A 115,343-nucleotide genomic window follows, 5' to 3' on the forward strand; every position below is an offset into this window, starting at 1 on the left:
TCTCTCATCATCGGTATTCCAGTATAAAAAACTCGCTATTACCCGGATGTGCTTCGCCATAATATCTGTATAAAATTAATGCATTACATTAATAATAATCGATAGCAGATCGCGCGCTAGCGAGTCTATTTGCACGCCAAAACATCATTCTGTGAGTGGTGCTTGAACGCAGGTTTTGGCAGTTAACCCTTAAAAATAATATAAAAAACCAATACAAAACCTTGTAATACAAACAGTTATATTAAGCAAACCAATCAATTTCGGACTAAAATCATTTCAGCGAGTATGATGTAGCCAGAACTGCTGTTTTAACACACGTAATGTTTTTCGGGGACTTCGTTTCCCTCACTTAGGAGGACTATTTCTTGCAGCGACAGCCCGTTTCATCTTCAAGAATTCATTCAATTGGGTATGATCCTGAAACCCATGTACTGGAAATACAGTTCTGCGGCAATGATATTTATCAGTATGTTAATGTTCCAGCTCGTATTTATCATGATTTTATATCCGTAGTGTCTAAAGGTCGTTTTTTTGATGGTGTGATCAAAGATAAATTCCTGTGCCGAAAAATAACCTAGTTCTTACCGCTGCACAGCCTTATGCCATGAGTTAACTCAATTTGACCCAATGGCATTCCCCCATTGGTTATTTATTTGTTTCAGCGTTCCAGCATGTCAGTGGAAGTGCCCTACCTTCCACTGCGTGTATGTTCTGTTTACCAATCTAACCTCTTGCTTCTGAAGATTTTTCTTTTCCAATAGCATAATATTGCCTCCCTTATTCCGTATGCCAACACTGCGGGAGAATGCCAGTATCGCTCCGGTGGATATCCACCGGAAAAACACCTCAAATATTGGCAATGCTATGCCGTCACAATAACCAGTAAGTCCTCACCATCAAGGCCAGTGATACGTTCACCTTCCAGAAATCCCACCAATTCACCCATGCCGTCATGGCGATAAACTTCATAGCTATCAATACGATAAACGGGCGTGCCTTCTTGCGAGCGAATATACGTGTCACCTTCTATGTAATATGCGTGCTCACCGTTTGCATTCTCGATTTCATAACGCTGGTCAAAAGGAAACTGCTTCATTTTTTATCCTGCCAAGTCAATGTTGCCGTCATGATGCCAATTTGGGCTGAGTTTAGAAAGACCGGATCTTATTTTCACCCTATACATTGGCTTATTCGCTGAGTTTATAATCAGAAAATCAACGTATGCTAAACGAGAATTAATATTACTTGCATGAATGGTTACTTGTTTATTACCCTCTGCCCCCTGCTCGTGAACAGCCCTTTCTAGCGGATTTTTCGCGTATTGATCTATTCAATAACCACATGGATATAGTGATGAAAAGAGTTAATCCCTTGTTTTTTTTTCTTGGCTCTGAGTCTTTCTGGCTGCACCCAATGGGAAAAAAATGGCGCGACACCCTTGGAACGAAAAAGAGACCTCTCTGAATGTAATGCCCGTGGTTATGAAGTACATCGCCCCGATATAGTGACGGATGTTGAGTTCTCATATCAGAATAAATACCGAGTGTGTGAAAAAGGCAAAGGTGGCTGTGATAAAGGCTATCGCTATGATAAAGAACCGGAATTTAAAACAGTACATAAAGATCGTAATGCTTCGGCACGATTTGCATTAATTGATGCATGTATGTACCGAAAAGGCTGGTATGAAAAAACCCATTACTGGTCACTCTTTTAATCGTTAAACACCAGAGTAACCGTGCCAAGGTGAAACTAGGCGAAAATCTGTGATCGCTCTCTTCTTGCACGATGTCCATACAGCGCTAACATACGCTAAGTATTGCTTTTTTTGGGTGATATGCACATAATGGGTTTCCGTTTCCGTGTAGCAATGGTTACTGGAACGCCGCCTCGACTGTTTATGCAGCCGAGGCGTTTTCATCTATAAATCAGTAACCTTCTTTCTCCAACCGAACACTGCCCTGGTTTCTTTCAGTTTCTTATATACCCAGCCATCGTATCGCTTTAGATTCCCGTACCAGAAAGATCATGCAGCACGTTAAATTTATCTGTTATTTATATAATAAAATATGCTGATTTTATATTAAATCCAATAACCGTTTATTAAAAACACCATGCTCCCTAAGCCTACTCTTATTTGTATAATTTCAATTATTAATTAATAAAATTATTTATCATTAAATTTGTAAGTATCACTATCAAAATAGAGTGACATTTTTTAAAAAAACAAAATAACATTAAAAACAATGAGTTGATAAATGGGGAACAAAAAATAAAATCTTATCAGTTTTTATTCATCATTTTATTTTCTATGCTTTATTCACATGAAAATACTTGAGGGACTCATTATGAGCAGCATTGAAGACGATCTGACAATCATCAAGGAGTATTTTTCACGCACACAGAATGAAAGTCAAAAAATCTGTGCGCGCCTAGGTATAGTCGGGAAGTTTTTTTATATCCCCATTGATGAAAGAATACGAATATTGGATGAGTTACTTCAGCCTCATTCAAATAAAAAATCACTTACATAGAAAAAAGTCATTATTAATTTGTCACTCTCGCTGATAAGCACCATCAGCGGCGGCTTGGGGCTATTCATACCGCCTGACACTCACTTCATTGCCGATGACTGATTATTTACCAAGCATCATTACAGACGCTTACGCGACGCACTTTCCGCGCTGAAGAACCACAATTCGGGCAAACGTTTCGGATAGAAGCGAATTTCGTAAGCATCTTTTAATGGAGCCAGGCGCCAGCGTGGGCGTGCTTCTCTTTTAGGCTTCAGAAAACGTAAACGACCCTGCGCGCGGGCAGCCTGGTGATCCAACACCCAAGCGACAGAAGCCGAAAGCGGTTGGCGAACATATTCATCTTCAACACTGATATCACAAATGCACACGGCTCTATCCTTTCTCGAAATTAACGCCACTTTTTGATTATTCGGGATCTTTCATTGTGAACCAACTTTCCAATAATCGGAATTTGATCGTGATCACATAACCAATTAGTTAAATGTTTGTCCTTTCATTTATTTTTGTGCCTTTACTCATTGACTGTATCAATGCAAGATAGACCTTTTATACGATTATTTGCGCTGATAATCAGGCAGATATAGCACGTTAATCCCCTGTCTGGTTCCATAGAAACAGATAATTTGTGGAGTTTGACTGATGTTAAGTATTTTCGAGCTATTTAAAGCCATTAGTTTGGGACTCGTGCTATTGCTCCCGCTGGCCAATCCGCTGACTACTGTGGCTTTGTTGCTGGGATTATCCGGTAACATGACTGAAGAAGAGCGTAATCATCAATCGAGAATGGCGGCTATTTACGTCTTCTTTATTATGACGATTGCGTTCTATGCTGGCCAAATAGTCATGAGTACCTTCGGTATCTCTATACCCGGTTTACGTATTGCAGGTGGTTTAATTGTGGCCTTTATCGGTTTCCGCATGCTTTTTCCACAACAATCTGCTGAAGAAACCCAGCTCGAGGAGAAGTCTCAGGATTTAAAAAAACGCAAATCCATCAATATCGCTTTCGTTCCTCTGGCTATGCCAAGCACTGCTGGGCCGGGTACCATCGCAATGATAATCAGCTCCGCCGCGACCATGGAAGATCACACTGGTTTCGCCCCCTGGATTTTGACTGTGGCTCCCGTACTGACCTTTTTAACGGTATCACTGATTCTTTGGGGATGTCTGCTCAGTTCTGGGGCGATTATGCGCTGGGTTGGGAAAAGTGGTATTGAAGCGATTTCCCGCTTAATGGGATTTTTATTGGTATGTATGGGTGTGCAATTTATTATTAATGGCATACTGGAAATTGCTTCAACCTACCATCCCGCCGGTTAGACACTCATCGGGAGAGCTCTATATAACGAGCCGATTTGAAAATGATCATTACCCTAGATAGGATAAAAGGTAACACTAGATAAAAATAAACGCTAACCGATGAAATACTGCCTGCAAGATGCATCGGTTAGCGATTCAAAACCGTTATTCGGTCATCGCCCGATAAGCGGTATCGACCTTCCATAAATAGCGGGGAGCCTGAGGAGCCGGATGTTTACTCTGAATATGCTGGTAAAACTCATCTGGGCTAAGACTATTAATTTGGTTCAGTGCAAGTTTTTTATCGGAGGAGAAGGTTCTCAACATTGCACCCGCACCGTTGGCATAAGAAACGATAGTCGCGTAACGTAATGTCTGTGGATCGTTAATTCCCACCAACTGCTGATTTTGCAGAATATTGATATAGGCAGTACCAATATCGATATTCACCGCGGGATCTTTCAACTCACGTGAGCTGGGTTGCCCTCCTCGTCCTTTCATACGATAGGCATCCCGCCCAGCGGTAGACGCTTTAATCTGCATCAACCCCACGGCATTCGAGGTGCTGACAACATTGGGGTTGTAGCCCGATTCAACCTGAATAATGGCTTTGATCAAGGTTTCATCAACACCATAGTGACTGGCTGCATCTTTAATGTAATCACTATAAGCAACGGTTCCGCTATCGCTTCTGGAACGTTGGTTAAATCCTCCCTGCTGCGGTGGCTTTAACCAACTATTCTTCGTCTGTGGCGGTGGGGTCTGTTTAGCACACCCAGCCAACAATAATATTGCCATTAGGCAACCTAGTTTTGGATTCACAGTATTCCCCACTCTGGTAGGCCGTTTTGTAGCATATACAACTTGCCATCAACACAAAATAAATTTTTGCCACATTTTGCCGACTAACGGCATAATTAGCAGGTTATATAACGTAACTATCAGTAAAGTTGGCTTTATTGTATGGTGATACTTGACTTCAACCCAAATGATATTGATAATCATTTTCACTTAAAAAAAGGGAGCATCGCCATGTTATATCAGTATAAAAAACTCTCTCCCCCTGCATTCACCCTTGCCGGAAATACTGTTTTACATCATTTTATCCTGATTACACTATGGGCATTTCTCTCATTTATTAGCCTCAGCGCATCCGCAGCAAATAATGCGGTCGATAAAAAATTCAAAGTGATCACAACTTTCACTATTATTCAGGATATTGCGCAAAATATTGCTGGCGATGCCGCCATTGTCGAATCGATTACGAAACCCGGTGCGGAAATTCACGATTATCAACCCACGCCAAAAGACATTGTAAAAGCCCAGTCAGCCGATCTGGTATTGTGGAACGGTATGAATCTGGAGCGCTGGTTTGAGCGCTTCTTCGAGAATGTGAAAGACGTTCCTTCGGTGGTTGTCACCGACGGTATTACACCGTTACCGATCCGTGAAGGCCCTTATCGCGGCATTCCTAATCCGCACGCTTGGATGTCGCCTGCGAATGCACTGATCTATATTAAAAATATCCGTGAGGCATTGGTTGAACACGATCCCGCCCACGCCGAAACCTACAACCGTAATGCTGAGAATTATACAAATAAAATCAAAGAATTAGACGCCACCCTGCGCACACGGTTGAACAAAATTCCTGCGGGTCAGCGTTGGCTGGTGACTAGCGAAGGCGCGTTCAGCTATCTGGCAAAAGATTACGGTTTCAAAGAGGTTTATCTGTGGCCGATCAACGCTGAAGAACAGGGTTCCCCACAACAGGTTCGTCGGGTGATCGATACTGTTCGCGCCAACAACATTCCAGTGGTATTCAGCGAAAGTACTATTTCGGATAAACCGGCTAAACAGGTCAGTAAAGAAACCCGTTCACAGTACGGCGGTGTACTGTATGTTGATTCGTTATCGAATGCCAAAGGTCCGGTACCCACTTATATCGATTTGCTTAACACCACTGTAAACACAATTGCGAAAGGATTTAGTCAATGAGCAACACCGATTTTATCCGCCCTGAACTGATTGTTGATGATGTATCCGTTACTTATAACAACGGGCACACCGCTATCTACAACGCCAGCTTTACTCTCAATGGCGGAACTATCTGTGCTCTGGTTGGCGTTAACGGCAGCGGCAAGTCCACCCTGTTCAAAAGCATCATGGGGCTGGTTAAACCGACAGAAGGTAGCGTCCAGCTCAACAGCAAGCCCGTGATACAGGCGTTAAAACAAAATACCATCGCCTACGTGCCACAAACCGAAGAAGTTGACTGGAATTTTCCGGTACTGGTGGAAGACGTGGTCATGATGGGTCGCTATGGCAAAATGAATTTTATGCGGATTCCTTCCCGCCACGACCACGATATCGTGAATAAGGCCATTGAGCGCGTTGGCCTGACAGCGTTGCGCTCACGCCAGATTGGCGAGTTGTCTGGCGGGCAGAAAAAACGCGTGTTTCTGGCCCGAGCACTGGCGCAGCAAGGTTCGGTATTACTGTTGGATGAACCCTTTACCGGCGTGGATGTGAAGACCGAAAATGCCATTATCGACTTGTTGCGATCGCTGCGTGATGAGGGCCATCTGATTCTGGTTTCCACTCATAACCTGGGAAGCGTTCCCGAGTTTTGTGACCATGTGATTCTGATTAATCAGACCGTTCTGGCGGCGGGGCCAACCGAAACGACTTTTACCCAAAAAAATCTCGAGATGACATTTGGTGGCGTTTTACGTCATATCAACCTTTCCGGTACCGATCTGCACGATGATAACGATCCTCGTACCGTCACGGTGATTACCGATGATGAACGCCCTGCGGTGTTTTACGGCCATACCAAAGACGATCCACCGGCGCAACGTAAGCAAAAGGAGAATAATCCCTGATGCTAGAAATTTTACTGCAACCCTTTAATTACAACTACATGGTGAAAGCCATTTGGGTCAGTGCCATTGTTGGGGCTGTCTGCGCCTTCCTCTCAGCCTACCTGATGTTGAAAGGCTGGTCGTTAATGGGTGATGCCCTTTCCCACTCGGTCGTGCCCGGCGTTGCCGGTGCCTACGCGCTGGGTTTTCCGTACGCTGCCGGTGCCTTTTTTACTGGTATGCTGGCGGCATTAGCCATGACACTAGTACGACATATCACTCGCCTGCGAGAAGATGCCATTATCGGTTTTATCTTCTCAACCTTCTTTGCCGTCGGGCTGCTGATTGTCTCTCTCAATCCCACCTCGGTTAACGTCCAGTCGATTATATTCGGCAATATTCTGGGCATTGCGGATGAAGATGTGTTGCAGGTCGAGATCATCATTCTGGTTTCATTCGTAATTCTGTGTTTGATTTGGAAAGACCTGCTGGCGGTGTTTTTCGACGAGAATCATGCCATGTCGATCGGGATTTCTCCCCTACGACTGAAAATTCTGTTCTTTACTTTGCTTAGCGCCTGTACCGTAGCCGCCTTGCAGACCGTGGGTGCCATTTTGGTCATCGCCATGGTGGTTACGCCGGGCGCAACCGCTTATCTGCTGACAGATCGATTTGGTCGATTGCTGATTATTGCCATCGCTATCGGTGCGGTTACCAGCGCATTCGGTGCCTATCTGAGTTTCTATCTTGATGGCGCGACCGGTGGCGTGATTGTCACGCTGCAAACGCTAGTATTCCTGCTGGCTTTCCTGTTTGCCCCCAAACACGGATTATTAGCCACTCGTTTTCGTCGCCGGAAAAAACAGACTCGCCGCATAAAACCGCAGGGAGGCAGCCTATGAATACCCTGTTCGAGTTACTGAGTGAACCGTTCAGCTATCCCTTTATGCAACGAGCAATACTGGCAGCGATTGTCACTGGCGTAGTTTGCGCCGTACTTTCCTGCTATTTGGTGCTGAAAGGTTGGTCATTAATGGGCGATGCCATTTCCCATGCGGTATTACCCGGTATCGTACTGGCATTCTGGCTGGGCATCCCACTGGCGATCGGAGCCTTTGTCTCCGGTATTTTCTGTGCGGTCGCTACCGGTTATCTAAAAGAAAACAGCCGGGTCAAAGAAGACACCGTCATGGGTATCGTGTTCTCCGGCATGTTTGCTTTTGGTCTTGTTCTATTTTCACGCATGGATACCGATCAACATCTGAGCCATATTTTATTCGGCAATATGTTAGGTATCACTCGGGACGAATTAGAACAAACCCTGTGGATCGCAGCGATAACCTTGCTCGTCGTCTTGCTGAAGCGAAAAGACTTTATGCTGTACTGCTTCGATCCTCATCATGCCAGAATCATAGGGTTACCGGTTAAACTGCTGCACTACGGTTTACTGTGTCTGCTAGCAATGACTATTGTGGCCTCATTGCAGGCGGTAGGCGTCATTCTGGTGATCGCCATGTTGATTGCTCCAGGCATCATTGCGTTTATGTTATGCCGCAGTTTCGATCGGATGCTTATTATTGCCACGCTGGTATCGGTGATCGCCTGTGTACTCGGAACCTTAATCAGCTTCCATATCGATGGCGCAACGGGTCCTTGTATCGTGATAATTCAGGCATTGTTCTTTGTTATCACACTAATTTATAGCCATTTCAAACCGATCAAACGTACTTTCACACCGACTGCCACAGTTATTCCGACGAATGACGCTGCGGTGAAAACTAAGCTGCTATAATAATGCTATACACGTCTTTATCGTGTGCTGCGCAATACAGCACACGTTTTTCACCTCAATAATTGACAATCTGCCGGTTAAATAGGTATGTGTTTATCCGGAATGCGAGTCCTTGTGCGTCAGCTCCTATTCTTTCCGTAACAAAAACGCTAACCTAATGATATAACTGGCAGCTCTGAGGAGGTGAATCATGTGGCAAGCAGTGAATCGTCTACTAAGCGAACAGCTCGGCAATGCCGAAATCCGCGAGCGTATCGAACTACCGGGTGGTGATATTCATCAAGCCTGGCGTCTTGGCTACGGCGATACCGATGTATTCGTCAAATGTAATTCTCGGGATATGTTGCCAATTTTTACTGCGGAGGCCGATCAGCTCTCATTGCTTGCCCGCAGCAAAACGGTACATGCTCCTCAGGTTTACGGCGTTGGTAGCGACCGTGATAATAGCTTCCTGTTACTGGAATATTTTTCGTTGAAACCATTGGATGCCCATAGCGCTTATTGTTTGGGCCAACAATTGGCTCACCTGCATCAGTGGAGTGAACAGCTTCAATTCGGGCTGGATTTTGACAATGACCTCGCGACTACGCCACAACCCAATGGCTGGCAACGTCGCTGGGCACAATTTTTTGCCGAACAGCGCATCGGTTGGCAGCTACAGCTAGCGGCAGAAAAAGGTATGATTTTCGGCGATATCGACAAAATTATCGCATTGGTTCAGAAGAAGCTGCAAAACCACCAGCCACAGCCTTCCCTACTACACGGCGATCTTTGGCCCGCTAACTGTGCGACCAGCACCAACGGCCCCGTGATTTTTGATCCAGCTTGCTATTGGGGTGACAGAGAGTGCGATCTGGCAATGTTGCCCCTCTATCCTGACCTTCCGGCGCAGATATACGATGGCTATCAAAGTATCTGGCCGCTACCCACCGACTTTATTGAGCGGCAGCCGCTGTACCAACTCTACTATTTATTGAACCGTAGCAATCTGTTCGGCGGGCAGCATTTAGTCAACGCCCAGAAAGCGGTTGAGCAATTATTGCACGTTGAATAATAGATCTCGCCATTTGCCAAAATGAAAAAGCCTGCCTCAAATCAACAGAGACAGGCTTTATACGTTATGTTGGCTAATCACATTGTTAGCGGCAATTAATCAATCGCCATCAATCCCAATAGCCGGATCACGAAATAGGCCACTATCGCAATGATAATAGGCAAAATATATAAGGTGAAGAATTGTAAAAAAATGGTGTGGCGCGGCACGACTATTTTCTCTTCTAACTGCCTCTTGGTTCGTCCTTCATTGCCCTTCGCCTGTTCTAAAATCAGCTGATCTTCGATTCCTTCGCGAATATATTTAACCTGCCGACTCATCCGCGCGCCTGAAGCCTGTAGCGATAACCCGACAAAAATTAGCATATAGATAACGAAAAACAGGATATTCGCGCCAGACAACCCGTTATCAAGGTTTGGCTGCGGTGAGTGGTTCCAGAAAATGTTCAGGAAACCGGTGTTAAAGCGGATCATATCAGTCATAACATGCACAAAGTCCAGTATGACAGCATTGACACCGGCGGTCTTTTCACTGTAGTGATAGACAAAATTGATGACCGAGATCAGCGTTGACAGCAGTGCCGGAATAAAGACGAGCCAGCCGGCGATCCGTTTTATCACTGCAACGCGCCCAGCCTGTTGATACGTCATGAGTTCCCCTTATGAGTGCCACATTTAATACCTACAGTTTACCCGTACTTTCTACAGCATGCGCAACGATTTCAGTGTAATTATCATTGGTATGCATCATCCAAGACTCGCTCATTAGGCGTAAAATCATCACAACATGACAATGAAAGACATTAATTAATCAGCATTATGGATAATTAGTTCGCCAGAAAGCCAATTTCAGCGCATTTTGCGTAGCCGTTCGCAGCAATAAATTTTAAGTCTCCCCTAACGAGATGATAAAGTATCTGCCTCTTATCACCATCCGACAGGAGTAACAATTGATGGCAAACCTGCACCCGATACAGGCCGCTATTTTTGATATGGATGGCCTGCTGATTGATTCTGAACCGCTTTGGTTACAGGCCGAATTGGATATATTTAATCATCTGGGTCTGAATACCACCTCCAGAGATTTATTACCCAATACGCTGGGATTACGTATCGATCAGGTAGTGAAATTGTGGCATAAAACCCAACCTTGGTCGCAGCCGGATGAAGCAGAAGTCTGCCGTCAAATTATTGCCAGAGCCATTCAACTGATAGAAAAAGAGCGTCCGCTGCTACCTGGCGTTGAGCATGCTCTCCAGCTCTGTCGTCATCAGGGGCTGAAAATCGGCCTAGCTTCAGCCTCACCTCTGAATATGCAAAACCGTGTGTTGGAGATGTTCGGTTTAACCGATTACTTCGACTGCCGGATGTCTGCGGAATATTTGCCATACAGTAAACCTCACCCTGAAGTTTATCTGAACGCCGCTAATGCTTTGGGCGTTGACCCATTGCACTGCATCACGCTGGAAGATTCATTCAATGGCATGATAGCTACCAAAGCTGCACGGATGCGTTCTATCGTGATTCCATCCGCCGAATTACGTAACGATCCTCGGTGGTCATTGGCAGACATTCAGTTGAATTCTCTGGAAGAATTGCTTGCGGAACATATTTCCTGACCGACGGATATAGCTACGCCAAAAATACAACTGGCGGAATTCGGTATTGCAGATGCAGACTCCGCCAGTAGGTAGACCGGCCAGTCCCCCTCGCCAGAATTCAGTATGCATTTCTTCCCTTCAATCTCCAGCTCAAAACTGCCGGCGTTCACATCAACCATCTGATCGTGACTATCTGGTTTATACGCGTTTATGTACGGCACCAATCAACCGTTTATCGACGTAAACGCAGACTATCATCCGTTCATCACTCCAGATCATCAGGTTATCCTTGAACCCATTACATATTGCCCAACTTTCCCCAAGGTTTCCTTTACACTCCTCCAGCAAGCCGTAGGCCACCGTAGATTGTCTGAAATTTCAACATTCTCACCAAAAACTGTCTTAATGTGACATTTAGTTACACCGTCACGACTATCATCGCCCGAACAAATCTCATATACTGGATAAATTAACAGTTATAAGTTGGGATGTTTGTATGACCGCGGAAGGGCATTTAATTTTCTCTGTTGCCTGCGCTATTTTTGCCAAAAAAGCTGGCTTAACCCCTGAGCTAGCACACGGAGACTGGTGGCATATTATACCGGGCTCTCTTTTGACGTCCCTGCTACCTGATATCGACCATCCCCGCTCTATTCTTGGACAACGCTTAAAATGGATATCAACGCCGATTGCACGTATTTTCGGTCACCGCGGTTTTACCCACAGCCTGCTGGCAATACTGGGCGGCGTTGCATTGTTCCAGCTTGAAGTGCCACGTGGCTGGTTTATTCCACCGGATGTACTGCATGGGATGATCATCGGTTATTTCAGCCATTTGCTGGCTGATATGCTGACGCCTGCGGGTGTCCCTTTACTATGGCCCTGTCGCTGGCGGTTCCGCCTGCCACTGCTCAATTCGCAAAAAGGCAACCAGTTAGAACGCGTGGTTTGTGTATTGCTGGTTTGTTGTGCCGTCTATTGGCAAAACGATCGCTTCTTTCCGGTTCAATCATACGTGGAGCAAATAAAGAATTTTAAATTATGAGCGCACTAAATTGCCCAAATCATCACCCAGATGATTATACTTCATACGAATCCGCATAAAATCTTATATAACATTCTTTTTGGATATAAGTGTACTAACAAAGGAACTGTTAGGATATCCGGCTTCGCGACGTAGTCATGTCAGTTATATAAATAGAATGCGGCATAGCATTCATAATAAAAATTTTGGAGATTTGGGGATGAACCTACCGCTTGTAATGAATGTGCTGATATTTGCCGCACTGCTATTGCTATTGGCGCAAACCCGCCATAAACAATGGAGTCTGGCTAAAAAAGTATTAGCTGGCCTGGCTCTCGGAGTGATCTTTGGGCTTGGCCTTCAATGGGTTTACGGCTCGGAAAACCCGATACTGAAAGAATCGATTACCTGGTTTAATGTCGTCGGCAACGGCTATGTGCAATTACTGCAAATGATCGTCATGCCACTGGTATTCGCCTCAATCCTGAGCGCCGTTGCCAAGCTGCATAACGCGTCTTCTTTAGGGAAAATCAGCTTCCTGTCTATTGGCACCCTGCTATTTACTACTCTGATTGCGGCGCTAGTCGGTGTATTCGTCACCAACCTGTTCGGTCTCACGGCTGAAGGCCTAGTGCAAGGTACTCAGGAAGCGGCTCGTCTGAACGCAATTGAAAGCACCTACTTATCTAAAGTATCAGATCTGAGTGTCCCTCAGCTGATTCTTTCCTTTATTCCTAAAAATCCATTTGCCGATCTGACCGGCGCAAACCCAACGTCGATTATTAGCGTGGTTATTTTTGCCACTCTGCTGGGAATGGCTTCACTGCAATTGTTGAAAGATGATGTAGAGAAAGGCAAACGCGTTCTGTCAGCTATTGACACCCTGCAATCCTGGGTAATGAAACTGGTTCGTCTGGTGATGAAACTGACCCCATACGGCGTATTGGCACTGATGACCAAAGTGGTTGCCGGTTCTAACGTGCAAGACATCATCAAGCTGGGTAGCTTCGTTGTCGCTTCTTACCTCGGCTTGGCTATCATGTTTGTGGTTCACGGTATTCTGATTGCCATGACTGGCATTAATCCACTGAAATTCTTTAAAAAAATCATGCCGGTACTGACTTTTGCGTTTACCAGTCGCTCCAGTGCAGCAAGTATCCCGTTGAGTGTAGAAGCACAAACTCGTCGTCTGGGTATTCCTGAGTCCATCGCCAGTTTCTCTGCCTCTTTTGGTGCCACTATCGGCCAGAACGGTTGTGCCGGTTTGTATCCGGCTATGTTGGCCGTCATGGTAGCACCGACCGTGGGTATCAACCCTCTGGATCCGGTCTGGATTGCCACCTTGGTCGGTATTGTGACTGTCAGTTCTGCGGGTGTTGCCGGTGTCGGCGGCGGTGCAACTTTTGCCGCGTTGATCGTCTTGCCGGCCATGGGACTCCCAGTCACGCTGGTTGCGCTGTTAATCTCTGTTGAACCCTTGATTGATATGGGTCGTACGGCGCTGAACGTCAGTGGCTCCATGACCGCCGGTACCGTAACCAGCCAGTTGATGAAACAGACGGATAAAGACATTCTGAACAGTGAAGATGATGTGGAATTAGCTCACCGCTAAGGCACCCTGATATTCATTCATAACAAAAAGGCCGGGCAGCTTAAACCTGTCCGGCCTCAGACTGCTGACAGACCTCGATCCTGCGATCGCTGGTGGGGAAGACCGGTAGAAGAGTCAAGCGTCCGCACTAGGGATGGCGTGTAACGCGCCGACAAGGACGTATTCACGGCGTCTTGACGATCCGCTGGTTTTCACCGCAGCGAGCACTTTGTCATTAAACTCCCTTTTTATGTTTCTAGAAAACAACTGCATTCTATCGTTCAGTTAACTGCGATACTTTTCCACCAATGCCTGAGCAATGGCTTCGGTTTCGACATCCGGTATACCGCTAAAATCAGCCGGACGGAAATGCATCTGGAAGGCAGTAATCACTTTCAACGTTTCCTCATCCAGCTCACCAGACAGTGGGATTTTGTAACCGTAGGCCACCAGCGCTTTCTGAATGGACTCAACCGACGCCAGGTCGTGTTTATTACGCTCGCCAATCAACGCCTGAACCCGAGACTCATCCGGCCAAGCACCGATACCGGCTTCATATAACCGTTTCCAGGGGAAATAAGGACCGGGATCAGATTTTCGCAACGGTGCTATATCACTGTGAGCAACCACGTCAGTCGGTGAAATATGGTAGCGGTCAACAATGTCTTTCCCAAGCCGTTCAATCAACTGAATCTGATCTTCATTATACGGGTACCATTTGCGTGCTAAAAATTCGTCGGTGTAGCCTGGATTGACGATTTCCACCCCTATAGAGGTATCATTCAGACTGGTTCGCCCTTGCCATTCACTGACACCCGCATGCCAAGCGCGTTTATCTTCTGGTACCAACTGTAATACCACCGGTTTGCCACCTTCCTGACGCGGATGCTCCATCACCAAGTAATGGGCGCTGACCTGCTCCTGGGTCAGCAAACGCAAAGACTCAGCATCGTCCACCGCCGTATAATGGAATACCAGAAAGCGAACCCGCTCATTTTGCCCTACCGCCGAAAAACGGGCATCAACCTGATAGTCTCCGCGATCAATCAGTTTATGGGGACTACTCGTACATCCGGCCAAAAGCAGCATCAGTGCCACTGGCAGTAATTTTCTCATCATTCACACTCCCTGTTGTTTGATCAAACCGAGTAACAGTAACTCAGATAAACTAAATGAAATGTAAATAGCCACCTTGATCCCTGCACCATGGATCGCCGCAAGATCAGTCCAATCTGAGGAATATCAGCGTTAAAGTGAAACAGTATCGTCCGATGATAAACCGATTGCCAAACCACTCGCATAAGCCATGCTGCATGGAAAACGGCCCCTGAATCAGGAGCCGTTGAGATACGCGGGTATAGGATAGTGCGGTGGTTCAAGCCCTATCCATGCTGATTAAAAGCGAAGTATCAAAACGGATAGTCGCGATACCCCATGTGCTCGGAGATTTTACGCGCCGCCTGATGCAATGACTTCACATATTCGTTCTTATGTTCTTCGGAAAAACGCAACGTTGGGAACGAAATACTCAAGCCGGCAATCACCACACCAAAGCGGTCAAATACCGGTACCGCGATACAACGCAGCCCTTCTTCCTGTTCTTCGATATCTTCGCCAAAACCCTGTTCACGCACGAGATCCAACACCGGTAATAAACCCTCGGCGCTGTCTAGAGTATGTTTGGTACTGCGGGTAAATTCAATCTGAGACAGAATTTCGCCCACTTCATCGCGATCACGCCATGCCAACAAAACCTTACCAATCGCCGTACTGTGCAGCGGATTGCGACGACCAATGCGTGAATGCATACGCAAGTTATACATCGAATCAATTTTATGGATGTAAACAATACTATCTTCATCCAATGCCCCAAGGTGAATAGTTTCACGGGTCAAATTAGACAACTCGCGCATCTGGATATCCGCACTACGGATCAGATCGACATTCCGTAATCCCTTGGCACCCAACTCAAATAATTTTAGCGTCAACGAATACTTCTCAGATTCCCCTTCCTGTGCCACATAACCCAGCGACTTCAAAGTTTGCAGGAAACGATAGACGGTACTTTTTGACATCATTACACGCAGTGAAAGTTCGGTGATGCCGATTTCTCGTTCCTCACCCAATGCCTGCAAGATACCGAAAACTTTCAAAACCGACGAAACTGAATCGGGCTGTTTATCAAAATTTGCTGTCGGCATTGTTTAGTTACCCTACGCGGTTTTTGTTTTAAAAAAATAGAACAATGGTTTTATTATAAAAGGAAGCGAAAAGATTGCGCAATGCGGCATGATGTTTAATCTCATTTACGCCATAAAATCAAGTGGATGCTCCTCGGTTTTGGTAGCAATAGTCGTACCAGACACACCCGACCGATCACGATGTGTCACATCCCGATTTACAATTAACTCCACCAACAAAGATGCAATCAGCAGCAATAGCCGTTAGCATTACAATACTTGCCTATTCCATTATTTTTTCAGATGAAATCTCTATGACACCTTCTCAACCTGATGGATTGCCGGTTCCTCAACGCTATGCCGCCATTCTCGTTATTGCATTGGGTATCACGATCGCGGTACTGGACGGCACTATTGCCAACGTGGCCTTGCCCACCATTGCGCGAGATCTGAACGCCAGCCCAGCAGATTCTATATGGATAGTGAATGCCTACCAGTTAGCCATCACCATTTCCTTACTCTCACTGGCTTCTCTCGGTGATATTATTGGCTATCGGCGGGTTTATCAGGCTGGGTTATTGATATTCAGCCTTACTTCATTATTTTGTGCCCTATCTGACTCGCTGTGGACCTTAACAACCGCTCGGGTATTACAAGGTTTCGGTGCTGCCGCACTCATGAGCGTCAATACGGCATTAATTCGAATTATCTACCCGCGAGCACAACTTGGGCGCGGTATTGGAATTAACTCGTTGATTGTGGCCTTTTCTGCGGCCGCAGGCCCAACCATCGCCGCTGCCGTGCTCTCCGTCGCCTCATGGCAATGGCTGTTTGCGATTAACGTGCCGATAGGTCTGCTGGCATGGTGTCTGGGGATGAAATATCTACCGGCTAACGTGGCAAAAAGTAATGGTAATAAATTTGATGTCACCAGTTGCCTGATGAATGCCCTGACCTTTGGTCTATTGATCATTGCTATCAGCGGTTTTGCCCAAGGACAAAGCCCGACGCTGATTGCAGGAGAAATTATTCTATTGTTAGTGATTGGCTTTTTCTTCGTACGCCGCCAGCTTCATCAGGCGTTCCCGCTGTTACCCGTTGATTTACTGCGCATTCCAATTTTTGCGCTGTCCGTTGGTACGTCCATCTGTTCGTTTATCGCCCAGATGCTGGCGATGGTTTCACTGCCGTTCTTCCTGCAAAACGTACTGGGACGGGATGAAGTGGCGACTGGACTGCTCCTGACTCCGTGGCCGCTGGCAACGGTTGTCACGGCACCTATTGCTGGCCGGCTGGTAGAACGTTATCAAGCTGGGCTGCTCGGCGGCATTGGGCTGGCGATATTTGCCAGTGGCCTATTTCTGCTGGCGTTGCTCCCATCCCATCCAAGCGATTTCGATATTGTCTGGCGCATGATGCTATGTGGTATCGGTTTTGGTTTATTCCAATCGCCCAACAACCACACCATTATTTCTGCGGCTCCGCCGAACCGCAGCGGTGGTGCCAGCGGTATGCTGGGCACCTCTCGCCTGTTGGGACAAACATCAGGAGCCGCATTGGTTGCCCTGATGTTCCATCAGTTTGCCGATAATGCGACTTATGCCTCGCTGCTACTGGCCGGAGCCTTTGCCACACTGGCGGCACTGGTGAGTCTGTTGCGTATTTCGTCGAAAGCCAAGTCACCCACTGGAATCAAATGAGTCTGTTGGAATTCTTCAGTTGACATCCTCCCCGCCCTAAAGGGCGAGGATCCCTACAGCGTTCAGATAAAAGCCTGACTCGCCTCGGCGGGTTCCTGCTTCATCGAGCGGCCTAAAGCTGCCATCTCTCCACAGGCTAACGCGGCGTGCCCCGCCGCTAAAATATGACGAGCACCGTTGATATCGGCGTTCTCTGTATATCCACATTCCAGACACTCGAAAGCAATCTGAGGCCCCGCGTAAATGCGGGGCCTCGGTGTTTTCGTCAAAGTTTTACTGACTTATTTCAAATATTCGCCAGTACGTAGTGCTTCAATACGTTTATCCAGCGGTGGGTGAGACATCAGCAATTCGCTGAATGTCTTGGACTTACCATTAATGCAAAACGCCATCATGCTACTTTCTTCCTGCGGTTCATGGCTGGTTTTCAAACGTTGTAACGCCGCAATCATCTTCTCGCGACCGACCAGTCTGGCTGAGCCTGCATCCGCATGGAACTCACGGTGACGGGAGAACCACATGGTAATGATGCTAGCCAAAATACCGAATACCAGCTCCAGCACCATAGATACCGCGAAATACACCATCGGGTTACCTGATGAACTACTTTCTTCGTTTTCCCGATCACCCGACAAGAAGCCAGCAACAACCTGTGCGATCAGGCGGGAGATAAAGATAACGAAGGTGTTCACCACCCCCTGAACCAGCGTCATTGTGACCATGTCACCGTTAGCTACATGGCTGATTTCATGAGCAATAACAGCCTCAGCCTCATCACGACTCATGTTTTGCAATAAGCCGGTGCTCACGGCCACCAGCGAAGCATCGCGGCGCGCACCCGTAGCAAAGGCGTTAATATCTGGCGCTTGGTAAATCGCCACCTGCGGCATGGCAATGCCAGCCTGTTGAGACTGACGACGTACCGTGTCCAGCAACCAACGTTCCGTTTCATTACGTGGCTGTTCAATCACTTGCCCGCCGACCGAACGCAGCGCCATCCATTTAGACATCAGCAGTGAAACAAACGAACCGCCAAAACCAAACAGCAACGCCATAATCATCAGCCCTTGCACACTACTTGACTGAATTCCTGTCAGGCTAAGCACCAGCCCGAAAACCAACATCACCGCCAGGTTGGTGAGAAGGAACAGAGCTATTCGCATCATAAAATTTTACTTCCTTATGGTTAAACCGAGATTCTTATCAGAGATATGCTGATCGTATGGGCATCTGGCAAATTTTCAAGGCTTGTTAACGCCTAACTGATTAAATCAACATAACTTTACAAATTTGAATACATTTCATCACATTGGCGGTGGTTTTCATGTAGATCATCCGGCCTGAATCCCTGACTATAGAAAACTGACCGTGCCATAAGCTCGCTGCCTATTTCCCTCCGTTGCTATTGAGCGGATTCATGGCGTAAAAAATCCGAAGCCTCGAAAGACTCCGGATTGTTAAAGGTGACGCATTAGCTTATTTGTTAGCCGTTTGCTGGGCTTTTTCCAATTGAGCAAGATCTAAGGCGATATGGACACTCTCATCCAGATAAGGATCCTGCTCCTGATAGTCTTTTGGCAAATCATCCAGCGACTTCAGCGGTTTTTTACCTTCCCGTTTGAAACGCTCATTCAAGCGTGCCAGACGAGTCGCATCATCTTCCTTATTCTCTTTATCACGCTGTGCGTAGTTCAGAGAAATGGCATTACGCTTTTCCTTCAAGGCCTTGAAACGCATGATATCATGCTGAATATTCTGGAATTCAGGATTAACAGCAATACGCTCGGCGTGGTTTTTAACCAGCACTGACTCTATCGGTTTCAGATCGCCAATCTTAGTATAGGTTGCTGCGTTAATGCTATCCCACGGCAAGGCGTTATCTTCAAAGCTCTCGCCGGTTTCTGCCGGATCGACGCCGGTTGGCATGACAATATCCGGCACCACGCCTTTACGTTGCGTACTGCCACCATCCACACGGTAAAACTTTTGGATGGTATATTGTACCGAACCTAGCGCAGGCCATTCTGGGCGCAGCATCTGGTCGTAAATACGGTTAAGCGAGCGATATTGTTGCACCGTGCCTTTACCAAAGGTCGGTTCACCCACGATCAACGCACGACCATAATCCTGCATGGCGGCGGCGAAAATCTCGGAGGCAGAGGCACTGTAACGATCGACCAGCACCACTAATGGACCTTTGTAGTAAACAACGCCATCGGTATCACTGTCTTCCCGCACTTTACCGTTGTTATCCCGCACCTGAACAACCGGGCCGCTTGGAATAAACAAACCGGAAAGCGAAACCGCTTCCGTCAGCGCACCGCCCCCATTGCTACGCAGGTCGATAATAATACTGCTAACATTTTGCTTGGCCAGTTTCTGCAACTGCACCTTCACATCTTCGGTTAAACCGACATAGAAACCTGGGATATCCAGTACCCCAACCTTTTCTTTGCCGATGGTTTTCACTGACATCTTGACTGCGCGATCTTCCAGACGGATACGTTCGCGGGTCAGAGTGACGGTCTTAACCTTGGTACCCTTGCCAGCAGGCAGGATTTCCAACCGCACTTTCGAACCTTTCGGTCCTTTAATCAGTGCAACCACATCGTCCAAACGCCAGCCGATAACATCCACCATCGGCTTGCCGGGTTGGCCAACACCGACCACACGGTCGCCCACGGTGATAGCTTTGCTTTTTGCTGCGGGGCCACCCGGTACCAATGAATTAATTAGTGTGTAGTCATCGTCCATCTGCAATACAGCGCCAATCCCCTCAAGAGACAAGCTCATTTCGGTATTGAATTGCTCGGTATTACGTGGCGATAAATAATTGGTATGAGGATCGATTTCATGAGCGAACGCATTCATGATCAATTGGAAAACGTCTTCGCTGTTACTTTGTGTTAGACGTTTGATCGCCGACTGATAGCGCTTGGTCAGCGTGTCCTTAATCTCTTGATCCGTTTTACCGGCCAATTTCAGATTAAGTTGGTCATATTTGACCTTGGCATCCCATAGCTTGTTCAGCTCGCCTTCGCTGGTTGGCCAAGGAGCCTTGGCGCGATCCAAATCGATAGTGTCATTTCCGGTAAAGACCATCGGTCTTTCCAGCACCGACAAGGCATATTGATAACGTTCAAAGCGTCGTTTCTGCGCCAAGTTGAATAACGCATAAGGCGTCTCCAACTGACCCGATTTCAACTCATCATCCAACGCGTTCTTTTTATTCGCAAATTGTGCCACATCTGATGCTAACAACAGGTTGTGACTATAGTCCAACATGTTGAGATAGCGATCAAATATCTTGGCGGAAAACTGGTCGTCCAGCGCAAACTGGCGATAATGAGAGCGAGTGAAGCGCGATGCTACGCGCTCACTCACCGTCGAGTGCTGAGGCTCCTGATGGAGTTGAGGTAGCTGATCGATCCGATAGGTACTGCTACTATCGTTAGCGTAACTCGCGCCCGCCAGTAACAAGCCTGCTAATGCTGTTAATCTGACTAATTTGTTCATGCCTAGGTTGGCCTCCGTATCAGAACTGCAAGTGTTCTGCGCGCACGATCATCGCCAGACCTGAAGATAGCTGCACCCGTACGCCATCTTTAGCGATTTCTAATACGGTTGCGTCCATCGCACTCTTGCCTGCTCTGACTTTGATTTCTTGACCAATTTGCAGTTTCGAGATATCTGTGACCGGCACAGGGCGTGGCTGGTTCTCTTCTGCCGCTGGGCGAGGAGCACGAGCCTGCTGTGGGCGATTCGGCTGACGTGGCTTACGGGCTTCCGGGGCAGCGCCAGCTTCACGACGCGGCACCGGTTTTTTACCGGCCGGACGTGGGCGACGTGGCTCAGGGGTTTCACCCGCAGCAATGGCAGCTTCGCGTTTTTTAGCTTGTTGTTCAGCACGTTGCGCTTGAACACGGGCTTTCGCCTCTTCCAGCTGTTTGCGGGCATGTTCAACATGTTGCTCTTCCAGCACACCGCAAGGGTTGCCGTCTAAATCAACACGTTCTGCACCGACTTTGACCCCATAAAGATAACGCCAGCTTGAGGTATATAAACGCAAGGCTGAACGCAATTGCGTCTTGCTTAAACTCTCTTCCCCCTGAACTCGCTCCACCAGATCCTGAAAAATACCGATCTTTAATGGGCGTGCTTCGCCTTCGGCGGTGAAACAAAGCGGGAATCGCTCGGCCAAAAAGGCTATGACTTCTTTGCTACTGTTCAACTTAGGTTGATTTTCCATGAAATTTCCTGATTACAACGGGTTTGCCAACCAGCGCAGGCATGAACAGGCGTCATTATAATGACGCCTCCAGCAATTGCCACGTTATCCGTGTATCAACTTGCAGTCTGTGTGACATATTTCGCAAAGTCACCGTGTTCAATATGGGCGCAAAGCCCCGCCACTACTGACGCCAGCCCTTTTTCATCTTCTTCATCGAAGCGATCATAAACTGTGCTATCAATATCCAAAACACCGATGACAACGCCGTTAATGGCGATAGGTAAGACAATTTCAGCGTTACTGGCGGCATCACAGGCGATATGACCGGGGAAAAGATGGACGTCAGCCACCCGCTGTACTCGGTTCTCCGACACCGCAGTGCCGCAAACACCTTTACCTACCGGAATCCGCACACAGGCGATTTTTCCCTGAAACGGCCCAAGCACCAGTTGATGACCATCCATCAGATAAAAGCCAGCCCAATTTAATCCGTCAAGACGTTCATACAACAACGCACTGGCGTTGGCCAAAGTGGCAATAAAATTATTTTCACCGGCAATTAACGCACACATATCACGTTTTAATTCCGCGTAGAATTCTGCTTTTTTCATGTAATAACCATTAACAAACCTAAGAATAGCCAGAGGCAGCCTGTGCCCGGCACCACTAAAATAAGCATTAAATGTGCATTGTCACAAGGCTAATTATCGCTAACCTGATAAAAGAGTTGTCAGCAATGACTCATTCCCCTGTTTTCACGGCTACGCTAGCCAGTTACACTGCACTAGCAGATTTAACTTACCTGATGAGTCGTTGACGGTACCGAGAGTCCGATGGAAATTCTCCGCGATGCCGCCAAGGCAATAAAAAGACGAATCAGTTAGTTAGCAAGCTATTACTTATCTCATATGGCCTTAATCATCACCGGCGGAGCCTCTCCCTTAATTGTTATGAAAATAGAAGCCATTTACCGCCCCCTCTCCAGCGTGCGGGAACAACGCTGCTGTGAGTGTGATGCGCTCTTTACCTTGCCGGCAATGAAAAATAATCAGGCAGCCTATTGCCCACGCTGCTGTGCGAAAGTGGTCTCGGGTCGAGATTGGTCGCTGACCCGCCTGACTGCGGTGGCGGTAACGATGTTATTGTTGATGCCTTTCGCCTACAGCGAGCCGCTAATCCGTACTCGTCTATTGGGAACCCGTATTGATGCCAGTCTGCTGGAAGGTATTTGGCAGATGACCAAACAGGGCGATCCTCTGACCGCCAGTATGGTGGCGTTCTGCATCTTTGGTGCTCCCATCACTCTCACGTTGTCCATTATCTATTTACGCGTGGGGAGTCGCATCGGCATGAACCTGCGCCCGGTGTTGCTGATGCTGGAGCGCTTGAAAGAATGGGTGATGCTGGATATTTATCTGATTGGTATGGTCGTGGCCTGTATCAAGGTCAAGGAGTACGCCGATATTGCTCCGGGACTTGGGCTGACGGCTTATCTGGTATTAACGCTACTGAGCATTCTGACGCTAATCCATCTGAATCTGGAGCAATTATGGGCGCGTTTTTATCCGCAGGAGCCACCGCAGGGACCGCGTGAAACCCTACGGGTTTGCCTATCTTGCCACGACACCGGGCACCCAGATAAACATGGCCGCTGCCCGCGCTGCCATATCCCGCTGCGTCACCGTCGTCGCCACAGCCTGCAAAAAACCTGGGCGGCGCTGATCGCCTCGATGGTGCTATTGCTGCCAGCGAATCTATTGCCGATTTCAATTGTGTATGCCAACGGTATCCGCATGGAGGATACTATCTTCTCCGGCGTAGTTTCACTGGCAACCACCGGTAATATGCCGATTGCTGCAGTGGTATTTATTGCCAGCGTATTGGTACCCTTTACCAAAATCATTGTACTGATCACCTTATTGTTCAGCATTCACCTGAAAACCCAGCATAGCCTGAAAACCCGTATGCGTTTGCTACGCGTTATCACCTGGATTGGTCGCTGGTCAATGTTGGATTTATTCGTCATTGCGTTAATGATGTCATTGATCAATAGAGATCAATTACTTTCATTCACCATGGGGCCGGCAGCCTTTTATTTTGGGTCTGCGGTAATTTTGACTATTCTTGCCGTTGAATGGCTAGATAGCCGATTAATTTGGGATGCACATGCAACAGGAAACGCCGAGTACACCGATTGAGGCCCAGATTAGGCATAAACGCCGGATTTCACCTTTCTGGTTACTGCCATTTATTGCTCTGTTGATCGCCGGTTGGCTGGTTTATACCAATTGGCAAGATCGCGGTGCCGAAGTCACTATCGATTTTCAATCCGCCGCTGGCATTGTCGCCGGACGTACGCCGATTCGTTATCAAGGGGTTGAGGTCGGTACCGTACAATCCATCAGTTTGAGTAAAGATTTACGTAGCATTGTCGTCACAGCCAGTATCAAAAGCGACCTGGAAGACTCTCTACGCGAAGGCACTCAGTTCTGGTTGGTAACACCCAAAGCTTCTCTGGCCGGAGTTTCTGGGCTGGATGCACTGGTGGGCGGCAACTATATTGGTATGATGCCCGGTACCGGCCCATCGCAGACTCATTTTACCGCACTGGATACCCAGCCAAAATTTCGCCTGAATACTGGCGAGCTAATGATTCATTTGAATGCCAAAGATCTCGGTTCGCTCAATACCGGCTCGTTGGTCTACTATCGTAAAATTCCTGTGGGTAAAGTCTACGATTACAATATTGCAGCGGATAATAATGGCGTCACTGTCGATGTACTGATCGACCGCCGCTTTGCCCACTTGGTCAAAAACGAGACACGCTTCTGGAATGTTTCCGGTTTCAAAGGGGATTTCAGCCTGAGTGGTGCGTCGGTGCAGATGGAAAGCCTGGCGGCGTTGGTTAATGGCGCAATTGCCTTTGATTCACCGGAAAAAAGTCCAAATGCCAAAACTGACCAGCAATTCCAATTGTATCCCGATTTGGCTCACAGCAATCGCGGCGTGGCCATCACGCTGGATCTGCCAAATGGCAATAATTTGACTGAAGGCCGCACTCCGCTGATTTATCAAGGTTTACAGGTCGGCACATTAACCAAACTGTCGCTCCAGCCGGACACTAAAGTCACCGGCGAATTGACCATCGACCCATCGGTAGTGGATTTAATGCGCAGTGGCAGCCGGATTGAGATGAACAGCCCACGGATCAGTTTGAGCGATACTAAACTCAGCGAACTACTGACCGGTAATACGCTGGAACTGATCCCGGGAGAAGGCGCGCCACAGCAACATTTTATCGTACTGGAAAGCAATAAAAGCTTGCTGCAACAGCCGGATGTGTTGCAAATCACCCTGACCGCACCGCAAAGTTACGGTATTGATGTCGCCCAGCCTATTCTGTTACACGGCATTAAAATTGGTCAGGTAATCAGCCGCACACTGGATGATAAAGGCATTACATTTAGTGCCGCTATTGATGCTAAATACCGCCATTTAGTGCATAAAGACAGCAAATTTGTCGTTAATAGCCGCATCAATGTCAACGTGGGTATTGATGGCATCGATGTTCAAGGTGCCAGCGCGCAAGAATGGTTTGACGGTGGAATTCAAATGCTATCAGGTGGACAAGGCGAACCGCAAAATCGCTACCCGCTGTATAGCAGTATAGAAAAAGCTCAAGACGGTATTTTGGGCAATGCTCCAGCCACTACATTAACACTCATCGCCAGCAGCTTGCCGGACGTGCAAACCGGTTCGGTGGTGCTATATCGCAAATTCCAGGTTGGTGAAATCGTCAGCGTTCGTCCCAAAGCCAACGAGTTTGAGGTGGATGTCTATATCCAGCCAGCCTATCGTAACCTACTAAGCAGCAAGAGTATTTTCTGGGCTGAAGGCGGAGCGAAAGTTCAGCTTAATGGCAGTGGCATAACCGTACAGGCATCGCCGTTGAATCGGGCGCTAAAAGGCGCCATTAGCTTTGATAATCTCGAAGGCGTTTCGCTGGATAAAGGTGACAAACGCACGCTGTATGCCACTGAAACCGCCGCCCGAGCGGTGGGAAGCCAAATTACCTTACGTACCTACGATGCCAGCAAACTGGCCGCAGGTATGCCAATTCGCTATCTCGGCATTAATATCGGCCAGCTTGAGTCGCTGAAACTGTCCGGCGATCGTAATGAGGTGCTGGCGAAAGCGGTGCTTTATCCGGAATATGTGGATGATTTTGCGCGTTTTGGCAGCCGTTTTTCGGTTGTTTCACCGGAAATTTCCGCCGCCGGCGTCAACAATCTGGACACCCTGCTACAGCCGTATATTAATGTAGAGCCTGGCCGCGGCCAAGCCTCTCGCAATTTTGAGCTACAGGCTGCCAGCATTACCGACTCCCGCTATCTGGATGGCCTGAGTATTGTACTGGACACTGTGGAAGCCGGTTCATTGCAAGTGGGTACCCCACTGTTGTTCCGCGGACTGGAAGTGGGTACCGTGACTGGATTCAATCTGGGTGCCATGTCGGATAGAGTTCAGGTCTCACTGCGTATCAGTAAGAAATACCAGCAGTTAGTGCGGCAGAACAGCGTATTTTGGCTGGCTTCTGGTTATAACCTACAGTTCGGTTTGACCGGTGGTGTAGTGAAAAGCGGCACTTTCCAGCAATTTATTCGCGGGGGTATCGCCTTTGCCACGCCTCCGACCACGCCACTGGCACCCAAAGCTGTCGTCAACCAACACTTTCTACTGCATGCCGAAGAGCCAAAAGATTGGCGTAACTGGGGAACGGCAATTCCGCGTTTTTAAACCCTCTACCGGGTGGCAATCTGAGCCGCCCGGTGAGGCTCTCTACCATTGGCTATATGGTAACTTATTGCCTTGTTTCATATTTATCTGATCTATCGACAATATCCATATTTAGATCCTCTCCGAGATATAAAATCATCCCCCCATTTTTCAGCGCATGAAAAGCATGGCGATTTATTCTTTGCTATATCGCATTGATTATTATGTTAGATTTATTTACCTAAATATTGATTACATCCCATTTTCATTAACAAACAAGAGCAAAAAATCACGCTGAATCACTTCACGCCTGATATTTTTCTCAACTTATATTTATTCATTCTACGGCGTCATCGCTATCTTGCGGTGACTCTGACAACATCACTGACTTGTTATAATAGAACAGGCTAGAGATAATCCAAATTATATTGATAATCGTTCAGCACATTTATTTTATTATCAATTTCCCGTATAAAATATCATCATAACAAGATGATATAACAGGAAAAATGATGAGGATAAGATATAGATATCAGTGAATAACATCATAAAACGCCCGTTCAACCTGATCAACAGCCAATAAGCCAAGATCTAACACTTCACCCACCCCATAAGGCCGAGAGAGTTTTACTACAGTAACTCACATAGTCATTTAATTTTACTGGATAAATCAAGTGTCGAGGAACTCATCATTAAATTTACATTTCATATGTTAGACCATTATCTCTACACGTCTAATTTCACCGTCTATTTTCATCAGCAAAGAACTGAAATTCACATTACGGCAGTTATAAAAGAGAGAAGTCGTTAATAGCTATTTAGCAAGATTAGTCTTAATAAGCTGCACTCAATTCTTGGCTGATATACAATCAGCAAGCCATAATTCGTGTTTTTCTCTTAGCCAAGGAAGTCGTTTTCAAACAGGAGTGAACATCATGTTAGATGATGATAATAAAGATAAGTCTGCAATAATGGCTCTGCAACAACAATTAAATACGTTGCGTGATATTATCGAGAATAACTCCGATTGGATCTGGGAAATTGACGTAAATGGTCACTACACCTTTTCATCCGCTAAATGTCTGGAGTTTTTTGGCCGATCTCCGCATGAAATTCTGGGCAAGTCCCTATGTGATTTTATGCCAGCAGATGAAGCACAACGTGTCCGCACGATATTTGCCAAAGTCAGCGCCGAACGTTTGCCCTTTTCCGGCCTCAAGAAGCGTCATTTCCGGGCTGATGGATCAGAAATTCTGCTAGAAACCAGTGCGGTACCACTATTTGACGATAATGGAAACTTCAGAGGATATCGGGGTATTGACCGGGATCTCACCCATTTACCCGCCAATACACCGCAACGCCTGTTAGAATTAGAATCTATTTACTCCAATGCTCCCGCTGGCCTGTGTTTTATCGACACTTCCCTACGCTACGTTACCATTAACGACTATCTGGCCAATTTATTAGGCAAAAATACCGATGAAGTTAATGGTCAGAAAGTTGCTGATTTAATGCCTGGCATTGTTCCTATTATCAGACACGCTTTGCTCTGCGCCTATAATAGTGAAAGCATTTTGGATGCCGAGTTTCAGATGCCTGAGGCAAACCATTTTTTCTTTATTCGTATGCAGGCCAGCCGTGATAGTCAAGGCAAAGTAATGGGATTATCGGTAGCAATGATTGATATCCGTTGCCTAAAACAAATGGAAACAGCCCTACGTCAAAGTAAAGAACATTATCGCAATATGGTGGAGCTTAATCCGCAAATCCCTTGGACGGCTTCCCCCGATGGCAGAATTACCGATATCAGTAGCCGTTTCGAAAAAATAACCGGTTTCACCCGTAAACAGACGCTGGCCGATGAATGGGTGAGAACCATTCATGCTGACGACCGCCATCTCGCGCTGGTTCACTGGGAACATTCCTTGAGTACCGGTGAGCCGCTAGATATGGAAGTACGCTTTTGTCACGTTGAACGCGGTTGGAACTGGATGCGTCTGCGAGCGACGCCAAGCTTGAATAGTAACGGTGAAGTGACTTGTTGGTACGGCACCGCCGAGGATATTCACGAACGTAAATTACTTGAGCTGAAATTGCTCAAAGCCAACCGCCGTCTGGAGATTCAGGCTCGAACAGATTCACTGACAAAATTACCTAATCGGCGTGAGTTCAAAAAGGTGTTAACCCATGAGTTCCTCCGCGCCAAACGTACCGAAACCCCACTGGCGTTATTGATGATCGATATCGATTATTTCAAAAACTTTAACGACCATTATGGCCATATCTCTGGTGATGCCTGCCTGCGACTGGTCGCCAGAGCATTACGGAAGTCACTCAAGCGCGGTACTGATATCGTCGCTCGCTACGGTGGCGAAGAATTTGCTGCTATTTTGCCGGATACTGATCAGGCGGGTGCCGCACTAGTGGCAAAACACATATTGGAATCAATCCGATTAATGGGTATTAAGCATATCGACAGCCAATTCCAAAAAGTAACCATCAGTATCGGTGTCAGTTTTTATCATCCGCGCATCCATTCAACCGGTATCGAACAGTCACATTTGCTACTGGCGGCAGATAAAGCGCTTTATTTTTCGAAAAACAACGGCCGAAACCAATACAACATCGAAAAACTACCGGAATAAACATACCGATTTAATGCGCCAGCCTCTGGCACTTTTTATCAGCTCGACTATTCTCAATAATGCGGCCAATCTGGTCACACCTCCTACCACAATCAATATCAGGAGTTTCAATGAGAAAGTCAGTATTAAAAATCGGTAGTTTTGAAATCGATGATGCGCAGGTCATCTCACCGCCAACCAAAGGGGAAGATACACTCAGTATTCCGTGCAAATCAGATCCAGAACTTTGCACACAGTTAGATGGTTGGGATGAACACACCAGCGTCCCGGCGCGATTGGACGGTAAAGATATTCTGCTGTACAAGAAACACTATGACCGTCACCAAGATGCTTGGGTCATGAGGATGACTTAATTGACCCAATCAGAAACCCCGCCGCAACGGTAACTTCGCGCTAACCTACGGTGGGTTTTCTCACTCTTTGCTTGTTTCTCTGCGTCAAACAACCCTCAGCTTTCAGGCAATAAAATGTCTCACATGCAAAACTTTTCGACTATTTTGAATTGCATGCAGATCAACATCATATCCGGTGAAAACATATCGTATTCTTCAAAGAATCGCTGATGCTCTTTACGCCAGTAAATCAGTGAACGATCTCCCTCGCCTTCAGCAAGAGCGTGTGCCTCATCAACCTGATCGTAGGTTTTCAGCTCCACATTCGTCAATTCTACAGCACAGGCAGGTTCATTACGGCCGTTAACCACCACAAAAACGTCGCCAACGCATGGAACGCCATCTTCATCCAAAGCCGCGCAAGTGGCGGTTTTCACGCCCTGCAATACCAATGCCAATAAGTCATCGGCGACATTTTCGGTATCACCAAATGTCCAACGTTCGACATTTTCATATTTGGCTGGCAGGTTAGTGGTCATAGTTTTCCTTATTTCAAATTCTATTTATTACATCATTGATACAGCGCATATTACACTTTATCTCAGGCAACATGAGCTCACTAAATCTGCTCATCAACATGATTCTTCGCTAGTATAAGTCGATGAAAACACATTCGATGCCTATGAGGAAAATAAAGGTGACAAAAAAACTACATCAAAAGCACTGGAAAATGTTTCTGGTCCTGCTCGGCATTTGCCTGGCACTGTTGATATTACGCTGGGCAGCAATGGTATTTGCTTAATGCTTACGGTCTTTAGGCAAGAACAGACTGCCACATTTCAGACATACCAGCGCCTTATTCTTTTGCACTTTAACTGAATCCTGTTCGGAGACTGCACCACATTCAGGGCAGGCAATTTTGGTTTTAGTACCACTAATCAGTCTTCTAAAACTATCGATCAATGACATAATTTTACCTCGTGGTTTTCTATGTCATGAAATTACGTAAACCGTGCAAATAAAAATGAATCCGCGGCGGTATTGTTTGAAATTCATACGACTGAACGAACAGTTTATAGATAGAATCGGCCAGAAGAAACGGTTAAAGCTAGCCGTTGGAAGCAAGAAGAGTCACTTTTCACCACGTAGCATGATGGCATGCTATACGTAGTGAAAAAATCAGAAAGGATTTAACAGCCAGACAAGCATCAATGATTCCATAATTCCTGGATCAAGCCTCTGACACGAACCTTGGACGAGCCAGCGACCAAGCTGATAACACGTTTTGCGCTCAACGCTGAAACTTCGGTATTCCATTCTTCAAAGGAATGTTCTGCGTAGCTATCATTAAAAATTTTTTTGATCGAGGACTCAGCTTCAGACATCTCACTGAAATCTTTAGCATTTACTAAGCACTGTGCAATAATTGAGACTTTTTTCATGATTTATCCTTGATTATCGGCCGCATAGTGTAGCACAATCAGCGTCCCTCTGATCATATGCCGTTAAAATTGTTTACATATTGCACCAAGTGATTGATAAAAAAACAAATTAAGCCATTTTATCGTAGTATTGTTTCTAAAAAATCATCAATCTTTCTGTCCTTTCTCCCAATAGTCACTATACTTTCATCCGGTATTCATTTTTTGTTCATTTGTTGTCCTTAAAATACCAATGTAGGTAATCAGCGACATATCCATTGAGGATAATGGGAATGAAACATGAGCAACACTCTATTTCTTTACGTACTGTTCATTATCTATCTGACCGCAGCTATCATTGATAATCCGGCAGTATTCAGTTTGCAATAAACTCGCAGCAACCAGTTCGATCTTGGGCCAGCGAATATCACTGCAAGGTAAGTTAGCGTACAGTCTGCCTATTCAATACGCTAATCACCCCAAAACAGCCCCCACTAATATGGAGGCTGTGAAGTTTTATCGGATATCAATCTCTGCGGAGACTAACTTACAACCCGTTTTTGGCATACAAAGGTGAACGCGGGCCATACAATAGCCCATTAGGTGTTCCCGCCGCCAATAAACGCTTGCTGGTTATGCCAGCAACATCATGGCTTTTATCCATCGCAGTATTAATAATCTGATCGGCAACAGCCGCGACCAAAATACCAATCACACTACCACCAGAATTATTTCTCTGCTCATTACTGGAAGCCGTCGCCGAAGCTGACCACAGCTCTTTGCCAGTACGCAGATCGACCAACTTGGCGCTGGCCGTCACACGGGTTTCACTGGTAATCACCATATAGCTGGAGCCGTACTCGGTGATATCGAGATACAGGACAGCATCTGCACCAAAAATCTGCCGCAGTTTTTCGGCACTGACACCTCTAATATCTTCCGGTGCGGTAAGTCCATTCTGGCGGAAAGTTTCCTCCACTACAGCCACTGGCATCACATAATAACCCGCTTCAGCCAATGGATAAGTGACCTGCGACTGCAAACCGTGGCTGGCATTCACATCCGGCGTATGGTTTACCGGTGGCAACACCAGAATGGATTTAACCTGGCTTTGCTTAAATGCAGAATAATCTCGCGCTACCGGTTTGGCGCAGCCAGTCAGCAACAGCACCATCATCAGGCTAAAAATTCCAATCGCAGTTTTCATGATGCTTTTCCTTTACCTTTGCTCAGCAAGAAATCCATGAAAGAGATAGATTCAGGGAACAATGACTTCTCCGTTTGGAATTGACGCTCAGCCTCATCATTACGGCCGGTGTTGGCGTATAACATACCTAAATGTGCATGCAAACCTGGCGGTACTTTAGTGCCTTTCTGCCGGGATTGTTCAATGGTCTGATTCAGTTCAGAAATCTGCTGTTCAATACTGCTATCCTTCTGAGAATACTGATAAATGACGGGTTGATATTGATTCCAATCATAAATTGGTTTTGGGCTGGTAGCGCAACCGCCTAGCACTGCGGCAGCCAGTAATACTGCAATTTTATTCATCGACTCCATGATATCTTTCATCCTTTTTTAGTGAGCTGGACGCCATGCGCCGCTTTCAATACCTGCAACCAAATTGTTTACCGCTTCGCGAATAGCAAGATCCAATACTTTACCGGTTAAGGTTGAATCGTAGCTGGCCGTGCCGCCAAAGCCGATAACTTCACGATTCGACAAAGCATACTCACCTGCACCCTGTGAGGAATAAACCACTTCGGAGGTCTGCACATTTACTACATTCAGCGCCACTTTCGCATAGGCAATTTGCTCTTTACCGCGCCCCAGAATACCGAAGAGCTGCCGATCGCCGACTTCTTTACGACCAAACTCAGTTACATCGCCGATAATAACGTAGTCCGCACCTTTCAAGGTTTGTGCTTGTTTCTTGATGCCAGCTTCTTGTTTCAATTCCGACAGGTTACTGCGATCCAGTACGTTAAAGCGGCCAGTTTGCTGCAAATGTGTAATCAATACCGTTTTAGATTGACTACCTAAACGATCGACACCATCAGAGAATGCCCCGTTCATATAGCTAGAGCGGTTTTCAAATTTACCGATCGATATTGGGCTACGTTGTCCTTGATAAGGCTTACTGTAAGCATCTACTTTTGCCACATCGAGTGAGCGAGAGGATTCCGTGGCACAGCCATTCAATAATGCGAAAGACACTAATACCGTGCCTAATAATACCTTCTTGTTCATAATCCATTTATCCATTGTGATTATTTTTCAGTAACAATAGGAAATACACACCCTAATATTATGCCAATTTGACTTATGTCCGATATTAGTGCTTCGCCTCAGCCTTATGACAAAAACGGCAAAATATAATATCCATATGGGTATTATCTATTAGCGTAGATAAGTGATTTGCGTAACAAAATAAACGAACACGTCTATTGTCGAAAATAAAAAACCGGCGATATCATAGCATGATAAATTACTTACACTAAGTCATAATATTATTGTGTTGACTGAAAAATAACCAAAAAAAGGATAAATACCCGGCGACAGTGTTATCGTTGATATTATTTAGCAAATAAAGATCCAGGTTATTAATTTAATCAAGTAGCTACAAATTTAATAATTTCAATTGCATTATATTAGCCTTCTATTTAAATAATTGAGGGATAGCTGAAGACAGGGAATGGAGAAGCTCCCATACCCTGTTTTGATTGTCAAAGCGATAATGCCCACCATCGCTGTATCGACGGGCGCTACCATTGATTGGAGACATAACATAGGCTATTGTCAGAAGAAATGTTGTACGTCCATTTTACCTTGGCACTTTCATTATGCTTTGCAATCATTCTGAGAAAAACACTTTCGCCAACAAACGCCCCCCCTCATCGCCATCCACTCTCCGGCATGCAACCACGGGTCATATATTGTACTAAATTATGCAGATATAATATTTTAATAGAATTTGCGCTGGTTATATAAAATCTTCCGGCGTAAAATGTTTGTTAATTATTAGCAGTATCGTCGTACACAAATAAGGCTCTGTTATAACAATGTCATCCGCATGGATCGCTTTAAAAACCATTTATTGGGTTGGTATGGTCATATCAATACTGATTACCTTTTTCGCCAGTGTTGATCCTTCCTGGAAAATCCGTATTTTTGCCGCTCTGCTGATCGGTCTCACCTGGCCGATGAGTTTACCTGTGGTTTTGTTATTTCTGTTGTTTTAACCGCTCTTTCTTTGCCGATTTTGCTTTTTATCCCCGCCTATCATGCGGCGCTTGCCGTGATTGTCGAACCGCCACTCAGGCCTGCATATGGCATTAAAGGGTAAGGGAATAAACGACACCTAATGCAGAAGACCATCCCGGTCATTCACATAAAAACGGGGCTCACAGGCTCAGATCATACTGATGTGACACAGAGATATCATTCAAGGTATTGCTATTGGAGATCATGATTTATAAAAACTCCGCATTTCAGATATAAAAAACTACACCTCTAAATGTCAGGTTATCACTCCAGCTGGAATGCCGTTCACCAGTGAGGTTTAGCCTTTTTGCAAAAAATAATATTTTATATCAATCAATCTTTATTTTTATGATATTTCATCAGACCTTCCGTATTATAAATGAGTATAAAAATAAAACATCCCCCTTGGCATACTATAGGTTTCTATAGTCACTTGAAATTAAATTTATTTAACATTAAAAATACATGACCGATAAATACCGGTGTTTACTCCGGTATTTATCGGTTATTCACATACCTATTGACACGCTGGAACTGCCGCAGTATTCGTATTAGCAACCGCATTTATATTTGCAAAGGCGGCTGCATTATTAGAGGCTTGAAAACAATAATTATCATTGCCTTGCACTGTATAAAAACACGATACAGCGTTTGCGGGGATAGTTATATTTGCCAATCCATTAATTGAGAAGACTGTCGCAGTTGCGGCTCGGGTTGCCGTACTGTTCGGATTTTTACGGAATGTAATACCGGTATCGGGTCGCACAACATTGATAGCGGCATGATTGGTACAATTAGCACTAAACGGCAGGTCTACGGCAAGTGCCGGAGCGGACTGAGCTACGAAAGCACCCAGAATCATACCTGCAATCAAACAGCGAGAAATACGATTTTTTTTCACTAGGTCTATCTCCTGAATATCCATAGCTTCTTGAAAGCGGAAGCCGATTAGAAAAGGGGATGCAACCACGCAATCCTGCATAAGTAACTGAAAAAATATAATTTTACCTATGTTCTCTTGCCACTTGAAACGGGAATTAGCCTCCTGCCGAGATAAGCTGCAGTTAATTTATAGTACACATTCATTAATAATGCTTACCAATCATTAACAATAATTACACTGCATTGGCTACTTTCTGGCGATGTTAAGGCGAAATCCAGAAAAAAAAGTGATTTATCATAAGATTATCTTTATTTTTCTGCCTCTAAGCTCTCTTAAGCCATACCCCATCTGGAAATATCTTTAAATATTTCACCCTAAATTACGTTGATATATAAGGATATTATTTTTTCGCTACTTTTCCCAGGATCATATCCGTTTAGCAAAAAATGGCGGTGTCATGTACCGGGTCCGGGAGTGTCCTCTTTTTTTTGCTGCTGGCATGAAGCAACGCTTCCCTAGGACAACTGATCCTTACCTGAACTATCAAAATAGCATCTCACGTCACTCACTAAAAAAACATCTGCATCGGGTTTGGTATGATTTAACTCAGATAAAATACCTATGCAGCAGAATAGTTTTTAATAAAATTAACACGATAAGAGATGTTGTCTGTGTTGCGAACCTCCCAGAACGTTGATATATAAATTTCCAACTAAATTGTTTCAACCGTGATTAATTAAAACATTACAAAGATTAAAACTTTTATTTTTATTTACATGGAAAAAGTCAAGAAGAAAAACTTACTTATCTTGATAGTAATCAATAAGCGTTAGCAATACTAACAAAATAAAAAAACAATAATTTCTACATAAATATTTTTTATTTTCAATGAAATCAAAACACATACAGGAAAAACAACAAAACCATAATGTCAATAATTTTAATCAGTAACCACCTTCATACAACATAATTGATAAAATTTAATGAACAATTATCTCATTGAATATATGAGCATTATCTATTTAAATCCCTCAATTTAATTTTAAAAAATATATTTATTTCAGCATAAAATAACATCAGGCGTAATTATCAAAGCCAAAAAAATATATTTGCACAATACAAAACATTGGCAATAATTAGTTCGTTCTGGAACGTAACACCGTAGTCAATTGGCTCCAAATATATCGATCCCGTAGCTCATTCATACTGAAAGGAAATAAACTTATGTCTTCCTATTCCATTTCTGTGTTAAATGCCAGCGGTGCTCCCGCAAATGTTGCCATCTATCAAACTTACCCTAACCTCATCGCAGGCTTACCTCTGGTATGGTTACTGCAAACGGTGAACAATGGAAATACCAACACCTACAATTGGTCAATCGATTGGGCTCTGAACTGGGGGACAACAGAACAGCCCTTGGCTCCAGGCGTTAAATGGAGTTCCGGTGGGCCGATGCAAAGCATGAACCCTACAGCCTCTAGCGGAAACAACTCGATGGGGGTTACTTACACCAGCGGTCAGTTCCAAACAAAACCGCTGGCATTCAGCAATCCGGACGTACCTAGCGGCAGCATGCTAGTCACAACCGATTCAACGTTTACCGTGTCACAATCACAGGCGATGAGCCTTGCTGTTTACATGAATTCTTTACCTGCGTTTGCGATGCAAGGTAAACCCAATGGGAATTTCTTGTTTGATACACACCCAACCTATTGGATTTGTACCACCGATTCAAAACAGGGCGTCGCTGTATCGGGAACATTTGTCAGTAGTCCTACCCAGTTCGCCTTCGCGGATGGTGTCACTTCGTTGAATTTCAAGCTAAATGAAACTTTGCAATTTGTTCCAATCTAATATTGCGGCCTTTTTAGGAAGCAAATAGAACATCTTGTTCACTACCCTGGTTTAAGAAAACCAATCTGTAGTCAATGACAGATTGGTTTTTCGAAAACTGATATTGAGAGCTAAATACTTCTCTTTAGTCAAAATTAAGTGAAAATAGACTTCATTATCTTAACCCTCTCATTATCCGGCTGTTCTTGCTAATCATACTGACTTTTATGAAGGAAAAGCTGATCGTGACTTATTCCGTAAACGTAACCAATAAAAGTGGCGCGCCGCAAAATGTGGCGATATTCCTGACTGATGCTTCAAACAACAGCGGATTTTCACTTGTTTGGTCATTGAAAACGATCAATGACGGGGGCAATTACTCATTTAACTGGGATCAAACTGCTTTTGGCTTAGGTTGGGGAAGCAGCTCTCGACCGATTGATGTCAGTGTTCAATTCACCGCAGGACAAGCGCCAACTGCTGTTTTTCCGAACACCGTAGGTGGATACAACGTACTCCCCATTCTATACAAGAATAATGCCTTTCTTTCGGGGACTCCTTATGTAAACAGCAACCTTTCCAATAAATTAGAAATCACGACAGACACCAGTTTTACTGTTTCAAATTCATTAACAATGAGTGTTGCATTATATATGGGAGCATCACCGACTTTGGCAATCCAAGGTGCGCCAAATACCTACTATTATTTCGATGTTCCGCAAATTTCATACTATCTAACGGTAACTGACCTCGCGCAAGGAGCTGCACTGCCAAAACCGAATACACAGACATCTGATAACCTTGTTATACAGTTAACAGCGAGCATGAGCTCACCGACCAAGATTACATTTGAGCCAGGGGATACCAATCTTGAATATATTTTGAGCGACACTTTGACTTTCAATAAAATCTGATTTAAATGACCAAATTGCCCGCCGCTGTTCAGCGGTTAAAATGCCATTGCTTCGTAGCCGATCTGATTCTTCATTCGATTAGCTGTAAATCCTAGCATTAGGATAAATTAGCTTATCCCAACGGTTATCACCGCTTACTTGCTGGCAGATGCCACTAACACAGTATCATCGGATTTATTCTGTTATTGGTTCTGTTTGTCATTGTGAATGACGCCCTCAAATAACTATTAATATTGTAACGTGGATTAATCGCTACTCAATTTGACTGTCAGCTAAGAGCGGGCACAACCAACCAACAAGCTTCGCGCATCACTAAGTTGCATTACGCGACAATTTGTTGCTCACCACTTAGGCCATAAAAAGCTTGTCGAATGTCTCAGGGCGTGAAGCGGCCGTAATCCTATTCCCTCGCTATTTTCAGTAAGTCGTCGACCTTATCACTGTTTAATTTTGTTCTTTCCCTATTTTCTTCGGTTAAGAACCGGAAACTCAATTTAACGTCCGCTCCTGCACAAGGCCGCCAGTTACCCAACGGCCTCGGGCAGTTATGAGCGAGGAGCCGGCGTTTTACTTGGCATGGAAGTGTCGACATGACCTGGTGCGATTCAATCATTGCGGACATCGCAGTGTCCGTTAGAAAAACTTTAAGCAGATCCTAAATTTTATTGTTTGCAACCTGCGGTCAAATTCATCAAATTAAGCGCGTACTCCCCTTCAACTCTTCATTATGGAAGATAGACATGATGCATAAAACCCTTTCCTGTGCGCTGCTGCTCGTCGCGTCAGGTTCCACGTTTGCCACGCCTCAAACGGAAAAAAAACTCAGTGGAATTGTTGATAACGTTGTTATTCCTTTGATGAAAGAACAGGCCATTCCCGGCATGGCGGTGGCGGTGATCTATCAGGGCCAACCTTACTACTTTACCTGGGGAATGGCTGATGTCGCAGGCAAACAGCCTGTTACGCAGCAGACGTTATTCGAGCTCGGCTCCGTGAGTAAAACCTTCACCGGCGTGCTGGGTGGCGATGCCATTGCTCGTGGGGAAATTAAACTTAGTGATCCAGTGAGTAAATACTGGCCAGCGCTTTCCGGGAAACAATGGGAAGGGATTAGTTTGCTGAATTTGGCAACCTATACCGCTGGTGGCTTGCCGCTCCAGGTACCGGATAACATTACTGATGAGACGTCATTGCAGAATTACTATGAAACCTGGCAGCCACAGTGGGCTCCGGGCACCAAGCGTTTTTATTCAAACGCCAGTATTGGGATGTTTGGCAAACTGGCGGTTAAACCTTCAGGCATGAGCTTTGAGCAGGCGATGAACAAACGCGTGTTCCAGCCATTGAATCTCACGCATACTTGGATACATGTTCCTGAACGTGAAGAAAAACACTATGCGTGGGGCTATCGCGATGGGAAAGCCGTTCATGTTTCTCCGGGGATGCTGGACGCTGAAGCCTACGGCGTGAAATCCTCAATAAAGGATATGGCAAGCTGGGTGCGGGCTAACATGACGCCTTCTGAAGTAAAAGATGCCTCGCTGCAAAAGGGGATTTTGCTTGCCCAGTCGCGGTACTTGCAAGTGGGTGACATGTATCAGGGGTTGGGCTGGGAAATGCTGAACTGGCCGATGAAAGCAACAATCGCGGTCGGCGGTAGCGATAATAAAGTCGCACTCGCGCCGCTAAGTGCGGTAGAAATTAACCCGCCAGCGCCAGCATTAAATAGCTCGTGGGTACATAAAACTGGCTCAACCGGCGGATTTGGAAGCTACGTGGCTTTCATTCCCGAGAAGAATCTCGGCATCGTGATGCTGGCGAACAAAAGTTATCCTAACCCTGCGCGTGTCGAAGCAGCTTACCGCATCCTTGAAGCTTTACAGTAAATAGCATGGCCCGCTTCAGCGGGCCTTTTCAAATGCTGGGATACTAATCTATGGGTGGTAAAACTCTTGGGCACGGTTGTTGGTAACAAATGCGCTTGTCTCTTCGAATACCCTATATATGCTGACAGGGCAAGATCATCTGAATGCTACCCGCACGCCCTCACCAAAAGTTAAACGGGAGCGGCTCGACTATGCAGCCTTTTGCAAGATTTATGAGGCTGCCGGCCAACAACAGAACTGGGTTCAACTCAGCCTGGCGCTGGCGCTGATTACCGGTCAGCGCCGTGATGATGTGCGGCAATTAAAAAGAAGCGACGTGCATGATGGTAAGCTTTGGATAGTCCAAAGTAAAACCAAGATGCAGATAGCGATATCGCTATCACTGCGGTTGGAAATAATGAATACCTCCGTCGGTGAGGTTATAGAACAATGCCTGAATAACAATAAGAGCGAATATCTCATTTGCTCGTCCAGTAGAAAATCAGGCCGAGAGCCCGGTGCATTAAATGCGGACTCGCTCACCAAAGCATTTGTTAAAGCATTAAAAGCAACCGATCTGGTTTATGAAATCTCCCCGCCCAGCTTTCACGAGATCCGTAGCCTGGCATCGAGACTTTATGAGACTGAGTACGGTAAGGAGTTTGCACAGAAATTGCTCGGTCACAAGTCGATGAAAATGACTAATGTATACCTGGATTCACGTAAAAATGAGTGGGTAGAAATTTAGGCCGAGTATAGGATTTCGGGGGAATTTCGGGGAATTTCGGAATTAACTAAAAATAACCATATAAAACAATAAGTTAAAAAAAGACCGAATACGAATCCTATATTCGGTCCAGGGAAATGGCTCTTGGGATAGAGCCGTGCGCTAAAAGTTGGCATTTCATGCAGGCTTATTAAGCCGTACCACTTAAGCGTAGTAGACGACCCACATTTTACCAATTTTCAACGTAACAACTTAATAATCACTACGAAAAACTAATGAATTTTTAGCAAATTTATGAATAGTTATATGATTCTTCCGTTGTTCTCACGCTGACTATCATCTCTAGCGCTATTTGGCGCATAAAGTCAAAGCACGCCGCTGGAATGGCAAAAGGCTCATTTTCTGACCCGGATTTTCTTTATTTTCAAGTATCAACGGATCCAAAGATGAGGCCAGAACCTTACCAGCTCTCACCTGCTCAGCCGCCGTATCATTTAATGGATATTGCGCCAACGTGCTTGGGTTAATAACAAATAACGCCTGACCTGAGCGGCATTCTAACATCACCTCTTCTCGAGTGAATGCCCACTGTTTACCAAACTCAAATTTACTGACAGTGATAATCTTTGCCGACGCCGACGCGTTGGCGGCAAGCAATAAAAGAGACAGTGTTAACGCAAAACCCTTCATTTTAACTATTCCTGAATTAGTTGATTAGCCTGATTCTCTCGGACCTATACCTATAAATGCAAGCTGGCTTAATCGTTTAAGTCATATAGTCGGTTTATACTGGTACCAACGTAGCAAATATGCTGACCAGTAGGAGAACCACCGCTCCCAATACCATTTCCAGCCAGGCATTCATTACTAACCAATAATGCGATTTTTCCGGTATTACACGAATAGCCGGTACAACTCGATAACGATTAATTACTGCAATAATGATCATCAAAGCAACCACGACGATTTTGCACCACAGTAAACGCTGATAATTGGAGGTAAAATCATCCGGCCAACCACCCAACATAATGACGCTATTAATCACGCCAGTCACGACCACCAGCACCACAGCCAGGTGCCCCCAGCTTGAGAAACTAATCAACGTTTCGATAGCAGCTGGCTTATGCTGACGAGAGCGGGTATATGGCAAACAAAATAGTAGCGGTAACAAACTGCCAAACCAGTAACCCGCACTAAGTAGGTGCAGGATCTGATTGGATTGATGTATCCAGCCGATGATACCGTCATGCATTGCCGCGTGGCCGATAAAAGCCAAACTGGCGAGTAACAACGCTGAACAGACAACCATCGATGGGGAAAACCAATTTTTTTCCCAGAAAAGCAATAGCAGAACACTGAGAAGAGAAAGCGCCATGTGCCATTGCCAAATTTGGCCAAAAGCGGTGCCAAGCACCAATATCCAGGTGGAGAACTGATAAGTATCTGCCCAGCCATCCCCCATAGTTCCGGCCTGAATCGCCAATAACCCTATGGCAGACATTGCTCCCACCAAGGTGCTGAAAATCAGTAAGGGTTTTAAGCGCTTCCCCAAGATGAGTGAGAACTTGCTGGGTGCTAATATAGCAGTGAATATACTGATGCCAAACATCAACATCACCGCCATAAAATGCACAAAGCGACACAGGATAAATAAGGTCGCCAAAGACATATTATTTTACGGTAAAGCTATAATTGCCTTTGGTTTTGTGGCCGTCAACGGAAACCACATGCCAAGAAACATGGTATTTCCCCGCGGCTAGCGCGCTATCCAATGGTAAAATCAATTGGGTGTTATTTACCGGATCCAGTGTTAGCGCTCCGGTTTTCACCGCGTTATTATCCGGCCCTGTCACTTTTACTCCGCTAAAACCCAGTTCAATTCCTTCGGAGAAATTCAGCGTCAAAGCTTCTGGCGCAGAATTTATTGTGGTATCGGCCGCCGGCGTTTCAACTTTTAAATGAGCATGAGCCAAAGCCTGTTGGCTAGAAAGGCCAACAAATAAAACAACCAGTGCAGAAAGCATCCGGCAGGATGTACGTACTTTGTTGATTAACATAAAGTCCCTTAAATAAATATGGGGTAATAAAACCGTCTATTGCCAACTTTACCCTATATTGGCAACGTTAACCCCCATCACGTCCAGTTGGATGTACTACCTGTGAGATACCACACAAAATAAACTCCTCACATCAGATAAGCGGTCAAAATATCATCAAAAAATAACGAGAAATGACCCCCTTCTCCTATGTTAGTGATAAATAATAACGAGTTAAGGGTATTAAGTCGAGTTAACCAAGTGAGATTAATCAGCAGGATGCGTTCAGTTAACTGGTGTAGCTGAAGCGCACGGGTAACGATAGAACCGATAAAATAAAAACGTGGGAATCTGAAAAAAGCGAAAAAACCGCAGTTTCTGCCAAGAACAGCGTCACTGCGGTTGATATTGATAACTGAAGATTATCAGCCTTGCGGATGAGCCTGTGTACTGGCTGCCATGTTCTTCAGATCTTTATCAATGAAGAACAAAGCATTGCCGCTATTGCCAACCAGAGCCAATTTATCCAGTACAGATTTGAACAGTTTCTCTTCTTCATGCTGTTCAGAAACATACCATTGCAGGAAGTTGAAAGTGGAATAATCCTGCGTGGTCATGGCTACGTGCGCCAGTTCGTTAATTTTAGTGGTAATCAGTTGTTCGTGCTCATAGGTCAATTTAAACACGTCGGCCAGAGAACCAAATTCTACCGGCGGTGCACTGATGGTGCCAAGGATCGGCATTGAGCCTGTACCGCTCAGATATTCAAATAGGCGCTGCATATGTTGCATCTCTTCCTGAGAATGCTCTTTCAGAAACGCTGCCGCACCTTCGAAGCCTTTATCGCTGCACCATGCACTCATTTGCAGGTAAAGATTGGCAGAGTAAAACTCCAGATTTAGCTGCTCATTAAGTTTTTGAGCCATTTCTTTTTTCAACATAACTAATCCCTAATTTTTATAATGCAGGTTGGCAAAGAATTATTCCATGTATTATGCCAACATAAGAACAAAATAAAAACACCCTATTCACATTTAAAATTTTGATAATAAAAATAAATAACAACCAACTGATTTATATATGTAAATTCTTTCATTCTTGAAAAATGATCCATCATTTATATTTTACACAGAAATTAATCCTCATTCTGGTTAATAATAAAAGGAATCATTCTTATTGTTAATTTGGCGGAAAATAAATGTGAATCATTCGTGTTTATTGTTTTATTTTCTCTTCTTGAGATCAGACGCTCACGCTCACTGCACGCCACAGTACTTGCCATTGTTGCCACTCTGCATTACCTTCAGCGCTGACTTATCGTAGCGTGGTAAAAGGAGAAAATAATGGGATACAATTTGGCTGAGCGCTCTCAAGAGGAGATGGATAAAATCAACGTTGATTTGGCTGCATCCAGTGTCGCGTTCAAAGAACGCTACAATATGCCAGTGATCCCCGAGCTGGTTGCCCGTGAACAACCCGAGCACCTACGAGACTACTTTTTACAGCGTCTGAACCACTATCGCAGTGAGTCGGCTAAATTATCCCGTTTGCCTTATGAACCTAAGGTAAAATAAAGCAGAAATTCGCTTTATTATTTTTCACGGCCTATAGGCTCAAGGCAATCAGGATTCGGTTATGGCAACAATAACTCCGCATCCTAGTGAGGACGTGCAGAAATAAAGGTGTATCCGGCGCTTTAATCAGCGAATTTGTCCATCGTTAACATTAACTGATGCAGAATTCCCGGTTCATCAAACGAGTGCCCGGCACCTTCTACAATGTGTAATTCGGCTTCCGGCCAGCGTTGAGCCAGATCCCAAGCATTCTGAACCTGACAGGCCATATCATAACGCCCATGTACAATCACTGCTGGAATATGGCGAATCTGTACGACGTCATCCAGTAATTGCGTGTCATGTTTCAGAAACCCCAGATGGGTAAAGTAGTGATTTTCTATACGAGCAAAAGCCAGTGCAAAATCATCTTCACCAAAGGATGCTGAATTTTTCGTCGGTAACAGGGTCACTGTTTCACCTTCCCACAGGCTCCATATCTTCGCGGCTTCCAACTGTACAGCACGATCCGGTGAAGTCAGGCGTTTACGGTAGGCGGCGATCACATCGTGGCGCTCTTCTTCTGACAGAATAGACAGCATAGATTGCCATTTATCTGGGAAGAAACGGGAGGTGCCATCCTGATAGTACCAAAGCAGTTCTTCTTTACGCAGCGTGAAGATTCCCCGCAGTACCATTTCAGAAACCCGATCAGAATGGGTTTGAGCGTAGGCCAGTGCCAATGTAGAGCCCCAAGAACCGCCGAACACTAGCCATTTATCAACATCTGCCATTTCACGCAAGCGTTCAATATCAGCCACCAGATGCCAGGTGGTATTGTTGTCCAGACTGGCATGTGGCGTGGAGCGACCGCAACCACGCTGGTCAAACAACAGCACTTTATATTTTGTCGGATCAAATAACTGGCGATGGTATGGCGCAATGCCGCCACCGGGGCCGCCGTGAAGAAATACCGCAGGTTTCCCATTCGGGTTACCGCACAATTCCCAATAGAGTCTATGCCCGTCGCCGGTGTCCAACCAACCACTGTTGTATGGCTCATAAGCCGGATAGAGTCCCCGTAATTGTCCCATCGCATTTTACCTATTCGGTTGTTGGCCATAGCCTTATAAAAGCCTATGCCAGGCTCAGGGTCAACGATTAAGCCGGACAAATATCTCTGATTAATCATTTAAATAATCGTTTTTCGATCCTTCTCGCGCAATTTTTGAAAATATGCTGACTTTATCATCAATCGGAAGCGCCCTTTTTTCATAATCCGACTTTCCAGCGGTTTCAGTTGGAAATGCCCGGAAACCGGTTGTTCATGCCGATCAGGGGAAGTTTTATTTAAATAATTACCATAATTAACAGTATGTTAATCTTTTCATTCCTTTATCTCCTTGCAACTCTTGGCTATTGAGGCCTTAATGGTGATGCATACCAACCTAACCACAGGTCATAGAGAGGCAAGCCATGAGTAAGGGAATGGACAGCAAAAAGAACGCGAAGAAAAAACCACTGAAAACTCCGGCCGAGAAAAAGGCAGAGAAACGCGCGAAGAAATCCTCTTCGTCTAGCGCAGAGTAACGGTTTTTTACTTGGTTACATTAACCCGCTCAGGCGGGTTAATGAGAAGGTCACCCACCCTGTGAGCCATAAGCTGACAGGGTTTTCTTTTGCCGGGCATCATACAAAACCTGACGCTGATCGGTATCGATCTCTTGACGAGCATTCATTGCATACTCATTGCCAGAGAAAGTACCTCAATCCATTATTACGCCAGAAGTTCTCCCAAATTCAACCCACCCAGTTTTTTGCCCGCTGACAACCTCACATTATCGTGATGAAGTCCTTGTACCACCGAAGCAGAGTGATTGTCAGCCTAACAGCGGTCATTGGCAGGGACAACGCTGTCTATTATGATGCTTGGCAAACTGAGCCAACATCCGGAGTAAAAATGAATTTTCGTGTGATTGATACTGAGACCTGCGGGTTGGATGGCGGTATCGTCGAAATTGCATCACTGGATTTTATTGATGGAGAAATCACTAATCCGATGAGCGACCTGGTTAGCCCAGATCGACCAATTAGCATTGAAGCCATGGCTATTCACCATATTACCGAAGAAATGGTCGAGGGAAAGCCACGCATTGCCGTAGCCGTTGGCAAATATCAGGGCAGTCCGTATTACGTTGCACACAACGCTCCGTTTGATCGCGGTGTGTTGCCAGAAATGGGTGGTGAGTGGATTTGCACTTACAAACTGGCGCGGGCGCTGTATCCAGATATTAAATACAGTAACCAGTATTTGCGCTATGCATTGCGTCTGGATGTTACGCCGCCGGCAGATTTGTACCCTCACCGCGCACTTTATGATTGCTATATCACCGCGGCATTATTCCAGCGGATTATGCGTGATTCTGGCTGGAGCGCGGAGAAAATGGTCGAACTGACTCAAGCCCCATTGTTGTTAAGAACGTTAGAATTTGGCAAATATCGTGGGAAAAATATTGAACAGATAGCCCGACAGGATCCGGACTATCTGCGCTGGATGTTGAAATCGGTGAAAGATCTGACGCCAGATATGCGCCATACCTTGACGCATTATCTGGAATCCTGAATTTTTCAGACCAGGTCGAGGATAAAAGCATATTCCAACGCAATATCTTCGTAGGCTTTGAAGCGCCCCGATTTGCCGCCGTGCCCCGCATCCATATCGGTATACAGCAGCAATTGGTTATCATCGGTTTTCATTTCACGCAGTTTGGCAACCCATTTAGCGGGTTCCCAATATTGTACTTGTGAGTCGTGTAAACCGGTGGTGACCAATAAATGCGGGTAGTCCTGCGCCCGAACCTGATCATAAGGACTGTACTGCTTGATATAGTCGTAGTAGGCCTTATCATTCGGATTGCCCCACTCTTCGTATTCACCAGTGGTCAAGGGGATCGACTCATCCAGCATGGTGGTAACCACATCCACAAACGGGACTTGTGCTACCACGCCGGTATACAATTCTGGAGCCTGGTTGATCACCGCCCCCATCAGTAAACCGCCAGCACTGCCGCCCATCGCAAATACCCGCTTGGCATCGCCATAACCCTGTTCAACCAATGACTTGGTTACATCAATAAAATCATTGAAAGTATTTAGTTTATTGAGCAGTTTACCGTTTTCATACCACTGCTGCCCCAGCTCACCGCCGCCGCGAATATGCGCCAATGCAAAGACGAAACCGCGATCCAACAAACTCAGGCGGCTGCCGCTGAATGTAGGATCCATGCTGCTACCGTAGGAACCGTATGCGTAGACCATTAACGGATTGCTACCCGGTTTAAAAAGTTCCCGATGATAAACCACCGAAACTGGCACTTTTACACCATCTGAAGCGGTAACCCAGAGGCGTTCGCTGCGATAATTTTCTGGGATGAAATTTTTGACTTCCTGCTGTTTCAGCAACACGCGCTCGCCAGTGTCCATATTGACTTCAAAAAGCGAGGTTGGCGTCGTCATCGAAGAATAGCCATAACGCAGTAGCGCGGTGTCAGGTTCCGGATTGTAGGCCAGCCAAGTCACGTAGGTTGGATCGTCGAAAGCGATAGTTTTTTCTTCACCACAATGCCAATGGATCTGCCGCAAATGGGTCAAACCCTGGCTGCGTTCCTCCACCACTAACCAATCACGGAATAGGCTAAAATCTTCCAGCATGACTTCGGTGCGCGGTGCAATAAGCATCTGCCACTGTGATTCATCGGCTTGCTCGCTTTGATAAAGACCGAAGTTTTTACCGTCTTTATTCGAGCGAATATAGAAATGTTGCTGATAGTGATCCAGTCCGTATTCATGATCCTGACGTCGTGGCATAAACATCTGCGGCACCGCTTCAGGATTATCGGCATCCAGTAGCAGTATTTCCGATGTGGTGGTGCTGCTCAGGTGAATAAGGATAAAGCGTTCCGACGTTGTTTTTTCCAGCCCAACGTAAAAAGTGTCGTCCTGCTCCTGATAAATCAGTTCATCCTGCTGTGGACTGCTGCCTACCCGATGGCGATACACTTGGTATGGTAATAGCGTTTTCTCGTGTTTGCGCACGTAATACAACGTCTTTGAATTATTTGCCCACTCAAAATTACCTGATGTATTACTGATAACCTCATCATGCCAGTGACCATCGCAGAGCTGCTTTATCCGAATATCATATTGGCGACGTGACAAGAAATCTTCGGCCACCGCGAGCAACTGGTTATCAGGGCTAACGTCCACGCCACCCAAAGTGTAAAAATCATAGCCTTCGGCACGCTGATTACCGTCAAGTAAGGTTTCCCATTCATCTTGCACCTGTTGCGGCTGACGAACATAAATGGCGTATTCGTTACCAGGCTCATAGCGAGTCTGGTAGCGATAACCGTTTCTGACATAGGGAACCGATGCTTCCTGCTGCGGAATTCGGGCAACCATCTCTTCATACAAACTTTCCCGTAATCCTTGCTGAGGAGCCAATACTGCATCGGTATAAGCATTTTCCGCAGTCAGATAGCTTAATACGTCGGGATTGGTTCGCTCATCATCGCGTAGCCAGTAATAATCATCCACACGGGTATCACCGTGTGTTGTTATAGAATATGGGTGTTTGGTTGCTTTTGGCGCTGTGATCATGGGTGAGTTGTCCGCATCAATTTATTATGATCAGAGTGACACGATTACTGACTGCTGCCAAGCGCAGTTGATAGTTTTTCATATCATTAAAACAACCAATAACCAAATGATTAATAAGGATTATAGCGAATAACAGACTGAAAAATGCAGATAAGGTAGCAGTGAGGAATATCGCAAAGAAAGGGACAATCGTTAGCGGGAAATAATCAGTGCAGAACGCCATCGGTCTGACGCTCTGCACTATCAGCCAAAATAGAACCTATTGGGTAGATTCTATCGTGACTACTGCCCGGCGATACGCCGTTGCATTACTGCGGCTGGCTGTAGCTGATAGTGCCTTCAACGCAGTTCAGCATGACGTCATAATTTTTGCTGGCTTTGGTGCCACGTACCGTTAAAGGCACTTCCCAGATATCATCCTTACCCATGATATCATCTGGGCTAACCCACACGACCGGTGCGTCAGTACCTAATATCTTCTTGTCATTATCCCAGCGTACAATACGGTTTTGCAGAAAGTCACGTTTAACCTGAGCGGCAACCTGCGCAGAATTTAAGCCCACGCAAGCCGGTAGTTTTGCCATCCGTTGCTGCGGCTCCTGAGTTTGTGCCGATACGGACATACTGCCAAGCATGACAACCATTGCAGACAAGGTGAATAGCGTTTTTTTCATTGCTCCTCCAATCGTTATTATGTCTATTCGGCGGAAGCAGCAAGGATCGGGGGGTAGGTTACAGAGAGAATTCCATTACAGAACTAACACTGTGTAAATTCGATCGCGTAAAACTGCTCCAGGCCCGGATAGATCTCCTTTATGACTTTCTTCAATTCTTCCAGCGACATATTTTCCTGCTGCGCATGGCGTTCTGTCAGAGCATCCAACGTCACTGGCGTTACGGACTTAACGACGATATTGCAGAAAAATACGCCATCTTCGTTGCGACATACCCGTAAAATTTCACCAGGCTTAAAATCGGATTCACTGCTATCGCGAAGAGTAATTGTTTTGCGATTAGCCAGAATATCCGCTTCAAAACGGCTGAAGAAAGTCATTTCACGATTCATTCTAGATCCTTTTTTCCCATTCTGCCGGGAGCTTAACCCATTAAGCTGCTTGAGTTTGTTCAGTATTCTGATTTTTCTCGGCGGTTTCTGCTTTTTCCACCTTGTTTTTTACCCGTGGCTCGGTTGAAACCGTCGGATTGACTCCGCGCAAAATCTGCCCCAAAGCATCTTTATGCTCAGCCAGATAGAAGCTTAGGGCTTCGCGCTGTTCTTCTTCCATCGACAGAGGAGACTGTGCTAGCCATTCAGCCAAATTGTCGGCCAAATCCAACATCTTGTCGTATGCATCGGCTTCTTTTTTGGTTGTGAACGTCATTTTTTCCTCACCCTGTCGTACCACTACGAATTTTATTTCAACGGCCATTTATCAGCATCCTTTTCACTGTGTTTGTATACAGTATAAAGTGATTTGACGGGATGATGCAACCGACATCATCCCGTGAAGCTATTTTTGCCGTTTTAGCGCAAGACATTCAGCCTTTCACTTCATCCGTTTATCACTTCATCCGTTTATTACTACTTCAGCAAACGCGCCTTGCAGTTTTTGCCTTTGATTTTACCCTGCTGCAACTGCTGAATAGCGCGTTTGGCGCTGGCTTTACGGATCGCTACGTAGGCATGTACCGGGAACATATCAATTTTCCCGACGTCGGCAGCAGTTAAGCCCGCATCACCGGTTAACGCACCGAGGATGTCCCCTGGACGAATTTTGGCTTTTCGGCCACCATCAATACAGAGCGTTACCATTTCCGGCTCCAATATCGCATTGGTGCTGCGGCTCACCTGCTCTGCCGGTGTCCATTTCACTTTGATTTGCAGGTAATCTTCGATGGCATGAGCACGGCCCATTTCTGATGGCGTACACAGGCTAACGGCCAGACCGCTCATTCCCGCACGGCCAGTTCGGCCAATACGGTGAACATGCACTTCTGGATCGAAAGCCAGCTCGAAGTTGACCACCAGTTCCAAATCTTTGATGTCCAAACCGCGCGCAGCAACATCGGTCGCCACCAACACCCGGCAACTACGGTTGGAAAAGCGCACCAGAACCTGATCCCGATCTCGCTGTTCCAAATCACCGTGCAACGCTAACACGCTGATACCTCGGGATTCCAACGTATCATAAACGCTTTGACAATCTTTTTTGGTATTACAGAACACCACGCAGGACGCTGGCTGATAATGGCTAAGAACAGAAATTAACAGCGGCAGACGTTTTTCGCGTGTAGTTTCGAAAAATACCTGCTGAATGGCGGGATCTTCCCCTTCACTTTCCACTTCCACATTCAGCGGTTCGCGCTGAACCTTGGCACTGATTCGCTCAATGCCGGCCGGATAAGTGGCGGAGAACAATAAAGTTTGACGCTGCGGTGGCGTATAGCTGATGACGTCGTTGATGGCATCAGTAAAGCCCATATCCAGCATACGGTCAGCTTCATCCAATACCAACACTTTCAAATCGTCCAGCACCAACGTGCGTTTACGCAGATGTTCCTGAATACGCCCCGGCGTTCCTACGACAATGTGGGGTGCATGAACCAATGAATCCAGCTGGTGGCCCATCGGCTGGCCACCACACAAGGTGAGGATTTTGATATTTTGGGTGAAACGAGCCAGACGACGCAGTTCTTTGCTGACTTGGTCGGCCAATTCGCGAGTCGGACACAGCACCAAAGCCTGGGTGACAAATTCGCCCACGGCGATTTTATCCAACAGACCAATGCCGAATGCAGCCGTTTTACCACTGCCGGTTTTGGCTTTTGCCCGAACATCCTGCCCCTTGAGGATCGCCGGTAATGCGGCGGCCTGTACTGGAGTCATTTCGGTATAACCAAGTTCATTAAGGTTTGACAACTGCTCTGCAGGCAGCGCTAGGGAAGAAAAGGACGTTGTGCTCACGGCGGTAACTCTTATATAGCGGAATGGATTGAAAGCGGTGACCTGAAGGCCAAGGCAATATTTGTCGCAATAATAGCAGAGATACCATTTTTTCTTGAGTTAAAGCGTAAAAAAGCGCGGGAAAACCTGAGTTGTCACCCGATCCTTCACCACACACCCGTATTTCCTCATATTATGCGGCACCTTATTCTCCTTTTTCTGCTGATGATTATGTCGATTTTATCTACAAATAAACCGCTATTTTAGTAGAATAACTGCCTACGCAATCGTTTTCGTATATACTGCGGCGGTTTTTATCATAAGACTTCCTCTTGCTGATGTAGGTACCGAATTATGTTGATCATTGGAACCGCCTTGCGCCCTGGCGCAACCCGCGTAATGCTGCTTGGATCGGGTGAACTGGGCAAAGAAGTGGCGATTGAATGCCAGCGCCTCGGGCTGGAAGTGATCGCAGTAGATCGCTACGCTGATGCACCAGCCATGCACGTTGCCCACCGTAGCCATGTGATCAATATGCTGGATGGTGCAGCTCTCCGGCAGGTGGTCGAGAAGGAAAAACCTCACTATATCGTGCCAGAAATTGAAGCTATCGCCACTGATATGCTGGTAGAACTGGAGAGAATGGGTCAGAAAGTGGTGCCTTGTGCTGAAGCCACCCGTCTGACCATGAATCGTGAAGGTATCCGCCGTCTGGCGGCCGAAACGCTCAAATTACCGACTTCCCATTACCGCTTTGCCGATAGCGAAGACTCTTTCCATGCCGCCATAACCGAAATCGGTTACCCGTGTATTGTTAAGCCGGTAATGAGCTCCTCCGGCAAAGGACAGAGTCTGATCCGCGCTGAAGAACAACAGCAAAGCGCCTGGGATTATGCTCAACAAGGTGGACGCGCTGGTGGGGGGCGAGTGATCGTTGAAGAGGTGGTCAATTTCGACTTTGAAATAACTCTGCTAACCATTAGTGCCGTTGACGGTATTCATTTTTGTGCACCAATCGGTCATCGTCAGGAAGATGGCGATTACCGTGAATCTTGGCAGCCACAGCAGATGAGCGCGCTGGCATTACAGCGGGCACAGGCGATTGGCACCAAAGTGGTGCAAGCATTGGGCGGCTACGGTCTGTTCGGCGTCGAGTTGTTTGTCTGCGGTGATGAGGTGATTTTCAGTGAGGTCTCACCACGCCCACACGACACCGGCATGGTTACGCTGATTTCCCAGAATCTGTCGGAGTTTGCTCTGCATGTCCGCGCATTCCTCGGTATGCCGATTGGCGCTATTCGCCAGTATGCCCCCGCAGCCTCAGCGGTGATCTTGCCAGAACTGACCAGCCAGAATGTGGCTTATCAGGGTGTGGAAAAAGCGCTAATCGGTGATGTGGATATTCGCCTGTTTGGTAAACCGGAAATTAACGGGAAACGTCGGATGGGCGTAGCGCTGGCGGTTGCCGATACCGTTGAGCAAGCGGTAGCAGTAGCAAAACGTGCAGCCGGTGAAATTAACGTAATTAATCAGTGAGTTGATTCTATTGACGTGAATCATTGGTGAAAGAAAATGGAAGGCTTCGGCAAAGGCGCCGAAACCTTCTGGATCGTTAGCCTTCGTAGTCATCTTCATAGTCGTCAGCGTCTTTTTCATCGTCACGACGATATTCTGGATCATGATGTTCTTCGAAGTCTTCATCATCAAAGATCGGCATAGCCTGAGGATCATTTTGATGACGTTCGCGAATTTCTGCCGCGACCAAGCCAATGGCTTCACCACTACTCATGCCTTCGGACATAAGTTGGTGAATACGTTCAACCGCTTCTTGCTGTTCTTGGTGAGAAAGTGAAGGCATTCCCGCTAGCATTAATTATCTCCTACGAATTAGCCGAACAGTATACCCGTTTCTTTATCCCAGCAGGGAATTCCCTGCCGAAGCGCGCAACTGCCAAAGCCCGCAGAATTTGTGATAATCTTGCGGGTAGAATCTTTCTCTCGATATTATTTCACGAGTTGTCATGCTGTCAGCCCAAAAAAATACTCATGCCATCTGTGCCAAATCGCCGTTTTGTAAAAGCTTGCCTTATCAGCCTGATGCTTTATTGCAGTATTTTGCCCCGTTTTCCGCCATGCCGTGGGCGATGCTGCTGCACTCCGGTTTTGCCGAACATTCCCACAATCGCTTCGATATTCTGGTTGCCGAACCACGCATTAAGTTAATCACCCACGGCCAGCAAACCGAAATCAGTAGCGAGCACGACACGCAATATTCCTCCGCCGATCCCTTTGCTTTACTACAGCAACAACTGGATTTGTTGGGGCTAAATTGCCCACCCAATAAAAACCTGCCGTTTTTGGGGGGTGCATTAGGGCTATTTGGTTACGATCTTGGCCGCCGTATCGAAGTGTTACCCGAATTAGCGCAGCAGGATATTCATCTGCCGGATATGGCCATCGGTTTATATGATTGGGCATTGATTGCTGATCATCATTTACAGCAACTGACTTTGATTTGTCACGGCGACATAGAGCAACGTTATCAATGGTTGATACAACAACAATATCCATGCGATAGGATGCCATTCCACTTGCAAGGCCCATGGCAGGCCAATATGAACCGAAAAGAATACGGCGAGAAATTCCGCCAGATTCAAGATTATCTTCGCAGCGGTGACTGCTATCAGATTAATCTAGCTCAGAGATTCAGCGCTAAATATCAAGGCGATGAATGGCAGGCCTTTCTAACGCTTAGCGCCAGTAATTGTGCGCCTTTTTCTGCTTTTATTCGTTTGCCGGATCACTGTGTTATCAGCGTGTCTCCCGAACGCTTTGTTTGGCTGGAAAATCAGCAAATTCAGACGCGTCCTATCAAAGGGACACTCCCGCGCCTGCCCGATACCGCCGCCGATGCCCAGCAGGCGGCACGCTTGGCGTCATCGCCGAAGGATCGCGCTGAGAATCTGATGATTGTAGATTTACTGCGCAACGATATCGGTCGGGTAGCTAAACCGGGCAGCGTGCGGGTGCCGGAGCTGTTTGTGGTGGAAGCTTTCCCTGCAGTGCATCATCTGGTCAGTACCATTACCGCCACTTTGCCAGACTATTGTCCGCCTACTGAGCTGCTTCGCGCCTGTTTTCCCGGTGGTTCTATTACCGGTGCGCCCAAAATCCGCGCAATGCAAATTATTGAGCAACTGGAGCCTCATCGCCGCAATGCCTATTGCGGAAACATTGGCTATATTAGTTGCTGTGGCACTATGGATACCAACATTACTATCCGTACCTTGTTGACGGAGAAGGGTAATATTTACTGTTGGGCTGGAGGAGGTATAGTGGCAGACAGCCAGGAGCAGGCGGAGTATCAGGAAACTTTCGATAAAATTGCTCGTATTTTGCCGCTGCTAAGGGAGAACGACCTGCCGTGAGCGGTTTAACTCTAAATGAATTTATCAGCCGTTTCCAGCTGCAACTGCCGCAACCGGGGAGTGTATCAACCAGCGCTCACCGTGCAGCGGTGCTAGTGCCGATTATTTGTCGCCCAGAACCGACCCTGCTACTCACCCGCCGTTCGGTACATTTGCGCAAACATGCCGGACAAGTGGCGTTCCCCGGTGGTAAAGCCGATCGGGAAGATCGTTCGCTGATTGAAACAGCGCTGCGAGAAGCCCAGGAAGAAGTGGCGATTCCCTCCGCATCCGTGCGGGTGCTCGGCCAACTTGGCACCCTGGACAGCTCGACGGGATTTCAGGTTACTCCGGTCGTTGGACTCATTCCGGCTGACGTGCCCTTCCTCGCCAATCAAGATGAAGTGGCTGGATTGTTCGAGATGCCACTTTATGAAGCCTTAAACCTATCACGCTATTATCCGCTGGATATCCACCGTGGCGATACCCAGCATCGAATCTATCTTTCCTGGTACGAAAGCCAGTTTGTCTGGGGATTGACCGCCGCCATCATTCGCCGCCTGGCGCAGCAAGTCGGCATCTCATCCCCCCACATCTCGTGATAGCAACCACACCATCACGAGGTAACCTTCTTATTTACAACATAAATCGCTTCTCAACCTGCTGATTCTCCTATTTCTACTCTATGCTCACTGTGTCGCAGTTTTTAAAAAAACTGTAAACATGCCTGTCAGCGTTATGAAATACCTGTAAAATAGCCCACTTCACTATAAACCACTAATATATTGGGGTTAATAACCAGTGAAAGAAGTCACTTATGTTGTTCATTAACATAGTGGCCATTGCAGTATCCAAACGATACCGCTAACACCAGTAAAGACAAAAAAAACCAAGGCTTGCGATTACTTTTTTTCATGCGAATAAGGTCACTAAAATCGACGAGTCCACCTACAATACCGATATTCCTGTTGCGCATTTTTTATGCGCGACGACCATGAAATATCGGCTTTAAACACAATGCCTTTTTAAGGAGTTCTAGCGTGATTAGCGTTTTCGACATGTTTAAGATCGGCATCGGCCCGTCCAGCTCTCATACGGTTGGACCGATGAAAGCCGGCAAACAGTTTGTAGACGACCTGGTAACCCAGGGACTAATGCCCTCGATCACGCGTGTAGCCGTGGATGTATACGGTTCACTGTCATTAACCGGTAAGGGTCACCATACTGATATCGCTATCATTATGGGTTTAGCGGGAAATATGCCTGATACCGTTGATATCGATAGCATTCCCGGTTTTATTCGCGATGTTGAGCAACGAGAAAAACTGATGCTGGCCAATGGCTTGCATCAAGTTGATTTCCCACGTGAGGGTGGCATGGTTTTCCGTAGTGATAATCTGTCACTGCACGAAAATGGTATGCAGATTCATGCCTTTGCCGGCGATGAAAAAGTGTACAGTAAAACCTACTACTCTATCGGCGGCGGTTTTATTGTTGACGAAGAGCATTTTGGTAAGGCGGCGGTTAATGAGATTAGCGTACCTTATCCGTTTCATTCTGCTGAAGACATTCTGACTCACTGCCGCACTACCGGGATGTCTATCTCCGGTATGGTCATGCAGAATGAGTTGGCGATGCACAGTCAAGAAGAGATCGAATCCTATTTCACCGCTATCTGGGACACGATGCGCGCCTGTATCGACCGTGGCCTGAATACGGAAGGGATTCTGCCTGGCCCACTGCGGGTACCGCGCCGCGCTTCTGCACTGCGTCGTCTGCTGGTATCTTCGGACAAGCTGTCAAGCGACCCCATGAATGTGATTGACTGGGTGAATATGTTCGCTCTGGCCGTCAACGAAGAAAATGCGGCTGGCGGACGTGTCGTGACCGCACCAACCAATGGAGCCTGTGGTATTGTTCCGGCAGTGCTGGCTTATTACGATCACTTTATCGAACCCGTTACCCCGGAAATTTTTATTCGTTACTTCCTGGCCTCCGGTGCCGTCGGCATTCTATACAAAATGAATGCGTCGATTTCCGGTGCCGAAGTGGGTTGTCAGGGTGAAGTCGGCGTAGCCTGTTCGATGGCAGCAGCCGGTTTAGCCGAATTGTTGGGTGCCAGCCCAATTCAGGTCTGTATCGCCGCTGAGATTGGCATGGAACATAACCTCGGACTCACCTGTGATCCCGTTGCCGGTCAGGTACAAGTGCCTTGTATCGAACGGAATGCGATTGCCTCTGTGAAGGCGATTAACTCCGCACGTATGGCAATGCGCCGCAGCAGCGAACCACGAGTGTCTCTCGACAAGGTTATCGAAACCATGTTTGAAACCGGTAAAGATATGAACGCCAAATATCGTGAAACCTCTCGTGGTGGTTTGGCGATTAAAGTGCAATGTAACTAACAGATCTCCCAGCCCGACTATCGGGATGAAGATGAACGAAAGAACGGGAGCCATTGGCTCCCGTTCTCAGATTGATGACAAAGTGCTCGCCGCGATGAAACCAGCCAGATCGTCAAGACACCGTGAATACCGCCTTGTAGGCTCGTTCCGCACCATCCCTGGCGCGGAGACTTGACGCTTCCCCACCACAGATCGCAGGATCGAGGTTTGTCAGCGATCAGGGTGATCTAGCCGACTCACTTATGGCTAGGCGAAACGCACAATGCTACTCATCGGCAGAAGCTTCAATTTTCTCGATCCGAACCAGCTCAATACGATAATCCGTTACATCAATGATTTGGCAACGCAGTTGATGCATTTCAATCACCTCGCCGGCAGAGGGCATGTGGCCAGAATGGGACAGCAACATCCCTGCCAATGACGCGTAATCCTCTGTCGGGCTGACCAGTTCCTGACAATTCAGTGCCTGTTCCAACGAGTGCAAATCCGCCCCGCCCTTGACCAACCAACCATTGCCATCAACGATGATATCCGGCGTTTCATCCTCATCAGGGAATTCGCCAGCAATAGCTTCCAGTACGTCCAGCGGGGTTACCAATCCCTGCACCACACCAAATTCGTCATTAACCACTACCAGTCTGCCTTTGGCTTTACGCAATACTGCCAGCAAATTAATCACATCCATGGTATCCGGCACCATAATCGGCGGTGTCGCCGCAGCAAACGCGCAGATCGATTCACCACGTTCAATTGCCACCAGCAGATCTTTAGCGCGAACCACGCCAACAATTTGATCCAGTGAGTCACGACACACCGGGAATAAGCTGTGTGGCGTATCCAGCAACTGCTCACGGATTTCATCTTTGCTTCGGTGGCAATCCACCCAACTGATTTCGGTTCGCGGCGTCATAATGCTACGTAATGAACGAGATGCCAGCGTTAACACACCGCTGATCATGTAACGTTCTTCCTCAGCAAATGCCTCAGCCGGAGCATCTTGTGGAACATCCCCCTGAGTGTGCTCTTGGCGACGCCCCCCCATCAGGCGAATAATGGCTTCGGCAGTGCGCTGGCGACGTGGCAAACGGGACTCATGCTTGATAAAGTTACGGCGCGCAATCTGATTAAACAGCTCGATAAGAATCGAGAAGCCAATAGCGGCATACAGATAGCCTTTCGGAATATGGAAACCAAAGCCTTCAGCAATCAGGCTCAAACCGATCATGAGTAAGAAGCTAAGGCACAGCACCACCACTGTGGGATGTGCATTGACGAAGTTAGTCAAGGTCTTGGATGCCAGTAGCATCACACCCATCGCGATAATCACCGCGGTCATCATGATCGCCAGGTCATTCACCATACCGACGGCGGTAATCACCGCATCCAGCGAGAATACCGCATCCAATACCACAATCTGTGCGACCACTGCCCAGAAGCTGGCATAGCCCCGGTTAGCATTACCATCATGCTGGTTGCCCTCCAGTCGTTCATGTAATTCCGTGGTGGCTTTAAATAACAGGAACAACCCACCGACTAGCAGGATCAAATCCCGACCAGAGAAACTGAACGTGGCCACGCTGAACAGCGGTGTCGTGAGGGTCACCATCCATGAAATAACCGACAACAACCCCAAACGCATTATCAGCGCCAGCGACAAGCCGATAATACGGGCTTTATCTCGCTGTTTCGGCGGTAATTTATCGGCCAGAATGGCGATGAACACCAGATTATCAATACCCAGTACAATTTCCAGTACTACCAGCGTAAGTAACCCTGCCCAAATCGAGGGGTCCATTAGAAATTCCATGTAAGACTCCAAAAATTAGAACATGACTGACGGGAGAGACGTGAATTAACGGGTACGGCAAAACGCCGGAAACCGGTGATACGTCGTAATACAATGAAGGATCGTACGAAGATGAGCGGTAGATAAATACGCGATCGAATAACCTGATTTTTACCCGCAGGCGGGGGATAACCTTCTTCTTCAAAGCAGCAACTTCGGTGACAGTCCATAGGGAGAGCTGAGGCCCTTAACTCCATTCAAATAATAATGATCTTAATTTTATCAGGAATACTTTTAATGTCATAGCGGGATTTTTTAACCTTTTTCCCCTCATTAATCACACTGTTGCTGGTTAATTACCCAACCAGACCGAAACAATCATTACATGTCCCAATAAATGAGCACCGTCACATAATTTATTTTTTCACTGACTAAAATAAATACCAGCCGACTGGAGTGTACTTATGACCTGAATCGATTCATGAGACGCAGGAACAAATCATCGGCGGATAATGATGTTAGCGACTATCATCATAGTTTCAATATGTACCGCAGGGACGCGCCAGTAGTCATTGATTTTTATTACGTGCCAGAACTCAATCCTGAGTTAACTGAGGGGGTAGCGAGTGAGTATAGCTATTATCATCGGCACACACGGGGCGGCGGCTGAACAGCTACTGCGTACTGCGGAAATGATATTGGGCGAGTAACAAAACGTCGCTTTTATCGATTTCGTTCCCGGTGAGAATGCCGAAACGCTTATAGAGAAATACACCGGAAAGTTGGCCGGATTGGATACCAGCAAAGGTGTCTTATTCCTGGTTGATACCTGGGGTGGCAGTCCCTTTAATGCTGCCAGTCGTATCGCAGTCGATAAAGAGAATTATGAAGTCATCACTGGGGTTAACGTTCCAATGCTGGCTGAAACCTTTATGGCGCGAGATGATAATCCGTCCTTCGCAGAATTGGTTGGCATCGCAGTAGAAACCGGTCGCGAAGGGGTGAAAGCCCTGAAAGCCAAACCGGAAAGCAAGCCCGAACCGCAACAGATTGCACCCGTTGCCAAAATGCCGTCAGCACCGACGGCACCTTTGGGCCCGAACGACCATATGAAAATCGGGCTAGCCCGTATCGATGACCGTTTAATCCATGGCCAGGTTGCGACTCGCTGGACCAAAGAAACCAACGTAAACCGCATTATTGTGGTCAGTGACGAAGTTGCTGCCGACCATATGCGCAAGACCCTACTGACTCAGGTTGCCCCTCCGGGTGTTACCGCTCACGTCGTTGATGTGGAAAAAGCCATTCGGGTCTACAACAACCCTAAATATGCCAAAGATCGAGTCATGCTGTTATTCACCAACCCAACTGACGTGTTGCGACTCGTTGAAGGTGGCGTGGAGATCAAATCGATCAACATTGGTGGTATGGCATTCCGTCAGGGTAAAACGCAGGTCAACAATGCGGTTTCCGTTGATGAGAAAGATATCAATGCATTTAAGAAATTAAATGAACGTGGCATTGAACTGGAAGTCCGTAAAGTTTCTTCGGATAGCCGGTTAAAAATGATGGATTTGATCGCTAAACTTAACTAATTAGCTCTATAAATAACTACACAGAAAGGTTTATGTCCGGTTCTGTTTGAACGGGGTTATTTTACTCAGCTTTTTTTGGTCATAGGAGAAGTACAATGGAGATCACAACTCTTCAGATTGTGCTGATATTTATCGTTGCCTGTATTGCCGGGATGGGTTCCATTCTGGATGAGTTCCAATTTCACCGTCCCCTCGTCGCCTGTACCTTAGTCGGTATCGTTCTTGGCGATATGAAAACCGGTATTATTATCGGTGGTACGCTGGAAATGATCGCTCTGGGCTGGATGAACATTGGTGCTGCCGTTGCCCCTGATGCCGCCCTCGCATCGATCATTTCTACCATTTTGGTTATCGCTGGCGGTCAAAGCATCGGGGCAGGTATCGCCCTGGCAATCCCGTTAGCCGCAGCCGGTCAGGTTCTGACTATCATCGTTCGTACTGTCACCGTGGCCTTCCAGCACGCAGCAGATAGTGCAGCAGAACGTGGTAGTTTGCGCGCTATTACCTGGTTGCATATCTCTGCCCTGTTCTTACAGGCGATGCGTATCGCCATTCCAGCCTTGATCGTTGCCCTATCTGTCGGAACCTCAGAAGTACAATCTCTGCTTAGCGCTATTCCTGAAGTGGTCACCAACGGTCTGAATATCGCCGGCGGTATGATCGTTGTGGTTGGTTACGCCATGGTTATCAACATGATGCGTGCTGGCTATCTGATGCCGTTCTTCTACTTAGGTTTCGTTACCGCAGCCTTCACCAACTTCAACCTGGTTGCACTGGGTGTGATTGGTGTTGTGATGGCCGTTTTGTACATTCAGCTCAGCCCGAAATACAACAAATCTCAGGTTGTGCAGTCTGGTCCGGCATCTGCCAATAACGATCTTGATAACGAATTAGACTAAGCGAAGGTGAGAGAAATGGTTGATACAACAACGACTGGTGAAAAGAAACTCACGGCCAGCGACGTTCGCGCTGTGTTCTTACGCTCTAACCTATTCCAGGGATCGTGGAACTTCGAACGTATGCAGGCACTGGGTTTCTGTTTCTCAATGGTGCCGGTGATTCGTCGCCTGTATCCAGAGAATAACGACGATCGCAAACAGGCCATCAAACGCCATCTGGAATTCTTTAATACCCAACCTTACGTCGCGGCTCCGGTACTCGGTGTCACCATGGCAATGGAAGAACAACGGGCTAACGGCGCACCGATTGACGATGCGGCCATTAACGGTATTAAAGTCGGTCTGATGGGGCCGTTGGCCGGTGTCGGTGACCCAATCTTCTGGGGAACTGTCCGTCCGGTGTTTGCCGCATTGGGTGCCGGTATTGCGATGAGCGGTAGCCTGCTCGGTCCGATCCTGTTTTTCGTTCTGTTTAACCTGGTACGCCTGTTAACCCGTTATTACGGCGTGGCTTACGGTTATAAGAAAGGGGTCAATATCGTTAACGATATGGGCGGCGGCTTCCTGCAAAAACTGACTGAGGGGGCGTCAATTCTCGGCCTGTTTGTGATGGGGGCGTTGGTCAATAAGTGGACACACGTTAACATTCCGGTGGTGGTGTCACGCATTACCAATCCAGCCGGTGAAACAACGGTCACTACGGTACAAACCATTCTGGATCAGTTAATGCCAGGGTTGGTTCCGCTACTGTTAACCTTCGGCTGTATGTGGCTCTTGCGCCGTAAAGTTAACGCACTGTGGATTATTATGGGCTTCTTCGCCATCGGTATCTTCGGCTACTGGATCGGCTTCCTCGCACCATAATTTCTACCGATTATCTGATGTCAGTATCAAACCGGGGGTTCGCCCCCGGTTGTTTTTTCCAGGAGTAATGACATGTCGGTTACCGATATTGTTTTGGTCGTTTTTATTGCCCTGCTGTTAGCTTACGCGATTTACGACGAATTCATGATGAATACACGCAAGGGAAAAACCCTGCTTGCCATTCGTCTGAAACGCAAGAATAAACTTGACTGTCTGATCTTTGTCGGGTTAATAGCCATTTTGATTTATAATAATGTGGTGGCCAATGGCACCCCACTCACCACCTATTTATTGTTTGGCCTTGCATTAATTGCACTGTATATATCCTTTATCCGTTGGCCCAAGTTATTGTTTAAATCCACTGGGTTCTTTTACGCTAACGCGTTTATAGAATATAACCGGATAAAGACCATGAATTTATCCGAAGATGGTATTTTGGTTATCGATTTAGAAAAACGTCGGTTACTGATTCAAGTGACACAATTGGATGACCTTGAAAAGATCTATAATTTTTTCCTTGAAAATCAAGGCTAATACTATTTATCGAAGCTAAGGGAAGATTAAAATGCCTTCAAAGTGATTAATTTTCCGACAGCAAACATTCTATTTCTTGCGTATATCCATATTATTATTGGCACTTAAATAACCTCATTTCTCACCCCATTGATAATAGAAATAAATATCATTACCAACCATGGAGTTATTATTTATTAATTGTTGTTTGATCCTGAATGAATATGCTAAGGTTGCGCCGTTCAATGGGGAGTAGCCGGTTTCTGAAGCATTAATTCAGAAACGCCCGTATCAACATACTCGTTTCATTCATCGAAACGTGGTGCGGGCAGCCAGATAAGGTTGGCGAGACCATAGACACGTAACTCCGTCGTAAGGTTGGGGGTGGGTTGCGTGTATATGGAGCCACCCGGCCGAGACTATTTATCATGAATCTATCCGCAACGCTTATTCTGGCTTTTGCCATGTCAATGGATGCATTTGCTGCCTCTATCGGCAAAGGTGCCACCCTGTATAAACCCCGTTTTCGTGAAGCTATTCGTACCGGATTAATTTTCGGCGTGATTGAAGCTATTACGCCGTTAATTGGCTGGGGTATCGGCCTATTTGCCAGTCAATACATTATGGAATGGGATCATTGGATCGCCTTTGCTCTGCTGTTTATTCTCGGCTGTCGCATGATCATTGAAGGCTGCAAAGGGCCCACTGAAGATGAACCGCAGGTCAGACGCCACAGTTTTTGGGTGCTGGTCATGACCGCTATCGCCACCAGTCTGGATGCAATGGCTATCGGTGTCGGGCTGGCGTTCTTACAGGTTAATATTCTACATACCGCCATGGCGATTGGCATGGCAACCATGATTATGGCTACGTTGGGTATGCTGATAGGTCGCTATATCGGCCCGCTGTTGGGGAAACGAGCAGAAATTATTGGTGGTATCATTCTGATAGGTATCGGTTTTAATATTTTATACGAACATTTATATAAACTCGCCTAAACCGCAGACTATTCCTCGGCAGCCAGCACGTGAATCGATGATATGACACCGAAGGGAGATATCATTACCCTCCGGCGTAGGGGGCATCAAAGGCGTTCGATCAGAAGACTCACCAAGGTGCTGGCTGACGGAAGCGAAGGATGACTCACCTTCTTTCCGAGCGCCGTATCATAATTCTCGTGCCACTCCGGTTCTAATACCTCGTAGCCATCTTCCCTTAGTTGGCGGATATTACGCTGTACTGCGGGTTTATCCCACATGACAGCCCCCATCACAGGGAAAAACAACACGGGGAAATCGGATGCCAGAATCACCGTTGTCAGACGGTTAGGCGCAGCCCCTTGCGCGGCATCAGCCAGGGTGTTCGCCGTGGCAGGCAGAACCAACATAATGTCATGATCAGCCACGATCTTTGACGGTTTATCTGTTGGCCAATCCGTAGGTCGCTCACCCGCAATCACCCGATCAGCCCACAACCTCATGGTTTCAGCCGGAATAAATCCTGTGGCCTGCGGTGTCATGAGCAAAGTCAACGAACAGTCAATGCTGGCCTTGATCGCGCGGAGGTAACCGGGCAGAAGTGTAATATCCACCGATCCGGTTGCGCCCACCAGAATGCGTTTCTTTTCCATTATCTTGACCTTTATTCGTGTGGCAGTAAGGGGTGAACGCAAGGTTCACCCACTGATGGACTTAAGGCGTACCCGGAGGTGCCTCACCCCAGCCCCAAAGTTTGACGGTTTCTCGCTTCGAACGCTCGGCCTTCGGTTGGGAGTTAGCCTGAGCACGGCGGGAACCAAACTCAATATAACCGGCAAAGGCTGAACGAAACTCCGGATCAGCAGGGAGATTCACCTCGTCAGCACATTCCATCATCAAGTCCACCCAGCGCTTACGCTGCTCAGGTTGGATAGCCCTACCACGGTGCTTGGCCACCATGCCTTTAAAACCACCTCGGTGCGCGGTATAGTTTGCCTCCCCGCCCAGAACTTCTTCCAGCCAGATAGCGACATGTTCTGGATGATCGGCATGCATGTGCACAAACATGGGTGCCAGCAGTTCATCTTTCTCGATTTTTGCATAAAAGACGGTCATTAACTTCAGCAGGACTTCTCTACCGCCCATCCATTCAAACAATGTAGGGGTTTGCTCGGACATGATTTTTCTCCATAACATACGGATTTTTGTACCGATAGGGCTGAATCTCAACCCAATTCGAGTGAAGCTACAGCATTGTTGCCTTTTTGATAGCTGACAGGGGGGGTGCCGCGATACATCCTGCAAGTATGAAAAAGCGGGCTAAATCCAGCGACTTTCAGAACATCAAGAGTGGCACCCGCCTGCTCTGGGACATCAAGCGTCACCAGAGCATTCTTCGGTAAAGCTCCCAGCGCTGTTTGCAGCAATGCAATGGCATGATTTTCATCCGGGGCATAGAAAGGCCCGATGCGATATCCCTCATCCGAGGGACGCAAGGCAATGACACCTTTTACTGATGCGCCTTCCGTAACCACGAATCCCTGACGGTTATCAGCAGTAAACCAAGAGGACAACAGGCTAGCCCGGTTACAACCGGAAAACGAGGTATCAAAATCAGCAATAGCAGAAAGATGATGGCTGCTCACCTCGCTGATATTGTCAGCCTTGATGGCAATACCAGAGGCCCGCCCCTGAATCCGATAGGTGTGATAATGAGTACGGAATCCCCATTTTTTGTAGTTTTCCTCCTGCATCGGCATACCGTCCAGACCGATACAACGCTCCCCGGCATGTTCGATTGCCGCAGTCCACAGCTCAAGACCCAGGCCTTTTCCCCGGTATTCTGGTGTAACAATATAGTGTCCCAAGTGGGCATAGCCTGGATCAAAATTCACAATAGAAATTGAGGCAACAATCCGCCCCTCGGTACGGCCAATGAAAAAACCATTTTTATCCACATTCAGGAAAATACGGTCATCACCATGACCCAAATCCCAGTGCTCGTTACGGGCCATTTCAACCGCGCTTTGCCATTCAGCGGGCGTGGCAAGGTGTACACTGAATGCCTTATCGGTGCTTTTGACTACATTTTTCATCACTCATCTCCAGAAATAATGGTGCAATCAAAGCCCCATAGACTTACTGATAAATTCTTTGAGCACTTCACTGGTTCCGCCGTAAATTGTCTGGACGCGACTATTTACCCAAGTCTTTCCGATGAAGGAGTCACTGAGATAACCCGCGCCGCCGTGCAACTGCATACACTGATCGGCAACCTGGATCTGTAGCTCGGTGGTCCAAAGTTTGATCCTTGCCGCATCGGCAACGTTAAGCTCGCGACGGTTGAACTTATCAATGGCATCGTTCAGATAGATCCGTGCAATCCTCACATTGGTATCCAACTCTGCCAGCCGAAACCTGTTGTGTTGAAATGACCCCACGGGTTGACCAAAAGCGTGACGTTTTTTAACCCATTCGAGCGTGCGTTCGAGGAGCAGTTCGGCGGTAGCAACGGCCACCGTCGAGATGCTCAGTCTCTCCCTTGGCATACCGCCCATAAAATAAAAGTTACCTATATTTTCCTTTCCTATCAGGTTATTACAGGGAACTAGACAGTTTGAAAAATGAAGATTGGCAGTATCACTGGCATGCCAACCCAGTTTTTTCAGTGGCGCTCCCCGCGTAAATCCTGCTGTATCACGTTCGATGACCAGCAAACTGATGCCCCGCCCGCGCTCTGCTTTCGATGTTCTGACCGCCGTCAGGATCAGATCGGCATTGATGCCGTTAGTGATAAAGGACTTTTGACCGTTGACGACATAATGCTGATCCTGCCTGACAGCCGTGGTTTCCAAATCAGCCGAGTCAGAACCCCCGTTAGGTTCAGTGACCGCGATGGCAGCGATCAACTCTCCCTTACACAGCCCTGGCAGCCAGCGATCGCGCTGTTCGTCGGTGCCATGTGCATCAATGTAACTGGCAATCACATCATTGTGTGCAATCACGACTGGCGCCGTCATTTCAGCACGGATCAACTCTTCAGTGAGCACTGAGGCATATTGATAATCGGCTTGGTTCTGCCCGCCCCATCGCCCGGATACACCGATGCCCAGAATCCCTGCCTCACCCGCATGTCGCCAAAAATCACGACTGACGAGGCCCTCCTTTTCCCATACGGAAAGATAGGGTTTAGCCTCATGTTCCAGAAACGTCCGGCAGGATGCACGAAACGCTGATAATTCCTTGTTATCCATCTAAACCTCAGAACTCTTATGCAGGAATTGACACATTGTGCTCAACTGAAGATTGCGAGAGCAGCGTGCGGACGGTGTTAAAATTGTCATAGACAGCAAAATGGCCACCCTGGATCTCGGTGATACTGACGCGAGATCGTGTGTGGTTAAGCCAGGCTAACTGCATTTGCGCGGTGACATGCTCATCCTTATCCGCAGAAATGAGCAATAGTGGCTGCTCCACACGCATATCCCGGTATGCCAAGAATTGCTGACGCAAGATGTAGTCAGTTCGTAGTGCTGTCACTAGCCGGCGAGCGATGGCTGGTTCGCGCAGGATACTTTCAGGTGTGCCGTTATCTGCGCGCATTTTCTCGAGGATTTTTTCGTCAGACCACAAGTAGCGATCATCTTCCGCCTGAGCCGTCGGTGCAATGGAACCGGACACCACTGAAAACACCGGGTTCATAGCGTATTTATCTGCCAGCAGATGGCTAACGATGACACTCAAAACACCACCAAAGCTATGGCCGAAAGTGGCAAACTCTGTGATGCCGGCTTTTTTGCGCTGGGTAAAATCCGCGTAGATATCGGCGCTGATACGGCTCGCCAACACCGCCAGGTCATCGATCACTTTTTCACGACTGAGTCTGTCCCGACCCGGAATCCCAACGGGACTGAATACCAGTTTACTTTCATCGTTAAAACGGCTCAGCCAATGTCGGTAAACACCGGTACCCGCACCAGCATGAGGGAAAGCGTAAACCACTCGCCCGGATGATAAATTCATCATACATTCTCCTCCATTAAGAATGAGGCGATTCGCTCTGCCACCATCGCCGTAGTCAGATTCGTTGGCATAGAAGGGATGCAAGGGAAGAGTGAGGCATCGGCCACCGTAATATTACGGAGCCCATGAATATTCCCTTTTTTATCGGCTGCACTTTCTGGATCGGCGGAAGTTCCCATTCGGATGGTGCCGGAGGCATGCCATCCAGGACTGACGAGGTTTATGATGGCATTGCGCATCACTTCATCATTTCCCATCATTGATTCGCGCCAGAACTGGACGCCCTCCAGGCAGACACTGACCTCTGGATGATTGATCAGTTGCCACATTTGGCGCACGCCACCGACAAGCCGCTGAACATCCTCCTCATTTTGCGACAGAGGCAGATCAATCGCGGGCAGTTTATCGCTGTCCCTAGAGCGGATAAACACTCGCCCTTTCGCTTTAGGCCGCATCAGCATGACCGATGCACCGACCAGAAAGGGGTATTCTGTACGGTTATGGAAGCCAGGCACGGTGTCGCTGGCCACGTTGTTCATCAATCCCAGTTGAACATCAAGTTGCTCATCATAGCCACTGCTCATTCGAGCCGCCGTTTGCCGCCAAGGGGTTTTCACCTTACTGTTGCTGGCTCGGGGAAGCGCCCACATCACCACTGAGGCGTGATCAGATAGGTTGTTTCCCACTGCAGGGATATCCGCCACGACCGGAATATCCAGTTTATGCAGCAGTTCGCTATCACCCACACCAGAACGCTGGAGAAGAGCGGCGGAACCGATAGCACCGGCACAGAGTACGACCCGGCTCGCAGAGAGTGTCTGGTATTTTCCATTTCTGTGTACTTCAACACCAGTGGCTGCGCCATTAGCAAAAAGAACGCGTTCTACAGTCATTTCCGTCATGATCTGAAGATTACTGCGCATTCGGGCTGGAGTGAGATAAGCCCGACAAAAATCAAACCGTTCTGCGCCCTGAAGCACATTGGCGGGCACCGCACCTACTGCCGCGTCCTCACCGGTGTTAAAGTCCTCAACCCAAGGAATGCCGTGACTGACGCAGGCGCTGGCAAAACCCGTTTCCAACGGTAGAGTTTCTTCCGCAGTAGGCCGCCGCAACAGCAGTGGGCCAGCATGCCCGTGCAGTGTCTCGTCCGCGATATCACGGTCATTTTCCAGCTTTCGGTACCAAGGCAGCACATCCTGCCATGACCAAGTCGGGCATCCCATATCGACCCAGCACGCAAAATCTCGTGGGAAAGCACGCAACGCGACAGCACCGTTGATTGCCGATGATCCCCCCAGCACTTTCCCCAGCCGATAACCAAAAGGTTTCCTTCTGTCACGCGGAGCATGAGATTCGGCATCCGGTTGTAAAAAGCGCGACAGCCGTTCGGCACCGCGTACATTGGCTTCATATTCCCAGTTATAGTTTTCCAGTACCAACCGCGAGGCATCGTTCAGCGGACTGCTATGGTCGTCAGCATTGGAATCAAGGCCTGCTTCAATCAACAAAACCGACTTCGCGCTATTTTCAGAAAGCCGGGATGCCATAACACATCCCGCAGTGCCGCCCCCGACCACAATATAGTCATAGTGGGACAATCCCATATCCTGACTCATGACAAGGCTTCCTCAGGATCAAGGGTCACTTCCGCAAGAATTTTTGAGAAGTCGCGCACCGAAGCATTCATAAACAGACTTTCGATCATATCCTGCTCGCTGGACGGACTGACGCGGAAAGACTGACGAACCGCGCTCAACAGGCTTACCGCATGAAGCGAATCGCCGCCAATATCGAAAAAGCCGTCAGTTACGCCAAAATCGCTGTGCTGAAGCTGTGCCGCCCAAATTGAATAGAGGCGGGTTTCCGTCTCATCGGCAGGTACATTCCGACTGTCTTCTGCCACACTATCAGCCCATACCGCAGGCAACGCGTTGCGATCAATCTTGCCATTTGGGGTCAGAGGCATTTCATCCAGCAGAACAAACCACATCGGCACCATATAGGATGGCAGCGTCGCCATTGCCGTTTCCCGAAGTTCGTTTTCAAGCCGGTTCTTGTCATAGCCAGCAGAATGAGTGGCAACAATGTAAGCCGCCAACTGTTTCTGCCCTGATTTAGGATGCGTCACCGCGTTGATCACTACATGACTGGCCGATGGATGTTCCAGAAGTGCCGCCTCAATCTCGCCCAGTTCAATGCGGTAGCCATTAATCTTGACCTGATTGTCCTCACGACCAAGGATTTCAATAAGACCCTCGTTGATATAGCGACCAAGATCACCCGTTCGGTAAAGTCTCTCTCCCGTCCGAGGATGCTGGAAAAAGCGCGCCTGGGTTTTCTCATCGTCACCCAGATACCCTTGAGCAACGCCATCACCAGCAATAAAAATCTCACCTGTAACCCATTTAGGGCTAGGTTCAAGCCACTCATTGAGTACATGGAATCGTTGGTTAGCGAGCGGCTTACCATAGGGAATACTTTTCCAGGTGGTATCCACCGTTTGTACCGGATAGACAATCGACCAGATCGACCCTTCGGTTGCACCTCCCAGACTGATGACGTCAATTTTCTCTGAAACATGGCGAATTTGATCGGGAAGGTCGACAGGTATCCAGTCTCCACTCATCAGAACAAGACGCAGTGAACTGTCTCTTAGTTGTTCACCCGCCCGCTCAAACAGCGCTTTTACCGGTGCAGGGACAGTGTTCCAGAGCGTGACGCCCTGTTTAACGATCTGTTCAGCCCAAAGACCGGGATCGGCTGGCTCGTTCTCAGCAGCAAAGAGAATGCTGCCACCGGCACCAAGTACGCCGAAGTAATCATAAACAGAGAGATCAAATCCAGCAGGTGCAATGGAATAGACTCGATCCTGGGAATTAACACTAAACCGTCGATTGATGTCAGCAACTGTATTGACTGCATTTGTATGGCTGATCATCACCCCTTTGGGTTCCCCAGTAGAGCCTGATGTAAAAATCACATACGCCAGGTCATCCGGTGACTGTTTACGCGGCGTTGGGGGCAAAGGACGGAGAGTGCCCGAAACGATAGTGGTCACAACAATGACCATACCTTGTACCGCGACGTTACCATCAAAGGTCAGTACGGCTTTCGCGGCACAGCGTTCGATAAGGCGATGTTGACGTTGCTCTGGCAACTGCGGATCCACAGAAACATATGCCGCACCAGCAATCAGCACCCCCAGGATAGCCGCCAGCATTTCTGGGCTTTGGTGAAGCGAGACTGCGATGATATCTCCGGGATTGATATCCACCTGCGCATGAAGCTGTGTGGCAATATCATGAGCGGCGGTCACTAACTCACGGTAACTCACTTCACGCGTCCCTTGTAGCACGGCCGTTTTGTCTGGGAAGCGGCGGGCAGCATCCAGGAGGGACTCATGCAGGAGCGTCGGTGGCAAGTGATACTGTGTCGCATTAGCGTCCAGACGTGCCTTTTCATCAGCCTTTGGCAACGTCACCATGCTGTGACGCTGGGACCAGACTGACGGGTTATCTGCACAAGCACAAAGCAACTTGTCTGCCGCCTCAAACATCGCCTCGGCCATGCCATCAGGGAAAAGGCCGTCAACATAATTCCAGTTCATGACCAGTTCACCATTAATGCGCATCAACTGGTTTTCAAGCCAAACACCCGGCGTGCGCGTGGCGGTATGAACGATACGAGCAGCATTTCGCCAAAGATCATCAGAAACAATGTCTTCCAACTCGGCATTCAGCGTATTACTGAATACGACTGGCAGTGAGAATGCTCGGCCATCGCTATTGAGTCGGGTCATTTCACGTAAGACTTGAATGCCATTAAAAGATGAGTGCCAACGATTAAGCAGCAGTTCCGTCTGTAGACTGACCAGCCGTTCGGCGAACGAGTCAGAGGATGGGCTGTTCACACAAAGCAGACATGACTGTAAAAAATTACCCGTAATATGAGTAATGTCTTCTGAATAGGCACGTCGGCCATTTTGGGTCAGGGTGAGCGTGAAATCCTGACGGCGGGACCATTGACGCAGCACTTCCGTATAGACGCCGAGGAACAGCACTTCCAGCGTGATGCCATTTTGAGCCGCGGCATGCCGGAGTTTGTTAATCGTCTCGAACGGTATTTCTTTTTTCAGGGTTTTAATGACGGGATGTCTGATTAACTCCGGTGATTGGTGAAGAGGAAGTTCAGGTGCACCCGGAATATTTTTAATTTTATTGATCCAGTATGCTTTGTCCCGCTCTCCCTGTTGGCTTTTCTGGAGTTCTTTTTCAAGAGAGATATAGTCGCTAAAATTAAGGCGACTCTCAGTTTTTTGCATTTCGGGATTTTCATAAAACTCCCACCAGTCACGCATAATAATTTTAATACTGTGTAAATCGAAAAACATTAAATCAAAACACAGGTGAAGTCTGATATTTCTATTTCCTATCTGGGTTGCACGAATATCAAACGGACGTACATTGCCTTGGGTTCGCATGGCTTCAATCATTTCGATACGGGTCTTTCCGACCTGATCATGCACCGACTGAGGATCCTGTCCACTACAGTCAATTAACGGGATAACATCATCACCCATTGCGGGTAAAAAACGCTGGCGCCCGCTATCTGTCAGGGCTGAACGCATTACCGGGTGGCAAGCAATAACGCGGCCTAATGCATCATTCAATCGGTCAAAATCCGGGTTATAAACCTCAATTTCCGTATAATGAGAAGCCGGTACACCGCCCAATGGGATCGCTGCATTACGGCCAATCAGATAAGCGTACTGGATATCGGTAAGGGAGAAAGGTTCGCTATCATTTTCTTCTCTTCTGTTATCAGAATAATTTATTTCGCCAGCCGGAAGAATCCCACACATTAATGCTGTCAGGTTAAGTGCAACATTATCGCTATTTGAATCATACTGAAGGACAATTGGCACATCATTATCTAGAGAAAGGGTCAGACCTAATTTATCGGTAGCTTCCCGCATCATTTTCATAATTCACTCCACTCATCTGTGTTTACCTATAAATAACCAAAGAAGACAGTGTTTAGTTACGTTTAGGCCCGCTTGAATTAATGTTACGTCCCTGATTGATAAAATTTTTCTAATAGATATAAAGTTAGCGATAGATAAAGTATCGCCAAGTTGCCCAGCCAGTAATTATCAGAAAGCCTGAACAGATATGTCGTTTTATTATTCAAACACTCAATAAGAACATTGAGTGTTTGAATCGTACCGCGCACTTTGGATTGCGTCAAGATTTAATAACATTAACTGGTAATGTAAATAACCATTTATTAACAAAAAAATCACGCTTAGGATTTTTATTGCAACTCACTGTATTTTATATAAATATTTTTTAATCTTGTTTAGTCACCCCGCCAAAAGTAGCCAAAAAGTTCTTTAAGATAAATATTAATATAAATAAAATTTATCATTCATCTAATTCCCACATGACCCATTTCGTTGACAACTGATCAATCATTAATTCATTATTCAACCTATCGCTTGAATGATCATGCTGGTTATTCCACGTATTACTTTGGTTATTATATTAATTTTCACCCGAATCAGTTACCTGTCTGTATTAGCCACACTAATCATTCAATGTGTCAATTGAATGATTGTATTAATTGAATTAATCATTCAATATATAAGCGGAATGACTATTTAACGGATGCTGACGGATTCCCACGATTCCAAGCTCTGGACTGACAGTCGCTAAACTCTGGTTCAATGAGGTATTCATATGAATGATGGATTTACTGTAGTAACAGACAATGCTGCCGCATCTCACAATAGAACGTCAGGATCGCAGGATGCTCCGGTGAACAATGTCAGGTTACTGTTTTCAACCCTCGCCGTTATCCAAGCGACGCTGATTTTTACTATTGTCATGATCGGTGTTCCGCTACCGGCTATTGGGACGGAATTCGGGCTGGTTCAAGCGGAACTGGTTCTGGTCAGCGCTGGCTACGGGCTGCCATTCAGTGGATTGCTGCTATTGGGTGGCCGATTGACAGACCGTTACAGTGGAAGAAAAATGTTCACCTTAGGGGTGATACTTTTTGGTACGGCCTCGCTGTATGGGATGTTTGTACCCGACTATTGGACACTCGTGGTAGTCCGGTTCATTCAGGGAACAGGGGCGGCAATGACAGCACCAGCACTGATGGCACTGTTACGCCAGTTGTATCCTGATTCTGCTGATTTCGGACGCGCCATGGCAACCTGGGGCGGTGTCTCCGTGCTTGGGGGAGCCGCAGGTTTTCTCTCATCCGGTATTGTTACCCACTGGCTATCTTGGCGCTGGATGTTCATCATTCCCGTGGTGGTGGCATTCGTGGGCTTGGTAATTGTACGTAAAGTCATGGTAGCGACCGAAGAGAAAACATCTGCCCAGCCTGGGCTAGATCTTGGCGGCGCATTACTCGCCAGCAGTGGTATTTCCCTGTTCAGCTTTGGCCTGATTTTCAGCGGTGAATATCCGTGGTCAGCCCCCATCGTCTGGGGCTCCGTAATGGTCGGACTGCTGCTGTTCGTTGCGTTCCTTAGCGTTGAAAAAAGGGTGTCATTTCCCTTACTTCCTCCGCGATTTATCCACAATCCCGCCCGAGCTATCGGCCTCGCGGGGATTTTGCTGGCTGCGGCAGGAATGGGGCTAATTACATTTCTACTGTCCCTATATCTGCAACAATTCCAAGGTTGGCCACCGCTAGCCACCTCAATGGCATTTATTCCCTATACCCTTGGTCTACTGGTGATGAATCGGGCAGCGGGAACACTTATTGCACGTTATCACGCCCTCACCGTTACCATTGTCGGACTCTTAATCAGCGCAGTGGGACTGTTTCTTCTGGCAATGATCAACCCAGAAACGGATTACATGACCGGATTACTACCCGGGCTTTTCATTCTCCCCGCAGGGGCTTCATTGGTCTTTTCAGGCAGCGCTGTGCTCGCCACAGCCAATATTCCCCTACACCAGGCAGGGCTGGCCGGTGGTGTGATGAATACGGCGATGGAACTGGGTCCAACAATGGGTCTGGCGGCATTGATGGCAGTGGCGGCTACGCAGGTCGATGTCATTGACGGATATGGCTTGGCTTTTGGTACGGCGGGCTGTATTTATGTTGTGGCCGCGATGGCAGCCATTCTCTGTTACCGGAACATCAAATCACCCTGTTAATACTTAGGCCATGGCCTGCCTCAGGCCATGGCGATTTATTACAGCACTGGGGACGTTCAGCGATGATTTTGTACTTCAAGTCCCGCCGCTTTCCACTCGGGAAACCCATCTTCAAGGCAGCGGACATTGTAACCATGTTCCCGCAGCACCTTCATCGCGTTAACCGAAAGGACACAGTATGGGCCACGACAATAAGCAACGATATCCTGAGCTAGAGGTAACTCCGAGAGGCGCCCCTCAAGCTGCTCCACAGGAATATTTATTGCACCAGGCAAATGGCCGTGACTGAATTCCTCATAAGGACGCACATCCAGCAAGGTGACATCACCTTCGTTGAGGCGATTCAGCAATTCCTCACGCGAAACGGACTCAAAACGCTCACGCTGATTTAAGGTTTCTGACACAAAGTTACTCATTTCATTATGCCGATATTCCACATATTGGCGAATGGCCGTCAACAAATTCTGCACTGGCCCACGGCCAAGGCTGTAGAGCACATTTTTTCCATCACGACGTGCCTGAACGAATCCAACACGTTTGAGATGCTGCAAATGCTGGGAGGCGTTGGCAATGGATATGTTGGCCAACTCAGCCAGCCTTTCCACCGAGCGTTCACCTTGGGAAATATGCTCCAGAAGAATAAGGCGGTGTGCATTTCCCAGGGAGCGTGTGACCTCTGCAAGTTCATGAAACACTGGGTGGTTAATGTTCTCGTTGTTGGTTGACATAGGTTAATCATTACCCCATTATTCAATTTATTAATTGAAGGTTATCTTATCAAAACCGTACCCGACCAGCCAGCGGGAACCAGACTAAATTGTCACCCTCTCGGTGAGTATAGGAAGCCTGTAATCTTATGATTGATGAAAAAGGAAGCTGAAATGGATATTACGTTACAAGCAGTCGCTATTGGAATCGGGGCAACCTTAATTATGGATATCTGGGCGATCCTGCAAAAACGCTTGCTCAATATTCCTTCTCTTGATTACCGGCTGGTCGGACGCTGGTTAGGTCATATGTCGCGGGGACAATTCGTGCATCACACCATACTGCAGGCAAACGCAGTCAGGGGAGAAGTGCTGGTAGGCTGGCTGGCACATTATGCTATTGGCATCATTTTTTCATTTTTACTGATTACCGCCACCGGCCCCGGATGGCTTGTAGAACCAACCTTTCTCCCCGCGCTGATTGTTGGCATCATCAGCATAGTGGCTCCCTTTTTTATTATGCAACCGGGTTTTGGCTTCGGCATCGCGGCCTCTCGTCTCCCGCAACCTAATGTGGCGCGCCGACGTAGCCTAATTGCTCACACTTCATTCGGTGTCGGTCTTTATATTAGCGCCCAGGTTCTACGCTTCATGCTAAACTAATGATCCAGAACAACGAGTGAGATTAATAACACCCGGTGTCACAGCGGTGAAAACCGACAGAGCGTCAGAGTTCAAGCCATATATCAGTCTGATATTGTCGGTTATTTAGCCAACCATACCTAACCGTATTCATTGAATTTTCAGCAATTCGATCTCGGTCATAATAAAAAACATAGCGTCATGATATACAGAAGATTATTCCGTAAAAATCCAAAGGATATCTATGCCTTACTTTACTGTGAGTGTTAGATTGCATAATGCTGAGGACGGCGATTATCAATCTCTTAATGAAAAAATGACCGAAGCTGGATTTACCCGATTAATTGGTAGAGAGAAAGTTTATAAATTGCCCGATGGTGAATATAACTATGGTAGTGGCTCATTGAATAAACAGGAAGTCGCCGATTTAGCATTACAAGTTGCCGAAAAAATCCGCTTCGTCCCTTCCATCCTGGTGACTGAGTCCGGTGGACGCACATGGAGAAATTTGGATTCAAAGTAACAGTATTATTAAAAACCCTTTAAATACATAATCATAAAAGCACATTCACTTGCTGACAATCAAGCCAGATAGCGCCAACTTATGTTTGCGCTCTGGCTAGCAGATTAATTATATCTTCTGTACTCTTTACGAAAAAAATAGCATTAAACAATGATTACTGACAATTTAACTTAAATGCCAATATTCCGCTTATTATTATGAAGAGCAAAAATCAAATTATTATGTTTAATCTGATTCTCGCCGTTATATCAGTGAAATATCATGTTGCCGCTATCCGCTATCCGCTATTCCCCAGTTCACCATCACCACGTCACGGGTTTCTCTGATAGCTCGACGGCTTCGGCCTGACGCTGATAAACGCGAATAATAAAATCCGTCTCACAGGCGAAATTGTCCATCGCGGCCAATGCCTGCCCCATTTCTATTGATGCTCGCCAAGCAAACGGCGTCATCTGTAACAAATTCATGGCTTGCGCGCCCGGTAAAATCATCGGGTAAGCCAAGGACTCACTGCTAATCGATTCAAAACCGGAAAGTTGTTCATCATTCTCCGCGTGCAACTGCACCTGCGGATAAATGATCTCTTTTAATTGATACAAATGGCGTGGTCCTGGAGACACCGTCACCACAATGCCCCCGCTTTTCACCCCACGAGCCAGTTCCTCTGCCTTACAGGGTGCATAAATCCGTAATACAGCATCCAGTGAAGCATCGGCAAACGGCAATCGATGACTGGATGCCACGCAAAAATTGACCGACGGATAACGTTTCGCACCATAGCGTACCGCCACTTTCGCCACGTCTAAACCGTAAACCTGCATCGTTCGCTGCTGATTTAAACGTTCCGCTACTGCAGCGGTGTAATAGCCTTCGCCACAGCCAATATCCAGTAATATTTTGGCTTCTGACGACAAACGCTCATCCAGTAAGGCGGCCACTCGCTGTTGCAATGGCTGATAGTAACCCGCATCCAGAAACGCACGTCGTGCCTGCATCATCTCTGGACTGTCTCCCGGCTGTTTTGAGCCTTTATGCTGCACCGGTAACAAATTGACATAACCCTCTTTGGCGCAATCAAACTGGTGATTATTGCTGCAACGCCACTGTTGTTGATTAAGCTGTAGCGCCTGATGACAAAGAGGACATTGATAAGACATGGTTATATTTCCAAATGGCAGGGAAAAACTAAGGCGGCGCTAGTCTAAAGAACCCCCCACGCCGTTGCAAGCCGGAGCGACTCATTGTGCTTCAATCTTAGCTGTGTCGCAGCGCCTGGGTAGGTAAAGCGTCGGGTTCAACGTTCATAGTACGTAAGATTTCCCCCATAATCTCGCTGAATACCGGAGCCGCTACCGCCCCGCCATAATATTTCCCTCCCTGCGGATTATTAATCACCACCACCAACGCAAAACGTGGCTGGCTGGCTGGCGCAACGCCAGCGGTATAAGCCACATATTTATCAATGTATTGTCCGTTAGGACCAATTTTCTTCGCAGTCCCGGTTTTGACCGCCACGCGATAGCCGCGAACGGCCGCCTTCACACCGCCGCCGCCGGGTAACGCCACGCTTTCCATCATATATTCAACTTCTTTTACCCGCTCAGCGAGCATCACTCGATGACCGACTACCGGTGGATCTACTTTGGTAATCGATAGTGGTCGATAAATACCGTAACTGCCTATAGTCGCGTAAACCCGAGCCAATTGCAGTGGTGTAACCATCAAACCGTAGCCGAATGAGAAAGTGGCACGATCCAGATCACTCCAACGCTGGCGCTGCGGCATCAATCCACTGCTTTCTCCGGTTAGCCCCAATTCCGTCGGTTTTCCCAGCCCGAATAATCCATAGGTTTGCAGCAATGCTGAGGCTGGCATCGCCAGTGCCAAGCGGGATACACCAACATCGCTGGATTTTTGCAGCACACCGGTCAACGACAGCGTCGGATAAAAACCAACATCACGGATCTGGTGGCCACTCAAAGTATAGGGATGGGTATCCAGCACGCTGTCCGGCTTGACTAATTTACGTTGTAGCGCCGTCATTATCACCATCGGCTTAACTGTTGAACCGGGTTCGAAAATATCGCTAATCGCCCGATTACGGAAATTCTCCGTCGGCGTATCCGCACGATTATTCGGATTATAGGTTGGGTAATTGGCCATCGCCAAAACCTCCCCCGTATTAACATCCACCAGCACCGCCGATCCTGATTCAGCCTTGTTAAATAACACCGCGTTAGTTAAAGCATGGGAAGCCTCAGTCTGCAAACGCTCATCAATGCTCAGTTGAACATTTTGGCCGGGATGGCTGTCGGTGGCCGAAATATCCTCAACCACATGACCATAGCGATCTTTACGTACCACCCGATGGCCTGCGGTGCCGCTCAGCAACTGATTAAAACTCTTTTCGATGCCTTCAATACCCTGATCGTCGATATTGGTAAAACCGACCAGATTTGCCACCGTCGCACCCGCAGGATAAAAGCGGCGGGACTCTGCCCGTAAGGCAATACCCGGCAATTTTAAGCGTTGGATGTAATCGGCAGAAGTCGGCTCCACTTGTCTGGCCAGATAAACGAAACGCCCCGTGGGGCTCTGATTAATCCGGCTGGCAATTTCGGTCAGCGATTGGTGCAGAGTTTGAGCTAACGCTTGCCAACGTGGGCCCTTTCCCACCCCCCCCTTATCCAGCACCACTTGGGGATCGGCCCAGATTGCATCTACCGGTACACTGACAGCCAACGGCTGGCCATTATGATCGGTTATCATGCCGCGCATATTCGGCGTGGTCATCACTCGAACGGAACGCAGGTTCTCTTCCTTTGCCAAGGACTCCGCCTCAACAACCTGTAACCAGGCCACCCGACCAAGTAAGCCTAATAGTGATAAAAGAATACAGCCGCACAACAAACTAAAACGCCAGCGAATAAAATTGTTTGTTTCAACATTCACTTTAGAAATCATCCATTTTCCTGTGGGGTTCGCCACTTTGGCTGCTCATTAAACCCGATCCAGGGTACCTACAGGGAAGAAACAGTGATACAAGACCACTTATTTTGCAACAAAGCGCAAGCAACCACGTTATTCCGATGAATAAACCCACAGCCAGTAGCCAGAAAGGGAAAAATCGTCCTACACTGAGCCATTCTCCAGCCACAAAGGCGATATTATTTACATGACTGATGTATCCAGCATATTCACTCCTATTCCCGGAATCCTCCATGGTTTTGGTAGTAAAACCGCGCTATTGCCGGTGGTTCTGCAACCTTTTCGCACTAGTTTGCCGGAGAAAAAACAGGTACATGGGACGCGTATTGTCGATGTCACGGAGCCAAATCAGATTTGCGGTGAAGCTGATGGCTTGTATACCACTCGGCCGGGGGTGCTATTAACCGTGCTGACAGCGGATTGTCTGCCCGTTATTTTCAGCCGTCGAGATGGAAAAGCAATTGCCGTCGCTCATGCAGGCTGGCGCGGTTTACTGGATGGAATACTGCAAAAAATGGCCGAACGTATTGCGCGTGAGGATTCATTGAACGACTGGGTGGTCGCCATTGGCCCGGCGGTGGGTTCCTGCTGTTATGAAGTCACGGAACAACTGGTTGCACAGTTTATTGAAAAAATGTCGGTGCCTGCCACCGTGATCTCACCGCGCTACCGTCATCTCAACCTCACAGCGATTGCCGAATATCAGTTGCAGTCTCTCGGATTTTATCAGGTTGATCGCGTTGGCAGCTGTACCCTATGCACTTTGGCGGAGACTGTCTCAGTCCAGTCAGTATCGGGTGAACAAATCGAAGCGATACCGTTCAAATACACCAGTTTTCGTCGTAACAGTAACCAGCGAGCACGTGATCCTAGCCACCCTGGGATCAGCGGCAGGAATCAATATTCAGGCTTGATAATTCAACCTTGAACCTGACTCGACACAGACGAAAAAACCCGCACGTAGGCGGGTTTTTTTTCAGCTAGAGCTGAATTAGATTGCAGTAACGTTTACTGCAGACGGACCTTTCTGACCGTCTTGGATTTCGAACTCTACGTTCTGGCCTTCGCCCAGGGTTTTGAAGCCGTTACCCTGGATTGCAGAGAAGTGTACAAACACATCTTTGCTGCCGTCAGCTGGAGTGATGAAACCGAAACCTTTAGACTCGTTGAACCACTTAACTTGACCTTTAATCTTAGCCATCTTGAGTATTTCCTTTGGATTGTTTAACTCGCCCGGAGGCGTTACATAGACAAACTAGAGTCGTTACTGCTTGAGGCACTAAGATAAGGATCGGCAGAGAAGCGGTATTCAACGCTAACGTCTTTACTCAGAACTTCTTTACTGAAAATGCCACACATATACAGAACTGTACCTCGTTTTACCCATATGCGTTATCACATACTCTGAATTCGTTGGCAAGCCATTTTTAATCAACCACGAGCTTGTCGCACATATTTGAGCCACTCGATCACAAACACTGCTTAAATATGCTGAAATTTGTTGAAGGTCATCGTAATTTCTGCTTTATTTTTTTATACTAACGAACCGCTTTTTTTCTTAATTTTAACAATCGCGCTAACTATTTTTATAATATCTATCCCTCCTCACTATTGATGACTTCAATCAGGTTACAATTTAACCAATGCTACCTGAATGAATATTTCCTTCTTTGGATAAATAAAAAATGAATATATATTTCCTTACCTCCAGAGTGATAGCACAAAGCTCACTCTCAGTTGAAATTTTCAAATTTTAGTAGGTTAAACCCTTAGTTATTCTCATGTTGAAGCAAATGGGCACTCATGATCAGCAGATGACAGCCTGGTTTTTTTGTTCAAAAGATGTGATTCTGGTTATCCACACAATATCCGGAAAACATATTCATAACAGCATATAAATTTAAATTAGACATTATTCCAAACTGCGATCAATGTATTCAATTTCAATTACTGGCTCAACATTTCCAACTCTACCATTCTTTCATTAAAATAGTTATGCACTATCATGACGCGGAAAAATACGACCTATTGGGGCGCATAAACACACAGAAAAGTACCATTTTTAATCAACTGACAAAAAGCGACAATGCCAGTTAATCTTACACAAAAGCTAAATGAACAACCTATTCTGGATATATATAGCTTTTTTATTCCTGTATTTATAAGTAGAATTCCCTCCCTTGTTTATTCATAAAATAGATTGTTCGAGCTTCGTATAAATCCTGTCTAATAATAGGATTATCTCCAACAATGATTTTTCACATATTATCGTTCTACCATTTTGATAAACACTGGATTAGCGGCTCCGTACAGACGCCCGGTTGGTTTATCCGTAGCAGAGATCCCATTATGAAATATAAAGTTGCTGTAATCAGTGCCGCCCTTGTCGCGCCGAGTCTGTTGCCCATGGCATTTCCTGCTTACGGTGAGCCACAAACCATACAGACCCGCCCTGATGCTGTTAATGGGGAAAGCAGTGGCCTGTGGCAACGTTTTAAAGATAATGTCACGCAGACGTGGGATGCTCCCGGCAGTGAATTGTATGTCCCGGTGCTGACTTGGCATAACCGCTGGACCTACAGCCAGGATAAAATTGACTCTTATAACGAAAATCCTTGGGGGATTGGTTTCGGCAAGTACCGTTATGATGAGAATAACAACTGGCATTCACTTTATGCGATGGCTTTTATGGATTCACATAATAAAGTAGAACCGATTATCGGTTATGGCTATCAGAAAATGTGGATACCGGGAGATATGGACGGTTGGCGATTTGGTGCCGGTTTCACCCTCAGTATCACTGCACGCCATGAGTATTATTACATTCCACTGCCTTTACCTTTGCCGTTAGTCTCCGTTGAATATAATAAATTCGCCTTGCAGGCAACCTACATCCCTGGAACTCATAATAATGGTAATGTACTCTTTGCCTGGATGCGATGGAGGTTCTAACCATTATTGGTTATATTCGGGGGAGTCATCCCCTGAAGTGCAGCGAATAACATCTGCAATCAACGCGCTATTTTAAATAGATTTAACTTCACTATCGAGAATCATTCTCAAATCATATCAGAGTGATACAACCTGCCTATTAAGTGCTACACCACCATAGTCCCTGTAGCATTCTCTCAAGCGAAAAATAAACCAGTCGCCTCGTCCTATGACCTAAGTTTTATTATCCCTGCAGTCGGCTTGATAATGCCTTGTAGTGAGAGATGAACACTAGTATACGGCTTTCAACCATAAAAAAACCCGCCGATAGGCGGGCTGAAACTACCGAAAAAAACGATTATCACTTAATCGTGTGATTTTTTACGCCGGGTTAGCAAAAATCCGACCCATAACATTAACAGCCAGATAGGCATCAGTTGTACGGATATACGGATGCCTTCCGTCATATACATGATGACCAGAATCAAGCTGAGGAAAACCAGACACAGGTAATTACCGAACGGATACCAAAGCGCTTTAAAGCTTGGTTCAACCCCTTCCTGCACTTTTGCCGCCCGGAATTTAAGGTGCGCCAGACAGATCATCACCCAGTTGATCACCAACGTGGAAACCACTAATGCCATTAACAGGGAGAATGCTTTACCAGGCATAATGTAGTTAATCAATACGCCAGCGGATGTGGCCAATGCCGATAATGCAATGGAAAGCACCGGTACGCCGCGCTTGTTCACTTTGGTCAACACAGCAGGTGCATTGCCCTGTGTCGCCAAGCCAAACAGCATCCGGCTATTGCAATAAACACCGCTGTTATACACCGATAATGCCGCAGTCAGAACCACCACGTTGAGAATGGTCGCCACCAGATTGCTGTCCAATGCATGGAAAATCATCACAAATGGACTGCCACCTTCGACCACTTTGGTCCAGGGATACAGTGATAACAGTACGGATAATGAGCCGATATAGAAAATCAAAATTCGATATACCACCTGATTGGTGGCTTTCGGGATACTGTGGCGCGGATCTTCAGCTTCGGCGGCGGTGATACCGACCATCTCCAGTCCACCGAAGGAGAACATAATCACTGCCATCGCCATCACCAGCCCACTGATGCCGTGTGGCATAAAGCCACCCTGCGCCCAGAGGTTGGTTACTGACGCTCCGGGGCCACCCGAACCTGACGCCAACAAATAAGCGCCAAATACAATCATTCCAATAATGGCGGCCACTTTGATAATAGCAAACCAGAATTCAGTCTCACCGTATATCCGTACATTGATCAGGTTAACGGCGTTGATAACGACAAAGAAAATCGCGGCAGAAACCCAAGTCGGTATTTCCGGCCACCAATACTGGATGTAGATGCCAACAGCCGTCAATTCAGCCATGCCCACCAAAATGAACATTGCCCAGTAATTCCAGCCAGATAAAAAGCCCGCAAAATCGCCCCAATATTTATAGGCAAAATGGCTAAATGAACCGGCTACTGGCTCTTCAACCACCATTTCACCAAGCTGGCGCATAATCAAGAAGGCGATAAAACCACCGATACCATACCCCAAAATAACCGAGGGGCCGGCCATTTGAATCGTTTGCGCTATTCCGAGGAATAGGCCGGTGCCAATTGCACCGCCTAGTGCAATAAGCTGAATATGTCTATTTTTTAACCCGCGTTTAAGGGTTGATTCTTCTAACTGCTCTTGCATCGTATCCTCTGCCGCAATTTTGCCCGCACCAGGCGAGAAAAATTGACTGTCCGTAAATAAAGCCGCGGCGGCTTTTTAACATTTAAACCCGGTAGCATCAAGAATAAAGGCATTTCGCGCCGACAACGGGGATCGGGTTTATCAGCCATGAAATTGTGATAAACCCGACAATCTTATTTTTAGTATCAGTATTTTGTATGCTTCCAGGCAATAAGCACCAATACTAGAAGCAGGATATTTAAAGGGACAGAGAGGGAATATTGCACAATTTACTCAAGTTACGAGCACCAATCATCAATGTAGCGACATAAGATTGACGGCGGGTTACAACTTCAACGGCCACTCGATTATTTTTATAACGAACAAGGTAGGTTGATGGCCAGCCTTGACGACGATCACCATAGGACTGTTGGTGATGATCAATCGCCGTATGTGCAATGACCAAATGGGATAAATTCATATCCCCTTTAATGATACGTTTCATTATCAGCTCCATCGAAAGATGACTTGCCAAAATATGGATAACGCACTTTGCCCTGTCTCGAAATTGGCAGCGGTTCTGCCAGCTTGTTACATGGCGGTTCGCTCAATGTCCTGACTTAATAAAAAACAAATCATCGCCGCCCGCAACGGACTGACACTGCGAGCCAGCCATTCGCCCTGAGAGGTAGTAATACGCGCATGCCATTGGTTGCCACTATTATTATCTGGGGAATGAATGCCTATCTTGTGAGCGCAAATAATCGGCCAAGCATCAGAGGGGTTTTTGCAATAATCTTTGCCTTTGACGCCACCGTAGGGATACCATTTATCGGGATCTTCACCGGTTAGCAGCGCAATATTTCGGTTCACTTCAGCATCGCTTTCTTCATACCATTTAATCATCTAGGTTAACCCTTAGGCCGGAGTATTCTGGCTAGATTAGGAGAAGAATAAGACATATTTATGACAATTGACCCAAGCTTATGATTAAAGCTGGTTATGTATAATGAGGGCAAAGAATTGAAATAGCGGGCTGGCACTGTAGTCTAGCGTATTAAACCGGTGGCTAATGTCACTACAGTGCCGGAGGAATAATCAGCGTTCGGGGATGAAGCCTTTAAAATCCAGCGTATCAACCATATCACTATCTGAGGCGCCCTGACAGTCTCCCTGAGTATTACGCAACAATACATTCAACAGCTCAATTTGCTGTTTTTGCTGTTCGACAATTTCACGCAGTAACTGCACTTGCTCATTGGCACGTACGCTGGCCCGACTGACAAAGAACCAAACAATCAAAAAGAGAATAATCATCAGCAGTGATACACCTATTGAGGCCACGCCCACTGCATCCATACTTGTATTGTACATTGACAACCCTATTGCATACGAAACTGAAACATTATCTTACCACTCGCCACGGTCATTAGCGGGTTCAGAAAATAAACTGAGACTGAAAAGTCTACCGATAAACAGAAAACCGCCCTTTCAGCGATACAACCATAGCTTTTCGTCCTATTTATTTACCAAGGTACGATGGAGGTAATAGAACAAATTCCATTAGAGAAAGAACCACCTTGATCGCAGTAACTGTCTAAAGCCAACAGATAAAACAAGCAACAAACGGCAATCAGAAATACCGTTGCAACAAGTTTTTTAATCTTCACATCAGGCACCTTTAAAATATTTTCATCGACTCTATTTTGGCCAAGCATTAACAATGCCTAACTAAAATAACATTCTCTGTTATCGTGTGGGCCAAAGCCTATCATTATAGGCGCAATTGTTACTGTTAGTCAGGATACCGACAGCACGGAAATGCTGGGGTCTCTACCAGTTTAAGATTATTTGTATAAACTGGTCTAGGCCAGTCAGGTAAAGTTATCATTAATATTGTAATCGATTAAGAACCATACATCCTACGGAGCCTTCTATGATTCTCAGACTCGCACTTATTTTTCTCATTGCCTATCTTGCGCTGCTTTTTACAGGATATGGCGTTCTTATTGGCAGCGAAAAGAATGCCGCAGGTTTAGGCTTACAATGTAAATACCTGACTGCCAGGAATATCGTGACTGCCCAATTTATCAACGGTGACAACGGTTTTATCGGTATAACCGATTGCCCGATCCTAAAAAAAGTCACGACAATAGTCGAATAGTCCGATTATAAAACCCGCACCACGCACCGTGCGGGTTTTAATTTTAACTCTGGGTAAATTTCAGATCGATAAGCGCAATGGCTTTTTCAATAGCCCGTTTGGTAACCGGATCCGCACCCGCCGGATGTGTAGAGAAATCAATATTCCTAAGCTGATGGGACATTTTTTCACGAACCTCGGTTGGGGCAATAACGTCGATCACATCAAGAATCTGCTTAATGACCAACTGACAGGCAACTAAGTCCGAAACCAGTTCCTGATCATTAGTTAATAGTTCTGACACAATACAATTCCTAATTGGTAGCTCAATGGCACAAGAATATCATGCCCCCAACAACTTTTCTTCGGTCTGGGTGCCATCAACGGAATAATCTGTATTAAGATAATTTGAGGTAAACCAGTCAACTTTCGCGATAAAAACAAAAAGTGCCGAGTGCGGCATCAGTACTGCCTACAGGAAAGACCACCAGAGAGGGAACTACGGAAGACAAGATAAAAGAGAGAGAGAGAAATAAAAAAACCAGGGTTTAGATCACTAAATCACCTGGTTCAGAAACGAAATTCATAATAATAATCCTGCTATCACAATTCCTTACCTCCAACATGTTTGCCTTTATCCAAAATCATCACTGGCATTCGTAAAAATATAGCAACACCAACTACCGCTATCAGAGTCATCATCACTGTTATTAACATGCGATCACCTCATCAATTTTGATTTTTGTTGACCGGAAGCGACAAATCTCTCGGGGAGAATCCCCTTAGCATCAACATTACTCCTTTTATTACCCGTTTTTATACCTCCTTTGATAAATAGAGCGGTCTAATGAGATTAATGACCCCGTGCTCACCACGGTAAAAATAGGCAGATCATCAAGACATCATTAATACTTCCTTGTTGCTCATTTTGTGCCATCCCTCGCGTAGTCGCTTGACTCTCTATCTGTATTCCCTTCGAGGTTTGTCAGGAGTCTGGTTTAATACTAGGCGTTAATCGGGAACATCGTGGAGGTTTTGTCTTGTTGGATTTAACTTGTGTATACTGCATCACTCTCATTCTCAAAACAGACTGAATAATGCTGCAAGAAAATCATCTCTCGTTAGTCTGCGCCCTCAGCAAATGGGTTGAAACTCACCTTGGTCGGGTTATCCATTTGGAAGAGTTGGCTGCGTATTCCGGCTATTCACTCTGGCACATGCAGAAGATATTCAAAGAGGTCACCGGCATATCTCTGGGTAAATATATCCGGGAAAGAAGGCTGGCTGGTGCGGTATACCAACTGAGAAGTAGCGATACCTCCATTTTTGACATTGCACTCGACTTTGGCTTTGGTTCGCAGTCGCACTTTACCTACATGTTCAGAAAACGTTATGGCATTACACCATATGATTTCAGGCAGAATACTGCCATTGATTTGAATATTGTCCCGCCGCTGTACAGTATACAGCAGAAGTTGGCGTAACTATTTCCAGAATGATTTTATGCAACAAAAAACGACTGATAGGCAAACCCTAACTAAAACCAGCCTCTCCCCAATCATAGAGCCAACGTGACACTGGCTTGGCGCGTCATGATGGGGTTACTTATTTTGCAGATAACAACTCTGAATATCAATGGACTGCGCTTTATCACGCTGACGCTCCGCCATATAAGTCATGGTAAACATAACGGTGACGACAATTAACGCCGCAGTTAATAATCCAATCAGCGCTATAGCCTTATTGTCATCAAACAAATTTTTCTCCACACAATCTCCTTTGCCTGACTCACCGTCACACAATCCATAAAATTACCGCCAAGGTTATCACCACCAGCATGCCTGATGTTGCCAGCAACACAACCAATGCAAAATGCGCGTCGCCAATGCCGGACTGATAATCATCAACGGTGATAGGGCTTGGTTCTTTTTTCAAGAAATTACCTGTTAATCTACTCACTATCAGCCATTATCTGCTTAGTGATAAATCCGTCATGTCATTACAAAAAAGGCAAGCTGACCATTTCATGCCCATAGATCCTGTCGTAGTCTAGGTTATAGATCAAGCCCTGGAATAGACGAAATCGGCCACCAAACAGAATAGATTAATAACGATAATCTATTGAAACACTATTTTGCTCTAAGCATTAAACCAACAGGAATAGCCAAGCGTTAAAACGGTAAAATATCCGTCAAATAAAATAACGCAGTTGCATCAAACAAGCTACAGGCTGATATAGCCGATAACCAGCCCGTAAATGGCGCCGGCAGCGGCAACAATGGCTACAGCAAACAGCATTTTTTCGATGACAGTAAATACAGGCATGTGCTGCTCCCTTTTTGCCAGAATAAACAATAACGTACCCGGCCCATAAATGACTGCCGATAATAGGACGTATTTCAAGCCTCCGGCATAGACCATCAGTAAAGCATACAAGGTTGCAATACCAGCAATAATCAGGTCTTTCTTGTGATCGGTTTTATCCATCTCATAGGTTTCACCACGCCAAGCCAGCTTTAAACCGTAAGCCGCCACCAATAAATAGGGAATCAGAACCAATGAGCTGGTTAGCTCTAACGCCAGTTGAAAGGCATATTCCGTGAACAACGTAACAATTAAGAAAAACTGTATAAAAATATTCGACATCCATACGGCGGCAAAAGGCACCCCACGTTTATTTTCCTTCGCTAATACCTTTGGCAGAATGTGGCTTTTAGCCGCGGAATAAAGCGCTTCGGCTGCCAATAGTGTCCACGAAAGATAAGCACCCATTACCGAGATAATCAGGCCAATACTGATAAATATTGCACCCCAGCGGCCAACAATATGTTCCAGGACACCCGCCATTGACGGCTGGCGCAACCCCGCCAGATCCGAACGTAATAGCACGCCGTAAGATAACATCGTTACCAGCACCAATAAGCACAGCACGCCTATAAAACCGAGAACCGTAGCGATGCCGACGTGTTTTCGCTCTCTGGCATAGCGGGAGTAGACGCTCGCGCCTTCAATACCGACAAATACGAATACCGTCACTAACATGGTACTGCGCACCTGAGTAAATAAAGAAACAGAAGACGAATTTATTTCTGTGGCGGCATATCCGACATAACCATAATCATCCCAATGAGCCATATCTGCCCCACTTTGAGGCACCTGAGTTCCCCAGAAATTCTGCACAAAAACATGGCTGTCAAAAGCAAAAATCAACACGATGATAAAAATACAGATAGGAATAACTTTAGCGAAAGTCGCAATAGTATTAATGGTTGCCGCCTCTTTGACACCCCGCAACACCATAAAATGAAAACTCCAGAGAATCATCGAGGCAATCAACACCGCCGAAAGAGAATTACCGTCACCCAAAATAGGGAAGAAAGCACCCAAGGTAGATTTAATCAGCACGAAATACGAGACGCTACCGATACAGGCTCCAGCCCAAAAGCCGATAGCCGAAGCAAAACCGGCGTAGTCGCCAAAGCCTTTTTGCGCATAAATATACACCCCGGCATCCAGTTCCGGTTTTCGTTGAGCCAGCGTCTGAAACACAAAGGCCAACGTTAACATACCGCCACCAGCGATAAACCAGGCGATCATGGCTCCAAAGCCACCGGTGGCGCGCCCAAAAGTTGCAGGAAGGGAGAAGATACCCGCGCCGATCATCGATCCCACCACCAATGAGGTTAACGACCATAATGAGAGTTTTTTAATTGCGGATGTTGGCATAGATGATGCTCCCAGTGAAGAGTCATGTCGTTAGACGGATATCCCTTTCACTGAGTATATGAGTAATACTCCTAAGTGCATGATCAAGCCGTCACAAGTTATCAATTTAGGCTCTATGACCTAGAAGAGATGCTATTAATAATCATTTAAATTTATTATGCTGCGAACTGGTAATGAGCGATTGGCTCATATATCTTTCTCAGACTTAAAGGGAAGCATTGATGCTCCGCCGTTTTTTCGCTTATTACGCCCCGTATAAAGGACTTTTCCTTCTTGATTTTGGTTGTGCCATTCTGGCTGGATTGCTGGAACTGGGTTTCCCAATGGCAGTCAAAACCTTTATTGATAAATTGCTGCCGGATCAAAACTGGTCACTGATTCTGTGGGCTGCCGCAGGCTTGCTACTGATTTATCTCCTTAATACTGCACTCATGGCGGTAGTTAACTATTGGGGTCACGCTTTAGGCGTCGGGATTGAAACCGATATGCGCCGACAGGCTTTCAGCCACCTGCAAAAACTCTCCTTCCGCTACTACGACAACACCAAGACGGGTCATATCATTACCCACGTCACCAAAGATCTTGAGGAGGTTGGCGAAATCGCTCATCACGGCCCGGAAGATCTGTTTATTGCTGTGATGACGTTCATTGGCGCATTTATTCTGATGGCACTGGTACATTTGCCATTGGCATTGATCACCATTGTTATCGTGCCGTGCATGACATACATGGTGAGCCGCTATGGTTCGCAAATGACCGATACATGGCGTAAGTTATTTGGTCAGGTCGGCAATTTTAATGCGCGAATCGAAGAAAGTATTGGTGGTATCCGGGTGGTAAAAGCCTTTGCCAATGAGTCACACGAAAAGAAACTTTTTGCCAAGGATAACGAAAACTATCGCACCACCAAGTTACGTGCCTATCGCATTATGACAACCAGCATGACTCTAAGCTACCTCAGTACCCGCCTGGTACAGTTGATTGTTATGGTGTTTGGCACTTGGTATGTCATTGAAGGACAACTTAGTTATGGCGGGTTTGTTGGCTTCTTGCTGTTGGTCGAAGTTTTCTTCCGCCCAGTGGCCAAAATCACCTCGGTACTGGAAAGCTATCCGAAAGGTATTGCTGGTTTTAAGCGCTTCACGCATTTAATTGATACTGCGCCCGATATTCAGGATAACCCAGATGCACAGACGGTCGGTCATTTGCAGGGTGATATTCGCTATCAAAACGTCAATTTTGGCTATACCTCCAGCAGCCCAATCTTCACCGATCTGAATTTGCATATCCGAGCCGGTGAAACCGTTGCCTTTGTTGGCCCATCGGGGGCGGGGAAAACCACCCTCTGTTCGTTGTTGCCGCGTTTTTATGAGATTGATTCTGGAACCATTACCATTGATGGTATTGATATCAGAAACATGACTCAGCAATCTTTACGCAACAATATTGGTATCGTTCAGCAAGATGTATTTCTGTTCGGTGGCACTATTCGGGAAAATATTGCCTACGGTAAGTTAGATGCCAGCGATCACGAAATTATGCGGGCAGCGCAACAAGCCAAACTGGATGAGTTGATTAACACGCTGCCGGAGGGACTGGATACGCTGGTCGGCGAACGCGGAGTCAAACTTTCCGGGGGGCAAAAACAACGTCTTTCTATCGCACGCATTTTCCTGAAAAATCCGCCAATTTTAATCTTGGATGAAGCCACCTCAGCACTGGATACCGCCACTGAACAAGCCATTCAACAAGCGCTTATTGAGCTGTCTCATGGCCGAACCACGCTGGTGATCGCCCACCGTCTGGCGACGATCCAAAATGCGGATCGGATTATCGTGGTGGATAAGGACGGCATTGTTGAACAAGGGAATCATCAGGATTTATTGGCCCGTCAAGGCACTTACGCCCGTTTGCACCATGCGCAGTTTAGCACGGTCTGATCCCCCTAAAAATCACCCGTCAGGTATTGCGGGTGGTAAACTGGAGGAAAATTCGGCCAAAGCCATTCCATCGCAGGCTTAAATAGGGTAAAAGGACGCCATGAAAATTCCAAAACGAATCCAACCCTTGGTTGATGACGGCTTGGTTGATGAAGTCATCCGCCGATTGAAGAGTGGCAAAGAAGCCGACGTTTATGTAGTACGTTGCGGTTCAGATATTCGCTGCGCCAAAGTGTATAAAGAAGCGGAAAACCGCAGCTTTAAACAAGCCGTTCAATATCAGGAAGGGCGCAAAGTTAGAAACAGCCGCGATGCCCGCGCCATGGCTAAAGGCTCTAAATTTGGCCGTAAGCAGCAGGAAGATACCTGGCAAACCGCTGAGGTGGATGCTCTGTATCTGTTGGCCAATGCCGGTGTTCGGGTTCCTCAACCCTATGCCTGCCTGGATGGCGTGCTGCTGATGGAACTGGTTACCGATGAAGACGGGCTGGCTGCACCACGGCTAAGTGACGTCCCGCTATCGCCTGAACAGGCTGTGCACGACCACGGACTGGTCATTCAGTATGTGGTACGAATGTTGTGTGCCGGATTGGTGCATGGCGATCTTTCCGAATTTAATGTTCTGATGGATGCCAACGGGCCAGTGATTATCGATTTACCGCAGGTAGTGAATGCCGCGGCCAATAATCATGCAAAATCAATGCTGGAACGTGATGTCGGCAATATGACCAGCTATTACGGCCAATATGCGCCAGAATTGTTGGGCCGTAAGTATGCCAAAGAAATGTGGGCATTATATGAGGATGGTAAACTACGCCCTGATACGCAATTAACCGGTCACTTTGAAGAAAGTGCCCATGCCGCCGATGTCGAGTCGGTGCTGGATGAAATCAAAGCCGTTATTGCCGAAGAGGAAGAGCGTCTGCGCTCGATTCAGAATCCCGATTAAGTGTATGGGTAGAGCATTTATCTCCCTGCTCTACCCTACTCTTTTGCTTCTCTTCACCTTCTCTGCGTATTTACAGCAGGATCGCTTCGACACGGTTTTTCCCTGCTATCTTAGCTCGATACAACGCTTTATCCGCGCAATCTGAAACCTCGGCGGGTGTTAGCCCACCGAGGGTTGGAACGATGGTCGCCACGCCAATACTGATTGTAACCTTACCTTTCGGCGATACCGCATGAGGAATATCGAGCTTTTCAATCGAGTATCTCATTCGTTCAGCCACCAACCAGGCTTCCTCGCTATTACACGGTGACAGCAGCACGATAAACTCTTCGCCACCATAGCGAGCGAGTACATCGGTATTCTCTCTAATCGCTGACGATAAGGTTTCAACCACCAGTTTCAGACAGATATCACCACGGCCATGACCATAGAGGTCATTGAAACTTTTAAAATTATCAAAATCAATCATGAGTACGGAAAGAGATTCCCCCGAAGACTGGCTCATTTGCCAAGTCTGGCGGTAGATCTCGTCGAAATGGCGGCGATTTGCCACGCCCGTAAGCACATCGGTCTGGGCCAGTGCTTTCAGAATAGATTCTGACTGTTTTAATTCGGTAATATCAAAAAAAGAACCGTACCATACGGTGATACCGTTAGCACTTTGGGTTGGAAAAGATTCCCCATGCAGCCAACGCATACCTTTCTGCGGTAACGTTACCCGGAAATCGCAGCTCCATACGGATAAATCTCGCTGAGAAATCTCTAACTGCTGGCGCAGCATAACCCTATCCGCTGGGTGAATCAGCGAAAAGATCGGATTTTCATGCTTGGGTATATTGATAACCTCTTGCGGTGAAAGACCGAATATTTTTTTGATACCGTCACTACAATATTTAAAATATGAATCACCTTCCGCACTTAAATAGTAGGCATAAATCATTGCCGGAATATTGCGCGTCAAACGATTCATCAATTTTTGGCTATTTTCGAGTTTTATCAGTAATTCCTTACGCTCCGAAATATCAGAGATAAGATTGATATAACCGATAGGCTTTCCCTGATCGTCATTAATGACATGGAGACTCAGCGTCCCCCAAAATGATTCGCCATTCTTACGCTGATAAAGCCACTCACTGGCTTCAGGTTGGGCATTTTCCCGACCTGAAACACTAGCTTGCTCACCACGATCTGAATCCACGGAGATCACATCCGTGATCTGATGCCCCAGCACTTCCTGCTTGTCGATACCAAACATTCTTTCCGCGCCAATGTTAAAAGTACGGATACGGTTTTCCAGATCGGTGGTAATAATCGCCACTTGCGTTTCTGCACTCAAAAATGATTCTAATTGCAGATTAAGTAATGTGTCTTTTTTACAAGGCTGGTCACTTTTACAACGGGAGCCAACCGTCTTCCTTGCGAAAAATCGCAGGCTATTCAGGTAAAAATAACGTAACCCCATAAATCAAACTCACTTATTATTGAATATATAAATTGATTAACCAAAAACCCCATTGCATTAAAAAAATTAATGTAATGAGGAGCAAATGATAACATAGCCAAACATTTATTTACAGATGCTTAACTCTAAATCTGCTACTGAGCGCATCATCACAAAAGCAGACCGTTTAGAATTTATAACTGGTAATAATCAAAAAAATAGTCCAGATAAATAGTTGTGTAACCTTGGAGTTTTATCAACCAAATCATGCTTTACAGCCAATTCTTAATCATCCTCTACATCAGCATAATCCCGTAGCACGATGTCAAGAATTCCTCGGAAAAGCGCCTATACACTGGGTTTAGATAACGATATATCATATCATTTGCTTTTCTTTTATGACGTAAGTCAACGATCCCAAAAAATCATTATAATGGACTACCCCAGCAACAATACATCAAAACTATTAATCATTTATGAACGGTAAATCTAACAGCAACATGATCAGATATATGAGTCATCATGGCAGAAACCGGTGGTGCCGCAGATAATCGGGCAATGCCGTGAGGTACGCCAAACACGGCATAATCCAATGCATGGCCGCTTTCGTGTGTCCGCATCACTGGACCGACCACGTTATAGTGATTGGTCAAACCCGCACTGGGGGAAGATAACGAGGCTCGCAGGCTATCCGGCGATTGATTAAAATCTCCCATAATAACCCAACTGGCCTCAGGTCTTTGTGGCAACACATCATTAGTCATAAAACTGTCGATAAAACGGACAATCTGCGAAGCTTCGTTATGGGGATGCGCCCCGGCATGCAAGTTAAAGAAGTAGTCATTGTTAATTCGGATGCCTAATGTTGGTCGGACATTCGCCCCCGCCTCCATCGGCGGAACAATAATGATCTCATCGGCTCTAATGCGCGACGCAATGGCGATATTGAGCCGATGAACGCGAATATCATTATTTAAATGATAGATATAAATCTGCCCCCCACGCTCGCCTCCCGGCCGCCAGATGGATTCTTCAATATCAGAAATCACACCTCGACGCTGTGGATTGGTTGATGAATGCTGCCCGCCAGAGAGGCGCTGTAGCGGAACGCCACCGGCGGTTCCTGGAACAGCGGTAGGCTGTGCCGAAGGCGGCCTGGCTCCCGCCTCCTGGATCGCCACAATTTGTATCCCTTCAAGCAAAAACATACACTTAATACCAGTAACCCATTTAGAATTACTGCCTGCACCGCTGTATGCGCCCTGAATATTCCAGGTTGACAGTTTGTAATCCGTGACAACAGCATCGGCTCTGGCACCATAACCAATCACTCCGGCTATAAGCATCCTGATTACATATTTCTTCATTCTCACCTCCAGCCATAACTATCATTTTTTTAGTGGTGGAACGATGGTCCAGTAATAATAAAAATCATTGCCTTTACATACGTCACTATATGCATAATAGTGACGTACACCTGGATAAATATAAAGACAGTCACTATTGCTATTAAAACGTAATAATATTGCGCCCGTATCAACTAACTCCATATTGATCTGCTGTGAAGATAAAGCATAATCGCAGTGATTCTCAATAACTTGATATCCACGAAAATAATTTTGCAGACACAGACCGGAATACTCATTCTTTAACGACAAAGTGCCATTTTCATTATATATGGTTTTCCAATTTGCATTTTTATTCCAGCTAGCATTCAGGCTATACGCGTAATCTGCCGAGAGATATTCATTAGGTTCATACTCATAGCTATACAGTAAAGTACCGCTCCCTATATTATACAGCGAGACCGCTGGGGGCGTGTCTTCTATAGGAGTATACTCAATAGACCCCGGCATCTCTTCTTTATATCCTCTTGATAACTCGTTATTTTTAACATCCGCCAGCGCATTTTTAGCCGCACATAGCATAATAAATAAATTAATATATATGATTGTTTTATGCATAACTCTTCCCTATGTATCCAAAAAAAACCAAGCATTAAACCCTCAGTCAATTAACATCAACCCTGCACATCGTTCATTAATACCGCTAGATAAGTTTCAAAATATTACATTCTTAATGCAAACTCAATCTTATGTAAATTATGATTACACGGGTATTTAAATGCTAATCGCATTTATTAGAATACAATGCTATGTTAATTTTATGATTTAAACCTGAGGAGGATAGCGGAGGAAAAGAAAAATAGTCATGGGTTTATTATTATAATTGCAACATGTATAATAACTAATGTGTATTATTTTATTGAGATATAAAAACAATCGGAAAATTTAATTGCTGGAATTATTCCAATTCTTGGTCCATGCTTGAAGACCAGATGTTGAATAACAGCTTGATCACATCATTTGTTATTTTTACGTAAATGATAAGGAAAACGATATGTTATTAAAATCCATTCGTAACGTTTCATTAACCGCATTACTGCTATGTACCGCAACCGCAGCATTCGCGGCGACTCCAGCAACATCTACAACGCCAAAAGACATGACCTGCCAGGAATTTCTCGATCTGAACCCTAAAAGCGCTACTCCAGTAGTGTTCTGGGTACTGAACGATGGCACTCAATATAAAAATGTCGATTTTCAGGAAACCGACACGGTAGTGACGCCTAAAGTTTTCGAACTGTGTAAAAAATCACCGGAGAAAAAATTGAGCGATTTTAAACAAGATATTATGAACTTCGCGAAAAAACATCTGTAAGACGAAATAAGAAACTTCATGATGGCGATATATAATGGCGATCATGGAGTTTCTAGTATCACGCCATCAGCTCTGAATATTAAGTTACACCGTAACCAATTATCCATCACATGACAGTAGCTCTTACCCTTTGGTTGCCTATCTACGCCGCGTTAACCGAGTTATCCGAATAAATAACCTTGCCTAAATGCATCGGCAAAAAGGCTGCGATCAGGCAGCCTTCGACAAGAATCCAACTTCTGTTAGCCGTTCAAAGAGATCGAGCTTTTTAATGCCTGATCCTGCTGATGCCGCTCCAGCGCCAGTTCGATCAAGGTCGTGATCAACTCAGTAGAATCAATGCCGGTCGCGCGCCACAGTTTCGGATACATACTGATATTGGTAAAACCAGGTAGTGTATTTATTTCATTGATAATAATTTTATTATCTGGGGTTAGGAAAACATCAACCCGCGCCATACCCAGGCATTCCAGCGTACGGAAAGCCTCCACCGCAACCGCCCGAATCCTATCGCTAACCTGCGCATCAAGCACCGCCGGAATAACAACCTGCGCGCCACTATCACTAATATATTTAGTATCGTAAGAGTAAAATTCATCGCTAATCACGACTTCACCGCATAGGCTGGCTTTCGGCTGATCGTTACCCAAAACCGCACACTCTATTTCACGACCTACAATGGCTGACTCAACCAGAACTTTATGGTCAAAGCTGAATGCCAGTTCAACAGCAGCGGTAAACTCCTCCGCACTGCACACCTTACTTACACCAACGGAAGAACCTTGGTTGGCCGGTTTGATAAACAGCGGTAAACCCAGTTTTTCTCGCACTGGCTCAAAACCATATTGCTCACGATTGGCGCGGGTCAGCGTGATAAAAGGCGCGATATTCAACCCGGCATCCCGGAGCAAGCGTTTGGTAACATCTTTATCCATACTAGCCGCCGAACCAACCACTCCCGAACCGACAAAAGGCATGTTCGCCATCCGCAATAGCCCTTGCAGCGATCCGTCTTCACCTAATGTGCCATGCACAATCGGGAAAACAACGTCCAACTGCGACAATGCCGATGCATTGTTCGCATCAATCAGTTGTCGCTGTTGTTGACCCGGCACTAAAGCAACATTTTTATTGGAATGATTAAGCGCAATCAGCGCGGGGTTTTCCGCGTGTAAAAGATAGCTGGACGCATCATTGACGTGCCACTGGCCTTGTTTATCAATCCCTAACAAGGTGACTTCAAACTTTTCCGTATCGATCGCATCAACAATATTCTTTGCCGATTGTAATGACACTTCGTGTTCAGCCGATTTACCACCAAAAATCACACCCACCCGTATTTTCGTCACGCCAGATTCCTTCTAAACCCAATTACTAACCGATAAGTAAAGTCATGCTAAAATTCGCACAGCAACAAAATTATTCTGCTTTTTTATGGGCGAACCCGGCACGTTAGCTATTCGGCCCACATAAATATAGACCGAAATATTATAATACAATGCTCTCATTGCAGGCATATCACACTAATACAGTTTTACGCTCTGCGTAAGTCTTTCCTGATGGAATCAGATAATCTTGCCACTGAAAAAAATGCGGTGGTACTTTAATACAAAAAAATGGTCGTAACGCTGAAAAAACGTTCAATAGTAAACACCATTATACCTAGCTAGCAAAACCTGCTATCCAGAATGAGCACTGTCCCACAGCAACTACCAAGCACTCACCTACGTTTACAATAGATGATTTGGATGATCACAAAATCGAAAAATGCAGATACATAATCTCCTCAATGTGAGACTTATTCACCCCCGATTATTCAATATCAGATTCGGCCACACACCATTGCATCAAAAAACAATCCAGATGCTTTTGGGCCAAAGGGGAAAAATAGCGGCTTTGCCTCAGTAAGGTAAAGTCATGGTGTTGATAAAATGCAACCGCATTAGGTGTGGACGAAAGTTTGAGGGTTCTGATTCCCCGTGCAATGGCTTCGTGCTTTATGGCATTCATTATCAATGACGCGACCCCTTTTCTCTGGTAGCTCGATAAAGTGAATACGGCTTCCACCCGATGATTGGTGAGATCCAGAAAACCGGAACCCACCGGAAATGTTCCCCATTCATCATCAACCACAAAAAATGGATGAATTTGTATCATGGGAAGAAATCCCGAAGGCATATTATCCGGCGTCCATGCCGCAAGCGTTTCGGCGTCATAAACGCCCTGGCAACCGGTTCTCAGTGCATCATTTCTTAACGCCCATAGTGCTTCAGCCTCCTCTACCCTGGCCTTTCTCACTTGCATAACGCCTCTCTTTATTTTTCCGCATCCGATAACATTAATAATATATTGCCTTGCTTGCCCTACAATTAAATAATGCTTCAAGTTTTCACGATAGCATTCGCGGCAAACTGGCAGTAAAATGATTAATGTTGCTGATATATTCACCCCAGCGTAGGACAATAACGTAAATGGACTTAGGAATGAATTAATGGATATCAAATTTGCAGTCGTAGTGACCTTCAGCGTGTTACTTTCCGGTTGTGCTGGTTATTCTGACACCCACTCCCCATGCTACGATAAAGCTTCTGCCAAATGTCACGGTAACCATATGAATTCAGGTCCAGTACTCAATGATCGCGGCCAAATCGATCATCGTATGCAACAGGTGCAACAACGCGGACAACAAGATAACTCCACCGATGGTGGTGCGCGTTTTGGTTGGTAACACGTCGATATCGTATCGCTGAAGGATACTGGCTCATACCGGCAACGTTATTATTTTATAGATCAATACCGCAATCTGAATGCCAGCTAAATAATCTGATAATCTCGTGTTAAGAGCCAATCTGAAAAAGCTGCCGTCAATAACTTCTCAGCTAGACTGCCGGTAATAATGCGATAGCATAGTGATAGGATGCCTGATAAATTTTATTCAATTAATTTTTGGAGTAAATATGGCTCAAAATATCTATGATAATCCGGTATTTTTCGCCGGTTATGCACAGTTAAATCGCTCAATTCAGGGGCTGAACGGTGCGCCCGAGTGGAGTTCAATAGCCAATATGTTACCGGATATGTGCGGCATGCAGGTGGTTGATTTAGGCTGTGGATATGGCTGGTTTTGCCGTTATGCCCGAGAACAAGGTGCTAGCAATATATTGGGTCTTGATGTTTCAGAAAAAATGCTGGCCAAAGCCCATGAAATGACCCGTGATGATAAAATAACCTATCGACGACAAGATCTTGAACAACTTCAGTTACCAGAAAATAGCCATGACCTGGCCTACAGTTCATTAGCGTTGCACTATCTCGTTAATTTGAGTGATTTATTCAATGTCATTTATCGCTCGCTTAAGCCCGGCGGAAAATTTATTTTCTCCGTAGAACACCCTATTTTCACCGCTCCGAATAAGCAAGGTTGGCTGACTGATAGTAAAGGTCAGAAGTCGTGGCCGGTTAATCGTTATCAGGATGAAGGTGACCGCATTACCAATTGGTTGGCTGATGGTGTTATTAAGCAGCACCGGACTCTGGCAACCTATATTAATCTGTTGATCGAAGCTGGGTTTAGATTAACCCGGCTTGAAGAGTGGGGGCCAACGGCACAGCAAATTGCAGAGCAACCGGCATTGGCAGAAGAAAAAGAACGTCCGATGTTATTACTAGTTTCAGTTATTAAACCCTAATCTTATTTCGATAAAATTTCCGTGCTTAAACATAAAAACTATTCAGGTTCACCTCAAAATAAAAAAACCGCTCAAGGCGGTTTTTTATTTTGACTGAGCTGATTGACTCAGAAATATCGGTATTAGCCGTATCGGCCGGCCGTTATTGCGTTATTTAAACAGCAACAACATTGGCGGCTGAAGGACCTTTAGCGCCATTCTCAATCGAGAACTCTACGCTCTGGCCTTCGTCCAGGGTTTTAAAATCGTTGCTCTGAATTGCAGAAAAATGCACAAACACATCTTTGCTACCATCAGTTGGGGTAATAAAGCCAAAACCTTTACCCGCATCAAACCATTTTACTAAACCAGTCATTTTATTAGACATTGATACTTCCTTCATTTATTTTTTTGTCGCTGCCATAAGGCATTTATTGTCGGTTTTTTTATTTATATGGCGCGTTGGAAGGGCATTCACGGAGAAGGTATCACTTGATAACACTTGTTCGGAGAACTGCTTTACTCACACTGCTGACATAACTTTTACGGTAAACCGTTAACACTATTTTACGGGAGAGAAATATTCACTGCTCAGGGAAACCCGTCATCGCTATCGGAACCTTTCTCTCCGTTATTGCGTTATTTAAACAGCAACAACATTGGCGGCTGAAGGACCTTTAGCGCCATTCTCAATCGAGAACTCTACGCTCTGGCCTTCGTCCAGGGTTTTAAAATCGTTGCTCTGAATTGCAGAAAAATGCACAAACACATCTTTGCTACCATCAGTTGGGGTAATAAAGCCAAAACCTTTACCCGCATCAAACCATTTTACTAAACCAGTCATTTTATTAGACATTGATACTTCCTTCATTTATTTTTTGTCGCTGCCATAAGGCAAAAGAGGCTTGTTATTCAGTTGTTTCTTATGGGGCACTAAAGAAGGAGTTTCGCGGTGAAGAGATATCTAGTGAGGATAACGCTAATACTGTGAACTGCTTTACTAAAACTGCTTTCATAAGGTCTGTGTTCCAAACCGATAACGCTATTTACTCATAGCCTTACCTTTTAAGCAAGCCCTATTTTTAAAAATAATTAAATACCCACTTGGACGTCTAGCTGTTTAGACATAAATATATCCGCTGTATGTTTTCTCGTGTGACCCTTACAGTGAAATTCTTTCACTCATTCGAGATAATATAGTGAAAAATGGCTAATAGATTATTTTCGCTTTTACCCGATTGGCGTTTAGTCATTAAAATAATCAGTGGTATTTTCTATAAAATTTGAATAATACCCGTGACGCTGAGGTTAGTACTTAATAAATATACCATAATCCGCCCGAGCCATTTTTGTACCCAGCGGGTATTATCATGATAATTCATTCAAAGATAGTCTATGCCACTCGATCAAAGAGGAGTGACCCTACCGCTGCTACTACAGCTATTTATTATTCTCAAAAGCGAGCGCCAGGCCACAACAATCCTCTATACTCGATAAATAAGCGCGCTATACTTCGAATACCGATAGCCGATCCCAGTAGGCGTAATTGTTGCAGTCAGTTTGAACACGGATAGCGCGGAAGAGCCGGAGCTTACACGTAGTATGTGAGGGATGAGCACTACTCTGTTCAAATGGCAAATAAAATAGCCCTAATGGGATAGGCTCTAAGGAGAATGTATGCTTATAGGGTTTGTTCTACTGGTCAGCACATGCGGAATTGATGCTTGTGACGCTCTTCCGGTGTCCGAAGAGATATATCCTACACGGCAGGAATGTCTAGCCGTTGCTGCTAAAATTCATCAACGCCGTCCAAATGTCGTGCTGCTTTGCGGTGAAGTTCATCGACAATAAAAATTCATTAAAATAAATATGTTAGCCAAGCCTTAACAGAACAGGGATAGCAGAAAGAAAATTCTGATACGAAAAATCTCTTGGGACGTTCCGAAACAAGAATTGGCTCAAACCTAATTGTATGCTGAATGTTTATCAGGAATGGATTGACAGTTTAGCGGCTGACACTGCGCCACCTACGCTGACGTCACGAGTGAAAGGATGGATTTTCATTCTGATGGTTGTGATTAACATACTGTAACCCATCGAAAATGCTGAAAAATATTGCCAACAACCGGTCTTTTTTGCTGGAAAGGTGATCTTCCAGGCAGCTCAGCCACCCTATTATTCTGCCAGGTTGGATTTACAACAGAACAGGAACTCTCTTACCAAGAGTGATGGTTTTTCGCTGTCAGATGAAGACATTTCGCCGACTTTAAATAACTTTACGTTGATTTTCGTAACTACAGTCATTAAAGAATATGTTCTAGATCTGACGTTCGGAAAATTAAATAAGGTATTCCAATGTTAAACTTATCCAGACCACTAATATTATTCCTACTTTGCGTGATTGTTAGCGGCACTGACTCCGGTATGTTGACCAATTCTCACGCGTTTTCTTTATATCCCAGCTCCAGTAGCCTCTATGTTCCGACTAGCAATGACTTGGAAGAACTACGGAAAAGTTATGAAGACTCTACCACCAATGCCAGCCATATCATTAAAATGGAAAAAAGTGGCAGTCATAAGTTACTGAATAAAACCAGTCACGCCTGATTTCCCCATCATAGCGTCAGCCTCATTACTCCTCTAGCGCGATATCGAGTCTATAAGCACGTATTAACGGTATCTTTACGTTCTGCGAACTGCTGGCTTTCACTGCGGCAAGCATGAACCATTAACCTTCTTTATTCGGTTTTTAAGCGGCATGGTTGATCAGGTTAACCTCAGCAATCAATAAAAGATCCCAGACGATAGCCGTGCTGTTCGATGGCTGGCTTTAGCGTTGGAGAGGTCAAAATGTCCAATTCGGTCAGTCGTGGGTAACAATATCCACTGGTCATAAGTCTGTTATCGATAAAAGCCGGATGACACATAATTTCAAGTGAACTTACGCCGATTAAATCAGCCTGTTCCAGTAACTGTAAAAACGATTGTTCCGAGATCTGCTCGCCATAAAAACCGGCGTCGAAACACTGAGTGCTGCGTGAATGATCCGGAAGGATACCCCGGAGCCGGGCTTCATTGCGGTCAAGGCGTATCGGCAGTGACTTCTCTTGGGCAAAGGCCGCCACTATTGGATAAATTTGCGGTAACATATGGACGTGATGATGGCTGTCAATATGGCTGGGCGCATGACCAAAAACAGCAATAAACTTCTCGAATTGGTGACGCAACTCTCTTATTACATCATCCGAATTCAGTGTTCCTGCCTCCGCATATTGCCATAATAGCTGGCTCAAATTACCCTTTTCATCAACCAATGACGGCACGGCGCTGAGCGGTTGTCCATAGGTCAGCACAAAGTGCAATCCCACGGGTAACCCCGGATTTTGCTGGCTGAGTTCCGCCGCGTGATCAATGTCCGCGCCATTCACCATTGCGGTGGTTGATGAAACCACACCGTGTCGGAAGGCTTCAATAATGCCGTAATTCTGACCTTTGCATAGACCAAAATCATCCGCATTCACAATCAGTAACTTATCCATTAATCGTACCTTGTTAATGTATTCCGCTGTGGCGAAATGAGCGGAAAACTAATGGGATAATCGCTCGGTAACGCCGTAGAATTTCTTGCGGTAGTTGCCCGGAGTAAAAGACGTCAGTTTCTTGAAATTTTTGATAAATAAAGTGCTATCACTGTAACCCGCCTCAAATGCAATATCTGAAACCAGATAATTCGTCACCTCAAGCTGAGTTTTAGCAAAATTGATGCGGATTTCATTGATAATTTGCATCGGAGTTTTTTGATAAAAACGCTGCGTCGCTCTGGTGAGATATTCCTGCGTTTTACCGGAAAGCGCTACCATATTGGCCAAGGCTTTCTCACTAAATTGCGATTTATCATGCATTTTATCCACGGTGGTTTTCAGCCAGAGAGGAATATCATCGTTGGGGGCGGTTTCTTTATAATGGCAAATACGGTTAGTCACATAAAATGTCAGTAATTCCAATAGCTCCGTCAGTTCATCGTCTTGAACATGGGCTGCGGAAATAGCCGACTCGATATAGGAAAGAAAATCCCCTTTCAGACGATACGCCTGTGAAGCGACGATAGTGCGCAACAGTAAATGGCCATAGTGTTTTTCAAAGAACGCTTTGCTGACGCAGACGTTGAGAATACGCGTCGCGCCAAATTCGTAGAAACTTTGGTGATGGGAGCCAATCGGAATAAAAACAAAGTCTCCGCGTTCTAAAAATACGCGCTTGCCGTTGACCTCCTGATAGCACATACCAGTCAGAATCAGCGTGTATTCATAGTAATCATGCCGATGTAAACCAGTGGCACTTTCTGTTTTGTTGTAAATAAACAAATGGAATTCTTTGTCGTCAAAAAAATCTTTTTTACGTACTAGCCTGACTTCCATCTTATTCACCATCACTTTAGTATTCAAAATAACCGACGAATCTGAGCCATAAGCTCAATGTTATCTGGATCAACCTAGCTTTTGGTGCAACTCAATCAGTTCGGTGATCAATTCTCTGGCTAACATTGCATTCATTAGATGATCCTGAGCATGCACCAATACCAAAGTGACTTTGGTTTTTCCTTCGCCCTGATCTTCTTCAATCAGTTGAGTTTGTACCAAATGTGCTGCATTCAATGCCTTGCGGGACTGGGCCATCAATTCCTCGGCCAGAGTAAAATCACCGGTTTTAGCCGATTGAAGTGCTTTGTAAGCGAGGCTGCGAGCCTGGCCTGCATTGATAATCAGCCCCATTACCACATCTTCCAGCGCACTGCTGGTTTCTTCATTATCAACGATAGAATCTAAATCAAACATGATATTACTCCGTCAGTTAAAACCATTTTGTCTGGCGACATTGGCAAACCAATAACCGCTTTTTTTCAATGTTCGCGTTTGATCAACCATATTTAACCGAACCAATCCATAGCGATTTTTATAAGCGTTAAGCCACGACCAGCAGTCGATAAAGGTCCATAAATGATATCCTTTGCAATTGCAGCCTTCTTGCACGGCTTGATGTAGCCAAGTCAAATGATCGCGAATAAAATCAATCCTATAATCGTCGTTAACCATACCGGTAGCATCGATAAATTGCTCTTCCCCTTCGACGCCCATGCCATTCTCTGAAATATAGCAGGGAATATTGCCATAATTTTCTTTCAAATCTTTCAGTATGTCGTATAGGCCTTTTTCATAAATTTCCCAACCACGGTGAGGATTGATTTTCCGACCCGGCATAAAATAGAAACTAAATAGATCTTCCGGCGTTTTCACCTGTCCAATAACAACGGGTGTTTCTTTCGCCTGAATGCGTCTTGGCTGATAATAGTTAACGCCAAGCAAATCGACCGTCCCGCTCGCAATCAAGTGAGCGTCGCTCGCCTCGATGTGTGGCAATAAATCATGTTGTCGCAACAAGGCAATTAAATCATCCGGATAAACCCCTTTGGTCACCGGATCGAGAAAACTCCGGTTCAGCAGTAAATCCGCGTGATGTGCAGCAACCTGGTCTTCGATACTGTCAGAACGAGGATAAGTCGGGCTAAGGTTTAAAATGATGCCAATAGTCCCACCTTGTCTCAACTGCCGATACGCTGACACCGCTTTGGCATGCGCCAATACGCAGTGATAAGCCACCGTGACCGCACGTTTAAAATCAACTATGCAGGGATAATGCAGATCGTTCAGATAACCGGCCTCAACCGGTACAATCGGCTCGTTAAAGGTAAACCAGTGTTTAACTCTATCGCCAAACAGCATAAAGCAGGTTTTGGCATATCTGGCGTAGGCATCAACTACCGCTGGGTTTTCCCAGCCGCCTTTTTCCTGCATACACAGCGGCATATCAAAGTGGTAAAGATTGATAAACGGCGTGATGCCATTAGCCAATAGGCTATCGATCAGCGCATGATAAAAGGCAATGGCTTTAGGGTTAAGCTCGCCATCGCCAGTGGGGATCAAGCGGGACCAGGATATTGATGTCCTGAATGTGTTATGTCCCAGCGCCTTTAACAGCAAAATATCCTGTTTATAGCAATCGTAAAAGGTTGAGGTATTCTCAGGGCCTATTCGGTCATGAAAACGTTCCGGCGCAATTTCATACCAGTAATCGAAGATATTTTTGCTCTTGCCATCCCGCAGTGCGGCGCCTTCGGACTGTGCTGCCGAGGTGGCACTGCCCCACCAAAAATCATCGGAAAATTGATATTTCATTCCAGCTCCCGGATCTTCCTGCCATAAATAAACCCTGCGCAATGATTAGAATTTCAGACTGTTCGCAATCTCTTCTTCACTTTCAATTTCACGATCGATCTCACCCTGTGCCTTGTTGGCAATAATCACAAAGGGTAGATAAACCAGCGTGGCGATACCGAGGTTAAACAGACTTAGCAGGAGTGCCGCAATACTCCCGTTGGTATTAAAGAATGCACCTAAACCCGCGGGCATAGTCCAAGGGGCTATATTGGTGATCGGTGGGATAATGCCGCTGTAATAAGCCACCGACGTGATAATGGCCAATATCGGCTGAATCATAATGAACGGAATAAACAGCAGTGGATTCATAATGACCGGCAGACCGAATAAAATTGGCTCATTGATCTGGAAGATACTTGCTGGTGCTGCCAGCTTCGCTACCTGACGATAATCCTCACGACGGGAAGCAATCAAGATGGCAATAATCAGGCCGAGAGTCGCCCCCGTTCCGCCGAGGAAAATGTAGGAATCGACGAATGGTTTAGCCCACATATGGAACTCTTTACCCGCTGCCAGTGCAGCATCTACCGAACCATATTGGGTATAAGTCGCCACGTTTTCCAGAGCAAATGGCATCATTATGCCACTTTCCAGCGCAGACAATGCCATCGCACCGTGCACCCCAAAGAACCACAGCAGGGAGGAGAACATCACATATACCCAGCCTACGACGTTGCCCATTTTCGATAATGGCGCTGAGATACTGTCGATAATCACTTGGTGGAAGTTAGTACCATGCTGGCCAAGGGCATAGGCCATCACCCCCATAATCGATAGGATAATAAAACCGGGGATCACAGCAGAGAATGAACGTGAAACCGAGGTTGGTACGCTGTCCGGCAGGCGGATCACCCAGTTGCGGCGCGTGATAAAGGTAAACATCTCCGCAACCACTAGCCCGATAATAATACCGGAAATAATATTAGCTCCACCCAACCAGTTAGCCCCCACAGCGTAAGCATCACCAACACTGTATGGCGTGACGGTCATAAAGGCCGCAACCGCCAACAACGCGGCGGCCAGAGGATCAACTTTTTTCTCTTCGGCTAACGCCATACTGATAAAGAATGGCGTCATCAACGACATGATACCGAGAGTACCGTTATAAACGTTCCCGCCAATTCCCTTCCAACCATTCAACATGGTTATTGTATCAGCGTCTAAACGCACCCCCATCGAGTAGAAGAATGACCCATCACCAAAACTCAAGAACACATTGTTGATCAAAACAAACATCGCTCCGGTCAGGGTGAGCGGCATTAGCCTGATAAATCCGTTTTTGATGGCGTTAATATGTTGCTGTCTGCCTATTCTAACGGCAAAGGGTAAGATGACTTTTTCCAGAGAAGCAATAAATTGGCTCACGATAATCCCCTATTATTGTTTTGCTTTTTTTATGGCGGCCACCGCAGTTTTTAACACCCCTAAACCATCGACCTTGCCGTAGAGAAGCGAGTCGATAATTTCAACAGGTTTATGGGGAAACATTTTGGTTATTTCAGACAGCATATAGCCAATCTGTGGCCCTAATAGGATCACATCGGCCTCTGGGCCTTTTTCCGCCGCTAACGCTTCTGGGAACGCATTGATTATGACTGGAACTTCATACTTTTCCGCTTGCGCCTTCATTTTAGAAACCAACAGCGACGTGGACATTCCAGCAGAACAAAACAGATAAATTTTTTTCTTTTCCATACCCAACACCTTTTGAGGTTCAAAAGACACAAGTTATTGATATGCCAGTTGCAATGGTGAAACTCCGTTTATCTGTACAGCACCACTCGCCGAGGTGATTTCCATTGTTCCTGGTTGTCGAGAGTATACGGAGTTGCTTGGTAAGGCAGTAATTCCGTGCTTATATAAATAGTCTATAATTGACATTACAGATTGATATTCTTCACACTTCTTACTAATGACATTGTGATGAATATCGCAAAATCGTTATTTATTATCATTGCGAATTAAGTTTAATTCTTTGATTTTAAACAGATAAAACGTTATGACTTTCGGCATTAATACCGAGTGCTCGCCAGAGAAAAATAAAGGTAACCAAGTCGGCAATAAAGTTAAACAATCTTATCAATTTGAACTGGCGGCTTGGTCATTCAATCGCCCAGCGCTTTCTTGGCTGAGGGTCAGCATAAGAAGATATAGGTTCATGATGTTTTATTTTATTAAGAAGACTACGATGCAGGTAAAAATCACGGTGAGTTGTTGCTTTCGATGTGGGTTTTGGCGGACTGGCTTATTTGAAAGACGAAGCATCGCCTTAGGTCAAAGTGATAAGAGGCATCAAGCGACGCAGTATCTCTATTCTATTTATCCCGTGTGCAGTAAAACCCCGTCCTTCATTGCAAGGCGGGGAATCATCATACGGCGCTATTCTGCCGTTATACGAGCTTAGCGCCCCTTTTTCTTGCGCCCTGGCTGGGCAAAGCGCTTACGGGAAGCCGCATTACCATCAGATTTCTCTGCGACTTTCGGCCGTTTAATACTCGGTTTTTTCTCTGCGGCAGGTTTGGACTGGGCTTTCTTCGTCGGCTTGTCTTCGGAAGATGAATGCTCAATGAGCTTAAATAACTCGATTAGCTCATCGTCAGTAAAATCTCGCCACTCACCCTGTGGTAACCCTTTTAGATTGATATTCATGATGCGAGTGCGCTCAAGTTTGGTGACTTCATAACCAAAGTGGCTACACATGCGGCGAATTTGGCGATTCAGACCTTGTACCAACGTGATACGAAACACAAAGGTTGCTTCTTTCTTCACTTTGCATTTTTTGGTCACCGTTCCCAGCATCGGCACGCCGGCGCTCAGGCCGAGAATAAACTCATCCGTCACCGGCTTATTAACTGTCACCACATAATCTTTTTCGTGATCATTCCCGGCTCGCAGGATTTTATTGACCAAGTCGCCATGATTTGTAAGGAAAATAAGCCCTTGAGAATCTTTATCCAGACGTCCGATAGGAAAAACACGTTTGCTGTGGTTAACAAAGTCAACGATGTTATCCTGCTCACCGTCCTCTGTGGTGCTAATGATACCAACCGGTTTATTCAGCGCGATCAATACCAGATCATCTTCATCCCGTGGCTCTATAAGCTGACCATTAACTTTCACTACATCTGCGGCATAGACTTGATCGCCAATCGCGGCTCGCTTGCCATTAATAAAAACATTTCCCTGTTCAATATAACGATCGGCATCGCGACGAGAGCAAATACCGCTCTCGCTAATGTATTTATTAAGACGAGTGGATGAGTGGGTCACCATAGTTCTTCCGAAAAACGCAAACTATACCTGATCTAGGGGAGGTTGCGAAGCCTATAAAAGAGCTTGGCTTCTATACATACTCCAGCAACATTAATCGTCATTGTCGGTTTAGCCTGAAGTTAATGGCATAATTCTGGCTAAAAGTGAGAAACGAATTATGTCACCGATATCACTCACTTCACCACCAAACCACCAAACCACCAAACCACCAAACGCTAATGATGCCAAATCCTCTTTTATGTCAGTCAACGCTCCCGAAAGATAAGCGGTTAAAATCGACGATAAGTGTTCTTGGTTGACTATTTAATCGAATACTCCGTTTATCACGGATGCAATAATGGAGGTACTTAATGCTATCAGTACCAAGTCATTGCCCACAATGCGCCACTCATATCCGGGATAAGACGGTAATTGCCCCAGTAGAGAGACAGGAACGGCTTTCTTCGCAATACCCGGTGGAAGTGGCTTACCTCGTGCCAGATTTTTAGCAATACCTGGAGGTAATGATTGATACCCGGTCAGCCCGTAATTAACCGCTAATGGACGCACACGATCATAGGTGAGATTCACTGACACTAAATTATCATGGCCATGTTTGCTTTTGCTGCCCTGATTAGCGGATCCCTTGCCAGCACTATTGCCATGGTTTCCACCACTGTTTCCATGTCCACCACTATTCCCATTGCCAGGGTTGGCCATCAAAGGGGCTGAAGATAACGATAGAGAAACCGTCAGCGCTAATGCAATCACAGATAAACGATGCTTAAACATTTTTATGCCTTCACTGGTCACGATATATAACCTGAATTTAGCCAACTCTATCGATATAAGCCATATAGAATGGTCTTATTTCATAGATTATGCTTTTTATCGATTATGGTTATCTACTGTGCCGCCGCCCAGTCAACTGCCCATTGCAGCGAGAAAACATCGCCCGCTCTGCCGGATTTTCATGCCATGGGTAATAGAGACACTGACAAGATGCTGGCGCTCAGTGGTTAATCCTGATAGCCGGCCACGGCAACCTAGCATAGTCCCAAAAATTACAGGTATAATCCCACAAATTATTCAACGGGTTTAGAAACGAAAATGACAAAACTCACCTTACAAGAGCAGATGCTAAAAGCGGGATTAGTGACCAGCAAAAAAATGGCCAAAGTCCAAAGAACGGCTAAAAAATCACGAGCTCAGGCTCGTGAGGCAAGAGAGGCGGTGGAAGAAAATAAAAAAGCACAACTTGAGTGTGATAAACAGCTAAACGAACAACAAAAACAAGCGGCTTTATCTAAAGAATATAAAGCTCAGGTGAAGCAGCTCATTGAAATGAACAAAATCGACATTTCAAAAGGCAATATTGGTTTTAACTTCACAGATAATAATTTAATTAAAAAAATAGTTGTAGATAAGATGACTCAAGCTCAGCTAATTAGTGGTCGTCTCGCTATTGCTCGTTTGGTTGTCGATAACAGTGCCGAGAGTGAATACGCTATTATCCCCGCCAGTGTCGCCGACAAAATCGCACAGCGAGATGCGAACAGTATTGTGTTAAATAGTGCGCTTAGTCAGGAAGAGCAAGATGAAGAAGATCCCTATGCCGATTTTAAAGTGCCTGACGATTTGATGTGGTAATCAACCTGTTGCAGATATTTATGTATGAAAAGTCCTTCAGGGCTTTTCATTAAAATTTTATGTTCAACTGATGTATGAAAACTCGAACGCTCATTGGTAATGCGTATTCCATCGCAACTCATTAGCCTGCCAATCCCTCGCGGTAACTATCGACGCAAGCTATACTTATCTCACTAACCACCCTAGGTATAGCATTACAACCATCTTGAATAATCTCGGCAATCCCATTGTCTTATTTACCTGTGGAGTGCATATGAGTATTGATTCCAAAATCCCCCGCAAGATAAAAGCACCGAGTTATCTTGATGCACTGATCCCAATATTTACCCTGATCATTTTGGTGGGTTCTTCTGTTGCTCTGTTTGGGCTTGATGCCGTCAACGGCCCGTTACAGGTAGGGATCATTATTAGCACCATGATCACCGCCGTGATTGTGTTAAAGAATGGCCATACCTGGGATGAGGTTTCTGAGTCTGGGCGTAAAGGCATCTCAACTGTGGTGGGTGCAATTTTTATCCTGTTTGCCGTTGGGGCGCTGATCGGTACTTGGAATATGTCCGGTACCATACCGACCATGGTGTATTACGGCATCCAAATGATTACACCAAACTGGTTCTTTCCTATCGCTTTCTTGGTTTGTGTTGCGGTCTCTATGAGTATCGGTAGTTCCTGGACGACGGCCGGTACCTTGGGCGTTGGATTAGTGGGTTTGGCCAATATGCTGGGGCTATCGCCAGAAATCACTGCTGGCGCGGTGATCTCTGGGGCTTACGTGGGTGACAAAATCTCACCGTTATCAGAAAGTACCGTGCTGGCGGCTCAGTTGAATGGTGTGCCACTGTATACACACATCCGTGCGCAACTGTGGACCACCATTCCTGCTGGTACTATCGCCTTGATTGCCTTTATTATTTTTGGCATCAATCAAAATAGCGGTTTTGATACCACAGTCACCAATAACGAACTCACCCGGTTTGGTGAACTTTTCCACATCACACCGTGGAATTTGCTGCCGCTGGTTTTCCTATTGGGATTATCAGTATGTAAAGTTCCAGCCTCACTGGCGATTATGTGTTCAGCGTTGCTGGCCGGTGTGATGACTGCATTTATGCAGCCGCAAGTTATCGTGCGGTTTATCGCGGAACCCGATTTAGCCACGTCATTACAGGCGATGAAAGCCATTTGGCTGGCAATGGCAAACGGTTTTCAGGAAAATTCAGGGATAGCGCAGATCGATGCCCTGCTTTCTCGCGGTGGAATGGACAGCATGTTGCTAACCATTTGGTTGATCATCGGGGCAGTGACCTTCGGGATTATGGTGGATGATTTTGGTTTGCTCAATAAACTGGTCACCCCACTGCTGCTGCGAGCCAAAGGCATTACCCGCCTGTTTGCCTCTGTTGTAGCAACCGCCATTGGGCTGAACATTACCGCTGGCGACCAGTACATTGCACTGCTACTGCCTACCCGCCTGTTTCGTGGCGAGTTCGCCAAACGAGGATTAGCACCAGAGAACCTGTCGCGTATTGTTTCTGACGCCGGTATTGTGACTTCGCCATTGGTTCCATGGAACTCATGTGGTGCTTATATGGCCGCCGTTTTAGGGGTTTCAACCATGGGGTATTTGCCGTTTGCCGTGTTTAATATTGTCGCACCGTTAATGACGCTGGCATTAGGTATTGCCGGCATTAATATTCGTCGGATACCGATGACTGCCGCTCCAGAAGATTCAAAAGGAAATGATCCTGGCTGTGAACCTGTTCAGAAGTAACAAACGACAAATAATGACCGAGGCGATAAAGACCAGCACCAACAGTGTAAACTTTAATGTTATATCGTCGAAGTGATACAGCGTGGTAATGAAGTAAAACACGCTGTAGTGAACGATATACACGCCTACCATCGCCGGGCTGATAAACTCGACCACATGGGTTATCAGCCGGTTCTTAATATTAATATTATCGAACAGAATAAACAGTATCAGGCTCATGGCCAACAAATGAGCATGTTCTAGCACAAACCAGCCAGCAACGCTGGGTTGAACATGGAGAGTCAAATAACGCTCATAAAAGTACATTGAAACTCCAACTGGAATAAGCATTATTTTTGCCAGCCCAAATACGTGTACTCTTTTGGTAAACAAGCGCCCTGATTCAGAACCGAGCATGTGACCAAAAATATAGTACCCACCCCATATCCAGATAAATGAATAACTGGAAATAAACAGCGGGTCATTTTTGCTGTCCACCGGGCTGAAGATATCAAGCAAAGCAATAATAGCCACTAGGCTGGCGAAGAAAAAGGCTGTTACTCTTAAATGCTTAATGCCTTTAAGGATGATCGGATATATTACATAGATAATACCCATACTCAATAGTATGCCATTCTGCAAGAGATAGCCTTGCTGTATGTAGGTTGTTTTGATCAGTGATAAAACAATATTCCAAAGTAGCATAATCAAAATGATGGATTTTATTTTTATCACAATATCTTTTTTGGTGAGCTCCTCCACTTCATCCATATACCCTATAATGATAAAAAACAAAGGTTTGGATATGATTGACAAGAAGTACAAGATACTCATGGTATTAGCATTGAGAAAACACTCATAGGCACAAACTTGGCTTGTTGAGAAGAAAGTGACTGCAGCAAAACAGCTCAAACTTTTTAAAGCATGCTGGCTTACATTTTTAATCATTATGCTATGACCAAT

The 115,343-nt window shown here is 46.1% G+C and carries 113 protein-coding genes, 2 pseudogenes and 1 riboswitch; of the genes and pseudogenes, 48 read left to right on the top strand and 67 right to left on the bottom strand.

What is annotated here, in order from left to right:
* The first annotated feature begins 365 nt into the window (after positions 1-365).
* Positions 366-578 (top strand): KTSC domain-containing protein, encoded by a 213-nt coding sequence (locus DJ39_RS12240; protein WP_004717749.1) that lies wholly within the window; start codon positions 366-368, stop codon positions 576-578.
* 284 nt (positions 579-862) lie between these two features.
* Here the strand turns inward: DJ39_RS12240 and DJ39_RS12245 are convergent, their stop codons facing one another.
* Complete coding sequence (locus DJ39_RS12245) at positions 863-1,096, bottom strand: hypothetical protein (RefSeq protein ID WP_004717751.1); 234 nt, start codon at positions 1,094-1,096, stop codon at positions 863-865.
* A gap of 342 nt (positions 1,097-1,438) precedes the next feature.
* Here DJ39_RS12245 and DJ39_RS17985 point away from each other — a divergent pair, with 342 nt between their 5' ends.
* Positions 1,439-1,714 carry a hypothetical protein gene (locus DJ39_RS17985; RefSeq protein ID WP_080765750.1) on the top strand — a complete coding sequence of 92 codons (276 nt, stop codon included), beginning with the start codon at positions 1,439-1,441 and terminating at the stop codon, positions 1,712-1,714.
* A gap of 936 nt (positions 1,715-2,650) precedes the next feature.
* Here DJ39_RS17985 and DJ39_RS12260 read toward each other — a convergent pair.
* Positions 2,651-2,902: a hypothetical protein gene (locus DJ39_RS12260; RefSeq protein WP_004717757.1), complete on the bottom strand. Its 252-nt coding sequence runs from the start codon at positions 2,900-2,902 to the stop codon at positions 2,651-2,653.
* 271 nt (positions 2,903-3,173) lie between these two features.
* Here DJ39_RS12260 and DJ39_RS12265 point away from each other — a divergent pair, with 271 nt between their 5' ends.
* Entirely contained in the window at positions 3,174-3,854 is a 681-nt protein-coding gene (locus tag DJ39_RS12265) for a MarC family NAAT transporter (RefSeq protein ID WP_004717760.1), read from the top strand.
* 144 nt (positions 3,855-3,998) lie between these two features.
* Here DJ39_RS12265 and DJ39_RS12270 read toward each other — a convergent pair whose 3' ends face one another.
* Positions 3,999-4,655, bottom strand: a complete 657-nt coding sequence (locus DJ39_RS12270; protein WP_038242711.1) for a transglycosylase SLT domain-containing protein — start codon at positions 4,653-4,655, stop codon at positions 3,999-4,001.
* 282 nt (positions 4,656-4,937) lie between these two features.
* Here DJ39_RS12270 and DJ39_RS12275 point away from each other — a divergent pair, with 282 nt between their 5' ends.
* The 5 genes from DJ39_RS12275 to DJ39_RS12295 all read left to right on the top strand — a co-directional run bounded on the left by DJ39_RS12275 (position 4,938) and on the right by DJ39_RS12295 (position 9,540).
* Positions 4,938-5,828, top strand: a complete 891-nt coding sequence (locus tag DJ39_RS12275; protein ID WP_276560697.1) for a metal ABC transporter substrate-binding protein — start codon at positions 4,938-4,940, stop codon at positions 5,826-5,828.
* Positions 5,825-6,715: an iron/manganese ABC transporter ATP-binding protein YfeB gene (gene yfeB, locus DJ39_RS12280; RefSeq protein ID WP_038242713.1), complete on the top strand. Its 891-nt coding sequence runs from the start codon at positions 5,825-5,827 to the stop codon at positions 6,713-6,715. Before DJ39_RS12275 ends, yfeB begins: the two co-directional genes overlap by 4 nt.
* Positions 6,715-7,596, top strand: a complete 882-nt coding sequence (gene yfeC / locus DJ39_RS12285) for an iron/manganese ABC transporter permease subunit YfeC (RefSeq protein ID WP_004717767.1) — start codon at positions 6,715-6,717, stop codon at positions 7,594-7,596. The genes yfeB and yfeC overlap by 1 nt, the downstream gene beginning before the upstream one ends.
* Positions 7,593-8,486, top strand: a complete 894-nt coding sequence (locus DJ39_RS12290; protein ID WP_038242715.1) for a metal ABC transporter permease — start codon at positions 7,593-7,595, stop codon at positions 8,484-8,486. The genes yfeC and DJ39_RS12290 overlap by 4 nt, the downstream gene beginning before the upstream one ends.
* Before the next feature lie 190 nt (positions 8,487-8,676).
* Entirely contained in the window at positions 8,677-9,540 is an 864-nt protein-coding gene (locus DJ39_RS12295; RefSeq protein ID WP_004717772.1) for a fructosamine kinase family protein, read from the top strand.
* A 95-nt stretch (positions 9,541-9,635) separates the two neighbouring features.
* On the opposite strand, the gene DJ39_RS12300 is transcribed toward DJ39_RS12295, so the two are convergent.
* Positions 9,636-10,190 carry a YniB family protein gene (locus DJ39_RS12300; RefSeq protein ID WP_004717774.1) on the bottom strand — a complete coding sequence of 185 codons (555 nt, stop codon included), beginning with the start codon at positions 10,188-10,190 and terminating at the stop codon, positions 9,636-9,638.
* Between the two features lie 302 nt (positions 10,191-10,492).
* Here DJ39_RS12300 and hxpB point away from each other — a divergent pair, with 302 nt between their 5' ends.
* The 3 genes from hxpB (at position 10,493) to DJ39_RS12315 (ending at position 13,776) form a co-directional block, all read left to right on the top strand.
* Complete coding sequence (gene hxpB, locus DJ39_RS12305; protein WP_004717775.1) at positions 10,493-11,158, top strand: hexitol phosphatase HxpB; 666 nt, start codon at positions 10,493-10,495, stop codon at positions 11,156-11,158.
* Positions 11,159-11,636: 478 nt separating this feature from the next.
* On the top strand, positions 11,637-12,185 hold the full coding sequence (locus DJ39_RS12310; RefSeq protein ID WP_004717777.1) for a metal-dependent hydrolase: 549 nt from the start codon (positions 11,637-11,639) through the stop codon (positions 12,183-12,185).
* A gap of 199 nt (positions 12,186-12,384) precedes the next feature.
* Positions 12,385-13,776: an L-cystine transporter gene (locus DJ39_RS12315; RefSeq protein ID WP_038242718.1), complete on the top strand. Its 1,392-nt coding sequence runs from the start codon at positions 12,385-12,387 to the stop codon at positions 13,774-13,776.
* 264 nt (positions 13,777-14,040) lie between these two features.
* Here the strand turns inward: DJ39_RS12315 and DJ39_RS12320 are convergent, their stop codons facing one another.
* Together DJ39_RS12320 and kdgR are read right to left on the bottom strand one after the other, a co-directional pair.
* Positions 14,041-14,871: an N-acetylmuramoyl-L-alanine amidase gene (locus tag DJ39_RS12320; RefSeq protein WP_038251758.1), complete on the bottom strand. Its 831-nt coding sequence runs from the start codon at positions 14,869-14,871 to the stop codon at positions 14,041-14,043.
* A gap of 293 nt (positions 14,872-15,164) precedes the next feature.
* Positions 15,165-15,956 carry a DNA-binding transcriptional regulator KdgR gene (gene kdgR / locus DJ39_RS12325; protein ID WP_004717782.1) on the bottom strand — a complete coding sequence of 264 codons (792 nt, stop codon included), beginning with the start codon at positions 15,954-15,956 and terminating at the stop codon, positions 15,165-15,167.
* A 293-nt stretch (positions 15,957-16,249) separates the two neighbouring features.
* On the opposite strand from kdgR, the gene DJ39_RS12330 reads away from it, so the two are divergent.
* The gene (locus DJ39_RS12330) at positions 16,250-17,635 is read left to right on the top strand and encodes an MFS transporter (protein WP_038251422.1); all 1,386 of its coding nucleotides are present in this window, start codon (positions 16,250-16,252) and stop codon (positions 17,633-17,635) included.
* Positions 17,636-17,697: 62 nt separating this feature from the next.
* On the opposite strand, the pseudogene DJ39_RS18130 reads toward DJ39_RS12330, so the two are convergent.
* The 5 genes and pseudogenes from DJ39_RS18130 to DJ39_RS12350 form a co-directional block, all read right to left on the bottom strand.
* A pseudogene (locus tag DJ39_RS18130) lies at positions 17,698-17,865 on the bottom strand (RNA-guided endonuclease InsQ/TnpB family protein); the annotation flags it as partial.
* Between the two features lie 51 nt (positions 17,866-17,916).
* Entirely contained in the window at positions 17,917-18,801 is an 885-nt protein-coding gene (gene htpX / locus DJ39_RS12335) for a protease HtpX (RefSeq protein ID WP_004723356.1), read from the bottom strand.
* 310 nt (positions 18,802-19,111) lie between these two features.
* Positions 19,112-21,151: a carboxy terminal-processing peptidase gene (prc, locus tag DJ39_RS12340; RefSeq protein WP_004723357.1), complete on the bottom strand. Its 2,040-nt coding sequence runs from the start codon at positions 21,149-21,151 to the stop codon at positions 19,112-19,114.
* A 19-nt stretch (positions 21,152-21,170) separates the two neighbouring features.
* Positions 21,171-21,884, bottom strand: a complete 714-nt coding sequence (proQ, locus tag DJ39_RS12345; RefSeq protein WP_004723358.1) for an RNA chaperone ProQ — start codon at positions 21,882-21,884, stop codon at positions 21,171-21,173.
* Positions 21,885-21,979: 95 nt separating this feature from the next.
* Entirely contained in the window at positions 21,980-22,477 is a 498-nt protein-coding gene (locus tag DJ39_RS12350) for a GAF domain-containing protein (RefSeq protein WP_004723359.1), read from the bottom strand.
* 339 nt (positions 22,478-22,816) lie between these two features.
* On the opposite strand from DJ39_RS12350, the gene yebS reads away from it, so the two are divergent.
* The 4 genes from yebS to DJ39_RS12370 all read left to right on the top strand — a co-directional run bounded on the left by yebS (position 22,817) and on the right by DJ39_RS12370 (position 29,640).
* Positions 22,817-24,064 (top strand): membrane integrity lipid transport subunit YebS, encoded by a 1,248-nt coding sequence (gene yebS, locus DJ39_RS12355; protein WP_038242723.1) that lies wholly within the window; start codon positions 22,817-22,819, stop codon positions 24,062-24,064.
* Complete coding sequence (locus DJ39_RS12360; RefSeq protein ID WP_038251425.1) at positions 24,033-26,663, top strand: PqiB family protein; 2,631 nt, start codon at positions 24,033-24,035, stop codon at positions 26,661-26,663. The genes yebS and DJ39_RS12360 overlap by 32 nt, the downstream gene beginning before the upstream one ends.
* A 914-nt stretch (positions 26,664-27,577) precedes the next feature.
* Complete coding sequence (locus DJ39_RS12365) at positions 27,578-29,287, top strand: sensor domain-containing diguanylate cyclase (protein ID WP_004721693.1); 1,710 nt, start codon at positions 27,578-27,580, stop codon at positions 29,285-29,287.
* A gap of 110 nt (positions 29,288-29,397) precedes the next feature.
* A complete protein-coding gene (locus tag DJ39_RS12370; RefSeq protein WP_004721695.1) occupies positions 29,398-29,640 on the top strand; it encodes a DUF1480 family protein in 243 nt (80 codons plus the stop codon).
* Between the two features lie 119 nt (positions 29,641-29,759).
* On the opposite strand, the gene DJ39_RS12375 is transcribed toward DJ39_RS12370, so the two are convergent.
* Positions 29,760-30,158 carry an ASCH domain-containing protein gene (locus DJ39_RS12375; protein WP_004721697.1) on the bottom strand — a complete coding sequence of 133 codons (399 nt, stop codon included), beginning with the start codon at positions 30,156-30,158 and terminating at the stop codon, positions 29,760-29,762.
* A gap of 158 nt (positions 30,159-30,316) precedes the next feature.
* On the opposite strand from DJ39_RS12375, the gene yniD reads away from it, so the two are divergent.
* Positions 30,317-30,421: a small membrane protein YniD gene (gene yniD / locus DJ39_RS18270; protein WP_230596567.1), complete on the top strand. Its 105-nt coding sequence runs from the start codon at positions 30,317-30,319 to the stop codon at positions 30,419-30,421.
* Here yniD and DJ39_RS18135 read toward each other — a convergent pair.
* From DJ39_RS18135 to DJ39_RS12395, 5 genes are all read right to left on the bottom strand, one after another.
* Positions 30,418-30,588, bottom strand: coding sequence for a YnfU family zinc-binding protein (locus DJ39_RS18135; RefSeq protein ID WP_004721699.1), 171 nt, complete (start codon positions 30,586-30,588; stop codon positions 30,418-30,420). The genes yniD and DJ39_RS18135 overlap by 4 nt on opposite strands.
* Positions 30,589-30,827: 239 nt before the next feature.
* Positions 30,828-31,061, bottom strand: coding sequence for a hypothetical protein (locus DJ39_RS12380; protein WP_004721700.1), 234 nt, complete (start codon positions 31,059-31,061; stop codon positions 30,828-30,830).
* 526 nt (positions 31,062-31,587) lie between these two features.
* Entirely contained in the window at positions 31,588-32,247 is a 660-nt protein-coding gene (locus DJ39_RS12385) for a DUF799 domain-containing protein (RefSeq protein ID WP_038242727.1), read from the bottom strand.
* Complete coding sequence (locus DJ39_RS12390; RefSeq protein WP_038242728.1) at positions 32,244-32,600, bottom strand: DUF4810 domain-containing protein; 357 nt, start codon at positions 32,598-32,600, stop codon at positions 32,244-32,246. The genes DJ39_RS12385 and DJ39_RS12390 overlap by 4 nt, the downstream gene beginning before the upstream one ends.
* 18 nt (positions 32,601-32,618) lie before the next feature.
* Complete coding sequence (locus tag DJ39_RS12395; RefSeq protein WP_038251427.1) at positions 32,619-33,290, bottom strand: CsgG/HfaB family protein; 672 nt, start codon at positions 33,288-33,290, stop codon at positions 32,619-32,621.
* 812 nt (positions 33,291-34,102) lie between these two features.
* Between DJ39_RS12395 and DJ39_RS12400 the strand changes: the two genes are divergently transcribed.
* Entirely contained in the window at positions 34,103-34,282 is a 180-nt protein-coding gene (locus DJ39_RS12400) for a GhoT/OrtT family toxin (RefSeq protein WP_038251429.1), read from the top strand.
* 539 nt (positions 34,283-34,821) lie between these two features.
* Here the strand turns inward: DJ39_RS12400 and DJ39_RS12405 are convergent.
* A complete protein-coding gene (locus DJ39_RS12405; RefSeq protein WP_038251760.1) occupies positions 34,822-35,205 on the bottom strand; it encodes a hypothetical protein in 384 nt (127 codons plus the stop codon).
* Between the two features lie 1,206 nt (positions 35,206-36,411).
* On the opposite strand from DJ39_RS12405, the gene DJ39_RS12410 reads away from it, so the two are divergent.
* From DJ39_RS12410 to DJ39_RS12425, 4 genes are all read left to right on the top strand, one after another.
* Complete coding sequence (locus DJ39_RS12410) at positions 36,412-37,041, top strand: hypothetical protein (RefSeq protein ID WP_004721714.1); 630 nt, start codon at positions 36,412-36,414, stop codon at positions 37,039-37,041.
* 206 nt (positions 37,042-37,247) lie between these two features.
* On the top strand, positions 37,248-37,934 hold the full coding sequence (locus DJ39_RS12415; RefSeq protein ID WP_004721715.1) for a hypothetical protein: 687 nt from the start codon (positions 37,248-37,250) through the stop codon (positions 37,932-37,934).
* Positions 37,935-38,674: 740 nt separating this feature from the next.
* Complete coding sequence (blaYRC, locus tag DJ39_RS12420) at positions 38,675-39,820, top strand: YRC family class C beta-lactamase (protein WP_004721718.1); 1,146 nt, start codon at positions 38,675-38,677, stop codon at positions 39,818-39,820.
* Positions 39,821-39,938: 118 nt separating this feature from the next.
* Positions 39,939-40,547, top strand: a complete 609-nt coding sequence (locus tag DJ39_RS12425; protein ID WP_004721720.1) for a tyrosine-type recombinase/integrase — start codon at positions 39,939-39,941, stop codon at positions 40,545-40,547.
* Between the two features lie 327 nt (positions 40,548-40,874).
* Here the strand turns inward: DJ39_RS12425 and DJ39_RS12430 are convergent, their stop codons facing one another.
* From DJ39_RS12430 to ftnA, 4 genes are all read right to left on the bottom strand, one after another.
* Positions 40,875-41,216 carry a YebY family protein gene (locus DJ39_RS12430; protein WP_004721721.1) on the bottom strand — a complete coding sequence of 114 codons (342 nt, stop codon included), beginning with the start codon at positions 41,214-41,216 and terminating at the stop codon, positions 40,875-40,877.
* A 94-nt stretch (positions 41,217-41,310) separates the two neighbouring features.
* Positions 41,311-42,195 carry a copper homeostasis membrane protein CopD gene (gene copD / locus DJ39_RS12435; RefSeq protein WP_004721723.1) on the bottom strand — a complete coding sequence of 295 codons (885 nt, stop codon included), beginning with the start codon at positions 42,193-42,195 and terminating at the stop codon, positions 41,311-41,313.
* Position 42,196: 1 nt separating this feature from the next.
* The gene (gene yobA / locus DJ39_RS12440; protein WP_038243346.1) at positions 42,197-42,583 is read right to left on the bottom strand and encodes a CopC domain-containing protein YobA; all 387 of its coding nucleotides are present in this window, start codon (positions 42,581-42,583) and stop codon (positions 42,197-42,199) included.
* 404 nt (positions 42,584-42,987) lie between these two features.
* Positions 42,988-43,503 (bottom strand): non-heme ferritin, encoded by a 516-nt coding sequence (ftnA, locus tag DJ39_RS12445; protein ID WP_004721727.1) that lies wholly within the window; start codon positions 43,501-43,503, stop codon positions 42,988-42,990.
* A 402-nt stretch (positions 43,504-43,905) separates the two neighbouring features.
* On the opposite strand from ftnA, the gene DJ39_RS12450 reads away from it, so the two are divergent.
* The gene (locus DJ39_RS12450; RefSeq protein ID WP_038243344.1) at positions 43,906-44,136 is read left to right on the top strand and encodes a DNA polymerase III subunit theta; all 231 of its coding nucleotides are present in this window, start codon (positions 43,906-43,908) and stop codon (positions 44,134-44,136) included.
* Between the two features lie 122 nt (positions 44,137-44,258).
* On the opposite strand, the gene pip is transcribed toward DJ39_RS12450, so the two are convergent.
* Complete coding sequence (gene pip, locus DJ39_RS12455; RefSeq protein ID WP_004721733.1) at positions 44,259-45,209, bottom strand: prolyl aminopeptidase; 951 nt, start codon at positions 45,207-45,209, stop codon at positions 44,259-44,261.
* Positions 45,210-46,075: 866 nt separating this feature from the next.
* On the opposite strand from pip, the gene exoX reads away from it, so the two are divergent.
* Positions 46,076-46,738, top strand: coding sequence for an exodeoxyribonuclease X (exoX, locus tag DJ39_RS12460; protein WP_038243340.1), 663 nt, complete (start codon positions 46,076-46,078; stop codon positions 46,736-46,738).
* A 5-nt stretch (positions 46,739-46,743) separates the two neighbouring features.
* On the opposite strand, the gene DJ39_RS12465 is transcribed toward exoX, so the two are convergent.
* From DJ39_RS12465 to dbpA, 5 genes are all read right to left on the bottom strand, one after another.
* A complete protein-coding gene (locus tag DJ39_RS12465; RefSeq protein ID WP_004721737.1) occupies positions 46,744-48,774 on the bottom strand; it encodes a S9 family peptidase in 2,031 nt (676 codons plus the stop codon).
* Positions 48,775-49,082: 308 nt separating this feature from the next.
* Complete coding sequence (gene yebF, locus DJ39_RS12470; protein ID WP_004721741.1) at positions 49,083-49,448, bottom strand: protein YebF; 366 nt, start codon at positions 49,446-49,448, stop codon at positions 49,083-49,085.
* An 83-nt stretch (positions 49,449-49,531) separates the two neighbouring features.
* A complete protein-coding gene (yqfB, locus tag DJ39_RS12475) occupies positions 49,532-49,840 on the bottom strand; it encodes a N(4)-acetylcytidine aminohydrolase (protein ID WP_004721742.1) in 309 nt (102 codons plus the stop codon).
* 40 nt (positions 49,841-49,880) lie between these two features.
* The gene (locus DJ39_RS12480) at positions 49,881-50,204 is read right to left on the bottom strand and encodes a YebG family protein (protein ID WP_004721744.1); all 324 of its coding nucleotides are present in this window, start codon (positions 50,202-50,204) and stop codon (positions 49,881-49,883) included.
* 152 nt (positions 50,205-50,356) lie between these two features.
* Positions 50,357-51,739 (bottom strand): ATP-dependent RNA helicase DbpA, encoded by a 1,383-nt coding sequence (gene dbpA, locus DJ39_RS12485; protein WP_038243339.1) that lies wholly within the window; start codon positions 51,737-51,739, stop codon positions 50,357-50,359.
* A gap of 333 nt (positions 51,740-52,072) precedes the next feature.
* Here dbpA and purT point away from each other — a divergent pair, with 333 nt between their 5' ends.
* Positions 52,073-53,254 carry a formate-dependent phosphoribosylglycinamide formyltransferase gene (purT, locus tag DJ39_RS12490; RefSeq protein ID WP_004721748.1) on the top strand — a complete coding sequence of 394 codons (1,182 nt, stop codon included), beginning with the start codon at positions 52,073-52,075 and terminating at the stop codon, positions 53,252-53,254.
* A 76-nt stretch (positions 53,255-53,330) separates the two neighbouring features.
* Here the strand turns inward: purT and DJ39_RS12495 are convergent, their stop codons facing one another.
* Positions 53,331-53,588, bottom strand: coding sequence for a YoaH family protein (locus DJ39_RS12495; protein ID WP_038243338.1), 258 nt, complete (start codon positions 53,586-53,588; stop codon positions 53,331-53,333).
* Positions 53,589-53,739: 151 nt separating this feature from the next.
* Here DJ39_RS12495 and pabB point away from each other — a divergent pair, with 151 nt between their 5' ends.
* The 3 genes from pabB to sdaA all read left to right on the top strand — a co-directional run bounded on the left by pabB (position 53,740) and on the right by sdaA (position 57,530).
* Positions 53,740-55,146 (top strand): aminodeoxychorismate synthase component 1, encoded by a 1,407-nt coding sequence (gene pabB, locus DJ39_RS12500; protein WP_004721752.1) that lies wholly within the window; start codon positions 53,740-53,742, stop codon positions 55,144-55,146.
* Positions 55,143-55,727 carry a CoA pyrophosphatase gene (locus tag DJ39_RS12505; RefSeq protein ID WP_038243335.1) on the top strand — a complete coding sequence of 195 codons (585 nt, stop codon included), beginning with the start codon at positions 55,143-55,145 and terminating at the stop codon, positions 55,725-55,727. Before pabB ends, DJ39_RS12505 begins: the two co-directional genes overlap by 4 nt.
* 438 nt (positions 55,728-56,165) lie before the next feature.
* Positions 56,166-57,530 carry an L-serine ammonia-lyase gene (sdaA, locus tag DJ39_RS12510; RefSeq protein WP_038243332.1) on the top strand — a complete coding sequence of 455 codons (1,365 nt, stop codon included), beginning with the start codon at positions 56,166-56,168 and terminating at the stop codon, positions 57,528-57,530.
* 265 nt (positions 57,531-57,795) lie between these two features.
* Here sdaA and DJ39_RS12515 read toward each other — a convergent pair whose 3' ends face one another.
* A complete protein-coding gene (locus DJ39_RS12515; RefSeq protein WP_038243329.1) occupies positions 57,796-59,337 on the bottom strand; it encodes a TerC family protein in 1,542 nt (513 codons plus the stop codon).
* Between the two features lie 605 nt (positions 59,338-59,942).
* On the opposite strand from DJ39_RS12515, the pseudogene manX reads away from it, so the two are divergent.
* The 5 genes and pseudogenes from manX to mntP all read left to right on the top strand — a co-directional run bounded on the left by manX (position 59,943) and on the right by mntP (position 64,185).
* Positions 59,943-60,911, top strand: a pseudogene (gene manX / locus DJ39_RS12520) (PTS mannose transporter subunit IIAB).
* Positions 60,912-61,006: 95 nt separating this feature from the next.
* Positions 61,007-61,810: a PTS mannose/fructose/sorbose transporter subunit IIC gene (locus DJ39_RS12525; RefSeq protein ID WP_038243323.1), complete on the top strand. Its 804-nt coding sequence runs from the start codon at positions 61,007-61,009 to the stop codon at positions 61,808-61,810.
* A 15-nt stretch (positions 61,811-61,825) separates the two neighbouring features.
* Complete coding sequence (locus DJ39_RS12530; protein WP_004721312.1) at positions 61,826-62,674, top strand: PTS mannose transporter subunit IID; 849 nt, start codon at positions 61,826-61,828, stop codon at positions 62,672-62,674.
* 72 nt (positions 62,675-62,746) lie between these two features.
* Positions 62,747-63,208, top strand: a complete 462-nt coding sequence (locus DJ39_RS12535) for a DUF986 family protein (protein WP_004721314.1) — start codon at positions 62,747-62,749, stop codon at positions 63,206-63,208.
* 214 nt (positions 63,209-63,422) lie between these two features.
* Positions 63,423-63,603: riboswitch (yybP-ykoY riboswitch) on the top strand.
* 12 nt (positions 63,604-63,615) lie between these two features.
* On the top strand, positions 63,616-64,185 hold the full coding sequence (gene mntP, locus DJ39_RS12540; RefSeq protein WP_004721318.1) for a manganese efflux pump MntP: 570 nt from the start codon (positions 63,616-63,618) through the stop codon (positions 64,183-64,185).
* Between the two features lie 86 nt (positions 64,186-64,271).
* On the opposite strand, the gene DJ39_RS12545 is transcribed toward mntP, so the two are convergent.
* From DJ39_RS12545 to DJ39_RS12575, 7 genes are all read right to left on the bottom strand, one after another.
* Positions 64,272-64,817, bottom strand: a complete 546-nt coding sequence (locus DJ39_RS12545) for a flavoprotein (protein ID WP_004721320.1) — start codon at positions 64,815-64,817, stop codon at positions 64,272-64,274.
* 61 nt (positions 64,818-64,878) lie between these two features.
* Positions 64,879-65,343, bottom strand: a complete 465-nt coding sequence (locus DJ39_RS12550) for a group II truncated hemoglobin (protein WP_038243320.1) — start codon at positions 65,341-65,343, stop codon at positions 64,879-64,881.
* Between the two features lie 47 nt (positions 65,344-65,390).
* Positions 65,391-66,260 carry a GNAT family N-acetyltransferase gene (locus DJ39_RS12555; protein WP_102778894.1) on the bottom strand — a complete coding sequence of 290 codons (870 nt, stop codon included), beginning with the start codon at positions 66,258-66,260 and terminating at the stop codon, positions 65,391-65,393.
* 27 nt (positions 66,261-66,287) lie between these two features.
* Positions 66,288-67,418 carry an acyl-CoA dehydrogenase family protein gene (locus DJ39_RS12560; RefSeq protein ID WP_004721325.1) on the bottom strand — a complete coding sequence of 377 codons (1,131 nt, stop codon included), beginning with the start codon at positions 67,416-67,418 and terminating at the stop codon, positions 66,288-66,290.
* Between the two features lie 16 nt (positions 67,419-67,434).
* A complete protein-coding gene (locus DJ39_RS12565) occupies positions 67,435-68,190 on the bottom strand; it encodes a thioesterase II family protein (RefSeq protein ID WP_230596568.1) in 756 nt (251 codons plus the stop codon).
* The gene (locus DJ39_RS12570) at positions 68,187-69,806 is read right to left on the bottom strand and encodes a GMC family oxidoreductase (RefSeq protein WP_038243318.1); all 1,620 of its coding nucleotides are present in this window, start codon (positions 69,804-69,806) and stop codon (positions 68,187-68,189) included. The genes DJ39_RS12565 and DJ39_RS12570 overlap by 4 nt, the downstream gene beginning before the upstream one ends.
* Complete coding sequence (locus DJ39_RS12575; RefSeq protein ID WP_004721331.1) at positions 69,803-73,174, bottom strand: non-ribosomal peptide synthetase; 3,372 nt, start codon at positions 73,172-73,174, stop codon at positions 69,803-69,805. Before DJ39_RS12575 ends, DJ39_RS12570 begins: the two co-directional genes overlap by 4 nt.
* Positions 73,175-73,928: 754 nt before the next feature.
* Between DJ39_RS12575 and DJ39_RS12580 the strand changes: the two genes are divergently transcribed.
* On the top strand, positions 73,929-75,368 hold the full coding sequence (locus DJ39_RS12580) for an MFS transporter (RefSeq protein ID WP_080547544.1): 1,440 nt from the start codon (positions 73,929-73,931) through the stop codon (positions 75,366-75,368).
* Positions 75,369-75,424: 56 nt separating this feature from the next.
* On the opposite strand, the gene DJ39_RS12585 is transcribed toward DJ39_RS12580, so the two are convergent.
* A complete protein-coding gene (locus DJ39_RS12585) occupies positions 75,425-76,096 on the bottom strand; it encodes an ArsR/SmtB family transcription factor (RefSeq protein ID WP_038243312.1) in 672 nt (223 codons plus the stop codon).
* Between the two features lie 153 nt (positions 76,097-76,249).
* Here DJ39_RS12585 and DJ39_RS12590 point away from each other — a divergent pair, with 153 nt between their 5' ends.
* Both DJ39_RS12590 and DJ39_RS12595 read left to right on the top strand, forming a co-directional pair.
* Positions 76,250-76,738 carry a DUF2938 domain-containing protein gene (locus DJ39_RS12590; RefSeq protein ID WP_099511597.1) on the top strand — a complete coding sequence of 163 codons (489 nt, stop codon included), beginning with the start codon at positions 76,250-76,252 and terminating at the stop codon, positions 76,736-76,738.
* Between the two features lie 223 nt (positions 76,739-76,961).
* Positions 76,962-77,240 (top strand): hypothetical protein, encoded by a 279-nt coding sequence (locus DJ39_RS12595; protein ID WP_038243309.1) that lies wholly within the window; start codon positions 76,962-76,964, stop codon positions 77,238-77,240.
* A gap of 302 nt (positions 77,241-77,542) precedes the next feature.
* Here DJ39_RS12595 and rlmA read toward each other — a convergent pair whose 3' ends face one another.
* Entirely contained in the window at positions 77,543-78,397 is an 855-nt protein-coding gene (gene rlmA, locus DJ39_RS12600) for a 23S rRNA (guanine(745)-N(1))-methyltransferase (protein WP_004721339.1), read from the bottom strand.
* A 97-nt stretch (positions 78,398-78,494) separates the two neighbouring features.
* Entirely contained in the window at positions 78,495-80,204 is a 1,710-nt protein-coding gene (ftsI, locus tag DJ39_RS12605) for a peptidoglycan glycosyltransferase FtsI (protein WP_004721342.1), read from the bottom strand.
* Between the two features lie 211 nt (positions 80,205-80,415).
* Here ftsI and pgeF point away from each other — a divergent pair, with 211 nt between their 5' ends.
* Positions 80,416-81,156: a peptidoglycan editing factor PgeF gene (gene pgeF / locus DJ39_RS12610; protein WP_004721343.1), complete on the top strand. Its 741-nt coding sequence runs from the start codon at positions 80,416-80,418 to the stop codon at positions 81,154-81,156.
* A gap of 63 nt (positions 81,157-81,219) precedes the next feature.
* Here pgeF and cspE (DJ39_RS12615) read toward each other — a convergent pair whose 3' ends face one another.
* Positions 81,220-81,429, bottom strand: coding sequence for a transcription antiterminator/RNA stability regulator CspE (gene cspE, locus DJ39_RS12615; protein WP_038243301.1), 210 nt, complete (start codon positions 81,427-81,429; stop codon positions 81,220-81,222).
* A 41-nt stretch (positions 81,430-81,470) separates the two neighbouring features.
* Positions 81,471-81,587: a DUF2627 domain-containing protein gene (locus DJ39_RS17550; RefSeq protein WP_002211058.1), complete on the bottom strand. Its 117-nt coding sequence runs from the start codon at positions 81,585-81,587 to the stop codon at positions 81,471-81,473.
* A 990-nt stretch (positions 81,588-82,577) separates the two neighbouring features.
* On the opposite strand from DJ39_RS17550, the gene pagP reads away from it, so the two are divergent.
* Complete coding sequence (gene pagP, locus DJ39_RS12620) at positions 82,578-83,180, top strand: lipid IV(A) palmitoyltransferase PagP (protein WP_038243412.1); 603 nt, start codon at positions 82,578-82,580, stop codon at positions 83,178-83,180.
* 344 nt (positions 83,181-83,524) lie between these two features.
* On the opposite strand, the gene DJ39_RS12625 is transcribed toward pagP, so the two are convergent.
* From DJ39_RS12625 to mgrB, 5 genes are all read right to left on the bottom strand, one after another.
* On the bottom strand, positions 83,525-84,886 hold the full coding sequence (locus tag DJ39_RS12625) for an amino acid permease (protein WP_004721353.1): 1,362 nt from the start codon (positions 84,884-84,886) through the stop codon (positions 83,525-83,527).
* A gap of 238 nt (positions 84,887-85,124) precedes the next feature.
* On the bottom strand, positions 85,125-85,382 hold the full coding sequence (locus DJ39_RS12630; RefSeq protein ID WP_004721354.1) for a DUF4060 family protein: 258 nt from the start codon (positions 85,380-85,382) through the stop codon (positions 85,125-85,127).
* Between the two features lie 74 nt (positions 85,383-85,456).
* Positions 85,457-85,771 carry a phage protein NinX family protein gene (locus DJ39_RS12635; RefSeq protein ID WP_004721356.1) on the bottom strand — a complete coding sequence of 105 codons (315 nt, stop codon included), beginning with the start codon at positions 85,769-85,771 and terminating at the stop codon, positions 85,457-85,459.
* Positions 85,772-85,963: 192 nt separating this feature from the next.
* Positions 85,964-86,239, bottom strand: coding sequence for a YebO family protein (locus tag DJ39_RS12640; RefSeq protein WP_038251434.1), 276 nt, complete (start codon positions 86,237-86,239; stop codon positions 85,964-85,966).
* 152 nt (positions 86,240-86,391) lie between these two features.
* Positions 86,392-86,535: a PhoP/PhoQ regulatory lipoprotein MgrB gene (gene mgrB, locus DJ39_RS12645; protein ID WP_071665672.1), complete on the bottom strand. Its 144-nt coding sequence runs from the start codon at positions 86,533-86,535 to the stop codon at positions 86,392-86,394.
* A gap of 266 nt (positions 86,536-86,801) precedes the next feature.
* On the opposite strand from mgrB, the gene DJ39_RS12650 reads away from it, so the two are divergent.
* Positions 86,802-87,029 (top strand): YobH family protein, encoded by a 228-nt coding sequence (locus tag DJ39_RS12650; RefSeq protein WP_004721362.1) that lies wholly within the window; start codon positions 86,802-86,804, stop codon positions 87,027-87,029.
* 43 nt (positions 87,030-87,072) lie between these two features.
* Here the strand turns inward: DJ39_RS12650 and DJ39_RS12655 are convergent, their stop codons facing one another.
* Positions 87,073-87,312: a DUF2766 family protein gene (locus DJ39_RS12655; protein WP_004721364.1), complete on the bottom strand. Its 240-nt coding sequence runs from the start codon at positions 87,310-87,312 to the stop codon at positions 87,073-87,075.
* Between the two features lie 793 nt (positions 87,313-88,105).
* On the opposite strand from DJ39_RS12655, the gene DJ39_RS12665 reads away from it, so the two are divergent.
* Complete coding sequence (locus DJ39_RS12665; protein WP_004721371.1) at positions 88,106-88,492, top strand: helix-turn-helix domain-containing protein; 387 nt, start codon at positions 88,106-88,108, stop codon at positions 88,490-88,492.
* 117 nt (positions 88,493-88,609) lie between these two features.
* Here the strand turns inward: DJ39_RS12665 and DJ39_RS18140 are convergent, their stop codons facing one another.
* The 3 genes from DJ39_RS18140 to DJ39_RS12675 form a co-directional block, all read right to left on the bottom strand.
* A complete protein-coding gene (locus DJ39_RS18140) occupies positions 88,610-88,777 on the bottom strand; it encodes a hypothetical protein (protein ID WP_004721373.1) in 168 nt (55 codons plus the stop codon).
* 25 nt (positions 88,778-88,802) lie between these two features.
* On the bottom strand, positions 88,803-88,943 hold the full coding sequence (locus DJ39_RS18145; RefSeq protein WP_004721376.1) for a hypothetical protein: 141 nt from the start codon (positions 88,941-88,943) through the stop codon (positions 88,803-88,805).
* A gap of 288 nt (positions 88,944-89,231) precedes the next feature.
* Positions 89,232-90,734, bottom strand: a complete 1,503-nt coding sequence (locus DJ39_RS12675) for a basic amino acid/polyamine antiporter (RefSeq protein WP_004721378.1) — start codon at positions 90,732-90,734, stop codon at positions 89,232-89,234.
* 221 nt (positions 90,735-90,955) lie between these two features.
* Between DJ39_RS12675 and DJ39_RS12680 the strand changes: the two genes are divergently transcribed.
* Together DJ39_RS12680 and DJ39_RS12685 are read left to right on the top strand one after the other, a co-directional pair.
* Positions 90,956-92,674, top strand: a complete 1,719-nt coding sequence (locus tag DJ39_RS12680; protein ID WP_004721379.1) for an ABC transporter ATP-binding protein — start codon at positions 90,956-90,958, stop codon at positions 92,672-92,674.
* Positions 92,675-92,774: 100 nt separating this feature from the next.
* Complete coding sequence (locus DJ39_RS12685) at positions 92,775-93,623, top strand: PA4780 family RIO1-like protein kinase (protein ID WP_004721381.1); 849 nt, start codon at positions 92,775-92,777, stop codon at positions 93,621-93,623.
* Positions 93,624-93,693: 70 nt separating this feature from the next.
* Here the strand turns inward: DJ39_RS12685 and DJ39_RS12690 are convergent, their stop codons facing one another.
* From DJ39_RS12690 to DJ39_RS12700, 3 genes are all read right to left on the bottom strand, one after another.
* Positions 93,694-95,085: a sensor domain-containing diguanylate cyclase gene (locus tag DJ39_RS12690; RefSeq protein ID WP_004721383.1), complete on the bottom strand. Its 1,392-nt coding sequence runs from the start codon at positions 95,083-95,085 to the stop codon at positions 93,694-93,696.
* A 449-nt stretch (positions 95,086-95,534) separates the two neighbouring features.
* On the bottom strand, positions 95,535-96,431 hold the full coding sequence (locus DJ39_RS12695) for a cytolethal distending toxin subunit B family protein (protein ID WP_038243285.1): 897 nt from the start codon (positions 96,429-96,431) through the stop codon (positions 95,535-95,537).
* A gap of 21 nt (positions 96,432-96,452) precedes the next feature.
* Positions 96,453-97,028 carry a hypothetical protein gene (locus DJ39_RS12700; RefSeq protein WP_004721386.1) on the bottom strand — a complete coding sequence of 192 codons (576 nt, stop codon included), beginning with the start codon at positions 97,026-97,028 and terminating at the stop codon, positions 96,453-96,455.
* A gap of 436 nt (positions 97,029-97,464) precedes the next feature.
* Between DJ39_RS12700 and hdeB the strand changes: the two genes are divergently transcribed.
* On the top strand, positions 97,465-97,785 hold the full coding sequence (gene hdeB / locus DJ39_RS12705; protein WP_004721388.1) for an acid-activated periplasmic chaperone HdeB: 321 nt from the start codon (positions 97,465-97,467) through the stop codon (positions 97,783-97,785).
* A gap of 242 nt (positions 97,786-98,027) precedes the next feature.
* Here the strand turns inward: hdeB and ddlA are convergent, their stop codons facing one another.
* Positions 98,028-99,134, bottom strand: a complete 1,107-nt coding sequence (gene ddlA / locus DJ39_RS12710; RefSeq protein WP_038243280.1) for a D-alanine--D-alanine ligase — start codon at positions 99,132-99,134, stop codon at positions 98,028-98,030.
* A 463-nt stretch (positions 99,135-99,597) separates the two neighbouring features.
* Complete coding sequence (locus DJ39_RS12715; protein ID WP_315861760.1) at positions 99,598-100,170, bottom strand: GNAT family N-acetyltransferase; 573 nt, start codon at positions 100,168-100,170, stop codon at positions 99,598-99,600.
* Between the two features lie 106 nt (positions 100,171-100,276).
* Between DJ39_RS12715 and DJ39_RS12720 the strand changes: the two genes are divergently transcribed.
* Positions 100,277-100,513 carry a hypothetical protein gene (locus DJ39_RS12720; RefSeq protein ID WP_004721395.1) on the top strand — a complete coding sequence of 79 codons (237 nt, stop codon included), beginning with the start codon at positions 100,277-100,279 and terminating at the stop codon, positions 100,511-100,513.
* Between the two features lie 229 nt (positions 100,514-100,742).
* On the top strand, positions 100,743-101,474 hold the full coding sequence (locus DJ39_RS12725) for a class I SAM-dependent methyltransferase (protein WP_004721397.1): 732 nt from the start codon (positions 100,743-100,745) through the stop codon (positions 101,472-101,474).
* A 154-nt stretch (positions 101,475-101,628) separates the two neighbouring features.
* Here DJ39_RS12725 and cspE (DJ39_RS12730) read toward each other — a convergent pair whose 3' ends face one another.
* Both cspE (DJ39_RS12730) and cspE (DJ39_RS12735) read right to left on the bottom strand, forming a co-directional pair.
* Positions 101,629-101,841, bottom strand: a complete 213-nt coding sequence (gene cspE / locus DJ39_RS12730; protein WP_038240828.1) for a transcription antiterminator/RNA stability regulator CspE — start codon at positions 101,839-101,841, stop codon at positions 101,629-101,631.
* 255 nt (positions 101,842-102,096) lie between these two features.
* Positions 102,097-102,309: a transcription antiterminator/RNA stability regulator CspE gene (cspE, locus tag DJ39_RS12735; protein ID WP_038240828.1), complete on the bottom strand. Its 213-nt coding sequence runs from the start codon at positions 102,307-102,309 to the stop codon at positions 102,097-102,099.
* Between the two features lie 1,499 nt (positions 102,310-103,808).
* On the opposite strand from cspE (DJ39_RS12735), the gene DJ39_RS12740 reads away from it, so the two are divergent.
* Entirely contained in the window at positions 103,809-104,060 is a 252-nt protein-coding gene (locus DJ39_RS12740) for a hypothetical protein (protein ID WP_038240827.1), read from the top strand.
* 170 nt (positions 104,061-104,230) lie between these two features.
* On the opposite strand, the gene chbG is transcribed toward DJ39_RS12740, so the two are convergent.
* The 8 genes from chbG to DJ39_RS12785 all read right to left on the bottom strand — a co-directional run bounded on the left by chbG (position 104,231) and on the right by DJ39_RS12785 (position 111,772).
* Positions 104,231-104,992, bottom strand: a complete 762-nt coding sequence (gene chbG, locus DJ39_RS12745) for a chitin disaccharide deacetylase (protein WP_004721767.1) — start codon at positions 104,990-104,992, stop codon at positions 104,231-104,233.
* A gap of 48 nt (positions 104,993-105,040) precedes the next feature.
* Positions 105,041-105,883, bottom strand: coding sequence for a transcriptional regulator ChbR (gene chbR, locus DJ39_RS12750; RefSeq protein ID WP_071665670.1), 843 nt, complete (start codon positions 105,881-105,883; stop codon positions 105,041-105,043).
* Positions 105,884-105,940: 57 nt separating this feature from the next.
* Positions 105,941-106,288, bottom strand: coding sequence for a PTS N,N'-diacetylchitobiose transporter subunit IIA (gene chbA, locus DJ39_RS12755; RefSeq protein ID WP_004721770.1), 348 nt, complete (start codon positions 106,286-106,288; stop codon positions 105,941-105,943).
* Positions 106,289-106,300: 12 nt separating this feature from the next.
* Positions 106,301-107,686: a glycoside hydrolase family 1 protein gene (locus tag DJ39_RS12760; RefSeq protein ID WP_038251437.1), complete on the bottom strand. Its 1,386-nt coding sequence runs from the start codon at positions 107,684-107,686 to the stop codon at positions 106,301-106,303.
* 45 nt (positions 107,687-107,731) lie between these two features.
* Positions 107,732-109,093 (bottom strand): PTS N,N'-diacetylchitobiose transporter subunit IIC, encoded by a 1,362-nt coding sequence (chbC, locus tag DJ39_RS12765; protein ID WP_004721774.1) that lies wholly within the window; start codon positions 109,091-109,093, stop codon positions 107,732-107,734.
* Between the two features lie 12 nt (positions 109,094-109,105).
* Positions 109,106-109,423: a PTS sugar transporter subunit IIB gene (locus tag DJ39_RS12770; RefSeq protein ID WP_038240822.1), complete on the bottom strand. Its 318-nt coding sequence runs from the start codon at positions 109,421-109,423 to the stop codon at positions 109,106-109,108.
* 705 nt (positions 109,424-110,128) lie between these two features.
* Positions 110,129-111,001 (bottom strand): 23S rRNA pseudouridine(2604) synthase RluF, encoded by an 873-nt coding sequence (rluF, locus tag DJ39_RS12780; RefSeq protein ID WP_004721781.1) that lies wholly within the window; start codon positions 110,999-111,001, stop codon positions 110,129-110,131.
* A 303-nt stretch (positions 111,002-111,304) separates the two neighbouring features.
* Positions 111,305-111,772, bottom strand: coding sequence for an anti-virulence regulator CigR family protein (locus DJ39_RS12785; RefSeq protein WP_038251441.1), 468 nt, complete (start codon positions 111,770-111,772; stop codon positions 111,305-111,307).
* 318 nt (positions 111,773-112,090) lie between these two features.
* Here DJ39_RS12785 and DJ39_RS12790 point away from each other — a divergent pair, with 318 nt between their 5' ends.
* Both DJ39_RS12790 and DJ39_RS12795 read left to right on the top strand, forming a co-directional pair.
* Positions 112,091-112,630, top strand: a complete 540-nt coding sequence (locus DJ39_RS12790; protein WP_004721789.1) for a DUF2058 domain-containing protein — start codon at positions 112,091-112,093, stop codon at positions 112,628-112,630.
* A 253-nt stretch (positions 112,631-112,883) separates the two neighbouring features.
* On the top strand, positions 112,884-114,401 hold the full coding sequence (locus DJ39_RS12795) for a Na+/H+ antiporter NhaC family protein (protein ID WP_004721792.1): 1,518 nt from the start codon (positions 112,884-112,886) through the stop codon (positions 114,399-114,401).
* Here DJ39_RS12795 and DJ39_RS12800 read toward each other — a convergent pair.
* Positions 114,360-115,328 (bottom strand): acyltransferase family protein, encoded by a 969-nt coding sequence (locus DJ39_RS12800; RefSeq protein WP_050777621.1) that lies wholly within the window; start codon positions 115,326-115,328, stop codon positions 114,360-114,362. The two genes, DJ39_RS12795 and DJ39_RS12800, sit on opposite strands and share 42 nt — an antisense overlap.
* Between the last annotated feature and the right edge of the window lie 15 nt (positions 115,329-115,343).

This window comes from Yersinia ruckeri ATCC 29473 (assembly GCF_000754815.1).
GTDB lineage: Bacteria > Pseudomonadota > Gammaproteobacteria > Enterobacterales > Enterobacteriaceae > Yersinia > Yersinia ruckeri.

Excerpts from the sequence above, each read along its gene's own strand:
- DJ39_RS12245 (WP_004717751.1), bottom strand. The coding sequence starts at position 1,096 with ATGAAGCAGTTTCCTTTTGACCAGCGTTATGAAATCGAGAATGCAAAC.
- DJ39_RS12265 (WP_004717760.1), top strand. The coding sequence starts at position 3,174 with ATGTTAAGTATTTTCGAGCTATTTAAAGCCATTAGTTTGGGACTCGTG.
- yfeB (WP_038242713.1), top strand. The coding sequence starts at position 5,825 with ATGAGCAACACCGATTTTATCCGCCCTGAACTGATTGTTGATGATGTA.
- yfeC (WP_004717767.1), top strand. The coding sequence starts at position 6,715 with ATGCTAGAAATTTTACTGCAACCCTTTAATTACAACTACATGGTGAAA.
- DJ39_RS12290 (WP_038242715.1), top strand. The coding sequence starts at position 7,593 with ATGAATACCCTGTTCGAGTTACTGAGTGAACCGTTCAGCTATCCCTTT.
- DJ39_RS12295 (WP_004717772.1), top strand. The coding sequence starts at position 8,677 with ATGTGGCAAGCAGTGAATCGTCTACTAAGCGAACAGCTCGGCAATGCC.
- DJ39_RS12300 (WP_004717774.1), bottom strand. The coding sequence starts at position 10,190 with ATGACGTATCAACAGGCTGGGCGCGTTGCAGTGATAAAACGGATCGCC.
- hxpB (WP_004717775.1), top strand. The coding sequence starts at position 10,493 with ATGGCAAACCTGCACCCGATACAGGCCGCTATTTTTGATATGGATGGC.
- DJ39_RS12310 (WP_004717777.1), top strand. The coding sequence starts at position 11,637 with ATGACCGCGGAAGGGCATTTAATTTTCTCTGTTGCCTGCGCTATTTTT.
- DJ39_RS12315 (WP_038242718.1), top strand. The coding sequence starts at position 12,385 with ATGAACCTACCGCTTGTAATGAATGTGCTGATATTTGCCGCACTGCTA.
- DJ39_RS12320 (WP_038251758.1), bottom strand. The coding sequence starts at position 14,871 with ATGAGAAAATTACTGCCAGTGGCACTGATGCTGCTTTTGGCCGGATGT.
- kdgR (WP_004717782.1), bottom strand. The coding sequence starts at position 15,956 with ATGCCGACAGCAAATTTTGATAAACAGCCCGATTCAGTTTCGTCGGTT.
- DJ39_RS12330 (WP_038251422.1), top strand. The coding sequence starts at position 16,250 with ATGACACCTTCTCAACCTGATGGATTGCCGGTTCCTCAACGCTATGCC.
- htpX (WP_004723356.1), bottom strand. The coding sequence starts at position 18,801 with ATGATGCGAATAGCTCTGTTCCTTCTCACCAACCTGGCGGTGATGTTG.
- prc (WP_004723357.1), bottom strand. The coding sequence starts at position 21,151 with ATGAACAAATTAGTCAGATTAACAGCATTAGCAGGCTTGTTACTGGCG.
- proQ (WP_004723358.1), bottom strand. The coding sequence starts at position 21,884 with ATGGAAAATCAACCTAAGTTGAACAGTAGCAAAGAAGTCATAGCCTTT.
- DJ39_RS12350 (WP_004723359.1), bottom strand. The coding sequence starts at position 22,477 with ATGAAAAAAGCAGAATTCTACGCGGAATTAAAACGTGATATGTGTGCG.
- yebS (WP_038242723.1), top strand. The coding sequence starts at position 22,817 with ATGAAAATAGAAGCCATTTACCGCCCCCTCTCCAGCGTGCGGGAACAA.
- DJ39_RS12360 (WP_038251425.1), top strand. The coding sequence starts at position 24,033 with ATGCAACAGGAAACGCCGAGTACACCGATTGAGGCCCAGATTAGGCAT.
- DJ39_RS12365 (WP_004721693.1), top strand. The coding sequence starts at position 27,578 with ATGTTAGATGATGATAATAAAGATAAGTCTGCAATAATGGCTCTGCAA.
- DJ39_RS12370 (WP_004721695.1), top strand. The coding sequence starts at position 29,398 with ATGAGAAAGTCAGTATTAAAAATCGGTAGTTTTGAAATCGATGATGCG.
- DJ39_RS12375 (WP_004721697.1), bottom strand. The coding sequence starts at position 30,158 with ATGACCACTAACCTGCCAGCCAAATATGAAAATGTCGAACGTTGGACA.
- DJ39_RS18135 (WP_004721699.1), bottom strand. The coding sequence starts at position 30,588 with ATGTCATTGATCGATAGTTTTAGAAGACTGATTAGTGGTACTAAAACC.
- DJ39_RS12380 (WP_004721700.1), bottom strand. The coding sequence starts at position 31,061 with ATGAAAAAAGTCTCAATTATTGCACAGTGCTTAGTAAATGCTAAAGAT.
- DJ39_RS12385 (WP_038242727.1), bottom strand. The coding sequence starts at position 32,247 with ATGAAAACTGCGATTGGAATTTTTAGCCTGATGATGGTGCTGTTGCTG.
- DJ39_RS12390 (WP_038242728.1), bottom strand. The coding sequence starts at position 32,600 with ATGGAGTCGATGAATAAAATTGCAGTATTACTGGCTGCCGCAGTGCTA.
- DJ39_RS12395 (WP_038251427.1), bottom strand. The coding sequence starts at position 33,290 with ATGAACAAGAAGGTATTATTAGGCACGGTATTAGTGTCTTTCGCATTA.
- DJ39_RS12400 (WP_038251429.1), top strand. The coding sequence starts at position 34,103 with ATGTCATCCGCATGGATCGCTTTAAAAACCATTTATTGGGTTGGTATG.
- DJ39_RS12410 (WP_004721714.1), top strand. The coding sequence starts at position 36,412 with ATGTCTTCCTATTCCATTTCTGTGTTAAATGCCAGCGGTGCTCCCGCA.
- DJ39_RS12415 (WP_004721715.1), top strand. The coding sequence starts at position 37,248 with ATGAAGGAAAAGCTGATCGTGACTTATTCCGTAAACGTAACCAATAAA.
- blaYRC (WP_004721718.1), top strand. The coding sequence starts at position 38,675 with ATGATGCATAAAACCCTTTCCTGTGCGCTGCTGCTCGTCGCGTCAGGT.
- DJ39_RS12425 (WP_004721720.1), top strand. The coding sequence starts at position 39,939 with ATGCTGACAGGGCAAGATCATCTGAATGCTACCCGCACGCCCTCACCA.
- DJ39_RS12430 (WP_004721721.1), bottom strand. The coding sequence starts at position 41,216 with ATGAAGGGTTTTGCGTTAACACTGTCTCTTTTATTGCTTGCCGCCAAC.
- copD (WP_004721723.1), bottom strand. The coding sequence starts at position 42,195 with ATGTCTTTGGCGACCTTATTTATCCTGTGTCGCTTTGTGCATTTTATG.
- yobA (WP_038243346.1), bottom strand. The coding sequence starts at position 42,583 with ATGTTAATCAACAAAGTACGTACATCCTGCCGGATGCTTTCTGCACTG.
- ftnA (WP_004721727.1), bottom strand. The coding sequence starts at position 43,503 with ATGTTGAAAAAAGAAATGGCTCAAAAACTTAATGAGCAGCTAAATCTG.
- DJ39_RS12450 (WP_038243344.1), top strand. The coding sequence starts at position 43,906 with ATGGGATACAATTTGGCTGAGCGCTCTCAAGAGGAGATGGATAAAATC.
- pip (WP_004721733.1), bottom strand. The coding sequence starts at position 45,209 with ATGGGACAATTACGGGGACTCTATCCGGCTTATGAGCCATACAACAGT.
- exoX (WP_038243340.1), top strand. The coding sequence starts at position 46,076 with ATGAATTTTCGTGTGATTGATACTGAGACCTGCGGGTTGGATGGCGGT.
- DJ39_RS12465 (WP_004721737.1), bottom strand. The coding sequence starts at position 48,774 with ATGATCACAGCGCCAAAAGCAACCAAACACCCATATTCTATAACAACA.
- yebF (WP_004721741.1), bottom strand. The coding sequence starts at position 49,448 with ATGAAAAAAACGCTATTCACCTTGTCTGCAATGGTTGTCATGCTTGGC.
- yqfB (WP_004721742.1), bottom strand. The coding sequence starts at position 49,840 with ATGAATCGTGAAATGACTTTCTTCAGCCGTTTTGAAGCGGATATTCTG.
- DJ39_RS12480 (WP_004721744.1), bottom strand. The coding sequence starts at position 50,204 with ATGGCCGTTGAAATAAAATTCGTAGTGGTACGACAGGGTGAGGAAAAA.
- purT (WP_004721748.1), top strand. The coding sequence starts at position 52,073 with ATGTTGATCATTGGAACCGCCTTGCGCCCTGGCGCAACCCGCGTAATG.
- DJ39_RS12495 (WP_038243338.1), bottom strand. The coding sequence starts at position 53,588 with ATGCTAGCGGGAATGCCTTCACTTTCTCACCAAGAACAGCAAGAAGCG.
- pabB (WP_004721752.1), top strand. The coding sequence starts at position 53,740 with ATGCTGTCAGCCCAAAAAAATACTCATGCCATCTGTGCCAAATCGCCG.
- DJ39_RS12515 (WP_038243329.1), bottom strand. The coding sequence starts at position 59,337 with ATGGAATTTCTAATGGACCCCTCGATTTGGGCAGGGTTACTTACGCTG.
- DJ39_RS12525 (WP_038243323.1), top strand. The coding sequence starts at position 61,007 with ATGGAGATCACAACTCTTCAGATTGTGCTGATATTTATCGTTGCCTGT.
- DJ39_RS12530 (WP_004721312.1), top strand. The coding sequence starts at position 61,826 with ATGGTTGATACAACAACGACTGGTGAAAAGAAACTCACGGCCAGCGAC.
- DJ39_RS12535 (WP_004721314.1), top strand. The coding sequence starts at position 62,747 with ATGTCGGTTACCGATATTGTTTTGGTCGTTTTTATTGCCCTGCTGTTA.
- mntP (WP_004721318.1), top strand. The coding sequence starts at position 63,616 with ATGAATCTATCCGCAACGCTTATTCTGGCTTTTGCCATGTCAATGGAT.
- DJ39_RS12545 (WP_004721320.1), bottom strand. The coding sequence starts at position 64,817 with ATGGAAAAGAAACGCATTCTGGTGGGCGCAACCGGATCGGTGGATATT.
- DJ39_RS12550 (WP_038243320.1), bottom strand. The coding sequence starts at position 65,343 with ATGTCCGAGCAAACCCCTACATTGTTTGAATGGATGGGCGGTAGAGAA.
- DJ39_RS12555 (WP_102778894.1), bottom strand. The coding sequence starts at position 66,260 with ATGAAAAATGTAGTCAAAAGCACCGATAAGGCATTCAGTGTACACCTT.
- DJ39_RS12560 (WP_004721325.1), bottom strand. The coding sequence starts at position 67,418 with ATGGATAACAAGGAATTATCAGCGTTTCGTGCATCCTGCCGGACGTTT.
- DJ39_RS12565 (WP_230596568.1), bottom strand. The coding sequence starts at position 68,190 with ATGATGAATTTATCATCCGGGCGAGTGGTTTACGCTTTCCCTCATGCT.
- DJ39_RS12570 (WP_038243318.1), bottom strand. The coding sequence starts at position 69,806 with ATGAGTCAGGATATGGGATTGTCCCACTATGACTATATTGTGGTCGGG.
- DJ39_RS12575 (WP_004721331.1), bottom strand. The coding sequence starts at position 73,174 with ATGAAAATGATGCGGGAAGCTACCGATAAATTAGGTCTGACCCTTTCT.
- DJ39_RS12580 (WP_080547544.1), top strand. The coding sequence starts at position 73,929 with ATGAATGATGGATTTACTGTAGTAACAGACAATGCTGCCGCATCTCAC.
- DJ39_RS12585 (WP_038243312.1), bottom strand. The coding sequence starts at position 76,096 with ATGTCAACCAACAACGAGAACATTAACCACCCAGTGTTTCATGAACTT.
- DJ39_RS12590 (WP_099511597.1), top strand. The coding sequence starts at position 76,250 with ATGGATATTACGTTACAAGCAGTCGCTATTGGAATCGGGGCAACCTTA.
- DJ39_RS12595 (WP_038243309.1), top strand. The coding sequence starts at position 76,962 with ATGCCTTACTTTACTGTGAGTGTTAGATTGCATAATGCTGAGGACGGC.
- rlmA (WP_004721339.1), bottom strand. The coding sequence starts at position 78,397 with ATGTCTTATCAATGTCCTCTTTGTCATCAGGCGCTACAGCTTAATCAA.
- ftsI (WP_004721342.1), bottom strand. The coding sequence starts at position 80,204 with ATGATTTCTAAAGTGAATGTTGAAACAAACAATTTTATTCGCTGGCGT.
- pgeF (WP_004721343.1), top strand. The coding sequence starts at position 80,416 with ATGACTGATGTATCCAGCATATTCACTCCTATTCCCGGAATCCTCCAT.
- cspE (WP_038243301.1), bottom strand. The coding sequence starts at position 81,429 with ATGGCTAAGATTAAAGGTCAAGTTAAGTGGTTCAACGAGTCTAAAGGT.
- DJ39_RS17550 (WP_002211058.1), bottom strand. The coding sequence starts at position 81,587 with ATGTGTGGCATTTTCAGTAAAGAAGTTCTGAGTAAAGACGTTAGCGTT.
- pagP (WP_038243412.1), top strand. The coding sequence starts at position 82,578 with ATGAAATATAAAGTTGCTGTAATCAGTGCCGCCCTTGTCGCGCCGAGT.
- DJ39_RS12625 (WP_004721353.1), bottom strand. The coding sequence starts at position 84,886 with ATGCAAGAGCAGTTAGAAGAATCAACCCTTAAACGCGGGTTAAAAAAT.
- DJ39_RS12630 (WP_004721354.1), bottom strand. The coding sequence starts at position 85,382 with ATGGAGCTGATAATGAAACGTATCATTAAAGGGGATATGAATTTATCC.
- DJ39_RS12635 (WP_004721356.1), bottom strand. The coding sequence starts at position 85,771 with ATGATTAAATGGTATGAAGAAAGCGATGCTGAAGTGAACCGAAATATT.
- DJ39_RS12640 (WP_038251434.1), bottom strand. The coding sequence starts at position 86,239 with ATGTACAATACAAGTATGGATGCAGTGGGCGTGGCCTCAATAGGTGTA.
- DJ39_RS12650 (WP_004721362.1), top strand. The coding sequence starts at position 86,802 with ATGATTCTCAGACTCGCACTTATTTTTCTCATTGCCTATCTTGCGCTG.
- DJ39_RS12665 (WP_004721371.1), top strand. The coding sequence starts at position 88,106 with ATGCTGCAAGAAAATCATCTCTCGTTAGTCTGCGCCCTCAGCAAATGG.
- DJ39_RS12675 (WP_004721378.1), bottom strand. The coding sequence starts at position 90,734 with ATGCCAACATCCGCAATTAAAAAACTCTCATTATGGTCGTTAACCTCA.
- DJ39_RS12680 (WP_004721379.1), top strand. The coding sequence starts at position 90,956 with ATGCTCCGCCGTTTTTTCGCTTATTACGCCCCGTATAAAGGACTTTTC.
- DJ39_RS12685 (WP_004721381.1), top strand. The coding sequence starts at position 92,775 with ATGAAAATTCCAAAACGAATCCAACCCTTGGTTGATGACGGCTTGGTT.
- DJ39_RS12690 (WP_004721383.1), bottom strand. The coding sequence starts at position 95,085 with ATGGGGTTACGTTATTTTTACCTGAATAGCCTGCGATTTTTCGCAAGG.
- DJ39_RS12695 (WP_038243285.1), bottom strand. The coding sequence starts at position 96,431 with ATGAAGAAATATGTAATCAGGATGCTTATAGCCGGAGTGATTGGTTAT.
- DJ39_RS12700 (WP_004721386.1), bottom strand. The coding sequence starts at position 97,028 with ATGCATAAAACAATCATATATATTAATTTATTTATTATGCTATGTGCG.
- hdeB (WP_004721388.1), top strand. The coding sequence starts at position 97,465 with ATGTTATTAAAATCCATTCGTAACGTTTCATTAACCGCATTACTGCTA.
- DJ39_RS12720 (WP_004721395.1), top strand. The coding sequence starts at position 100,277 with ATGGATATCAAATTTGCAGTCGTAGTGACCTTCAGCGTGTTACTTTCC.
- DJ39_RS12725 (WP_004721397.1), top strand. The coding sequence starts at position 100,743 with ATGGCTCAAAATATCTATGATAATCCGGTATTTTTCGCCGGTTATGCA.
- cspE (WP_038240828.1), bottom strand. The coding sequence starts at position 101,841 with ATGTCTAATAAAATGACTGGTTTAGTAAAATGGTTTGATGCGGGTAAA.
- cspE (WP_038240828.1), bottom strand. The coding sequence starts at position 102,309 with ATGTCTAATAAAATGACTGGTTTAGTAAAATGGTTTGATGCGGGTAAA.
- DJ39_RS12740 (WP_038240827.1), top strand. The coding sequence starts at position 103,809 with ATGTTAAACTTATCCAGACCACTAATATTATTCCTACTTTGCGTGATT.
- chbG (WP_004721767.1), bottom strand. The coding sequence starts at position 104,992 with ATGGATAAGTTACTGATTGTGAATGCGGATGATTTTGGTCTATGCAAA.
- chbR (WP_071665670.1), bottom strand. The coding sequence starts at position 105,883 with ATGGTGAATAAGATGGAAGTCAGGCTAGTACGTAAAAAAGATTTTTTT.
- chbA (WP_004721770.1), bottom strand. The coding sequence starts at position 106,288 with ATGTTTGATTTAGATTCTATCGTTGATAATGAAGAAACCAGCAGTGCG.
- DJ39_RS12760 (WP_038251437.1), bottom strand. The coding sequence starts at position 107,686 with ATGAAATATCAATTTTCCGATGATTTTTGGTGGGGCAGTGCCACCTCG.
- DJ39_RS12770 (WP_038240822.1), bottom strand. The coding sequence starts at position 109,423 with ATGGAAAAGAAAAAAATTTATCTGTTTTGTTCTGCTGGAATGTCCACG.
- rluF (WP_004721781.1), bottom strand. The coding sequence starts at position 111,001 with ATGGTGACCCACTCATCCACTCGTCTTAATAAATACATTAGCGAGAGC.
- DJ39_RS12785 (WP_038251441.1), bottom strand. The coding sequence starts at position 111,772 with ATGTTTAAGCATCGTTTATCTGTGATTGCATTAGCGCTGACGGTTTCT.
- DJ39_RS12790 (WP_004721789.1), top strand. The coding sequence starts at position 112,091 with ATGACAAAACTCACCTTACAAGAGCAGATGCTAAAAGCGGGATTAGTG.
- DJ39_RS12795 (WP_004721792.1), top strand. The coding sequence starts at position 112,884 with ATGAGTATTGATTCCAAAATCCCCCGCAAGATAAAAGCACCGAGTTAT.
- DJ39_RS12800 (WP_050777621.1), bottom strand. The coding sequence starts at position 115,328 with ATGATTAAAAATGTAAGCCAGCATGCTTTAAAAAGTTTGAGCTGTTTT.